104 protein-coding genes and 1 other RNA gene (1 of these 105 only partly in view) are annotated in these 115343 nt (G+C 47.6%); 42 read left to right on the forward strand and 63 right to left on the reverse strand.

Features of this window, described 5'->3' with window-relative positions:
• The 7 genes from OS145_RS09935 to OS145_RS09965 all read left to right on the forward strand — a co-directional run.
• Positions 1–373, forward strand: the 3' portion of a protein-coding gene (locus OS145_RS09935) for an ABC transporter ATP-binding protein (RefSeq protein ID WP_006956284.1). 329 nt of this gene lie to the left of the window's left edge; only the last 373 of its 702 coding nucleotides appear in the window; the start codon falls outside the window, past its left edge; its stop codon occupies positions 371–373.
• Between the two features lie 9 nt (positions 374–382).
• Complete coding sequence (locus OS145_RS09940; RefSeq protein WP_006956285.1) at positions 383–1696, forward strand: ABC transporter permease; 1314 nt, start codon at positions 383–385, stop codon at positions 1694–1696.
• Positions 1697–1710: 14 nt separating this feature from the next.
• Positions 1711–2928 (forward strand): ABC transporter permease, encoded by a 1218-nt coding sequence (locus OS145_RS09945; protein ID WP_040488083.1) that lies wholly within the window; start codon positions 1711–1713, stop codon positions 2926–2928.
• A gap of 68 nt (positions 2929–2996) precedes the next feature.
• Positions 2997–3938 (forward strand): LysR family transcriptional regulator, encoded by a 942-nt coding sequence (locus OS145_RS09950; protein ID WP_006956287.1) that lies wholly within the window; start codon positions 2997–2999, stop codon positions 3936–3938.
• Positions 3939–4003: 65 nt separating this feature from the next.
• A complete protein-coding gene (locus tag OS145_RS09955; RefSeq protein WP_006956288.1) occupies positions 4004–5368 on the forward strand; it encodes a GAF domain-containing sensor histidine kinase in 1365 nt (454 codons plus the stop codon).
• Between the two features lie 22 nt (positions 5369–5390).
• A complete protein-coding gene (locus OS145_RS09960; protein ID WP_006956289.1) occupies positions 5391–5852 on the forward strand; it encodes a tellurite resistance TerB family protein in 462 nt (153 codons plus the stop codon).
• Entirely contained in the window at positions 5849–6598 is a 750-nt protein-coding gene (locus OS145_RS09965) for a substrate-binding periplasmic protein (protein WP_006956290.1), read from the forward strand. The genes OS145_RS09960 and OS145_RS09965 overlap by 4 nt, the downstream gene beginning before the upstream one ends.
• Here the strand turns inward: OS145_RS09965 and OS145_RS09970 are convergent.
• The 3 genes from OS145_RS09970 to azu form a co-directional block, all read right to left on the reverse strand.
• On the reverse strand, positions 6579–9692 hold the full coding sequence (locus tag OS145_RS09970; protein WP_006956291.1) for an efflux RND transporter permease subunit: 3114 nt from the start codon (positions 9690–9692) through the stop codon (positions 6579–6581). The two genes, OS145_RS09965 and OS145_RS09970, sit on opposite strands and share 20 nt — an antisense overlap.
• Positions 9692–10753, reverse strand: a complete 1062-nt coding sequence (locus OS145_RS09975; RefSeq protein WP_006956292.1) for an efflux RND transporter periplasmic adaptor subunit — start codon at positions 10751–10753, stop codon at positions 9692–9694. Before OS145_RS09975 ends, OS145_RS09970 begins: the two co-directional genes overlap by 1 nt.
• A gap of 65 nt (positions 10754–10818) precedes the next feature.
• A complete protein-coding gene (azu, locus tag OS145_RS09980; RefSeq protein WP_006956293.1) occupies positions 10819–11268 on the reverse strand; it encodes an azurin in 450 nt (149 codons plus the stop codon).
• 82 nt (positions 11269–11350) lie between these two features.
• On the opposite strand from azu, the gene OS145_RS09985 reads away from it, so the two are divergent.
• A complete protein-coding gene (locus OS145_RS09985; RefSeq protein WP_006956296.1) occupies positions 11351–12502 on the forward strand; it encodes a trans-sulfuration enzyme family protein in 1152 nt (383 codons plus the stop codon).
• Here OS145_RS09985 and OS145_RS09990 read toward each other — a convergent pair.
• Entirely contained in the window at positions 12499–14190 is a 1692-nt protein-coding gene (locus OS145_RS09990; protein WP_006956298.1) for an NAD-dependent malic enzyme, read from the reverse strand. The two genes, OS145_RS09985 and OS145_RS09990, sit on opposite strands and share 4 nt — an antisense overlap.
• A gap of 198 nt (positions 14191–14388) precedes the next feature.
• On the opposite strand from OS145_RS09990, the gene OS145_RS13045 reads away from it, so the two are divergent.
• Positions 14389–14796 carry a hypothetical protein gene (locus OS145_RS13045; RefSeq protein ID WP_006956300.1) on the forward strand — a complete coding sequence of 136 codons (408 nt, stop codon included), beginning with the start codon at positions 14389–14391 and terminating at the stop codon, positions 14794–14796.
• 2 nt (positions 14797–14798) lie between these two features.
• Here the strand turns inward: OS145_RS13045 and OS145_RS10000 are convergent, their stop codons facing one another.
• Genes OS145_RS10000 through OS145_RS10020 form a run of 5 tightly spaced genes read right to left on the reverse strand, consistent with a single transcriptional unit; the run spans position 14799 to position 19204 of the window.
• The gene (locus tag OS145_RS10000) at positions 14799–15221 is read right to left on the reverse strand and encodes an MAPEG family protein (RefSeq protein ID WP_006956302.1); all 423 of its coding nucleotides are present in this window, start codon (positions 15219–15221) and stop codon (positions 14799–14801) included.
• A gap of 9 nt (positions 15222–15230) precedes the next feature.
• Entirely contained in the window at positions 15231–15977 is a 747-nt protein-coding gene (murI, locus tag OS145_RS10005; RefSeq protein WP_006956304.1) for a glutamate racemase, read from the reverse strand.
• Positions 15978–15986: 9 nt separating this feature from the next.
• Positions 15987–18227, reverse strand: coding sequence for a heavy metal translocating P-type ATPase (locus OS145_RS10010; protein ID WP_006956306.1), 2241 nt, complete (start codon positions 18225–18227; stop codon positions 15987–15989).
• Positions 18228–18235: 8 nt separating this feature from the next.
• Positions 18236–18871 carry a DUF998 domain-containing protein gene (locus OS145_RS10015; RefSeq protein WP_006956308.1) on the reverse strand — a complete coding sequence of 212 codons (636 nt, stop codon included), beginning with the start codon at positions 18869–18871 and terminating at the stop codon, positions 18236–18238.
• A 9-nt stretch (positions 18872–18880) separates the two neighbouring features.
• The gene (locus tag OS145_RS10020) at positions 18881–19204 is read right to left on the reverse strand and encodes a heavy metal-binding domain-containing protein (protein ID WP_006956310.1); all 324 of its coding nucleotides are present in this window, start codon (positions 19202–19204) and stop codon (positions 18881–18883) included.
• 114 nt (positions 19205–19318) lie between these two features.
• On the opposite strand from OS145_RS10020, the gene OS145_RS10025 reads away from it, so the two are divergent.
• On the forward strand, positions 19319–20065 hold the full coding sequence (locus OS145_RS10025; protein WP_006956312.1) for a 3',5'-cyclic-nucleotide phosphodiesterase: 747 nt from the start codon (positions 19319–19321) through the stop codon (positions 20063–20065).
• On the opposite strand, the gene OS145_RS10030 is transcribed toward OS145_RS10025, so the two are convergent.
• From OS145_RS10030 to gcvT, 4 genes are all read right to left on the reverse strand, one after another.
• The gene (locus OS145_RS10030; RefSeq protein WP_006956313.1) at positions 20066–20446 is read right to left on the reverse strand and encodes a septal ring lytic transglycosylase RlpA family protein; all 381 of its coding nucleotides are present in this window, start codon (positions 20444–20446) and stop codon (positions 20066–20068) included.
• Between the two features lie 159 nt (positions 20447–20605).
• Positions 20606–23494, reverse strand: coding sequence for an aminomethyl-transferring glycine dehydrogenase (gcvP, locus tag OS145_RS10035; RefSeq protein WP_006956315.1), 2889 nt, complete (start codon positions 23492–23494; stop codon positions 20606–20608).
• A 103-nt stretch (positions 23495–23597) separates the two neighbouring features.
• On the reverse strand, positions 23598–23987 hold the full coding sequence (gcvH, locus tag OS145_RS10040; protein WP_006956317.1) for a glycine cleavage system protein GcvH: 390 nt from the start codon (positions 23985–23987) through the stop codon (positions 23598–23600).
• Positions 23988–24055: 68 nt separating this feature from the next.
• Positions 24056–25135, reverse strand: coding sequence for a glycine cleavage system aminomethyltransferase GcvT (gcvT, locus tag OS145_RS10045; protein WP_006956320.1), 1080 nt, complete (start codon positions 25133–25135; stop codon positions 24056–24058).
• A gap of 142 nt (positions 25136–25277) precedes the next feature.
• On the opposite strand from gcvT, the gene OS145_RS10050 reads away from it, so the two are divergent.
• On the forward strand, positions 25278–26120 hold the full coding sequence (locus OS145_RS10050; protein ID WP_006956322.1) for a LysR family transcriptional regulator: 843 nt from the start codon (positions 25278–25280) through the stop codon (positions 26118–26120).
• A gap of 8 nt (positions 26121–26128) precedes the next feature.
• Here the strand turns inward: OS145_RS10050 and OS145_RS10055 are convergent, their stop codons facing one another.
• The 4 genes from OS145_RS10055 to OS145_RS10070 are packed head-to-tail and all read right to left on the reverse strand — an operon-like array spanning position 26129 to position 30355.
• A complete protein-coding gene (locus OS145_RS10055) occupies positions 26129–27295 on the reverse strand; it encodes an FAD-dependent oxidoreductase (RefSeq protein WP_006956324.1) in 1167 nt (388 codons plus the stop codon).
• Positions 27292–28458 (reverse strand): 2-octaprenyl-6-methoxyphenyl hydroxylase, encoded by a 1167-nt coding sequence (gene ubiH, locus OS145_RS10060; RefSeq protein ID WP_006956326.1) that lies wholly within the window; start codon positions 28456–28458, stop codon positions 27292–27294. The genes OS145_RS10055 and ubiH overlap by 4 nt, the downstream gene beginning before the upstream one ends.
• The gene (gene pepP / locus OS145_RS10065) at positions 28440–29762 is read right to left on the reverse strand and encodes a Xaa-Pro aminopeptidase (RefSeq protein WP_006956327.1); all 1323 of its coding nucleotides are present in this window, start codon (positions 29760–29762) and stop codon (positions 28440–28442) included. The genes ubiH and pepP overlap by 19 nt, the downstream gene beginning before the upstream one ends.
• Positions 29763–29785: 23 nt before the next feature.
• Positions 29786–30355: a UPF0149 family protein gene (locus OS145_RS10070; RefSeq protein ID WP_006956328.1), complete on the reverse strand. Its 570-nt coding sequence runs from the start codon at positions 30353–30355 to the stop codon at positions 29786–29788.
• Positions 30356–30507: 152 nt separating this feature from the next.
• Between OS145_RS10070 and zapA the strand changes: the two genes are divergently transcribed.
• Positions 30508–30825: a cell division protein ZapA gene (gene zapA, locus OS145_RS10075; RefSeq protein ID WP_006956329.1), complete on the forward strand. Its 318-nt coding sequence runs from the start codon at positions 30508–30510 to the stop codon at positions 30823–30825.
• Between the two features lie 8 nt (positions 30826–30833).
• Positions 30834–31019: non-coding RNA, 6S RNA (gene ssrS, locus OS145_RS13235), on the forward strand.
• Positions 31020–31040: 21 nt separating this feature from the next.
• Here ssrS and OS145_RS10080 read toward each other — a convergent pair.
• Positions 31041–32609: an amidohydrolase family protein gene (locus OS145_RS10080; RefSeq protein WP_006956330.1), complete on the reverse strand. Its 1569-nt coding sequence runs from the start codon at positions 32607–32609 to the stop codon at positions 31041–31043.
• Positions 32610–32649: 40 nt separating this feature from the next.
• Here OS145_RS10080 and OS145_RS10085 point away from each other — a divergent pair, with 40 nt between their 5' ends.
• The 3 genes from OS145_RS10085 (at position 32650) to serA (ending at position 35218) form a co-directional block, all read left to right on the forward strand.
• Positions 32650–33249, forward strand: coding sequence for a 5-formyltetrahydrofolate cyclo-ligase (locus OS145_RS10085; RefSeq protein ID WP_006956331.1), 600 nt, complete (start codon positions 32650–32652; stop codon positions 33247–33249).
• Positions 33250–33319: 70 nt separating this feature from the next.
• Positions 33320–33988, forward strand: a complete 669-nt coding sequence (rpiA, locus tag OS145_RS10090; RefSeq protein ID WP_006956332.1) for a ribose-5-phosphate isomerase RpiA — start codon at positions 33320–33322, stop codon at positions 33986–33988.
• Complete coding sequence (gene serA, locus OS145_RS10095; protein ID WP_006956333.1) at positions 33989–35218, forward strand: phosphoglycerate dehydrogenase; 1230 nt, start codon at positions 33989–33991, stop codon at positions 35216–35218. It begins immediately after the preceding gene.
• On the opposite strand, the gene phoU is transcribed toward serA, so the two are convergent.
• From phoU to OS145_RS10170, 15 genes are all read right to left on the reverse strand, one after another.
• Entirely contained in the window at positions 35215–35937 is a 723-nt protein-coding gene (phoU, locus tag OS145_RS10100) for a phosphate signaling complex protein PhoU (protein ID WP_006956334.1), read from the reverse strand. The genes serA and phoU overlap by 4 nt on opposite strands.
• Before the next feature lie 11 nt (positions 35938–35948).
• Positions 35949–36764, reverse strand: a complete 816-nt coding sequence (pstB, locus tag OS145_RS10105; RefSeq protein ID WP_006956335.1) for a phosphate ABC transporter ATP-binding protein PstB — start codon at positions 36762–36764, stop codon at positions 35949–35951.
• 27 nt (positions 36765–36791) lie between these two features.
• Complete coding sequence (pstA, locus tag OS145_RS10110; RefSeq protein ID WP_006956336.1) at positions 36792–38453, reverse strand: phosphate ABC transporter permease PstA; 1662 nt, start codon at positions 38451–38453, stop codon at positions 36792–36794.
• 22 nt (positions 38454–38475) lie between these two features.
• Entirely contained in the window at positions 38476–40749 is a 2274-nt protein-coding gene (locus OS145_RS10115) for an ABC transporter permease subunit (RefSeq protein WP_006956337.1), read from the reverse strand.
• A gap of 63 nt (positions 40750–40812) precedes the next feature.
• Complete coding sequence (locus OS145_RS10120; RefSeq protein WP_006956338.1) at positions 40813–41796, reverse strand: PstS family phosphate ABC transporter substrate-binding protein; 984 nt, start codon at positions 41794–41796, stop codon at positions 40813–40815.
• A 106-nt stretch (positions 41797–41902) separates the two neighbouring features.
• A complete protein-coding gene (gene phoR / locus OS145_RS10125; RefSeq protein ID WP_006956339.1) occupies positions 41903–43210 on the reverse strand; it encodes a phosphate regulon sensor histidine kinase PhoR in 1308 nt (435 codons plus the stop codon).
• Positions 43211–43219: 9 nt separating this feature from the next.
• Positions 43220–43906, reverse strand: coding sequence for a phosphate regulon transcriptional regulator PhoB (phoB, locus tag OS145_RS10130; RefSeq protein ID WP_006956340.1), 687 nt, complete (start codon positions 43904–43906; stop codon positions 43220–43222).
• A 98-nt stretch (positions 43907–44004) separates the two neighbouring features.
• A complete protein-coding gene (locus OS145_RS10135) occupies positions 44005–44934 on the reverse strand; it encodes an AEC family transporter (RefSeq protein ID WP_006956341.1) in 930 nt (309 codons plus the stop codon).
• Between the two features lie 68 nt (positions 44935–45002).
• A complete protein-coding gene (locus OS145_RS10140) occupies positions 45003–45905 on the reverse strand; it encodes a porin (protein WP_242603671.1) in 903 nt (300 codons plus the stop codon).
• A gap of 174 nt (positions 45906–46079) precedes the next feature.
• Complete coding sequence (locus tag OS145_RS10145) at positions 46080–47345, reverse strand: tetratricopeptide repeat protein (protein WP_006956343.1); 1266 nt, start codon at positions 47343–47345, stop codon at positions 46080–46082.
• Between the two features lie 13 nt (positions 47346–47358).
• Positions 47359–47961 (reverse strand): energy transducer TonB, encoded by a 603-nt coding sequence (locus OS145_RS10150; RefSeq protein WP_006956344.1) that lies wholly within the window; start codon positions 47959–47961, stop codon positions 47359–47361.
• 2 nt (positions 47962–47963) lie between these two features.
• Positions 47964–48371, reverse strand: a complete 408-nt coding sequence (locus OS145_RS10155) for an ExbD/TolR family protein (protein WP_006956345.1) — start codon at positions 48369–48371, stop codon at positions 47964–47966.
• 1 nt (position 48372) lies between these two features.
• On the reverse strand, positions 48373–48903 hold the full coding sequence (locus tag OS145_RS10160) for a MotA/TolQ/ExbB proton channel family protein (protein ID WP_006956346.1): 531 nt from the start codon (positions 48901–48903) through the stop codon (positions 48373–48375).
• A 2-nt stretch (positions 48904–48905) separates the two neighbouring features.
• Positions 48906–50276 carry a MotA/TolQ/ExbB proton channel family protein gene (locus OS145_RS10165; RefSeq protein WP_050750007.1) on the reverse strand — a complete coding sequence of 457 codons (1371 nt, stop codon included), beginning with the start codon at positions 50274–50276 and terminating at the stop codon, positions 48906–48908.
• Positions 50277–50293: 17 nt separating this feature from the next.
• Positions 50294–51079, reverse strand: a complete 786-nt coding sequence (locus OS145_RS10170; RefSeq protein ID WP_006956348.1) for a DUF3450 domain-containing protein — start codon at positions 51077–51079, stop codon at positions 50294–50296.
• A gap of 199 nt (positions 51080–51278) precedes the next feature.
• Here OS145_RS10170 and OS145_RS10175 point away from each other — a divergent pair, with 199 nt between their 5' ends.
• Positions 51279–53027: a sensor histidine kinase gene (locus tag OS145_RS10175; RefSeq protein WP_006956349.1), complete on the forward strand. Its 1749-nt coding sequence runs from the start codon at positions 51279–51281 to the stop codon at positions 53025–53027.
• Positions 53028–53039: 12 nt separating this feature from the next.
• Positions 53040–53933: a recombination-associated protein RdgC gene (rdgC, locus tag OS145_RS10180; RefSeq protein WP_006956350.1), complete on the forward strand. Its 894-nt coding sequence runs from the start codon at positions 53040–53042 to the stop codon at positions 53931–53933.
• Here the strand turns inward: rdgC and OS145_RS10185 are convergent.
• Positions 53922–54773, reverse strand: coding sequence for an HDOD domain-containing protein (locus OS145_RS10185; RefSeq protein WP_006956351.1), 852 nt, complete (start codon positions 54771–54773; stop codon positions 53922–53924). The two genes, rdgC and OS145_RS10185, sit on opposite strands and share 12 nt — an antisense overlap.
• A 102-nt stretch (positions 54774–54875) precedes the next feature.
• On the opposite strand from OS145_RS10185, the gene OS145_RS10190 reads away from it, so the two are divergent.
• From OS145_RS10190 to srmB, 4 genes are all read left to right on the forward strand, one after another.
• Positions 54876–56561 carry a DUF8614 domain-containing protein gene (locus tag OS145_RS10190; protein WP_006956352.1) on the forward strand — a complete coding sequence of 562 codons (1686 nt, stop codon included), beginning with the start codon at positions 54876–54878 and terminating at the stop codon, positions 56559–56561.
• A 216-nt stretch (positions 56562–56777) separates the two neighbouring features.
• A complete protein-coding gene (locus OS145_RS10195; protein WP_006956353.1) occupies positions 56778–58262 on the forward strand; it encodes a SulP family inorganic anion transporter in 1485 nt (494 codons plus the stop codon).
• A 14-nt stretch (positions 58263–58276) separates the two neighbouring features.
• On the forward strand, positions 58277–59125 hold the full coding sequence (locus OS145_RS10200; protein WP_006956354.1) for a universal stress protein: 849 nt from the start codon (positions 58277–58279) through the stop codon (positions 59123–59125).
• A 23-nt stretch (positions 59126–59148) separates the two neighbouring features.
• Positions 59149–60363 (forward strand): ATP-dependent RNA helicase SrmB, encoded by a 1215-nt coding sequence (gene srmB, locus OS145_RS10205; RefSeq protein WP_006956355.1) that lies wholly within the window; start codon positions 59149–59151, stop codon positions 60361–60363.
• On the opposite strand, the gene OS145_RS10210 is transcribed toward srmB, so the two are convergent.
• The 4 genes from OS145_RS10210 to pomA form a co-directional block, all read right to left on the reverse strand.
• Positions 60360–60719: a VanZ family protein gene (locus tag OS145_RS10210; protein ID WP_242603672.1), complete on the reverse strand. Its 360-nt coding sequence runs from the start codon at positions 60717–60719 to the stop codon at positions 60360–60362. The genes srmB and OS145_RS10210 overlap by 4 nt on opposite strands.
• The gene (gene thiI, locus OS145_RS10215; RefSeq protein ID WP_006956357.1) at positions 60712–62169 is read right to left on the reverse strand and encodes a tRNA uracil 4-sulfurtransferase ThiI; all 1458 of its coding nucleotides are present in this window, start codon (positions 62167–62169) and stop codon (positions 60712–60714) included. Before thiI ends, OS145_RS10210 begins: the two co-directional genes overlap by 8 nt.
• Positions 62170–62239: 70 nt before the next feature.
• Positions 62240–63169 carry a flagellar motor protein MotB gene (locus tag OS145_RS10220; RefSeq protein WP_006956358.1) on the reverse strand — a complete coding sequence of 310 codons (930 nt, stop codon included), beginning with the start codon at positions 63167–63169 and terminating at the stop codon, positions 62240–62242.
• 5 nt (positions 63170–63174) lie between these two features.
• The gene (gene pomA / locus OS145_RS10225; protein ID WP_006956359.1) at positions 63175–63942 is read right to left on the reverse strand and encodes a flagellar motor protein PomA; all 768 of its coding nucleotides are present in this window, start codon (positions 63940–63942) and stop codon (positions 63175–63177) included.
• A gap of 171 nt (positions 63943–64113) precedes the next feature.
• Between pomA and OS145_RS10230 the strand changes: the two genes are divergently transcribed.
• From OS145_RS10230 to dxs, 3 genes are read left to right on the forward strand one after another with little or no spacing between them, the layout of a single operon-like run.
• Entirely contained in the window at positions 64114–64356 is a 243-nt protein-coding gene (locus OS145_RS10230) for an exodeoxyribonuclease VII small subunit (RefSeq protein ID WP_006956360.1), read from the forward strand.
• A complete protein-coding gene (gene ispA / locus OS145_RS10235) occupies positions 64353–65240 on the forward strand; it encodes a (2E,6E)-farnesyl diphosphate synthase (protein ID WP_006956361.1) in 888 nt (295 codons plus the stop codon). Before OS145_RS10230 ends, ispA begins: the two co-directional genes overlap by 4 nt.
• Before the next feature lie 14 nt (positions 65241–65254).
• Positions 65255–67102 (forward strand): 1-deoxy-D-xylulose-5-phosphate synthase, encoded by a 1848-nt coding sequence (gene dxs, locus OS145_RS10240; protein ID WP_006956362.1) that lies wholly within the window; start codon positions 65255–65257, stop codon positions 67100–67102.
• A 14-nt stretch (positions 67103–67116) separates the two neighbouring features.
• Here the strand turns inward: dxs and OS145_RS10245 are convergent, their stop codons facing one another.
• The 12 genes from OS145_RS10245 to OS145_RS10300 all read right to left on the reverse strand — a co-directional run bounded on the left by OS145_RS10245 (position 67117) and on the right by OS145_RS10300 (position 77361).
• A complete protein-coding gene (locus OS145_RS10245) occupies positions 67117–67611 on the reverse strand; it encodes a phosphatidylglycerophosphatase A family protein (protein WP_006956363.1) in 495 nt (164 codons plus the stop codon).
• 1 nt (position 67612) lies between these two features.
• On the reverse strand, positions 67613–68608 hold the full coding sequence (gene thiL, locus OS145_RS10250) for a thiamine-phosphate kinase (RefSeq protein ID WP_006956364.1): 996 nt from the start codon (positions 68606–68608) through the stop codon (positions 67613–67615).
• A 30-nt stretch (positions 68609–68638) separates the two neighbouring features.
• Entirely contained in the window at positions 68639–69058 is a 420-nt protein-coding gene (gene nusB / locus OS145_RS10255; RefSeq protein WP_006956365.1) for a transcription antitermination factor NusB, read from the reverse strand.
• 16 nt (positions 69059–69074) lie between these two features.
• Positions 69075–69539 (reverse strand): 6,7-dimethyl-8-ribityllumazine synthase, encoded by a 465-nt coding sequence (ribH, locus tag OS145_RS10260; RefSeq protein ID WP_006956366.1) that lies wholly within the window; start codon positions 69537–69539, stop codon positions 69075–69077.
• A 53-nt stretch (positions 69540–69592) separates the two neighbouring features.
• Complete coding sequence (locus tag OS145_RS10265; protein WP_006956367.1) at positions 69593–70246, reverse strand: GNAT family N-acetyltransferase; 654 nt, start codon at positions 70244–70246, stop codon at positions 69593–69595.
• Positions 70246–70842, reverse strand: a complete 597-nt coding sequence (locus tag OS145_RS10270) for a lysophospholipid acyltransferase family protein (RefSeq protein ID WP_040488092.1) — start codon at positions 70840–70842, stop codon at positions 70246–70248. The genes OS145_RS10265 and OS145_RS10270 overlap by 1 nt, the downstream gene beginning before the upstream one ends.
• Positions 70842–71717: a DUF3014 domain-containing protein gene (locus tag OS145_RS10275; protein WP_006956369.1), complete on the reverse strand. Its 876-nt coding sequence runs from the start codon at positions 71715–71717 to the stop codon at positions 70842–70844. Before OS145_RS10275 ends, OS145_RS10270 begins: the two co-directional genes overlap by 1 nt.
• Before the next feature lie 28 nt (positions 71718–71745).
• On the reverse strand, positions 71746–72528 hold the full coding sequence (gene yaaA, locus OS145_RS10280) for a peroxide stress protein YaaA (RefSeq protein ID WP_006956370.1): 783 nt from the start codon (positions 72526–72528) through the stop codon (positions 71746–71748).
• 16 nt (positions 72529–72544) lie between these two features.
• Positions 72545–73492 (reverse strand): protein translocase subunit SecF, encoded by a 948-nt coding sequence (secF, locus tag OS145_RS10285; RefSeq protein WP_006956371.1) that lies wholly within the window; start codon positions 73490–73492, stop codon positions 72545–72547.
• A gap of 8 nt (positions 73493–73500) precedes the next feature.
• Positions 73501–75345 (reverse strand): protein translocase subunit SecD, encoded by a 1845-nt coding sequence (secD, locus tag OS145_RS10290; protein ID WP_006956372.1) that lies wholly within the window; start codon positions 75343–75345, stop codon positions 73501–73503.
• A 24-nt stretch (positions 75346–75369) separates the two neighbouring features.
• Complete coding sequence (gene yajC / locus OS145_RS10295; RefSeq protein WP_006956373.1) at positions 75370–75705, reverse strand: preprotein translocase subunit YajC; 336 nt, start codon at positions 75703–75705, stop codon at positions 75370–75372.
• A 135-nt stretch (positions 75706–75840) separates the two neighbouring features.
• Positions 75841–77361: a sigma-54-dependent transcriptional regulator gene (locus tag OS145_RS10300; protein ID WP_006956374.1), complete on the reverse strand. Its 1521-nt coding sequence runs from the start codon at positions 77359–77361 to the stop codon at positions 75841–75843.
• Between the two features lie 132 nt (positions 77362–77493).
• Between OS145_RS10300 and OS145_RS10305 the strand changes: the two genes are divergently transcribed.
• Both OS145_RS10305 and OS145_RS10310 read left to right on the forward strand, forming a co-directional pair.
• Entirely contained in the window at positions 77494–78117 is a 624-nt protein-coding gene (locus tag OS145_RS10305) for a trimeric intracellular cation channel family protein (RefSeq protein ID WP_006956375.1), read from the forward strand.
• Between the two features lie 2 nt (positions 78118–78119).
• The gene (locus OS145_RS10310) at positions 78120–81455 is read left to right on the forward strand and encodes a PAS domain-containing hybrid sensor histidine kinase/response regulator (RefSeq protein WP_006956376.1); all 3336 of its coding nucleotides are present in this window, start codon (positions 78120–78122) and stop codon (positions 81453–81455) included.
• On the opposite strand, the gene OS145_RS10315 is transcribed toward OS145_RS10310, so the two are convergent.
• Positions 81429–82073, reverse strand: a complete 645-nt coding sequence (locus OS145_RS10315; protein ID WP_006956378.1) for a response regulator — start codon at positions 82071–82073, stop codon at positions 81429–81431. The two genes, OS145_RS10310 and OS145_RS10315, sit on opposite strands and share 27 nt — an antisense overlap.
• 109 nt (positions 82074–82182) lie before the next feature.
• On the reverse strand, positions 82183–84399 hold the full coding sequence (locus OS145_RS10320) for a TonB-dependent receptor (RefSeq protein ID WP_006956379.1): 2217 nt from the start codon (positions 84397–84399) through the stop codon (positions 82183–82185).
• A 209-nt stretch (positions 84400–84608) separates the two neighbouring features.
• On the opposite strand from OS145_RS10320, the gene OS145_RS10325 reads away from it, so the two are divergent.
• From OS145_RS10325 to OS145_RS10335, 3 genes are read left to right on the forward strand one after another with little or no spacing between them, the layout of a single operon-like run.
• Entirely contained in the window at positions 84609–85904 is a 1296-nt protein-coding gene (locus OS145_RS10325) for a GntP family permease (RefSeq protein ID WP_006956381.1), read from the forward strand.
• 16 nt (positions 85905–85920) lie between these two features.
• Positions 85921–87564 (forward strand): long-chain fatty acid--CoA ligase, encoded by a 1644-nt coding sequence (locus tag OS145_RS10330; RefSeq protein ID WP_006956382.1) that lies wholly within the window; start codon positions 85921–85923, stop codon positions 87562–87564.
• Positions 87561–88748, forward strand: a complete 1188-nt coding sequence (locus OS145_RS10335) for an E22 family MetX-like putative esterase (protein ID WP_006956384.1) — start codon at positions 87561–87563, stop codon at positions 88746–88748. Before OS145_RS10330 ends, OS145_RS10335 begins: the two co-directional genes overlap by 4 nt.
• 3 nt (positions 88749–88751) lie before the next feature.
• On the opposite strand, the gene OS145_RS10340 is transcribed toward OS145_RS10335, so the two are convergent.
• Both OS145_RS10340 and OS145_RS10345 read right to left on the reverse strand, forming a co-directional pair.
• Complete coding sequence (locus OS145_RS10340; RefSeq protein ID WP_006956385.1) at positions 88752–90503, reverse strand: TIGR03545 family protein; 1752 nt, start codon at positions 90501–90503, stop codon at positions 88752–88754.
• A gap of 1 nt (position 90504) precedes the next feature.
• Positions 90505–91011, reverse strand: coding sequence for a TIGR03546 family protein (locus tag OS145_RS10345; RefSeq protein WP_006956386.1), 507 nt, complete (start codon positions 91009–91011; stop codon positions 90505–90507).
• Between the two features lie 111 nt (positions 91012–91122).
• Between OS145_RS10345 and OS145_RS10350 the strand changes: the two genes are divergently transcribed.
• Both OS145_RS10350 and OS145_RS10355 read left to right on the forward strand, forming a co-directional pair.
• The gene (locus OS145_RS10350) at positions 91123–92580 is read left to right on the forward strand and encodes a RimK family ATP-grasp domain-containing protein (protein WP_006956387.1); all 1458 of its coding nucleotides are present in this window, start codon (positions 91123–91125) and stop codon (positions 92578–92580) included.
• A complete protein-coding gene (locus OS145_RS10355) occupies positions 92570–93046 on the forward strand; it encodes a GNAT family N-acetyltransferase (RefSeq protein ID WP_006956388.1) in 477 nt (158 codons plus the stop codon). Before OS145_RS10350 ends, OS145_RS10355 begins: the two co-directional genes overlap by 11 nt.
• Here OS145_RS10355 and glpQ read toward each other — a convergent pair.
• Positions 93021–94049, reverse strand: coding sequence for a glycerophosphodiester phosphodiesterase (gene glpQ / locus OS145_RS10360; RefSeq protein ID WP_006956389.1), 1029 nt, complete (start codon positions 94047–94049; stop codon positions 93021–93023). The two genes, OS145_RS10355 and glpQ, sit on opposite strands and share 26 nt — an antisense overlap.
• Positions 94046–95104, reverse strand: coding sequence for a cysteine synthase A (locus tag OS145_RS10365; RefSeq protein ID WP_006956390.1), 1059 nt, complete (start codon positions 95102–95104; stop codon positions 94046–94048). Before OS145_RS10365 ends, glpQ begins: the two co-directional genes overlap by 4 nt.
• A 232-nt stretch (positions 95105–95336) precedes the next feature.
• On the opposite strand from OS145_RS10365, the gene OS145_RS10370 reads away from it, so the two are divergent.
• The 3 genes from OS145_RS10370 to cfa all read left to right on the forward strand — a co-directional run bounded on the left by OS145_RS10370 (position 95337) and on the right by cfa (position 98058).
• Positions 95337–95675 (forward strand): P-II family nitrogen regulator, encoded by a 339-nt coding sequence (locus OS145_RS10370; protein WP_006956391.1) that lies wholly within the window; start codon positions 95337–95339, stop codon positions 95673–95675.
• Between the two features lie 16 nt (positions 95676–95691).
• Entirely contained in the window at positions 95692–96870 is a 1179-nt protein-coding gene (locus OS145_RS10375) for an ammonium transporter family protein (RefSeq protein ID WP_006956392.1), read from the forward strand.
• A 72-nt stretch (positions 96871–96942) separates the two neighbouring features.
• Complete coding sequence (cfa, locus tag OS145_RS10380) at positions 96943–98058, forward strand: cyclopropane fatty acyl phospholipid synthase (RefSeq protein WP_006956393.1); 1116 nt, start codon at positions 96943–96945, stop codon at positions 98056–98058.
• Here the strand turns inward: cfa and OS145_RS10385 are convergent.
• The gene (locus tag OS145_RS10385; protein ID WP_006956394.1) at positions 98055–99101 is read right to left on the reverse strand and encodes an AI-2E family transporter; all 1047 of its coding nucleotides are present in this window, start codon (positions 99099–99101) and stop codon (positions 98055–98057) included. The genes cfa and OS145_RS10385 overlap by 4 nt on opposite strands.
• Before the next feature lie 76 nt (positions 99102–99177).
• Here OS145_RS10385 and OS145_RS10390 point away from each other — a divergent pair, with 76 nt between their 5' ends.
• From OS145_RS10390 to OS145_RS10400, 3 genes are read left to right on the forward strand one after another with little or no spacing between them, the layout of a single operon-like run.
• Positions 99178–100890: an EAL domain-containing protein gene (locus tag OS145_RS10390; protein WP_242603673.1), complete on the forward strand. Its 1713-nt coding sequence runs from the start codon at positions 99178–99180 to the stop codon at positions 100888–100890.
• Positions 100872–103088, forward strand: coding sequence for a GGDEF and EAL domain-containing protein (locus tag OS145_RS10395; RefSeq protein WP_006956396.1), 2217 nt, complete (start codon positions 100872–100874; stop codon positions 103086–103088). The genes OS145_RS10390 and OS145_RS10395 overlap by 19 nt, the downstream gene beginning before the upstream one ends.
• A gap of 56 nt (positions 103089–103144) precedes the next feature.
• Positions 103145–103447, forward strand: coding sequence for an ArsR/SmtB family transcription factor (locus tag OS145_RS10400; RefSeq protein ID WP_040488113.1), 303 nt, complete (start codon positions 103145–103147; stop codon positions 103445–103447).
• Between the two features lie 147 nt (positions 103448–103594).
• On the opposite strand, the gene OS145_RS10405 is transcribed toward OS145_RS10400, so the two are convergent.
• Positions 103595–104164 (reverse strand): gamma-glutamylcyclotransferase, encoded by a 570-nt coding sequence (locus OS145_RS10405; RefSeq protein ID WP_006956398.1) that lies wholly within the window; start codon positions 104162–104164, stop codon positions 103595–103597.
• A gap of 118 nt (positions 104165–104282) precedes the next feature.
• On the opposite strand from OS145_RS10405, the gene OS145_RS10410 reads away from it, so the two are divergent.
• Genes OS145_RS10410 through kynU form a run of 4 tightly spaced genes read left to right on the forward strand, consistent with a single transcriptional unit; the run spans position 104283 to position 108159 of the window.
• On the forward strand, positions 104283–104774 hold the full coding sequence (locus OS145_RS10410) for an Mpo1 family 2-hydroxy fatty acid dioxygenase (protein WP_006956399.1): 492 nt from the start codon (positions 104283–104285) through the stop codon (positions 104772–104774).
• Positions 104771–106027 (forward strand): mechanosensitive ion channel family protein, encoded by a 1257-nt coding sequence (locus OS145_RS10415; protein ID WP_006956400.1) that lies wholly within the window; start codon positions 104771–104773, stop codon positions 106025–106027. Before OS145_RS10410 ends, OS145_RS10415 begins: the two co-directional genes overlap by 4 nt.
• A 55-nt stretch (positions 106028–106082) precedes the next feature.
• Complete coding sequence (locus OS145_RS10420) at positions 106083–106931, forward strand: alpha/beta hydrolase family protein (RefSeq protein ID WP_006956401.1); 849 nt, start codon at positions 106083–106085, stop codon at positions 106929–106931.
• Positions 106918–108159 (forward strand): kynureninase, encoded by a 1242-nt coding sequence (kynU, locus tag OS145_RS10425; RefSeq protein WP_006956402.1) that lies wholly within the window; start codon positions 106918–106920, stop codon positions 108157–108159. Before OS145_RS10420 ends, kynU begins: the two co-directional genes overlap by 14 nt.
• On the opposite strand, the gene OS145_RS10430 is transcribed toward kynU, so the two are convergent.
• From OS145_RS10430 to OS145_RS10450, 5 genes are all read right to left on the reverse strand, one after another.
• Positions 108145–109749, reverse strand: coding sequence for an amino acid ABC transporter ATP-binding/permease protein (locus OS145_RS10430; protein WP_006956403.1), 1605 nt, complete (start codon positions 109747–109749; stop codon positions 108145–108147). The two genes, kynU and OS145_RS10430, sit on opposite strands and share 15 nt — an antisense overlap.
• Positions 109742–111376, reverse strand: a complete 1635-nt coding sequence (locus OS145_RS10435; protein ID WP_006956404.1) for an ABC transporter ATP-binding protein/permease — start codon at positions 111374–111376, stop codon at positions 109742–109744. The genes OS145_RS10430 and OS145_RS10435 overlap by 8 nt, the downstream gene beginning before the upstream one ends.
• Before the next feature lie 6 nt (positions 111377–111382).
• Complete coding sequence (gene cydB / locus OS145_RS10440) at positions 111383–112390, reverse strand: cytochrome d ubiquinol oxidase subunit II (protein ID WP_006956405.1); 1008 nt, start codon at positions 112388–112390, stop codon at positions 111383–111385.
• Between the two features lie 12 nt (positions 112391–112402).
• Positions 112403–113785 (reverse strand): cytochrome ubiquinol oxidase subunit I, encoded by a 1383-nt coding sequence (locus OS145_RS10445; RefSeq protein WP_006956406.1) that lies wholly within the window; start codon positions 113783–113785, stop codon positions 112403–112405.
• A 143-nt stretch (positions 113786–113928) separates the two neighbouring features.
• Positions 113929–115221: a ribonuclease J gene (locus OS145_RS10450; protein WP_006956407.1), complete on the reverse strand. Its 1293-nt coding sequence runs from the start codon at positions 115219–115221 to the stop codon at positions 113929–113931.
• Between the last annotated feature and the right edge of the window lie 122 nt (positions 115222–115343).

Consider the following 115343-nt stretch of genomic DNA (forward strand, 5'->3'; position numbering starts at 1 on the left):
CCGCAAACTGAGTAAAGCTGAGCGCAAAGAACGTATCGAACATAGCTTGGATGTCGTGGGTCTCGCCAACCGTATGCGTCACCTACCATCACAACTCTCGGGCGGACAGCAACAGCGCGTTGCGATCGCTCGCGCGTTAGCGGGTAACCCGTTGTTTCTACTCGCCGATGAACCTACCGGTAACCTCGATAGCAAAATGGCAGACAGTGTCATGAGTTTGCTCGAGGAAATTAATCAGTCCGGGACGACGATTGTCATGGTGACCCATGACTTGTCACAGGCTGAACGAGCCCATCGCCATATTCAAGTGCTCGATGGGCAAGTCACCGAGCAAAAGCGCGGTGCGCCTGAACTCGCCACAGTGAACGCATAGGAGGCGCTTATGTGGTTATATTATACTCGACTTGCTTGGCTCAGCTTAAAACGTCATCCGCTGTTATCACTACTCATGAGCGGTGCTATTGCCTTGGGCATTGGTGCTGCCATGACGACAATTACCATCAATTATTTAATGTCGGCGGATCCTATTCCTGAAAAAAGCGACCGCTTGTTTTATGTACAGTTAGACAACTGGTCACCTAATGAACCCTATGATGAGCCCAATGAGCCACCCGATCAGTTGACGTACACCGACGCAACCGCACTAAAAGCGCAAGCGCCTGCTCAACTGCAAACCGCTTTAGCGCAGTCGGGTGGTGTTATTGAACCACAAGGCTTAGGTAAAGAACCGTTCTTGGCACGCTTGCGCCTCACCCACAACGACTTTTTTACCATGTTCAATGCACCCTTTTTATATGGTCAAGGCTGGAGCGATAGCGCAGATGAGACGGGCGACAGAAGCATCGTGCTGAGCAAAAGCGCCAATGAGGAGATCTTTGCTGGCGAAAATTCAGTGGGTCGCACGGTCAGGTTAGAGGGTAAAGAATTTCGTGTGGTCGGCGTGCTCGATGAATGGGTACTTAAACCTCGTTTTTACGATGTCACGACCGGTGCGTTTAACGAAATGGAAGATGCTTACTTACCGTTTAAGTTAAAAGAAACGATGGAGCTTCCTAACAGCGGCAATACGAACTGCTGGAAGATGCCCGAGGGAGAAGGCTTTAAATCATTTTTGACCTCTGAATGCGTGAACTTTCAGTTCTGGGTACAGCTCGACAGCGCGCAAGAAAAACAAGAGTACGTGAGTTTTCTCAACGCGTATGCCGAAGAACAAAAGAAACTTGGTCGTTTCCCGCGTCCTCTGAACAATCGGCTTACCGATGTCATGGGTTGGATGGAGCATGAGAATGTGGTTGATGACGATGCTGAAGTGATGATGTATCTGTCGCTTATGTTCTTAGCCGTATGCTTACTGAATACTATCGGGCTATTACTGACCAAGTTTAGCTTTAAAACCGGCGAAATCGCACTGCGACGTGCGGTAGGCGCAACCCGCATGCAGCTCTATCAGCAACAGTTGGTAGAAACGGTATTCATTGGCGTTGCTGGCGGTATCGGTGGCCTTATTTTGGCCGCATTAGGTCTGCTGGGTATTGAATACTTATACGGTGATCAGGTCAAAGATCTTGCCTCACTCAACCTGCCGCTGCTGGGTATCGGTATTTTGCTCGCCATCATAAGCAGTGTATTGGCCGGCGCCTACCCAACCTGGCGCACTTGTCGTATTCCGCCTGCTTCACAACTTAAATCAGAGTAACTAAGGAGATAATTATGAGTCAGATAGGACCCATTTTCAGAGCTCTGATGCGCAATAAAGTCGGTGCCCTGCTCATCGCGCTACAAGTGGCTGTGACCATGACTATTATCGTCAATGCGATACACCTTATTAATGCCCGCGGCGATCTCATGGGTCGTTCATCAGGCCTTGATGAAGCCAATCAGTTTTACGTGACCAGTGTCGGCTATGCCAATGATTTTGATGCGCCGTACGTGATCGATACCGACTTGGGCGGCATCCGCCAACTCCCGAGTGTGGATGATGCGGTACAGATTAATGCGATCCCGATGAGCAACGGTGGCTGGTCGATGGGCTTACAAACCAAAGCCGGTGAAGGTGAAAACTCGGTGCCGACGGCACTCTATATGACCGATGAGCATGGACTGAATACGCTCGATGTTGAGTTGATTGCTGGTGAAAACTTTAAAGCTACCGAAATCAGTTATCGCGACCGCAACACTCGGGATTGGCCGCAGTCGGTTATATTGACCGAAGCGTTAGCAAAGAGTCTGTTTCCTGACTTGAGTCCAACAGAAATCGTTGGCCAAACCGTTTACATTCAAAGTAATGAACCGTTGACCATTATCGGTATTATGGATCATTTACAGGCTCCATGGACGGGCTGGACAACGGTCAATCACTCGATGCTTGTACCGAACAAATTCGACTCGCCGTACTCGCGTTATCTAGTGCGAGCTAAGCCAGGACAACGTGAACAAGCCATCGAGCAAGTTGAACAGTTTATGAAACAGCGCGAAGTGGGGCGTATGGTCAGAGAAACTGAAACCATGACTCAGGTGCGTATGGATAGCTATCGCGGTGACTCTGCGTTACAAGCCATTCTGTGGACCATCATTGTAGTGCTCTGCATCATCACAGCTTTGGGTATTGTCGGCTTAGTGAGCTTTTCGATTAACCGTCGCCGCCGCCAAATTGGCACACGTCGGGCACTCGGCGCTCAAAAAGCGGACATCATGAGTTATTTCCTCACCGAGAACGTGATGATTACCAGTGTCGGTGTGATACTGGGCATCGCTGGCAGTATTGCGCTCAACATGTGGCTTGTTTCGAGTTTTAACTTACCAAGATTGAGCTATATCTACCTACCCATTGCCATGATAGCCATGTGGACAATAGGCTTGTTCGCAGTATGGGGGCCTGCCTTGCGTGCTGCACAAATATCGCCCGCTATCGCAACCCGTAACGTATAACACTAGCGTTACACATTCATAACATTTATAATCCCGATACATGCTTTGTATCGGGATTATTGCGTTTTATGAACACCATCAAGGACATCGACCTTAACCTCTTAGTTTATCTAGACGTGCTGTTGCGAGAACGCAACGTCACCCGCGCAGCAGCACAATTAAATATTACTCAACCCGCCATGAGTAATGGGCTAAAACGTCTACGCAACCTCCTCAACGATCCGATTTTAGTTCGAGCATCCGATGGCATGACACCCACTCAAAGGGCTTTAGACATGCAGGAGTCCTTGCGTACAGTGCTCTACTCTGTGGAAGAAATGATCCAGCCCGTACGCGAATTTGATGCGCCAACTAGCAAGCGCGTTTTTCGCATCATGGCATCGGACTACGCGGCGTCAACACTGATGCCGCGATTACTCAGTCAGCTTGAAGAGCAGGCACCTCATGTATCCTTAGATATCATGACACCCAGCGACATCAGTTTTCACGACGTTGAAAATGGTAAAGTCGACTTAGCCATTAATCGCTTTGAAAAACTACCGCAGTCGTTTCATCAAAAAGTACTGTGGCAGGATGAATTCTCTTGTCTCATCCATCGTGAGCATCCGCTACTAAATAGCTACACGTTAGACGAGTATTTAAAAGCCCAGCACGTATGGGTATCAAAAACAGGCTTTGGCGTGGGCGTTGGTATGGACCCTCAAGACGTACAGAAACTGGGTTGGGTTGACGAAGCTCTAGCAGAGCTAGGTAAACGTCGACAAATTAAAGTATTTACCCGCAACTACCACGTCGCTATGTACCTGGCTCGACAAGGACTGATTGCCACGCTGCCGACCCGAGCAGCCGCTTTATACAAAGATGACGATCACTTGGTCACGAAGGAACCACCGTTTCGCATTCCTGGGCTGACCTTGACCATGATTTGGAGTCCATTGCTACAGCATGATGCGGGGCATCGCTGGTTCCGCCAACTGGTCGCCGATACAGCAGCAAACGAAGCCTTTTGATGAAGGGTTCGACAATAATTCCCACTATTGTATAGTGGGATTATAAGCAATCGGTAAATAAAGTCATGGTTGAAACACTTGAGAATATACTCTTGCAGGTTTCTAAGTCGCCCATTATCGACGAAGGAAAACTCGAACAAGCAACCCAACTGATTATTAAGTCAGTGATTCAAGGTTTAGCTATTAATCGTGTTGGCATCTGGTTATACGATGATGAAAGCGCCTGCATTACCAGTACTTACTTATTGGATGCAGATGATGGCGAACAATCACCTTCGACTATTTGCGCGAATAATTTCCCCCATTATTTTGCTGCGCTCAAACGCGAGCGAACTATCATCGCTAATCGTGCATCAGATCACCCTGCCACCAATGAACTTACTGATTACCTGAATAAATTCGGTATTGTCGCGATGCTCGATGTGCCGCTAAGGCATCGAGGTAAAATGATCGGGGTCTTATGTTGCGAGAGCTCTCGCGCTAATCGTTCCTGGACCGAAGACGAAGTGGCTTTTGTTGGCATTCTTGCTGATATCTACGGTCGCGCCGTCAGTGCGGCAGAGCGTGTAAAATACGAACAACTGCTCATTAAACACAACGAGGATCTCGAGCAGCGTGTTGCCGAACGTACACAGTCCTTAGAGGACGCGCTTAATAATTTTAAGCAAGCCCAAGATCGTCTCATTGAAACCGAAAAAATGGCGGCTTTAGGTAAGCTTGTCGCGGGGGTTGCACACGAGGTCAATACGCCATTGGGCATTGCCGTAACTGCCACAACACATTGCGAACATCGCCTTAAAAAGCTTAAGCAAAGCTTTGAAGATGGCAAAATATCCCGCAACGCGCTCACGCAGTATATTAACGACACGCTTGATGCATATACATTAATGAACAGTAATCTAGAACGCGCGGCTAGCTTAATTCAAAACTTTAAACGTACCGCTGTAGATCAGTCGAGCTTCGAACTGGTTGAGTGCTCTTTGGGTGACTACATTAGCTCGCTCGTGATCAGCTTGCGACCCATGGTGAAGAAGAAGAAAGTCACTATCCAAACGCACTGCCAGGAAGAACTAACCATAAAAACATACCGCGGCGCACTCGCTCAAGTGATCACTAACTTGATCAGTAACTGTGCTGAGCATGCGTTTAAGACTCCCGATGAAAACCACCACATTGATATTTTCGTAGAAAAAGAAAATACCGATGCGGTACTGCGGATTACCGATAATGGAGCAGGAATCGAGACTGATATTCAACATAAAATATTTGAGCCTTTTTATACCACGGCTCGGGATGACGGCGGTTCGGGTTTAGGCTTGTCGATTGTCTATAACCTAGTGCAACGTAAGTTAAATGGAACCATTGATGTGCAATCGCAACTAAATAAGGGAACCACCTTTACTGTGCGTTTACCTAATATCATCGACTGAACATAAGAGTGAAAGAAGTATCATGCTACAGAAACTAAAAACTTGGTTAAGTACCCGCGTTGCCGATGACAGCGACACCCGTCCGCATTTTGGCAGCTTAGATGCAAACGAAACGCTGAGTGTTATTTTAATGATGGAAATAGCCTTGGCTGATGGCAAGTTTGAACAGAGTGAACACGACTACTTAATCCATGAACTGAAGCGTGATTTTGACCAAGCGCCTGAAGCAGCGGAAGAAGTCATCAACCACGCCAAAATACATGTCCGCGACGCGGCTTCACTACAAGAGTCAACCGCTCCGCTGAAAGCACTTGCTTACGCAGACAAGGTTGTACTGCTTGAGTCTCTATGGGAAGTTGCTTATGCCGATGGTGAGCTCGATCCGCTAGAGGAAAGCATGCTACGTAAACTCGCCGACTTGCTGTATATAGACCACTCAGACTATATCCGTTGTAAATTGGCAGCTGAAGAGTCGGTTGGATGAAAAAACCTCACTGGCTCTTACTCATTGGTTTAACATCCTTTGCATTATCCGCGGCGGATACAAAGGATGCGTTAACCGTCGGGTTGGCCAAGGGCTATGAACCCTATCAGTTTGTTAATGGCAAAGGGGTAGCGAGCGGTTTTGATATCGATGTGGCAAAAGCCGTTTTTGACCAACTAGAAGTCAGTTACCAATTTAATGCGTACAGTTGGGATGATGTGATGAGTCTGATACGCCACAATGCCTTAGCCATCGCAGTGGGTGCCGAAGTAAGTGCAGCACGAAAACCCTATTTTTTGTTCACCGACGCGTATTATACCCGTCAACCGGCACTACTGGCCCTAGCTGAAAATAGACAGATCAGGCGTGTTAAGGATTTAATCGGTCAACATATCACCGGCGACCGCCACTCATCCTTGGAGGCATATCTCAGTCAACTGGGCGTAAAAAGTCAATTTCGCATTGAACAGATGGAATCGAAAGAAGAGGCAATAAATGCCTTAGCCAAGGGTCATGTGAAAGCTGTGATTATGCCCAAGCGCGTTGCGCTTTACCTTGCCGATAAGGTCGGGATCAAGCTAAAAGTGCTGTGGCAGTCTCCACAACCTACGCAAGTGGCTTTTGGTGTTTCGAACAATAACCCCGAATTGGTCAACCAAATTAATGACGCCCTTGATGCACTGCGTGCCGATGGCACTTTACAACGCATCAAGGACCACTGGTCAATTAATGACCCTGTTGATTAGCCGCTTCTAACTCGTCGTGCAAACGTTGAGCTTCATCTGCACGCGGTTTGGTAAAGCGCGCTAGCCAAAGGTATAAAACAGGCGTCAGATATAGCGTAAACACTGTCGCCAAACCTAAACCGCCGAAAACGACCCAACCAATTGAGTTACGCGCTTCTGCACCCGCACCGGTTGATAGAATCAGTGGCAATCCACCTAAAATGGTTGAGACCAAGGTCATCATGATAGGACGCAAGCGGATAGATGCCGCTTGCTCCACCGCATCACGCACCGACAGTCCGCGGTCACGTAATTGGTCCGCGAACTCGACCAACAATACCGAGTTTTTCGCCAGAAGACCTATCAACATCACTAAGCCGATTTGCGAGTAGATATTAAGTGAAATGCCTGTCAGCGCTAGCGCATAAATAGCCGCCGCAATACCGAAAGGCACCGTCAGCATCACCACAAAGGCACTATTTACACTCTCAAACTGAGCAGCAAGTACTAATAACACAATCAAAAATGCCAAGATATAAGTCATTGCCACTTCGCGATTAGTGTCTTCGAATGTTTGTGCCTCGCCCAAGAAAATAAGTCCCATGCTATCGGGCAACACATCCTGAGCGATGGCACGCAATTCGTCAGTCGCCTCAGATAACGGATATTCTGGCGGAATTTCAACTTCGACCTCAATGGCGCGCCGTTGAGCATGTCGCTCGAGTTCTGCAGACACTCCTTCCTCGACAATTTCTGCGACACTCGAGATAGGCACTAACTCACCGGACGTCGATGACACGTAAAGGTTCTGCATATCCTGTGGCGACTTAATCGAGCTTAAACGGGTCTGTAAAATCACCGGGATTTGCTGGTCGCCTACGTTGAGATCGGCCACATCATCGCCGTTGATAGCCGCGCGTAACGTCGACGAAACATCATTTAATGATACGCCGAGCTCAGCGGCTCGACGACGATCGATTTTAAAGCGCAACTGTGGTTGCGTTGGCTGATACGAAATATTGGGGTTGGTGTACGTGTCAGAACGTTCTTGAATCGCCGCGGTAAACATACGTGCAGCTTGGAAAATATCACCATAACTTTCACCGGTAATCGCCATCTGCACTGCACCGCCCCCTTGGCCACCGCGGACGTTTAGTGAGTTACTACCAAACGCACGGCCGGGCGCGCCAGGATTTTGTCCAAGCGGTCCACGTATTTCGTTGATGACTTCCTGCTGAGTAATGTCACGTTCTTCCCACGGATACATGTTGGCGGTAATAAACACAATATTCGGGTCCCATTGACCCACCACTGTATACAATGTCTCAAACGCGCCGTTTTGTTGATAAGGAATCAGTACTTCCTCTAACGCGCGTGCTTGGCGATCCATAAAATTAAGACCAACACCGTCGGGACCTCGTGCGAAAATACGGACGACACCTCGGTCCTCATTCGGTAACAGCTCACTCGCTACATTATCGTAAACAAATACCGCCCCAGTTGCCGCAACTATTGAGAATACCACGATCAGCCAAGAGGTATTGAGCGCCCACTTGAGCGTGCGCTCGTAGCCGGTTTTAAACCAGCCGCCGACGGGACCAAAAATATTCTTCTTACCGGCATTTTTGGGGAGTCTTGCGGTAAATGCTGGAACGAGAGATAACGCCACGAATGACGAAATAATCACAGCCGCCGCAAGGACACCACCAAACTCTCGGAATAGGCGACCCGCAGTTGAAGGAAGAAACGCGATAGGTACGAAAACGGCTGCCAATACAGCAGTGGTAGCAACAACAGCGAAAAACACTTCGCGTGTCGCCAATACCGCTGCCGCTCTGCTTCCCAAGCCCATTGAGCGACGTCGCTGAATATTTTCAGCAACCACGATGGCATCATCAACAATCAGTCCAGTGGCGAGTACGAGAGCAAGCAGGGTCAGTATATTTATCGAGAAACCCATCAACCAAATAGCCGCAATCGCGCCAAATAAGGCAACAGGTATCGACAGCGCCGGCACGATGGTCGCACGAAATGAACCAATAAAGACCCACAACGTTGCGACAACTAACGCGATGGTTATTGCCAAAGTCGTTACCACTTCAGCAACCGACTTGCGAATAAATAAAGCGTCGTCGTTAGTGACGGTCATTTCCATATCCGGGAAACGATCACGTAAACGTTCGAGCATCGCCAGCGCTTGATCAGAGATTTCAATCGTATTTGAACCCGCTTGGCGAATAACCCCCACGCCGACCACTGGCTTGCCATTTAGGCGTACAAAACTGTTCGCATCCGCAGGACTAAAATAAGCTTGAGCGACATCACCAATGCGCGTATCGCCCGAAATTATAATATTTTCGACTTGCTCGGCATTAATTGAAGTAGCATCGGCACGAATAATAATACGTTGATCCGTTGAGCGTAAGCTCCCTGCAGGCACATCAAAAGGAGCCTGACGCAATGCATCGGCGACATCCGTTACCGATAGCCCGAAACTCGTCAAACGTAGCGGATCAAGTGCAACGCGCAGCACGCGCTCACGGGCACCGTTAAGCCGAACATCCGCCACGCCCTCGATAGACAAAAACTCGGGCGCGAAATCTGTTTCTAACCGGCGTGTTAACTCTTCTAAACTCAACTTATCACTGGAGACGGCAATATCTAGGACTGCGCGCGCATCATCGTCTGCTTTTACAACGTTTACTTGTTCAACATCTTCGGGTAGTTCTCGTCGGACTTGGTTCACTGCTTCACGAACTTCGGCAGCCACAACATCAAGGTCGACACTCGGCTGGAACTCAACCACGGTACGAGCGGAGTTTTCTTCTGACTGCGAACGAATCGATTTAACACCAGAAACACGAGCAGCGGCACCCTCTAAAATACTCGTCACTTCAGCGTCGACAGTCTCGGGAGCACCACCGGGCAATGTTGCGCGAACAGTGACTACGGGTTGGTCGACATCCGGCAATTCACGCACTTCAACACCCATCAGAGCCGCGATGCCTGCAAGCGCAATTAAAATATTAAGTACAACAATGAGGACAGGTCGACGAATCGAGACCGAAGGTAAATCATTACCTTCGTGCGCGGGCAAATTTTGCTTGTCAGACATTACTCGACCACCTCTTCAGTGCTCGCATCTAGTTCGCTCATCTCATACTTAATCGGTTGGCCATCACGTAAGCTCTGCACACCCTCAACAATGAGCGTGTCGTCACGATTAATATTGCCTGATACTAATACGCGTCCCTCGAGTCGCTGTTCAATCTGTACTTCGATGCGTTTCGCTTTACTGTTTTCAGCAATCCAAATGTAGGGATTATCTGCACCCCATGACAGCGCGACTTCGGGAATCGACGCAAACTCTTCGCCTGCGAGTTCTATCGCTGTGCGAAAACTAGTGCCCGGCAGGAAGTCGTCATTTTTGTTATCAACTTTCGCACGCGCTCTAAACATCCGCGTGGTAGGATTAATACGGGAATCAAGTTCTACTATTTCAGCATTTACCGGTTGCCCAGAATAACGCCATGGTTCGACCTCTAAAGTGACACCGGGCTTAAGCAAATAAACTGCCGCTTCAGGAATTTGGAAATTAATGAGCAACGTATCGCGGTCATCAATCGTCGCGATTTGCGTCTGCTCATTGATACGATCACCCTCTTCAACATCAGTAATGCCTACAATGCCATCAAAGGGTGCAATAATTTTTCGATCAGCTATCTCGGTTTCTACGCGATCGACTTCCACTTCCGCCAAATCACGCAACAAAATAGCATTATCAAGCTCGGACTGTGGCACCGCACCTTGTTCGAAGCTTTGCTTCAAACGTTCTACTGTGCGCTCGGCATCTTTTAAACTGATTTGCGCCTGTCGCAAAGCGACTTGCTCACGTCGGTCGTCCAGTTGCACGAGTAGGTCGCCTGCTTGCACACGGTCACCCGGTTCAAAATTAACCTGAGTAACACGCTCACTGACCGGTGAAAACAACGTGACAGCGCGCTGTGCTTCGGCGGTACCTACAGCTTCGACACGGTTCTTTTCATTTTCAAATTGAACCGGCGCAACATTAACAAGCGCTTCACGCGCACCATAGCTCTGAGCCGTTGCTCCAGCCGATGCAACCAATAATGAGACTAACGCAGTAACCTGCAAACACCATGTAAAACGTTTCATAATTCCCTATAAAAACCCGCGGGTGCAAAGCAGCCGCGGGCTTTTTTAACTCGCTTGGATTCAGTTTATTGAGTCAGTTTGAACTGACCTTTCATGATCGCCGAGTGACCTGGGAATGTGCAATAGAACATATAGTCACCGTCTGCACTCATTCCTTCAGTAGAAAAAGTCACACTCGTGGATTCACCACCACCGATAACATCAGTTGCAGCAATCACTTTATCCGAGTCAGGCACATAGTTGTTATCTAAGCCTGCCGACATGCCTTGTTGCACCACTGACTGCATATCGCTTGATTGACTCAAAACCCAGTTGTGGCCCATTACTTTCTTACCCATCTTACCTGAGTGCTTCAAAGTAAGGGTTACTTCAGAACAGCTAGCAGGTACAGAAAGTTCACTTTTATCATAACGCATGTTATCTGAACCAGTGATTGTAAGTTCACATTCGTTAGCAAGTGCAGAGTTTGCGACTAACAACACTGAACCCGCGATTAAAGCTTTTAACAAACGCATTGCAATACCTCTCATTTTGAGACCAAAATACACTCAGATCATACGCAATAGAGCTAAATTAGATTACTGAGTAAACGATTTTATGACAAAAAAGATAAATGACAGTTTCCAGACGTCTCTTGCACAAGGCGGAGAGAACACTACACAACCTTTCAAGCCGATTATCCCGGGTATTTTTACATCAACGACCTATCAAAGAGATGAGGATAATCAATATCGTAGCGGAAGAGTCTATTCTCGCGCCGATAATCCAACTTACGATGCGCCAGAAAAGTTAATCGCTCAACTTGAGCACGCCGTCGACGCGAAACTATTTGCCTCGGGCATGGCAGCCGCGACCGCTGTATTTCAAGCACTCAAGCCCGGCGATGTCGTGTTGGCACCTGACATCATGTATTGGGCGTTACGCAACTGGCTGAAAGGTCTAGCGACCGATGCCGGATTGCACGTTCACTTTGTCGATATGACACAACTCGATCAGGTGGAAAATAAAATCACGCAGCTACAGCCCAAATTGATTTGGCTCGAAACGCCCGGCAACCCGATGTGGACCGTGAGCGACATTCGCGCCATTGCCGATATTGCCAAACATCAAGGCGCGCGCGTTGCAGTCGATTCAACCGTAGCCACACCGATACTAACACGTCCACTCGAGTTGGGTGCCGATATTGTTATGCACTCTGCCACTAAGTACTTGAACGGTCACTCTGACGTTATCGCCGGTGCGCTTGCCACACGAGAAAACGATGATTTCTGGAAACGTATTCTTGCAATACGCGCTCAAGGAGGTGCGGTACCGTCCCCAATGGATGCAGCTCAGCTATTACGCGGCATGCGTACTTTATTTTTGCGCGTGCGCGAAAGCTGTGACTCGGCCATGTTTCTCGCCCAACAACTGGAGCAACACCCCATGGTCAGTGAAGTGCTCTACCCAGGACTCCCCTCTTTTGCCGGTTATGAAATCGCCTGCAAACAAATGGAAGGCGGCTTTGGTGGCATGCTATCAATTAGACTCGTCGGAGGCGAGCAACAAGCCGTCGGCACCGCAGCCAAAACACGTCTATGGCACCGCGCGACTTCGCTCGGTGGTGTTGAGAGCCTCATTGAGCATCGTGCCAGTATTGAAGGAGCGGGCACGCCTGTACCCGACGACTTACTAAGATTGTCCGTCGGCATTGAGCGTAAAGAAGATCTACTCGCCGATTTAGTTCATGCTATCGAGGCGTCAGCTTAAATGCTGACGCGCTTGTAATGACGGTACTCAGGAGACCAGAAGTTTTTCTCAATACGTTGCTTGAGTACCTCATCATCGATTTCGAGCGCAACGCCCTCTTCTTGTGCCACTTTCGCAACGGCAAAGGCAATGTCTTTACTCAATTGAGCCAGCTCGGTGAAACCGGGTAATAAGTTCTTATTCTTACCGTTGGCACTCGGCGAGGCTTTCGCCAGCGTCTTACTTGCCACTCGGAACATCTCGTCACTGACACGCGTCGCCTTCACCGCGATAACACCTAAACCAATGCCCGGAAAGATATAGCTATTATTACATTGCGCTATCGGATACGTGGTGCCTTCCCACTCAACTTCGCCGAATGGGCTGCCTGTTGCGACAATCGCTTTGCCCTGTGTCCACTTAATAACGTCGTGAGGATGCGCTTCGACATGCTTCGACGGGTTCGATAGTGGGAAAATAATTGGCTGCTCCACGTAGCGTGCCATCGTGGTAATCACTTGTTCAGTGAATAACCCCGCCTGACCCGAAACACCAATCAATACGTCTGGTTCAGCACAATGAATCACATCCAACAGCGACGGATAGTCGCCACTGTATTGCCAGTCTTTTAGGCTATCAATCGGTTGCGCTAACGCCTGTTGAAAGTCACGTAAGTCGCTCATGCTATCAACCACTAAGCCATAGCGATCGACCATGAAAATCTGCTTTTTAGCTTGTTCTTCGCTCAGCCCTTCAGCAACCATCTGAATCATCACTTGTTCAGCGATACCACAACCGGCCGACCCTGCGCCAACAAACACGACTTTCTGCTCACTCAGCTTTTTGCCCTTCTGACGACACGCAGCGAGCAACGTGCCGACTGTGACGGACGCCGTGCCTTGAATATCGTCGTTGAAACAACACACCTCATCACGATAGCGGCGAAGCAACGGCATTGCATTGGGCTGTGCGAAATCCTCAAACTGCAGCATCACACCCGGCCAACGCCGTGTTACCGCTTTAATGAATTTCTCTAAGAACTCATCATACTGCTCTTGATTAATGCGCTTGTGACGCGCGCCCATATACATTGGGTCATTCAGCAGTTTTTCATTATTCGTGCCGACATCAAGCATCACTGGTAGCGTATAGGCTGGACTGATACCGCCGCAGGCCGTGTAAAGCGACAGCTTACCAATGGGGATCCCCATTCCACCAATGCCTTGGTCACCCAAACCAAGAATACGTTCACCGTCGGTGACGACGATAACTTTAACTTTTTGCTTGGTGGCATTGCGTAAAATGTCATCGAGCTGATCGCGCTCGGAATAGGAGATAAATAAGCCACGTGAACTGCGATAAATATCAGAGAATTTTTCGCACGCATCGCCCACTGTAGGGGTATAAATGATCGGCATCATTTCTTCTAAATGATCGGTCAGCAAGCGATAAAATAAGGTTTCGTTGTTATCTTGAATGGCGCGCAAATAGATATGCTTATTAAGTGGAGTCTCAAAGCTTTTATACTGCATATAGGCACGTTCGGCCTGTTCTTCAATCGATTCATAACGGGGCGGTAACAAGCCCGTTAGATTAAATGCCGCTCGCTCTTCTTTACTAAACGCGCTGCCTTTATTCAGCAACGGAGTTTCTAACAACGATGGTCCCGCATAGGGAATATACAAAGGACGTTTTTGTTCGTCAGACATGCGCTCGGACTCCTAAACCAAGATAAATTGACTGCCGAGATGATAGCAGAAAATCATCCGGTTAGGTTGAACGAAACGCACGCTCTAAAAACAGGACTGACCAGATGCGGCTAATCCCCTATAAAAATAGATGAACTTATTCGACAATAAACCAGTATCTGATGCACAATAGATTAAATTTTTTAGAACTTAAGAGTTATGGATAACCGTACGCTATCAGACGAGGCGTTTCTTAACGCAATTAAACAAGGCGAGTTTTCTCGAGATAGTACCGATCACAGTTGGCACTTGCGTTTGGCATGGATACATTTAAAACGTGCACCCTGGCCGATCGCACTTGCCGAAGTGGTCGCTACGTTGCGTGCCAACCAACATATCATGTCATTGAACGAACGCTATCATCATACCTTAACGGTCGCGACACTACGTATTATGAGCCAACGTTTAAGCGAGCAACCCTGCTCTGACTTCACAGAGTTTAAACAACAGAACGCTGACTTAGTCAACGACTTAAAAGCCGTACTCGCACAGCACTATAAGCCAGAGACACTGGACTCACCAACAGCCAGACGTACGTTCGTGAGCCCGGATAAGAAACCGCTTTAGCCTTACTTCGTCACTAAGTGAACAAGCGTAAACACTAATAAAGCTACGTTAGCTAACCAACCCAACATAAAAAAGTAGCTACGCGGGCTCGGATTTTTGTTTGTCGCTATCACATAATAAAGAATCATGTGAAGAATACGCGCGACCGCAAAAAAGCCCGTCAGTAACGCGGTCCAAAACGGGTTGGCACCACTTAATACAGCTAAAAATACCGTGCCTAACATGACACTGAGGTTTTCGATACTGTTTTGGTGCGTGCGCCACGCTCTAAAGGTAAAGCTTTCATGGCCTTGTTGCTGAGGTGGCTTGCCTGGAATAGCACCGTCTTCTTTTGCTTTTCTACCACTGGCAATCAACCATTGTAGTAGGACCGTTGCCAATATCACTGCAAGGGCAATAAAGGTTCCATTGTACGCTTCAAACATGGCTCTTCCTTATAAGTTAAGTTGCCACCGTTTTGCCACCCGACGCACCGCTTCGACATTTTCTGAAGCGTGGATGGTTATCGGTGTTTCGTCAAACTGACGTTTTAAATCTAAATGCTGACTTAACCACTGTACCATTGCTTCGCCCGAATGGATCGTTTTTGCGCCACTGAAATATTCACTAATCGCATCGCTAATCAATGGGAAGTGAGTACATCCTAACAGCACAACGTCTGGCCGCTCTAGCGCGCTAAAGTAATGGTCAAAGGTGGCATGTAAAATCGCGCCCTCGTAAAGTTCCTCCTCAACAATGGGCACAAACAACGGCGTCGCCATCGCCGTGGCATGCTCAAAACCAAGCTGCTTTATACGCCGTTGGTATTCCCCGGATTGAATCGTCGAGCGTGTTGCAATCACCAATACCTGGCTGTCATGGTTTACTTCGGTTGCTTGTTCAAGCGCCATCACGCCCGGCTCTAACACGCCATACACGGGTTTATTAGAAAACTTCTGCATGGTTTCCAGCGCCACTACACTGACCGTATTACAGGCAACGATTAAGGCATCGACATCGGTACCGTTAAAAAACTCGACCGCTTCGAGTGCGTAGCGAGTTACCGTATTACTGTCCTTACTGCCGTATGGTACGCGCGCCGTGTCACCAAAATAGAGCAACTCGGAAAAATAACGGCTCCGTTGCAGTGAGCGGGCGACAGTCAGACCGCCCACCCCGCTATCAAAAACGCCTAACTTCACTGAGGCTCCTTACAAAGTAATACGTTTAAGACGTAACGCATTAGAAATAACAAAGACACTTGAGAGCGCCATAGCGCCTGCGGCTAGCATCGGTGACAGAGTAATGCCCCAAAACGGGTACAATAAGCCCGCAGCTACGGGAATCAACGCCGTATTGTAGGCGAACGCCCAAAATAAATTTTGGCGGATATTGCGCATGGTCTGACGCGATAGACTGAATGCATTACGCACTCCGTTCAAATCATCAGACATCATCACTACATCGGCACTTTCGATCGCCACGTCTGTACCTGTTCCAACGGCAATACCAATATCTGCGGCCGCCAGTGCGGGCGCATCATTAATACCGTCACCTACGAAAATTAACTTACCATACTGAGCTTGCAGCTTTTCTACCGCAGCCACTTTACCATCGGGCTTAACTCCCGCCACCACGTCACTGATACCGAGTTCTTTTGCCACTTTTTGTGCAGTCGCCTCAGCATCGCCCGTGACCATCGCGGTGCGTATGTTCTGTTCCGCTAAATGCTTAATCAAAGCCTTGGCTGAAGGTCGAATAGGATCAGCGACCGAGAACACCGCGGCTAACTGACCATCAATAGCTACATATAGGGGCGTTTGCCCATTGCGTTCAATGGTTTGAGTTTGTTGCTGGGTACTGTCGAGTGCAACCGATTGCTCATCCATTAAGGTACGTGAGCCGACCAATAACGTACGACCATCAACCTTACCCTCAACGCCAAGCCCCGCTAGAGCATTAAAACTCTCCGGTTGGGTCAACGGCTTGCTTTGTGCTTCAGCGTAATTAACTAACGCCTGAGCCGTTGGGTGCTCTGAGCGTTGCTCTAGACTCGCCGCTAGCATTAACGCATCATCATCAGCTTGTATTGCCTCCCAGCTCACCACCTCGGGGTGACCTGCGGTCAGCGTTCCAGTCTTATCGAATACTACAATACGCGCGTTCTCAATTTGCTGTAACGCACTGCCTTGTCGAAACAATACGCCCTCATCGGCACCTCGCCCGGTGCCAACCATGATCGAAGTCGGTGTGGCAAGCCCCATGGCACAAGGGCAGGCAATAATGAGTACCGCGACTGCGTTAATTAAGGCAAACGTGAGCGCGTTGTCGCCTTTAGCAAAGAACCACACCAAAAAGGTTAATGCCGCCGCCGCCATAACCGCTGGGACAAACCACAGCGTGATGCGGTTAACGGTATCTTGAATAGGTAGCTTCGCGCCTTGTGCTTGTTCAACCATGCGGATAATTTGCGCCAGCACCGTGGTTTCACCTATCGCAGTCGCCTTAAAGCGAAAACTTCCCTGCTGATTAATGGTTCCGCCAACCACCTTATCGCCCGTTTCTTTTGCCACCGGCTCGGCCTCGCCGGTAATCATCGACTCATTCACATAACTGTCGCCACTCACGATGGTGCCATCGACAGGCACCTGCTCGCCCGGACGTACTTCGATAATATCGCCTTTACTCAGTGATTTAATATCAACAGTCTCGCTACTCTCGTCGTCACTGACGCGACGCGCCGTTTTGCTTTGTAAGTTCAATAAGCGTTTAATCGCATCGGACGTGTGACTTTTCGCTCGCGCTTCTAAAAAGCGCCCAGCCAAAATCAACGTCACTATCACTGCGGAGGCTTCAAAATAGACATTCACCGCATGCGCAGGAAGCCACTGCGGCATTAGCGTGGCAACGACGGAGTAACCCCAAGCAGCCGTCGCACCCAGCACGACAAGTGAATTCATATCAGGAGCACGACGCAATAGCGCTGGAATACCTATTTGATAAAAGCGACGACCGGGCCATGCCAACACCACCGTTGTCAGCAACATTTGTATCCAAAAATTGGCGGTTTGGCCTAAGCTGGAATCAACCCACTCACCAAATGCTGGGATCAAATGGCTACCCATCGCAATAACAAAAACGGGCAAGGTAAACAGCACAGCAATGATCAGATCGCGTTTTAGTTGTTTAAATTCGTTCGCCTTTTGCTGCTCTTGTCGCGCCATTTCCGCCTCACGATCGACAATCGCATGAGCGTCATAGCCTGCATCCCTTATAGCCTGAATCGCATCCTCTTGCGACGCTGTGACTAGCGTCATTTCCGCGGCATCAGAGGCTAAGTTAACACTGACATCCTCAATGCCTTTGACACCATTTAACGCCTTATCAACGCGACTCGCACAGGAGCCGCAGTTCATTCCTTCGACCGATAAACGTATTTGTTTGCGTGTCATACTGCCCTCTATTCGTTTGAGGAGTGTTTACGGGTGATTCCAAGTAGTAGCCAGAATACAGCTAACTGGGCAATTTCGAGGTACCGTTGAATTGCGCCTCGAACGGGTTCGAGGTTTTCGGTTGGCATGATGAAAAAGCCTAACCCGATAATGATCGCCAATAACACAAAAACAATTCGCAACGCCCAATGCGCGCGAGGGGTAAAGGCGAGCAACAACGTACCGGCGGCAAAGCCCAAGTAACTTAGAATACCGATCCAATTGTGAATCGTTTGCGATGCCGAACCGTCAATCGGACAACCGGCATCGCAAGGCGCAAGCGCTGCGCCCAAATAAGCAAAGGGGTAAAAGAACAGTAATGCGTAGCCGAGTGCACTGATACCCTCAACACGTACTCGGCTACGCGCAGACACCAAGAAACTTAACACCACAATCGCAAAGGGTACAAAGCCGACCCAGCCCAGCACGCCAGCTGCCGTTGTGCCGGTAGCATTAATTTCGCTGATGTACTGGCTCATGTGGCTGTAATCGGGCTTAACCCAGCTTGCCACCAACAGTAAACCCAGCCAAAAAATCGATACCACCACCAGTTGTGGCGTCATCGCTTGTTTTGCGGACGTGTGATCGGGTGTTGATGTCTGCACTGTTGCTCCTTATTTTTTAAGTTTAACGGCGGTACCGCTGACGCTGACCATCATCATAGCACCTTTTTGACCAACCACTTCATAGTCGATATCAATGCCAATCACCGCATCAGCACCTAACAACTTGGCTTTTTCTTCAACCTCTGCAAACGCAATTTCGCGCGCCCGAGTCATTTCACGTTCATAAGCGCCAGCGCGTCCGCCGACGATATCGCGTACCGCACCAAAAATATCTTTGAATACATTGGCACCTAAGATCGCCTCACCTACCACAATATCGAGATACTGTTCTACTTCATGACCTTGGATAGTTGCGGTTGTTGTTTTTATCATGTCATTCTCCTTCGAGTTGTCTGGAATAATCCTAACGAATCCTATTTCGAACTGACAATTAAATCGATACTATAGTTGTAACGATAAGTGTCCTCTTTTTATAACAGGTGTGCAATGTTTCGAGTGCTAGGCAGTAGCGGTGGGCTCAGCGGTAACCCGCAAAAAGGCTCAACCTGCATCCAATTAAACGGTGAAACGCTCATCGATGCCGGAACTGGCTTATCGTCGTTACAACTCAGCGAGATGAAAGCCATTCGCCATATCTTTTTGACCCATGCCCACATGGATCATATAGCGGCGCTACCCACCTTCGTCAGTAACCTGTTTGACCAAAGTCGTTTACCGCTCAAAGTGTATGGCCTCGCCCACAGCTTAGAGCGCCTTAAACAGCATATTTTTAATAATGATATTTGGCCCGACTTTACTCAGGTGCAAGATAATGGCACGCCCATGCTCGAGTTAGTGGAGATTAAGCCAGGCCAGGTCATTGAGCATCAAGGCATGACGCTCACCGCGTTCGAAGTGCCACACGCCATACCCACCATTGGTTACGCAGTGCAACAACCCAAAGTCAGTGAACACTCACATTTTGTGTTTTGTGCCGACTGCATCGTGACCGACGCCCTTGTCTCAACGCTCAATGAATTGCCGCCCATTAGCACACTGATGGTGGAATGTTCGTTCCCAGACAGACTGGAAGAAGTTGCGGTCAAAACCCAGCACATGACACCGTCATTAGTCAGCCGCTTATTAGAGCAACTCGAAAAGCCGCCACACAGCGTCTGGATAACACATCTTAAACCGAGCTATGAGGAAGAGCTCCGCGACGTTTTGCGCGCAGAGCCCTGGCATGTGCTTTAGTTAGTCAGTAATCACTTGCATTTTTACATCAATGATACCGACATCGAGGTCAGCGATTTCGCTAAAAGCGGAACGTGAAAGATCAATAATACGTCCTTTGATAAATGGGCCCCGGTCATTGATCTTCACCACCACTGACTCACCATTGGCGAGATTGGTCACACGCACCAAGGTGCCGAACGGCAAGGTTTTATGCGCCGCGGTATCGTCAAAATGGCTGTAACGCTCGCCACTGGCGGTGGTACGAAACTGATACTTCATCGCATAATAAGACGCCTTACCAGTCTCTACCTGACCCACCAAATGCGCTGGGCTATGCTTTGGAATAGAACTACACGCCGACATCAATAGCGACACCATACCAAGCCATACGTATTTCATTATTATCTCCACTTAATTGAACCGCGCGTAGCATACGCGATTCGATCAACGGCTTCTGTAAAGGCCCGGTAAGATTTATGCAAAGCTCTGCGAGAGGCATAAAAAAAGCGAACCCGGAAGTTCGCTTTTTTGGTTGATTGGAACAAAATTTATTCCAACTTACCGATACTCTTCAATACTCGGGCATGAGCACATCAGGTTACGGTCGCCGTATACGTCATCGATACGGTTAACGGTTGGCCAGAACTTGTCGTAGCTTACCGCTTCAACCGGATAGGTTGCAGTGTGACGGTCGTAAGGACGGTCCCACTCAGCATCGGTGATATCGGCTAGCGTGTGTGGTGCGTTAACCAACGGGTTGTTGTCTTGCGGCCACTCACCTGCTGCGATTTTGTCAGCTTCTTGCTTGATGCAAACCAACGCTTCAATAAAGCGATCGAGTTCTGCTTTAGATTCAGATTCGGTTGGCTCAACCATGATGGTACCCGCAACTGGGAAGCTCATCGTTGGTGAGTGGAAGCCGTAATCCTGCAAGCGTTTCGCCACGTCAATCTCGGCGATACCGGCGTCTTCTTTCATTTGGCGCAAGTCGATAATACACTCGTGCGCGACACGGTTGTTACGACCACGGTACAAGATCTTGAAGTGCTTGCTGAGTTTTTCAGCAACGTAGTTAGCATTCAGAATCGCAGTTTCTGACGCTTCACGTAAGCCACGACCGCCCATCATCGCGATGTACATCCAAGAAATAGGCAAAATGCTTGCGCTACCATAAGGTGCTGCTGATACTGCGCCATTGCCCAACTCAGTGGTCTTCAAGTTAATGATGCTGTGGTTTGGCAAGAACGGTTTTAAGTGCTCTTTCACGCCGATCGGACCCATACCTGGACCACCACCACCGTGTGGGATGCAGAAGGTCTTATGTAGGTTTAAGTGCGATACATCCGAGCCAATGTAGCCTGGAGAAGTAACACCCACCTGCGCGTTCATGTTGGCACCGTCCATGTAAACTTGGCCACCAAACTCGTGTACCAGCTCACAAATTTCACGGATGCCTTCTTCATACACACCGTGTGTCGATGGGTAGGTCACCATGATGCATGACAAATGATCGCCCGCCTCTTCGGCTTTAGCTTTCAAGTCTGCCATGTCCACGTTACCGTTTTTATCGCAATCAACCACGACCACTTTCATGTTCATCATCTGTGCTGAAGCCGGGTTGGTACCGTGCGCTGAACTTGGGATCAAGCAGATATTACGGTGGCCTTCGCCGCGGCTTTCGTGGTATTTCTGAATCGCCAATAAGCCGGCATATTCACCCTGCGCACCTGAGTTCGGTTGCATTGAAAGCGCATCGTAACCGGTGATATCAACCAACCACTCAGACAATGACGAAATCATTTCTGCGTAGCCTTGCGCTTGCTCGACAGGGCAGAATGGGTGCAACTGAGCAAACTCAGGCCAAGTCACTGGGATCATTTCAGCGGTGGCGTTCAGCTTCATGGTGCATGAACCCAATGAGATCATTGAGTGGTTCAATGCTAAATCTTTGTTTTCCAGCTTTTTGATGTAACGCAGCATCTCGGTTTCTGAGTGATACTCGTTAAATACTGGGTGCGTTAGGTAGTCCGATTCGCGTACCAATTGCGCTGGAATTGATTCGACTTCTTTGCTCGCTACGCGGCTATCGAGGACTTCAACATCCAGTCCATGGTCATCACCGAACAAGACGTTAAATAATACTTCAACGTCTGCACGTGTTTTGGCTTCATCCATGCTGATACCAAACACGGCTTCACCGTCATTACGCAGGTTAATGCCAGCCGCTTTAGCGCGCGCCAACACGTCGGTCGCGTTCTCTTTCATCTCAAAAGTCAGCGTATCAAACCAATGCGCGTTGCTGATTTGAACGCCTTTATCCTGCATACCCAAGGCTACGATGTCAGTTAATCGATGGATACGGTTAGCAATGCGACGCAAACCTTGTGGCCCATGGTACACCGCATAAAACGACGCCATGTTGGCCAGTAATACCTGCGCGGTACAGATGTTCGAGTTAGCCTTCTCGCGACGGATGTGCTGTTCGCGGGTTTGCATTGCCATACGCAACGCAGGGCGACCACGTGAGTCTTTAGACACACCAATGATACGACCGGGCAATGAACGTTTGAACTTATCACGAGTTGCAAAGAATGCGGCGTGTGGTCCGCCATAGCCCATTGGTACACCAAAGCGTTGTGCGTTACCAAATACGATATCCGCACCCATTTCGCCCGGAGATTTCAGCATCAACAAGCTCATCAGATCGGAAGCCACCGAAACAATCGCCTTCTTCTCTTGCAGCTCGCCAATCAACTGTTCAATGTTGTGCAGTTCGCCGGTTTTGTCGGGGTACTGTAATAACGCACCAAACACGTCGTGGTCAGATGCTTCACGCGCCGGGCCGACAATAATGTCAAAGCCGAAGTATTCAGCGCGTGTTTTAACCACGTCGATGGTTTGCGTGTACACGTTGTCCGCAATGTAAAACGCGTTTGATTTTTTGTTTTTCGATACCCGCTTCGCCATCGCCATTGCTTCGGCAGCTGCCGTTGCTTCATCAAGCAATGAGGCACTCGCAAGATCTAAACCGGTTAGATCCATGGTCATTTGTTGGAAGTTCAATAAGGCTTCCAAACGACCTTGTGCGATTTCGGGCTGGTAAGGCGTGTATGCAGTATACCAACCTGGGTTTTCTAATACGTTACGTAAAATAACGTTAGGCGTTACCGTATCGTAGTAGCCCATACCAATGTACGAGGTAAAGATCTGGTTCTTTTTCGCAATGGCTTTGAGTTCAGCCAATGCTTCACGCTCAGTTTTAGGCTCGCCGACTTTTAAAAAAGGGTCGCGTAAAATAGAGCCTGGAACCGTATCTTTGGTCAACGCTTCTAAAGTATCTACGCCAAGCTCTTTGAGCATGGCTTGCTGCTCATCATGACTCGGACCGATATGACGGCCAATAAATTCATCGTGATGTTCTAACTGCGTAAGGGTAGTACTGGTCATTTACCTCGGCCTCGTACAAATTGGGAATCGAACAGTGCAAAAAAACACGGAACCCCGGAGCATGCCGGGGTCCATCACTTTCCTTGTGGCGTTACATTAACGCTTAATCTTCGTCGATAGACGCTTCATACGCGTCGGCGTCGAGCAAGTTACCTAGCTCACCGCTGTCTTCCGCTTTAATGCGGAACAACCAACCGTCACCATATGGGTCGTTGTTGACGTTTTCTGGCGCGTCTTCAAGATCTTCATTAATCGCGATAACTTCACCGCTAATCGGTGCGTAAATGTCTGAAGCTGCTTTAACAGACTCCGCAACCGCTACGTCATCGCCTACTGACACTTTGTCACCCACTTCAGGTAACTCAACAAACACCATGTCGCCCAAAAGGTCTTGCGCGTGCTCGGTGATACCGATAGTGAAAGTGCCATCGCCTTCATCACGTACCCACTCGTGAGTTGACGCATATTTAAGATCCGCTGGAATGTTGCTCATAACTCTATCCTTCTCAATCCAACTGCCGCTGGCAGGTTGTCTGACTATTTAACTAAATTCTGACGCTATTATAAAACAGATTGACCGTTTCGCACGAATGCAGGTTTAACAACCTTCACAGTGACCTGTTTTTTGCGCATCTCAACTTGTGCGGTATCACCCACGTTCGCAGGCACGCGTGCCATTGCGATTGAAAAACCAAGTGATGGTGAGAATGTACCAGAAGTGATGACACCCTCGCCACCATCAACGATCACTTTCAGACCGTGGCGCAAGACGCCTTTGTCTTCCATCACCAAGCCAACCAGTTTGTGGTGACCGGCTTGTTTTTGTTGTTCAAGCGCTTGGCGGCCAATAAAGTCGCGGTCAGTCGGTTCAAATGCAACACTCCAGCCCATATTTGACTCAAGTGGGGTGACCGACTCATCCATGTCTTGTCCGTAAAGGTTCATACCGGCTTCTAAACGCAACGTATCGCGCGCACCTAAACCACAGGGGGCTACGTCAGCAGCGATGAGTTGCTTCCACAAATCATTGACTTGCTCGGCTGGCACAATAATTTCGTAACCTTTTTCGCCCGTATAGCCAGTGGTAGCGATAAATAAATCGCCCACTTGCTTACCTAAGAAAGGCTTCATGCCTTCGATGGTTGCGAAGTCTTCGCTGCTCAACACGGCGTTTAACTTAGCTTCTGACTCGGGGCCCTGCACAGCGATCATCGCCATGTCATCACGCTCATTAATGGTGACATCAAAATCTGCAGCGACTTTTTCGATCCAACCGAGGTCACGTTCGCGGGTGGCTGAGTTAACCACCAAACGGTATGAGGTGTCGCTAAAATGATAAACGATGAGGTCATCAATTACGCCACCCTGCTCGTTGAGCATGCTGGTGTACTGCGCTTTACCTTCGGTTTTTAATTTAGCAACGTCGTTGACTAACAAGTAGCGTAAGAACGCTTGGGCTTGCTGCCCCGCTACATCAACAATGGTCATGTGCGATACGTCGAACATGCCGCAAGAACGGCGAACGGCGTGGTGCTCTTCAATTTGTGAGCCATAGTTCAACGGCATATCCCAACCGTGAAAATCGACCATTTTTGCGCCGGCTTCGACGTGCGCATCATAGAGCGGAGTTCTGCTGCCCATAAGACATCCTTTTGCTTTAAATTTAGCCAGTAATATGGGCGCAAATTATAGGCGTCTTGCACTTAAGTTTAAAATCAATAATGCTTATAATTGCATTTATTTTTTAAATACCCGAAACGTTAACTATTTAAGCATTTAATTTATGAAACATTTATCCACGGATGCCCTGCGTAGTTTCGTTGCAGTGATTGAGTTTGGCGGCATTACCGCTGCCGGCGAACGTTTAGGTCGCTCACAACCGGCCATCTCGATCCAAATCAAAAAACTGGAGCAACAATTAGGGGCTGAATTATTGCAGCGCCAAGGGCAACGGTTATCGCTCACCCCCGATGGCGAGCGCGTTTACGATTACGCGCAACGTATTATTAGTTTACATGAGCAACTGCTCGCGCAGTTTCAGCCACAGGCGGTATCCGGTGATATCCGGCTGGGGATTACCAGCGAATTCGCTTCGAGCTTGTTACCCAACGTACTGGGTCAGTTCGCGCAGGTTTATCCACAAATCGCATTGCAGGTCACCTCGGCATTGAGCAAGGATCTCTTCGCGGGCTTAGGTGAACGTTTTGATATGATTTTGGCGCTCAGGGAACAACGTAACCCCAATGACATGCTGCTACAAAATGATGCCTTAGTCTGGGTGGGCACACCCGCTGCATTTGAGCAACGCCCGCTACCATTGGTTGTTGCACCGGAGGGCTGTATCTATCGTAAACGGGCTGAACAAGCGTTGCAGCGTGCACGTATTGATTATCGCATTAGCTATACCAACTCAGACTATTCCGGCTTAACCGCCGCCCTAAACAGTAACTTAGGTGTTACGGTGCTCGCCAAAAGTACCATTCCAGATAGCCAAAGCTTAATCAGTAGTCCACAGTTGAAAGAGCGATTACCTTCGCCAGGCGATATTAATATCGTATTACGCTTAGATAGTCGTGCGTCATCCGCAGCAAAACAGCTTGCCGAATACCTAAGCGCACGTATTTAACCGCGCGCTTAGCGACCGAGCGCAACTTCTGCCAATTTTTGTTTAATTGGCGTAATACGCTCTGCGGCAAGGAATCCCAGCGAACGAACCGCCTTTATCCACGGATTAGACGTGCCGAAGCCTCGTTTGAACAGCTCCATCGCTGCAATCATCGTTTGCGTATCGGCTTTACGTTCGCGTTGATAACGCCCTAGGCTACGAGTCAGGCTACTCAGATCCGCTAACTCACGCTGCTGTAGGTTCTCCAATAGGCAAACGCAATCCGCAAACCCTAAATTAGCACCTTGTCCCGCCAGGGGATGAATGGTGTGCGCGGCATCGCCTACCAATACAACGCGTTGCGCGTGCCACTGTTGTGCATATTGCATACGCAGAGGAAAGCCTTTTACATCGGAAATCAGCTCAGCTTCACCTAAGCAACGTCCACTTTCGGCCGTTACAAACGGCGCCAGCCGTGCCTTATTCGCTAAGCGGGTCTGCGCCAGTGAGCTATCCATACTCCAAACGATAGATACGACATCAGTGTCCGGGGTTGGCAATAAGGCCAAAGGCCCGGTGGGTAAGAACACTTGGCGCGCAACGCCGTTGTGCGGTTTCTCCATCCGCAGGTTCGCGACTACGCCCACTTGCTCGTAATCCCAAAAGCGCACCGTTAAACCGGCTTGTTGGCGCAGTCGCGAGCGCCCGCCGTCGGCGCCAATAATCAACTGGGCTTGCGCGCGTTGTTGCTCTCCGTACTCAATTTCTGCCGCCTGCTGTGCACTGCCGCAATCACGCAAGCGCCATTGTGCGGTTTTCGTAATCACAACACCGGCGGCTTCTGCGCGTTGCCACAAAAAATGTTCCAGTACACGGTTTTCGGTAATCGCGCCTAAGTCATCTGCATTGGCTTCGGTCGCGGAAAAATGAATGTCTGCCGGGCTGTCTTTATCCCATACATGCATATCAGTGTAGGGGCCGATACGAAAGTCACTGACCAACGGCCAGACACCTAACTCATCGAGTAAGGCTCGGCTGCGATGATTAAGTGCGCTAACACGCAATTCTAACTCATTGGGTAATGCTGGCTGCTCATGCTGCTCAATCACCATCACCGAGCGACCTTGTTGCTTTAGGCCGAGTGCCATAGTGAGGCCGATCATGCCGCCGCCAATCACAATAACATCGTAATTCATGACTTCATTCCCATGGTCAGTCGTGCAAAGCGACTACGCAGCGGTGCGCAGTGCTGTAACGTCATTAAGGCTAAATTGCGTGGCACCACCATTAAACGGTTAGTATTTGAAAACCCCCGCACTAGGCCGTCCGTCAAGTTAATGATAGCGTCATAATCCCTTGTGCGTGACTGCTGATAAGCATCAAGCACGGCAAAGGTTCCCGGGTCCAGCGCTGCTGAAAGTTCCTGTACAAGGCACTCCACGTCGCGTAAGCCAAGATTAAAGCCCTGACCGGCGATCGGGTGCAGCGCGTGCGATGCATTGCCGATAATCACCGTTCGATGATAGGTCGAGCGCAAGGCCTTTTTAAGCTGAAGCGGATAGAACACCGGCTCTGAACGGGCTGTCAGGCGCCCTGCCCGATAGCCAAACGCACGCTGACAGCGTGTCAAAAACTCCGCGCTACTCCATTGTTTCGCGGTTTCGGCCTGTTCCGGATTGAAGGTCCACACAAGTGATGCCTGTTGGTTTGCCATGGGCAGGAGAGCCATGGGACCAAACTCGGTAAAGCGTTCGTAAGCCCAACCTTGCAAATCACGATCGAGTTTAACGGTGCTGATACAGCCAATTTGTTGGTAATCCTCAACTTGCCAGGGCAACCGACAGAGCGAGCGGATCTTTGAGTTTTGCCCGTCCGCGCCAATCACGAGCTGAGTATCGATGACTGCGCCACTCACGGTTTCAACCTGCACTTTGTCGGTCTCGTGATGCAGCTGTTCAACTGACTCCCCCGCTAACCAGGTGACATTGTCCAGTTGCTGACAGGCTAAGTAGAAGCGATTAACCAGCTCTGCCGCGGATACTACATAGCCTAATGCGTCCACCTGCTCTTGCTCTGCATGGATTTCTGTCGCGCCTAAGTAGCCTTTATCGCTGATATGAATATGTCGAATAGGCGTCGCATCGGTCAGCTCGCCCAATACGCCAAGCCGCTGTAATCGCGCAGCCGAAGCAGCCGCCAAAGCAATAATACGCTTATCGTTCGGTGGCCCTTCTAAGCGAGGTTCGCATACTAAGATCTGCCAATCTGGACGTTGTCGCGCCAGCATCACGCCAGTTAGAGCGCCGACCAAACTACCGCCAGCAATGACAACATCAGCTGTTAATTTTTTTGCATCCAAGACTCTATCTCTTCAATAGTTTTCGGCACAGCTTGAGTCATGTTTTCAAAGCCGTCCTCAGTCACAACTAAATCGTCTTCTATTCGCACGCCGATACCGCGCCAGCGTTCATCGACGCCCGACTCGCGTGAAATATAAATGCCGGGCTCAACGGTCAACACCATACCCGGTTGAAATGTGAGCGGCTCGCCATCGGTCGACTTATAGCGACCCACATCATGAACGTCTAATCCTAGCCAGTGGCCTAGCCCATGAATAAAGAATTTCTTCCAACGGTTGTTGGCAAAGTTCTCGTCGGCATCACCTGACAATATTTCCAATAAAGTCAGCTCATCATTAATCACTTTTGCCGCCGCTTCGGTGGCCGCCTTGAGTGTGTCACCAGGCTTAATGTGTTCAAATGCCGCCTGTTGTGCTTTTAACACGATGTTGTAGATCATCGCTTGCTCTTCAGAGAAGCGACCGTTAATCGGAAACGTACGTGTAATATCCGCTGCGTAGCCTTGGTATTCTGCCCCCGCATCAACCAGCACTAGATCACCATCGTGCAACACGTCACGGTTGTCGGTGTAGTGCAAAATGCAAGCGTTGGCACCACCGCCACAGATAATGCCATAGGCAGGTGCTGGCGCGCCTTGCATCGCAAACTCATGCTGCAATTCCGCTTCAAGTTGGTATTCCATGGCGCCGGGTTTGCAGAACTTCATGATGCGCTTAAACGCATCACTACTAATACGCGCTGCTTCGCGCATCACCGCAAGCTCCTGCGTTGACTTAAATTGCCGCATGGCATCCAATGTCGGACGTAAATCCTCAATACGGTGTGGAGCAACATACCCTTTTCGCTCATTGGCACGAAGAAAATCAATCGCATCGCGCACTTGCGCTTCAAGCACGCTGTCTTCGCCCATCAAGACAAGCACACTGCTCGCGCCATTGAGTAGCTCGCTGATATCATCCTCAAAGCTATCAATATCTCGCCCCTCGTCGACTGCCAGCGCATGCACTGCGTTATGGAAGCCTAACCGAAGCCCATGCCAGACCTCGGACTCTGGATCTTTATTTTGACAAAATAGAAGACTTCTTGGCTGTCCCTCAATTTTAGTCAGTACCAATACGGCATCCGGCTCATTAAACCCGGTCAGATAATGAAAGTAACTATTCTGCCGAAACGGGTACTCTGTATCGTTACTGCGAGTCAGCTCACTGTGTCCGGATACAATTGCGACGGTGTTTTGAGGCATACGAGATAGTACTCGTTCACGACGCTGTAAAAACTCATCTTGAGGAATAACCGGTTGCATAGCCGCTCCTATGAAGTCTGTACTTAATGTAACGTTTTTGAATCGGGTTTAGATTGAGCTAGCTCACGTGCACCGAGTTCTGTAAAACACATCATCGCCGATACACGTAAATATTCGACGATTTCAAAGTAAGCGCGCTCGGACTCTTCTGAGTCATCAACCTCAAACTCCAACTTGGCGATCTCGATCATGTCATCGAGCGCTTCACGCAAATCACCGCTGGTGGCCGCGATATTCGCTTGGTTAACTCCAAAGCCCACCAAAAATGATTGCACCCAGCCCGCTAACGCATTTAAGCGCTCTTGCAATGGGGCGTTATCTTCGGGCAATAAAAGTTGAAAGCCGAGGTCGCGGTCAGCCAAAGCATGCTGAATTTCCGTTGCCTGCTGCTTTAATAATTTGGCAAGCTCCGCAGGTAATTGTTGCCCGTCGTAAATGAGGTCACTGAGCAACCCGTCAAGATCGGGGGAATCGGGCTGTGTACCTGTTGCCACGAGGCCAACCAGTATCCCTTGTACTTCGGCAGGCTGCGGCGTCACATCATGTTGCGCATAGAGTGATGAGATGCGATCATAGTTAAATCGAGCTGTCATAGATATCGTTCTATTTAAAATCTGGTGTTGTCATCCTAACACTCGGCTTTGCAATTCGCTAGCTGACAAACATTGCCAAGGCATGCCATAATAAGCAGTAGAACGCATGCAGAGCATGCACTTAACGCAATGTGTAGCAGGGAGTCGGCATCATGACGAGTCGCACAATGGACATCACTTTATTGGACCGAAGCTATCGGGTAAACTGTCCGGTAGGTCAAGAAAGTGCTTTGCAAGAAGCGGCTGATGCGTTGAACGAACGGCTCAATGACACAAAAGAACGCACGAATTTGCACAATGTTGAGCAAATTGCCGTCATGACAGCGCTAAACTTGTGTCATGAGTGGATGAACGATCAGAAAGAGCAAGCCGCGAAAACGGCGAAGCTCGAAGAAAAGATTCAATTGCTGCAGGCAACGATTGAACAAGCTATGAGCGAACAGCGCGCTCAGCGTGGCCCGCAGCGATAACAGTTTAGGGTTTCCTGGGTCGTACGCTAATAGACGTATGTCCCTGAGCCGATGCTTTTACTTAAGGGGATCACTGGCCCGTCATGAGCAAGCCCGGCACGCACCGGGAAGCCTACGATGGATCCCACTTGCTCCCCGCCTTGAACCAATGGGTTCAAGGGCTACCGTCAGATGGCGGCGTCACCGGGAAACCACCCTTTTGTTTGCTTAAAGCCTCACGATTCTCGTGAGGCTTTTTCTTTGGCGACTATCTCACGCACATCCTTGAGCAGTTGTTGCGCATCAAAAACAATGCCGTCCTTAATGGTGTAACGAATGCCCTGCGTACGGATCGGCTGATTATCCTCATTAAGCTTAAAGTGGCCTGTGCCATACAGCACTTTAAAGTTCGCTAACGGATTCTCTTTTACAATAACCATGTCCGCTTTTTTACCAATCGCGACACTGCCGATATCATCATCCATGTTGAGCGCTTCAGCACCGCCCATAGAGGCCGCATAAATAACTTCAAGCGGATTGAGCCCCGCCTCTTGCAGCAGTTCCATTTCTCGGATGTAGCCAAAGCCGTAAATCTTGTAAATGTAACCCGCATCAGAACCCAGCGTGAGTCGACCACCATGGTTGTGAAAATCATTTAAGAAGGTCATCCATTTTTGGTAATTATGCTTCCAGGCAATTTCATCTTCCGTCGTCCAATCAAACCAATAGGAACCGTGTGCATAGCGGCTTGGCTCAAAGAAATCCCATAAGCGCGGTAAGGTGTAATCTTCGTGCCATACTGCTTGACGCTCACGCATTAAGTCTCGTGATGCCTCGTAAATGGTTAACGTCGGATCGATAGTGAAATCGAGTTCAATTAACTCATCACGCACCGCATTCCACTTTTCAGACCCCGGTTCCGCTGCTTGTTTCCAGAGGCGCCCGGCCTCTTCAAAACGATTCTGTTCGTCGTTGTAGTTATAATCAGCCGGATAGTTCTGAATCGTTTGGTCTTCAAATAATGCTTCGGGTAAGCCATACCAGTGCTCCATCGACGTCAGGCCCAGTCGCGCTGAATCCAGTGCATTCATCGATTTCACGTTCAGTTGTGCGTGATGCATCATGGTACCTAAACCTTGCTTATTAGCCTCGTCGAGTGCTGCCTCCATGACACGCCGCGAAGCGCCAAAGAACTTAATCCCTGCTGCGCCCTGTGATTTAATATAACGCACCCAATCGCGGGCTTGCTCAGCCGTATAAATGGGCTCTTCACGTCCCATGCCAAAACCCACATACGGTACAATTCGTGGTGCAGTAATACGGTTATCTGCTGCACGTTGCTGATGCCATTTCACCCAGTCTAAGCCATTAAAGCTACCGGGCTCACGGATGGTGGTAATGCCATGCGCCAGCCATAATTTGAGTACATATTCAGACGGAATTCCCTCCGCTGAACCTCCAATATGCGCGTGCATATCAACAAATCCGGGTAAGATGTAATGACCACTAACGTCCATCTCTTTATCACCCGATCTCGCCTCGGGGCGCCCATCGGATTTAATGGGCACACCGGGATGTCCGACACTGACGATATTTACGATCCGATCATTCTCGATCACGATATCGACAGGTCCCCGAGGAGGTGCACCCTCGCCGGTGACTAAAGTCGCTCCGCGCAAGATCAAGCGCTCATAAGGACCTTCGCCGCGATCACGCTCAGGTGCTTTCGGTGGTCCTTGTTGCGCCAGTGCACTGGACGCGATGATGAAACCACACAAAAGGCATATCGTTTTTATCATTTTCATAAGGTATGCTCTGTTTCATGTTAAAAAGATGGGAGTAAGCATGACCCGAGATGAATGGCGAAGCAAGTTAAAAGCACGTCGAGCCGCTATTTCTGAACCGATGCAACGGCAAGCTAGCCACGATGTTGCCGCTCGTGTTGCAGAGCGCGCACAACAATCATCGGGATACGCTGCCATTTTTTTAAGTTTTGCCAACGAGCTCAATACGACACCGGCTATCGAGGCATTGTGGCAAGCCAACATGGCTACCGTGGTGCCTGTCTTACATCCATTTAGCCCTGGCCATTTACTATTTTTAAAGTTAACCCCCGATACGCGACTGACTAAAAACCGATATGGTATAGAAGAGCCACAGCTGCGTGTCGACAACGTGGTTCCACTTAGCAAGATCGGTTGTATGTTCATGCCGTTGGTTGGTTTCGATGCGTATGGTAACCGTTTAGGCATGGGCGGTGGTTACTATGACCGCACACTCGCCGCTTGGCGCGCCGGTCAACTACCTCAACTGCAACCGATTGGTATCGCCTACGATGAGCAATATGTTGAACAATTACCAATACAAGCGTGGGATGTGGCGATACCTGAAGTGATCACACCGACACGACATTGGTCCTTTAAACACGAACCTAAGTTTTCTTAGCGATGCGTCATCAAAATCGGTATACTGATGTGCCATCAAGTATCACAACAATCTGTATGGGAACCCCGCTATGTCCGCTTCCGATAAGTTAAAACAACAAGCCGCGCAAGCTGCCATTAAGTACGTCGAGAAAGGCGCTATCGTCGGCGTCGGTACTGGCTCTACTGTTAACTTCTTTATTGATGAATTAGCTAAGATCAAAGACGATATCGAAGGCGCTGTTTCAAGCTCAGACGCCTCAACCGAACGGCTCAAACAACATGGCATTGAAGTTTTCGAACTGAACAACGCCCCCGAGGTTCCTGTTTATATTGATGGCGCTGACGAAATTGACGAACACGGTCAAATGATTAAAGGCGGTGGTGCCGCACTTACACGTGAGAAAATCGTCGCTGCGGTTGCCAAAAAGTTCGTCTGCATCGCTGATGAAAGCAAATTAGTCGGTCGACTGGGTACATTTCCGTTGCCCGTTGAGGTGATTCCCATGGCACGTTCCTATGTTGCGCGTGAAATAGTCAAGCTCGGCGGCGATCCTGTTTGGCGTCAAGGCGTGACCACCGACAACGGTAACTGGATACTTGATGTGCACAACTTCGATATCCTTAATGCTGTTGAACTCGAAGAACAACTGAACAATGTAGTCGGTGTTGTCACCAACGGACTATTTGCAGCCCGTTCTGCCGATGTTGCCTTACTGGCAACCTCAGAGGGTGTTAAAGAGCTGACGTGGGGAAACTAAATGGCCGTTACATCACTCGCAAAAGACAAAATTAAAGTACTATTACTCGAAGGTGTCCATGACAGCGCCATCGAGTTACTTAAGCAACAAGGCTACGACCAGCTCGAAATCCTCAAAGGCTCACTCGATGAGGATGAGTTGTGCGAGAAAATCAAAGACGTACACATGATTGGTATCCGCTCGCGCACGCAGTTAACTGAGAAAGTGTTCGCTGCGGCTGAAAAGCTTATCGCGGTTGGATGCTTTTGTATTGGTACTAATCAAGTCGACTTAAAAGCCGCACAAAAGCACGGTGTAGTCGTATTCAATGCACCGTTTTCAAATACACGCAGCGTCGCTGAATTGGTGCTAGCCGAAACCATTATGTTGTTGCGTGGCATTCCGCAAAAAAACGCGCAAGCGCATAAGGGAGGCTGGCTGAAGTCGGCCAACCATGCGTACGAGGTGCGAGGCAAAATACTCGGTATCGTTGGCTACGGTCATATCGGTAGCCAACTGAGCGTATTAGCGGAGCAGCTCGGTATGCAAGTTATTTATTATGATGTCGAGACCAAGCTACCCATGGGTAACGCGCGCTCTAGCAAACGCCTGGATGATCTACTCGCAAAAGCCGATGTGGTGACTTTGCACGTGCCAGAAACACCTTCAACCCGCTGGATGATAGGCTCTGCCCAGCTGGCTAAAATGAAACCAAATAGTTTGCTGATTAATGCTTCTCGCGGCACCGTCGTCGATATCGAAGCACTTGCTGAGGCGTTAACCAGCGGTCATTTAGCCGGAGCCGCTATCGACGTATTCCCAGTGGAGCCTCAAAGCAACCAAGATCTCTTTGAATCTCCGTTATGTGGTATCGAAAACTGCTTGCTGACGCCGCATATTGGCGGCTCGACCGTTGAGGCACAAGAAAATATTGGTATCGAGGTCGCCGGTAAGCTGGTGCACTACTCTGATAACGGCTCAACACTGTCGGCGGTAAATTTCCCAGAAGTTTCTTTACCACAGCACGCAACCGCTCGCCGTTTACTGCATATCCACAAAAACCAACCCGGTATGATGAACGCGATCAACAGTATATTGAGTGATTTTGAGATTAACGTAGCGGGCCAGTACCTACAAACAGATGAAAACGTTGGTTATGTCGTGATGGATATTGATACCGACAATGGCACCGAATTGCTTGATAAAATGAAGGCAATTCCGGGCACGATCCGCGCCCGGCAGCTGTTCTAAGGGGCTCTGTCACCTTTGACTGTGCGCTCAATGCTCTCGGGCGAGACATGGCGCACATCTTTTCCTTTGACGAAAAAGATGATGTATTCGGCAATATTTTGGCAACGGTCGCCCATGCGCTCGAGCGAACGCGCGGACCACAACACATTCATGATTTTAGGAATCGAGCGCGAGTCTTCCATCATGTAAGTCATCAATTGACGTGTCAGTGCCTCATACTGACGGTCTGCCTGCTCATCTTGGCGGTGTACCTCATAAGCAGCATCAAGATCCATCCGGGCAAATGCGTCGAGTACTTTACGTAGCATGGTCAAAATTTGATGACCTAAATTCTCTAAGCTGACCAACAACTGCTGTTGATCATTACTGAAGCTTTCCTTCGCCACTTTAGCGATGCGTTCTGCTTCGTCACCAATTCGTTCTAAATCAGCAATCGTCTTAATAATGGCAATAACTAACCGTAAGTCACTCGCCGCAGGCTGACGTTTTGCAATAATGTGCACGCACTCTTCGTCAATTTGGACTTCGAGTTTATTGACCTTGTGGTCATTACTCAGGACCTTCTCCGCTAATTCAACATCAGCGGTTTGAATCGCCGTAATGGCGTCACTTAATTGTTGCTCGACCAAACCGCCCATACTCAATACGCGGTTACGCACGGCTTCCAATTCCTCGTTAAACTTATTGGAAATGTGCTTACCCATGTTTAATTTATCCATGCCTGTACTCCTTAACCGTACCGTCCAGTGATGTAATCTTCCGTACGTTTTTCCATGGGCGTGGTAAACAACGTGTCGGTGTTGGCATATTCAATGAGCTGACCCATATACAAAAATGCGGTCTGGTCAGACACACGCGCCGCTTGCTGCATGTTGTGCGTAACAATCACAACGGTATATTTTTGCTTTAAATCGGTGATGAGCTCTTCAATCGTCAACGTCGAAATAGGGTCCAACGCAGAGGTCGGCTCATCTAACAGTAAAATTTCCGGCTCAATCGCGATCGACCGAGCAATGACCAAGCGCTGCTGCTGACCACCCGATAAACTGAAGGCACTCGCATTCAGTCGATCTTTTACCTCATCCCATAATGCCGCCCCTCTGAGTGAGCGCTCGACGGCTTCGTCCAGTACACGGCGATCTTTAATGCCTTGCAAACGCAAACCATAGACCACGTTCTCATACACCGACTTAGGAAAAGGGTTTGGGCGCTGGAACACCATACCAATACGGCGACGTAATGCAGCAACATCCACACCTTTGTCATAAATGTTTTTACCGTGCAGTAAAATATCGCCTTTCACTTTGCAGCTCTCAACCAGATCGTTCATGCGGTTGATGCAGCGCAGTAAGGTCGATTTACCACAGCCAGATGGACCAATGAATGCAGTGACACCGTGTTTAGGGACACTCATCGAGATATCGTGCAACGCACGATCTTCTCCATAGTATAGACTCAAATTTTTAATTTCGAGTGCGCGCTGATCGTCTGTTAAATTCGCCAAGTCTAATTTTTCGCTGGCATTATTTGGACTAACCGAAATCATCAATGCTGTCCTTCTATTGCTAAGTGATTATTGCTCAAGTGCACGGTATTTCTCACGTAAGTGATTGCGCACACCGATGGCCGTGAGGTTGAGTCCAACAATCACAGTAATCAGTAAAAACGATGTCGCATAAACTAACGGGCGCGAAGCCTCTACATTAGGACTTTGGAAGCCGACATCGTAAATATGGAACCCTAAGTGCATAAATTTGCGATCTAGATGGAAGTAAGGAAAGTTGCCATCAACCGGAAGCATTGGCGCAGATTTAACCACCCCAACCAACATCAACGGTGCCACTTCGCCTGCCGCGCGAGCCACCGCAAGAATAAGGCCGGTCATTATTGCCGGAGACGCCATAGGTACGATAATTCGCCAGATGGTTTCCCATTTAGTCGCACCTAGTGCCAACGAGCCCTCACGTAAGCTACTTGGAATACGCGCAAGCCCTTCTTCCGTCGAAACAATCACCACTGGCAAGGTTAAGATCGCTAAAGTAATCGCAGACCACAGCACGCCCGGCGTACCAAAGGTTGGATTAGGTAGTGCTTCTGGGTAAAACACTTGATCAATGCTACCTCCGACCATGTAGACGAAAAAGCCGAGACCAAAAACACCATAAACAATCGACGGAACACCCGCGAGGTTAATCACGGCAATCCGAATCAGCTTGGTCACTGGATTTTTGCCTGCATATTCGTGCAAATAGACTGCCGCGACGACACCAAAAGGCGTAACAATCACCGACATCAACAGCACCATGAATACGGTACCAAAAATTGCCGGAAAAACACCGCCTTCGGTGTTCGCTTCACGAGGTGGCTCGGAGACAAACTTACCAATTTGTTGGAAAAAATGACCGATCTTTGCAAGTAAATGCATGTCGTTCGGGAAGTTAACATCCAACACGCGGTACAACGGCACAGCAACCGCTTCGCCCCGAAAATCTTCGACAATAAGCGTATCCCGTGCGGCTCGATCACGAATCTCAAACAACGCTTTTTCTAACGTTTGGTATTCCGCTTGTAACCGCTCTCGCTCCGCTTCAAGGCGTGCCAAGGCCTGCTCAGTTAATTGTCCTTCAAGTTTTAAGCGGCGTTCCTCCAAGCCTAATTCGCTCAACTGATAGTTGATCCGGCCAATTTCATCTTCCTGTAGCGCTTGTCCCTCATCGTGCAGTTCGACTGCGCGCTCAACACGATCGAATAACACCTCGCGGAAATCAGCTTCTTCATACCCAGCGATTCGCTCACCTTGTTGCTCAATCGCAATGATACGGCCATAGAAATTTCCGTCTTTTGTACGTTCAATGATCGCCATATCAGTGGGTGTTTTATCTTCAACAATAGTTGGCTCGACCACCCAAGTGAAGTCCAACGGCACATACTCGCGGTTACCGATTTTCATCAAGTAACGTGTAATCAGTTCACCTTCGCTCGCATCGACCTCAACACCTGATTGCCGGACACGGTCAATAGGTACTTCTTCGCTATCATAGATTTCGCCGATAAGCGTGCGTGTCTCGCCCGATGCTGTTTCGATGGTCATTTGATGAATCGCTGTCGGCCAAAAAAATGATAATCCACGCCAACCAATCATTAACACTAAGCCTATAACCGCCACCAAGCTCACACTCACCGCGCCAGCCGTCAACCAAATCCAAGGCTTTCCAGTTCTAAACCATTGCTTCATGAGTAACCTCTAACTGTCAGCCCTACATCGAACTGTATTTGTCACGTAACCGTTGACGGACAAACTCGGCGATGGTGTTAAAGAAAAACGTGAAGATGAACAACACGAATGCGGCTAGGAAAAGAATGCGATAATGCGAACTTCCCACTTCGGATTCGGGCATCTCGACCGCGATGTTGGCTGATAAGGTGCGCATACCCTCGAAAATATTCCAATCCATAATCGGTGTGTTACCTGTCGCCATAAGTACGATCATAGTCTCACCGACAGCGCGTCCGAGCCCCATCATTATCGCTGAGAAGATTCCGGGGCTTGCTGTCAGTAATACGACTTTAGTCAGCGTTTGCCACGGTGTCGCACCGAGCGCTAATGAACCATTAGACAAGTGCTTAGGAACACTAAATACGGCGTCCTCTGCGATAGAAAAAATGGTCGGTATCACCGCAAATCCCATGGCTATCCCTACCACCAACGAGTTTCGCTGATCAAAGGTGACGCCTAACTCATTGGTCAAATAGCCGCGTACATTGCCGTCGAATAATACGGCCTCAACCCACGGACTCATTGAAAAGGATAACCAGCCAACGAATAACACAAGCGGCACGAGAATTAACGATGCACGCCCCTCACCTAACGTATTACGCACTTGGGACGGTAATAACTGCCAAAGTGCAGCGAAGCCAATAATAGACAACGGTGTTAAGATAATCACCGCCAGCACACCGGGCAAATAAGCTTCAATAATCGGTGCTAACCAAAGTCCCGCCAAGAAACCTAGAATAACCGTCGGTAGTGCCTCCATAATCTCAACAGTCGGTTTAACCACTTTACGCACTGAGGGCGACATAAAGTAAGCCGTGTAAACTGCAGCCGCTAAACCAATGGGTACGGCAAACAACATGGCATAGAGTGCAGCTTTGATCGTACCAAACGAGATCGGCACTAAACTAAATTTAGGCTCAAAGTCGTCCGAACCCGAAGTTGACTGCCAGGTATACGAAGGCTCTGGATAACCTTCATACCAAACCTGTTCCCATAATCCGCTCCACGTCACTTCCGGGTGTTCATTACTCAATTTGAATAATGTTAGCTCATTACCGGCTTCAGCTAAGAGATGGTTAGCACGCGGATCGATCGTGATCATTTGTGTTTCTCGGTTAGGCAAAGCCTCATGATAGAGGTCCGCCTCAGACGTCGTATGAAATATATTCAGCTTGCCATCGTGGGTCACCGCATAAAATGTACGACGATAGTCCTCGACTTCTAAGTCAACAATTTGTCCGCCGGCATCAAACTGGCGAATGTACTTAAACGTTCGTCCTTCGTCAGTGGGCACTTCAAACCATTGTGAGATAACACCACTTTCATGGGTGACCAATACGGTGGCGGCACCGGGCATCAAGTGTAATGATTGCGCCTGGCCAAACTGCCGCCCGTTAAGCGTGATCACTTGGCTTTCACTCACTGCACCGGACATGCTGACTGAGTAAACCACAATTCGGTTATTAATCAGTGCAAAAACTTTATTTAAATCGGGCGTAACCGCAATATCTCGTATCGAAGCGGTCATTTTACGTTGTTCATATTTAGGTGTGAGTGATATCTCGCCTGTCAAAAAGTTTTGTTCTGCTGCAAACTTTGTAATCAGTAACGTATCAGCACCAGTGACTGCCGCCATCAGCATACCTTCGCCATCCGTCGCATAAGCCAACTGCTCAAGTGGACGTCCCTGCTCATCGACTTGCAACGGTTGCTCATTATTGAGTACCTCAAAGCGCGGCATAATCAGTCGTTCAACTTGACGAGTACCCTGTGTACGAGCCGTCTCTGGAAAAGTGACGCTGAATTTGGGCTGCACAATAAGGGCTTTCCCATTATCTAACCCATAGACAAACTGCTGATTAACCGGTAACGAGCGCGCGAAACTAGTAATTTTGCCTTGCGGCACTAACATACGTTGTTCAATCACATCGCCGATTTTACGTTCTGAAAAGGTATTATCTTGTAAGGCAAAAAACTCACCTTTGCCGGATGCGCCAAAGCGATAACCAATTTCAGCCTGTTCTTCCATTCCCAGCGCCAAAGTTTGGTCATTGGCTTTAATGTCAAAGCTATGCATCGGCTTGACCGAAGCGGATTCAAAAATCGGTTGCACGACATAAAGCAAATAGAAAAATATAAGCAACAGCGCAACCAGCACCAAAACACCACCGGTGGTAACACCGACACGCGCCAGCCTATCTTTTAATAAGCGCGCCTGACTCGCTTTTAGTTGCTGCTCTGTTTGCCTGTCCATACCTTTCCTATTAACGTGTTAAGCCAGCGCATGGGCGCTGGCTATTTAACTGAATAACACTGTTTATTCTGCGTTATGCAAACCTAATTTTTTAAGCTCAGCATCCACGATAGCGCGGGGCAATGCAATATAACCGTCCTTGTCGACAATAGCTTGTCCCTGCTGAGACAAAATCATCTTTACGAACTCGGCTTCAGCTTTACTTAACGGTTGGTTCGGGTGCTTATTCACATAAACATATAAAAAGCGAGCTAAAGGATATTTACCGGCCAAAGCATTTTCACGGGTTGCTGAGACAAACTCATGACTGTCACCGCGAGCAATCGGTACCGCGCGAACGCCTGAGGTGACGTACCCGATACCCGAGTAGCCTACTGCATTCAGCGACGTTGAAACCGATTGTACAACAGAGGCAGAGCCAGGTTGCTCATTTACATTGGCCTTAAAGTCACCGTCACACAGCCCCGCTTCTTTAAAGTAGCCATAAGTACCTGACACCGAGTTGCGGCCGTACAACTGCAAATCTTTACTCGCCCAATCGCCTGTTAAGCCGAGTTGACCCCAGCGAGTGATAGGCTCTGGAAAACCACATTTTCGTGTCGAAGAAAAAATACCATCGACTTCCGCAATCGACAGACCTTTAACCGGATTATCCTTATGAACGAACACCGCCAGCGCATCAATCGCGACACGAATGGGTGTCGGCTTATAACCGTGGCGCTTCTCAAATGCTTCTATTTCTTTTGACTTCATGGCACGGCTCATCGGTCCAAAGCTCGCTGTACCTTCAGTCAGTGCCGGTGGTGCAGTCGAAGAGCCCGCAGCCTGAATTTGAATGTTTACGCTAGGGTACATGCGTTTAAACTCTTCACCCCAGAATGTCATCATGTTGGCTAAGGTATCAGAGCCTACCGAAGATAGATTGCCGGACAAGCCCGACACTTTCTCGTATTTTGGTAAGTCATCCGTCGCGTGTGCAGGACTCATCAGTGCCATCATCACACTGAGGCCTAAAAGCTGTTTGACTGCCTTGTTGAACTTGTTCATGCTGTTTGTCCTCACGTGACTTTCACAAAACCAGTTGACCGTATTTTCAGCAGTTTATGAGATTTGTGTGACAGTTTAATGACATTTATGACAAAAAAAAGTCACTTTAATGACGTTTGCCGGTGACTCTGAGTCCAGCAGGTAAACGGAACCAAAAGCGCGACCCCTTGCCCAATGCACTATTCACCTGTAGCTCACAGTTATGATGTTGCAACGCTTGTTTAACAATAGAAAGACCTAAACCGGTGCCGCCGCGCTCACTGTTTCTATCCTTGTCAACACGATAAAAGCGCTCAGTCAGCCTTGGTAAATGCTCCGAGGCAATCCCCGGCCCAGTATCTTCGACACTGAACTCAACCTCACTCCCGACCATTTGCCAAGTGACCCGAATATCACCCCCTTCTTGGTTATAACGAATGGCATTGGTAATGAGGTTTTGCATTGCGCTCCGTAACGCATCCTCTTTGCCGTAAACTTTAACGGGCGCCACATCAAAGTGAACATTAATAGATTTTGTTTTAGCTAATTTTTCCGCCTCAGTTTGCAACTGTTGTAGTAATGAAGGTGCATCCACTACCCGTTCAAAGACATCATGCGATGGTGTTTCCATGCGAGAAAGCTCAAGCAGTTGATCAATAAGCAATCGCATACGCTCACTTTGACGTTGCATCTCACCCACCGCTTTGGTCATCATTGCCGGCGGAGTCATCGCTGGGTCCTCAACCATTTCAAGATACCCTTGCAATACCGTCAGAGGTGTTTTTAGTTCGTGCGAAACATTCGCTACAAAGTCTTTACGCAGATTATCCAATTGCTTAATTTGAGTGACATCGCGTGCGACTAAGAGATATTGATCATCACTGTAAGGCATTACCCGAATCTCAATATCTAACGAGTCGCGGGCAGGTGAGGGAATTGTCAGCGCTTCTTCAAAATTACCTTTACTCAGGTAACTAAAGAATTCGGGATGACGGATTAAGTTTGATAGGCGCATACCCGCGTCATCTGGCCATTTAAGACCAAAATAGAATTGCGCGAGTTGGTTACTCCATAACAATGAGCCATCACGTCGAAACACAATGGCTGCATCTGGAAGCGCTTCGGCTGCTTCACGGAAGCGACGAAGTAACTGAGCTAACGACCGACGCCGTTGTTGGCTACGACGCTGGTTTCGGTAAATCCCGTCGTAAATGTAAGACCAACTGCCTGGCGCCGTGGGCGGCATTAAGTTACGGCTATTCCAGAGCCAATCGGTCAATTTTTGCTGATAATAATAGTGCCATATCAAAAGGCCTGCCATGGATAGCGACATCGCTTGCCAAAAGATGCCCAATATGGCACCAATAATGGCAAAAGGCACTAGATAGAGAACAAGCCCCTTAAGTGCACCAAAACTGCTGTACTCTCTATCCATAACCTTCTGTTACCGGCTTGAAAAGCGATAGCCGACGCCACGAACCGTCTGGATCAAACGATCGTAACCGTGCTCATGTAACGCTTTACGCAAGCGACGAATGTGCACATCAACGGTGCGATCTTCTACATAAACATTGGTACCCCAAACTTGATCGAGTAGCTGCTCGCGGCTGTATACACGCTCCGGATGCGTCATAAAGAAATGCAACAGTTTAAACTCTGTTGGTCCCATATCGATACTACGATCATGCGTAGAAATACGATGTGAAACAGGATCAAGCTTTAGTCCCTCTATCTCTAAAGGTTCATCCAAGACGGTCGGCGCAACGCGACGGAATACTGCGCGCATCCGTGCCATCAGTTCCTTGGGCGAGAATGGCTTTGTAATGTAGTCATCGGCACCCACTTCGAGTCCACGCACTTTGTCTTCTTCCTCGCCGCGCGCAGTGAGCATAATAATTGGAATGTTACGCGTGAAATCATCACTCTTAATTTTCTTGGCAAGCTGAATACCTGAACCGCCCGGTAGCATCCAGTCTAACAGCACCATATCGGGATAGGGCTCTGCGATTTTGGCAAGACCACTGTCATAGTCCTTAGCCTCCACGGCTTGATAACCATGTTGCTCCATAACAAAACTCAGCATTTCGCGAATAGGTGCTTCATCTTCTACTATGAGAATTCTACGCGGCATTGATTGGTTTCCTGACTTGTTAAACTATGCGACATAGTATTAACAATTATTATGACAGTTTTATTAAACTAGGTCACTTTTGTGACATTGTCACGCAGTCATGCCAACCACTGCAGTAATTGATGTAGTAACGGTAAAGTAATGAACGCCAACAAGATACCGTACCCCACCGTGGCGGCCGATAAGATCGGTGCCAAACCAGCCATGATGGCAACCGCGCCCGCCGTAATCATGGGCGGCATTGCGGCTTCAAAAATAGTGACTTGTACTAAAGTCGATTCAATGCCCGTGGTCGATGCTAATACCAATAATGTCACCGCTGGCATCACCAGTAATTTGAGCAATAAACCGACGGTGAGTGGCGTTTTGCTGCCTTTTGGCAAACGAAATTTTAGCTGGAACCCAACAGCCACCATAATGACAGGCACCAATGTCACCGCCAACGACTCAGTCAGCACCGAGAACACCTCAGGGTAAGCCATATCTTTAATTAATAGGGCGATTATCAGCGCAATGAACGGCGGAAACAGCACGATTTTCTTGATGATATCCACAATGCGCGGACGTTCTGCTGATTCCCCAGCAGCAAGCGGACGGTACAGCGCTATAATAATTGTCGAATAAATAGCTAATCCAAAGAACGAGCCAAACTGATCGTAGAGCAACCCATATACAATCGCATCACTGCCATAGAACGCCTCAATCATCGGAAAGCCAAAAAATGAGGTATTACCTAGCGGTACACAAATCAGCAGGGCACCGGTGACTTCCCGCGACCAATTAAACCAACGACTTAGCAGCAATACCATAACGGCACTCATTGCCAGCAGTAGCCACGGGGTAATAATTGGAATAATGAGATCGGAAGAAAAGTGTAAGTCAGGAATTTTGGTAAAAATAACACCGGGTAAAGCGGCGTAAATGACGTACAAGTTGAGCACTTGCGCAGTGTTATCAGGGAACTTCCCAGCGCGTTTAATCACCACACCAATCAACAAATAGATGGCAAGTACAATAAGATTCGTCATGACGTCACTCGATTATCTGGCTCAATAGATAGAGCAGCCGAAGAGTAGCTGCTCATCGCGCTTCTATCTTACCAAGAAAAATCGTGACGTACACCGATAGAAAGGTAGTCTTCTGTTATCTGCTGCTGAATATCGCGGTTACGAGCGGTGTAAAAGGCAAACAAACGTGTGTTATCACCGAGGTAGTAATCACTGCCGATAGAGATCGAATGATCTCGCTCATCATCTTTAATAACTTGATACTGAACCTTAGGCACCCAAGCGCCATAGCGTTTAGCGGCACTGACCAACACGCCCTGAGCACTGATTATGCCATCCACTGACTGGTAATCTTGAGCTGCAAAACCTAACTTGAAATCATTCACCTTAGTGGCGAAAGAGAATTGTACGATGTCAAAGCCTGCCACCTCATTATCAAATGCTAACGCGGCATAAACGTTACTCTTTTTGAGCTTTTCATCCCCGTAAATGAGGCCAAACGATTGACCGTCGTCTACACTATCTTCGTCCGAAAATACGTAGGTAAAGCCCAGTTTGAAACCTTTATAAGCGGGCGAGTAATAAGTCAGGCTATTATCAGCACGGACTTCGCCTTTGAATAGGTATTTCAGATCGGCTGTATAGTCCTTGAATTGGTCAACAGCACCTTGTGAGTCTTTCAGAAACGTATCATAGCGGCCTAACATGACGGTACCAAAATCGCTACGCAGACCCACGATTTGGTTACGATCACTAATAGAATTATCTTCATCAAAGCCAGCGAGGTCGACGCCCCACTCAAATTGATAAAAAACTTCAAGATTATTGTCGAGCGACTGACGGCCCTTCAAGCCAAAGCGGGATGAGTAGCTTTTGACTTCCGTATCATCTTGATCCGCAATATCACTGTATAGCAAGCCGATGTTGGCACGACCGTAGACGGTTAGCGCATCATTCTTATCGCCCGCGTATGCGTTTATCGAACTGCACATCAATGCTGCATACATAAAATATCGAAGCATAAAATCCACACGATTGTTTTAGTCATTAACGCAGTTTACGGTTTTTGTCGTGAACTACGCGTGAAAATGAACGTTTAGTTAAAACATCGTGTAGATTTTATTACAGTTTTCTTACTTTATGTACCTTTTATTGCAGAAGCATGACTAATTCATTGCAGTTTCGTTAACACGCGCTTGATAGTCAACTTGGCTTTTTGCATATCGTTGCCATTGCTGAGCTGCCGCCTTACTCTCTGGAAACTCAAGCGCTTTAGCAAACGCCTCGACGGCTTGTTCGTATTGACGTTGGTTGACCGCGGCCATACCTTGCAACAACCACAAGTTACCCGCATTACGTACTTCGCCTTTTTCAAGTGCCTGTTTAGCTAACGCCGTCGCACGCTGATTCTTATCCAGATTGAGTGCAACGTGTGCTGCCTGCGCTAACATTTCGCCATCTTCGCTGACTTCGTCAGCCCACAAATAGGCATCCAACGCTTGCTGATATTCACGCGCCTGCATCAAGCTTTGCGCATAAAACTTGCGATTAGCCAGGTTTGTCTCAATCTTGTTAGCGTCAAAACCGTCTTTCATGATCTTCGCCGCTTTGTACGGTAACTGATTAATATAGTAAACCTGCGCAAGATTTCGCAATTCTCCAGCCGTATCGATAAATCCTTGCTGGTTTGCAGCTTCAAGTACTGCCAGTTGCTTCTTAGTCTGATCAAGTTGACCGTAAACTCCTGCTAGTTGTAGCCAATATTCTGGTTTACTGTAGAGTTTTACCAAGCGCTCAAGCACAGCCGCCACTTGCTCAGTTTGCTTTAGTTCATAATGAATAGCTCGAGCGAGTATCAACCAATTTTCTTGAGGTGCTTTATCTTCCTTGTCAGCGGCCGCAATGGCTTTCTGAATAAATGGCAAGGATTCCGCATAACGCTCTGCTTGATACAGTGCCTGGGCTTTTAGGACCCAAGCCTTACTAAGCTCATCCGCCTTGGCCACGTTTTCCCATCGATCGAGGTAATCCAGCGTTTCTTGAAAATTCCCCTCAGTTAAGCTTAACTGAGCCAAGCTGAACAGCGTATTTTTTCTGAGCGACTCCGGAATGGGTGACTCTTGAACCACCTTTGCAAAGTAGTCAATCGCCTTGTCGACTTGTTCATTATCGTAATAAGTATAACCATAGAAGTTCCAAAGCATCGCACGTTCATAGCTATTCATACTATCCGCACGATCCTCAACCGACTTCAACGCAGCCAAGCCAGCTTGCACGCCATTATCTTCAGCTTCTTGTTGAGCACGAGCTAATTGGCTATACACTTTTTCACGCAATGCGGGTACACGCTCTGTTGTCTGAGCCAGTACAGGCTGAACGAGCGTCGTACCTACAACCCAAGCAATTACGCCACTTAATAGAAAATGTTTCATTGCTCACCTCACCTTAATTCATTTCGAAGGTCATACGGTTACGCACCCCTTCGACTTCTACCGGCTCACCGTCGATAACGCGTGGCTTATACTTAAACTTAAGTACGGCTTCCATGGCTGAGTCTTCAAATATGCCTTGAGGTTCTGCCTCGACAACAACCGGATTTTTCACTGAGCCTTGCTTGGTGACCGTAAACTCGACTACCACATAGCCCTCAATGCCACGTTGAAGTGCACGACGCGGGTAAGTTGCCTGAACCTTAACGATGGGCAAGTACTCACCATCGCTCGCTTGTAACGAGGCGCCATTGCCAATATCCGCACTGGCACTGACATCAGCGCTGAAGTCATAAGACCCCGAGCTATCTGTATCAACGTCTGAGCTCATATCGGGTTGTGGTAAATCTTCCGGTGGCTGTTCAGGTTCCGGCGGGCGTTCGGGCTTGCGCTCTTTTTCCTGCACCTGCTCAGGTTCCGGCGTACGCACGAAGTCCAAGACACTGCCCTTTACCGGCTCCGACATCGCGCCCTCACCCGAGCTAATTAATGACTGCATTAAATAGAACAGCCCGATGGTGACTGCAGCGGCAACTAATAGCGCGGCAATATATCTCATAGTTACTGCTCATCCGTTGCTACTGAGACATCGAACACACCGGCAGCTCGTGCGGCATCCATAACCTCAATCAAGGTCTTAGTGTTTGACTCTTCATCGGCCTGAATTACGACTGAGCCTTGTGGATTCTCTGCATAAAGGCGTTCGATATTCGCCTGAACCGCGCGTAAATCAATCTGACGCTTGTTAATCCACACTTCATTCGAGTCACTGATTGCAACCAAAATATTGGCGCGATTCTTTTGCACAGCTGTAGCGGCATCTGGGCGGTTAACATCAATGCCCGACTCTTTTACGAATGAGGCTGTCACAATGAAGAAGATCAACATGATAAAGACCACGTCGAGCATCGGCGTCATGTCGATAGCGCTCTCTTCTTCTTCAACTAAATTGGCAAAATGCTGTTTCATATTAGTGACGCTCCAATAAAATTCGATCTTCTAATTTCATTCGCTCGCGGCGCGTTGTACGCTGCAACCAAGTCGCGGCAAATACTCCAGATAATGCTCCAACCATTCCGGCCATGGTAGGGATAGTAGCCTTTGAGACACCCGCAGCCATCGAGCGAGCACTTCCGGTACCTGTTATGGCCATCACATCAAACACCTCGATCATGCCGGTCACGGTACCCATCAGCCCAAGCAAAGGACATAAAGCGACTAACGCTTTTATCACCGGCAAATTACCGCCCAGACCCAGCGCAACACGTGAAATCATCGCTTGGCGGATCTGCTCAGCATTCCAAGACGATTTATCGTCACGCTCTTTCCAACGCTTGCGTGCGTCTTTGACCGCTTTACGGTGGCCATTGAAAAAGTAAAAAATTCGCTCGAGTATCATCAGCCACATACTGAAGATTAGGATTCCGATGACCAGCAGGACATGCCCGCCGGCCTCGATGAAATCTCTAATCGCATTGCTGAATTCAATCAGAAATAACACGACTATTCTCCTCGCTCAGAGCGTTCAGCGATAATGCCTGATGCTTGCTCCTGCAAAATGTGGATCATGTTTTTACTGCGTGTATGCAACATTGCGAATAGCAACGTCATTGGAATCGCGACGACAAGACCAAGCACTGTGGTCACCAATGCTTGCGAGATACCACCCGCCATCATTTTCGGGTCACCGGTACCAAACAAGGTAATTGCTTGGAAGGTATTAATCATACCGGTAACCGTACCTAATAGACCCATCAACGGAGCGACAACCGAGATGATCTTAATAAACGTGAGGTTGCGGGTGATCTTCGGTACTTCGCGTAAGATGCCCTCACTCAGTTTGAGTTCGAGTGTTTCTGTATCCGCATCAGGGAACTTGTCTTTAATCAACATGACGCGACCCAACGGGTTGTCTTCTTTCGGTTGTGGCGCTTTAAGTTGGCGCTTTACTTTATTGCCAATGAGCATGAGTGATACGAATCGCTCAAGTGCAATCAATAGACCGATTAAGCCAAGCCCAAGGATGATGTAGCCCACAGTTCCACCTTGGTCCACCCGCTCTTTTAAGCTAGGCGCCTGTACCAATAACCCAAGAATCGAGCCGCCCGTCGGATCCAAACCAAATGCGACAACACCACTTGAGGCGTCTTGCAACTCTTCAGCACTCTCGGTGAAACGTCCTGCCGGTTGACGGACTAATTCAGCGATGTTGCCAGTGGTTGCGTTATATTCAAGGTACGCGCCATCTGCAACAAGGTTGAATGCCCCAACACGTAAGACATCTTCGACGTCTTTCTCACCATCAGCTTCAGTCACAGGCGCAGAGAACTCGGCAATTTTGCCTGACTCGGTCATTTCTTTTTGTAGCGCCAGCCAAACTTTCTCGATATCTTCGATAGACGCCAGTTTAGACGAGTTACTGATTTGCTCAGATAACTGCTTTAGCTCATCAGAACGGCCGGGGTACTGGGCTGAAATAACAGAGTTTTGGAAGCTACCCGCAGCATCATTGGTCACTTGCTGTAATACACCAAAGAGTTCTTTCAATGAGCCCATGCTTTGAGTCAAGGTATCTTGCAAGTTACCTAGTTGAGTCTCATTGCTTTCAAAGCGTGTCTCTAAGTCTGACGCTTGTTGCTCAAGCGCTTGACGCTGTGCGATGGCATCGCGCAACATTTGCTTTTGCTCTTGCTCCTGCTGGCGGAAACGCTCTAAGCGAGCTTTGTTTTCTTCCGACTGTGCGTATTTACCTTGCTGTAATTGCTCAAGTAACTGGTCAAGGTTGATAGGATCTTGCGGCTTAGGTGCCGCTTGCGCGCCAGCTACCAAACCTAATGTTAGTGCTGCGCTGAGTATTAACTTGATTGGTTTCATCGACATCTTGGGACTCCTTAATCGGCAGCGTTAGTTGACGCGGTTTTATTCACGACGAGCGGTAGCATCAACATATCGGGAGCGACCTGCTTACGTGCGATACGGATGGCAGTTTCAACAGCGGGACGATGAGCCTGGTCAAGTTCCATCCACTGCTTACTGTCGTTGTCCCAGATGCCGAGATGTTGTCCATCGCGCGATTTATAAATCAATGCCACACGACCTACGCGTAAGAAGGTCACGTCTTGAACTTGCCCATCAATGGAATGCTCAGCTGTATAAGCCTCAATATTGCGACCATAATCTGTCTCAATTTGATAGGCTTCCATAACACGACGGAATTTTTCAGACACGTCCACGTTCGCTTTACTCATCAAATCGCGCAGACCCGCAATGCGTTCATCACGCTCTTGCTCTAAAAAGGGCACATCGAGTTCGATAAAAGTATCTAACGCATCAACCATGCGAATCATTAATGGAGTAATCTGGCGCTCCACGTAACTGACCTGGTCAATCGACTGGTTTAAATCAGCCATCTCAACCTGTTGATCATCGATCTGATTTTGAAGTTGGTTGGTGTAAACTTGCAGACCTTCGATTTCTTTCATGATCTGCTTGTATTGCTGCATGCGTTCTTGCATGGAATCAGAAATCTTGTCTACTGTAAGCTGAGCCTCGCGTGCAGACTCATTGATATCGGTGGCGTTCTCAACGACTGGCTCTAAGGTTTTATCCTGTGCCAATGCTGAGGTTGATAGAACGCAAGCCATTGCAATGGCTGTACTTGTCGCTAGCAACTTCATATGTGACCCTTTACTTAGGTTGGTGAATTTTTAAACACCCAGATGAAAGATGCGACAACTTTAGTGATTTTTCGTGACAGCTTAATGACGTAAATATGTCAACTTTGTGACAACGATAAAGATTGCGTCTATGAGGTGAATCGATTAGTTTAATGAAAGTCTTTAAACTAGGTAAGCGGCGCTCTAATTACAACTTATTATGGCTTATAAAAGCATATCTTATTCGCTTCTCACCCGCGTTCTGTCCGTTTATTTTTTATTAACGCTAACAGTCACGGCGGTACAAATCGGTGCAGAGTACTTTGACACAAAACGTGTCCTTGTTGCGGAACTGCAAAACCAACAAAGTACCTTTAATGGATCGCTCACGCGATCGTTGTGGGAATTTAACACACCTCAAATTGAAACTATTGCTGACGGCTTGATTAGCATTCCGGCGATTGCTGGCGTACTGATAAGAGACGAAAGTGGTAAGCCTGTTATTCAAATTGGTGAAACACTACCCGTGGATGGTTTACCTGAACGCGCTTCCGAAGGCTATGTGCTACCAGAAGAAAACGGTACTTTCGGTTTTTACAACGCGCTTATTTTCGAGTTTTCTGGGCACTCGACTCGCGTTGGTGATGTCTCTTTGTTCACCACGCGCGATATTGCTATCGACCGCATCAAAATTAGTCTCGCCTTTATCGTTGGTAATGCAATCATCAAAAGTGCTTTCCTGTTGATTTTATTTGGTATTGCGTTCCAACGCATGCTTAACCAGCCGCTAAACGACCTAACGCGACAAATCAACAGCTTCCGACTGGATAACTTGGATGCTTCACGCATTAAGCTTGATGAGCGACATAACAACGAACTGGTGTTAATTGAGCAAGCTTATAATCAGCTCATCGATAATATTGAGGACTATCAAGAAGATCTAGAGCGGACACAGCATAAACTTAAGTTAGCCAACCGCCAATTAGATGAACAAAATGCAATTCTCGAGCAAGAGGTTGCGCGCAAGACATCGCGTTTAAGTCAAGTCATGTTAGACCTTGAACAGCGTAAAAATGAGTTGGAAATTCGCCAAGAGAAGCTAGAGCGAGAAATCAGTCAACGCCGGTCAATGGAGACTAATTTACGTGAGTCGAACGAGCGCCTGCAATCATCGCTTGATCACTTAAAAAATACCCAGCAACAGTTGATTGAATCAGAGAAGATGGCTTCTTTAGGAGGCTTGGTCGCGGGCATTACACACGACGTCAACACGCCGATCGGCATTAGTGTAACAGCAAATTCATTTCTCAAAGAGAAGCTCGAAAACCTTGAGCGCATGCTTAACGATAAAACGCTCACTCAAGCACAATTATCCAAGTATATTGAGGAGAGTCGCGAGAGCATTCAATTGTTAGAGAATAATCTCAACCGCGCATCAGAGTTGATTAGTAGTTTTAAACAGGTGGCGGTCGACCAAACATCGGATGCGATTCGTGATATTGACCTTAAACGCTATATCAATGATCTTGTACAATCGCTTCAGCCACAGTTAAAAAAGCACAATCATCATGTCCATATTGATTGTCAAGACAACCTCTTCGTACGCTGCGCAGCGGGTGCTCTGTCACAGATATTTACGAATCTTATAATTAACTCCATATTGCATGGCTTCGAAGGTATCAGCGAAGGCGAAATGAAGATTAAAATTCGTACCAGCACCGATGATAACGATAACGATAGACTTCATGTGGTTTACTCAGATAATGGACAGGGTATGAATCAGGAGCAGTTAGCCAAGCTATTTGACCCATTCTTTACAACCAAATTAAACCAAGGTGGGAGTGGATTAGGTACACATATCGTGCGTAACCTTGTCACACAAACATTAGATGGTGAAATCACCGCTACAAGCGAGCCAGGTCAAGGCTTAACGTACACATTTTCTTTTCCGATCATTATTTTAAAATAAAGGCGCTTAATTATGTGGTTTAAAAACGCCCGCGTATATCGTTTTAGTGACACATTCCAACTACCCGAGGACTTTGAGTCTCAGCTTGAGGCGCAAGCGTTCAAACCTTGTGGACGTCAGGATATGACCAGTTTCGGTTGGACGTCTGTATTTGGTGCTCAGAGCGATGTTCTGCACCATGCTGTTGAACAAAGCTACTTAGTGTGTGCTCAACGAGAAGAAAAAGTGCTCCCGGCGGCTGTCATTAACGCAGAGCTTGAGCAGAAGGTCCAGGCGATTCAAGACACCGAGGGTCGTCCTGTCAATGGCAAGGAAAAGAAAAACATCAAGGAAGATATTACGCACCAATTATTGCCACAAGCATTTAGTAAGTTCCGTCGAACCTGGGCCTATATTGATCTAAAACGTCAACTCGTCATTGTTGATGAATCCAGCGCTAACAAAGCGGAAGATTTACTTGGACTCCTCCGTGCCAGTCTTGGTTCGCTCCCGGTAAAACCCATCGCACTCGCAGAGTCGGCGGAAGTGGTCTTGACCGAGTGGTTGACAAAACAGTCGCTTCCCTCACGCTTTGATTTAGGTGATGAGCTTGAGCTACGTTCTCCCCAAGCTGATGGTGGCATTATTCGCTGTAAGCAAGAAGACTTAACCCGCGAGGATGTTCAGGCACACGCAACCGCCGGCAAACAGGTCGTGAAATTAGGCTTGGTTTGGAATGAGCGCATCGAATGTGTACTCGAAGCAGACTGGGCGCTTAAGCGTATTAAAGCCACCGACCAGTTACTTGACGATCAAGATGATTGGAATGATGCATCGCCTGAGCAAAAACTAGATAGCGATCTAGCGCTCGTCTCTGCCGAGTTAGGGGCCCTGCTAGATGACTTACTGAGTATGTCAGCTAAGTGATGTACGCAAAGCTTGATAACGCTTCTGGGTGGACTCGTTCTCCCAGAAGTCTTGCACGGGGATAATTTCCCGTTGCTGATATTCAGCTAAGGTCATGGCACCTTCGACGGGTTGTGAATGACCCGTCAATAGACTCGCGATGTGAACGATATCGCAATAATTTGCCACGAGCGGATCATTTAAGTCTTCGAATCGGCCGCGATTGAAAAAATACGGCACCTTTATAAGGTTCGGCGCAAATCGCCAGTGCTCGAGCACACTCACACCTAGACTCCGATCAAAATGCGTAATGGTTTGATTCAGGAACGTCGGATTGGCAAAACTATCATCAAATTCATCGGCAATTTTCAGTATTGGCGCCACACCAATGCGACATACCATCCCAGCGAGCAAAGAAACGTCTTGATGTAGCCGGTTACAGTAGCCGCGCTCATGCAGGTGCTGTGTGACGATAACTGATGCTGCGGCGATGTCACGCGACTCTCTGACAAACTTATCCGCATATTTTTTGACAATATCGTTTTGTGGATTAAAAACTTGTTCGACCGCCATGGCAACCACCAACGTTCGAATTCGTCGAAGTCCAATTCGAGTGAGTGCTTGCATCAAACTCTCTGCACGAGCGCGCCCGCTCAAGTAAGCGCTATTGGCGAGTCTGATCAAGCGCGCGCTTAATGCTGTATCATGCTGGATAATTGCGGCAAGGTCATGCAGGTTGGTATCTGGGTTGATCGTCGCTTCGCGAATACGTTCTGCTGTTTCTGGCAAACCAGGCAGTTTGAGTTGATCTCTTTGTATTCTATCCTCAATCAATAAATAAAGTGCATTGGTTGCCGTCATGACTCGTTTCCATACCTTATTGGTTACCCAACTTGCGATATTGTCCACATCGCATTAAATTATCTTAACTCATTTTACTACTATACTGACAAAGTTAAACTTATGTTAAAACAAATTTTCACCATTGCGCCATTGGTTCTTGCTTTATCGGCTTGTACAGAACAAGCAACTTCTCAGGAAACACAAGCGAACCAAACGGCAACTTCTTCAGCTCAGCAAACGTCTGAATATACCGTTGTAAAAGGTGCAGAGGATCGGTTTGGGATTTATACCGATTACACCCTGACGTCTGACATTTCGCATCTGACTGCTAATCAAAAAGACATGTTGGGATTGTTGATTGAAGCAGCCAAGATCATGGACGACCTATTCTGGCAGCAAGCATTTGCCCATGACAAACGTTCATTCTTAAGCGCAGTGCCATCGCAAGCACAGTCATTTGCTGACATTAATTATGGCCCCTGGGATCGACTCAATGGTGATAAACCCTTCTTACGTGAGTTCAGTGAGAAGCCACCTGGAGCAAACTTTTACCCTGCGGATATGAGTAAAGCGGAGTTTAACGAGCTCGATAGCGATACGAAAGATAGTGAATACACACTTATTCGACGCGACAGTGCAGGCCAACTCAAGGTCGTGCCTTATGCAGAGGCTTATGCTAATGAGTTAAAGCAGGCCGCTAAATTATTACGCCAAGCAGCCGAGCTAGCAGAGGATCCAGACTTTGCGAAATATTTGAACCTGCGCGCTGATGCCTTTTTAAGTAATGACTATCGTCCATCGGATCTTGCTTGGATGGATATGAAGAACAACGACGTCGACTTAGTAATAGGGCCGATTGAGACCTATGAAGACCAACTGTTTGGCTACAAAACAGCATTTGAAGCCTACGTACTCATAAAAGACAAGCAGTGGAGTGATCGACTTGCTAAATACGCTCAGTTTCTACCCGAGTTACAACGCGGCTTGCCTGTCGAAGATAAATACAAGCAAGAAATGCCAGGCGCGAACGCACAGCTAAATGCCTACGATGCGGTCTACTTTGCTGGTCATTCGAACGCGGGTAGCAAAACCATCGCTATTAACTTGCCAAACGATGAATACGTGCAACTTGAAAAGGGTACTCGCCGCTTACAGCTTAAAAATGCGATGCGTGCTAAGTTTGACAAGATTTTGCGCCCTATTGCAGATCAATTAATTGTTCCAGAGCAACGTGAAAATATCACTTTTGATGCGTTCTTCGCGAATACCATGTTCCACGAAGTGGCTCACGGGCTTGGTATTAAAAACACAATCAATAACAAAGGCACCGTGCGCGCTGCATTAAAAGAACATGCATCAGCACTGGAAGAAGGCAAGGCCGATATTCTGGGTCTATATATGGTGACTCAGTTGTTTGAGAAAGGTGAACTGACCACGGGCACCCTACAAGACTACTACACCACCTTCATGGCAAGTATCTTCCGCTCAGTTCGATTTGGTGCTTCTAGCGCTCATGGTAAAGCTAACATGATCCGGTTTAACTACTTTGCCAATGAGGGTGCATTTACTCGCAATGCCGATGGTCAATACGCCATCAACATGGAAAAAATGCGCGCAGCTATGACCAGTCTTTCGAAGAAAATCTTGCAATTGCAAGGTGACGGTAACTACCAAGGCGTGGGTGAGCTAGTTCAGCGCCTCGGCGTGATTAGCCCTCAGCTACAGTCCGATTTAGATAAGCTATCGGATGCGGGCATTCCAGTCGATGTTAAGTTTAATCAAGGAAAAGCCGAACTCGGACTTTAAGCTTTCGAGTGATATTCAGCGTGCGCCATGCGGCGCACGCTATCAATTTTGCCTACCGCCCTAACCCTGTGCTAGAATCCGCGCGCTTCAGTGGTTGAACTTTAACCACAGTGTCACATCCGTGTCAGTTCGCTCAACTATACTGCATGCTCCGTACATGTGACATACAAACTAGATGCATTCCATCTCACAGTATTTTTAATTTGGTAAGGTTTTATGTGGAAGTCTATCCAGGCAAACTGGTTTTCGAACTTGCGCGGTGATGTACTATCAGGTCTTGTTGTTGCTTTAGCACTGATTCCTGAGGCTATTGCTTTCTCAATTATTGCGGGCGTTGACCCGAAAATCGGGCTCTACGCGTCGTTTGCTATCGCCGTCATTATCTCTTTTACCGGCGGTCGACCTGGCATGATATCCGCTGCAACAGGGGCTATGGCGCTATTGATGGTTACGCTCGTTAAAGAGCATGGCTTACAATACCTTCTTGCAGCCACACTGCTGACGGGGGTTTTACAAATCGTCGCAGGATACTTGAAACTGGGCGAACTCATGCGCTTCGTTTCGCGTTCCGTCGTTACTGGCTTCGTTAACGCGTTAGCAATCCTCATATTCATGGCTCAATTACCTGAATTGACAAACGTCACTTGGCACGTTTACGTAATGACCCTCGCCGGTTTGGGTATTATTTACGGTTTTCCCTATATCCCTGTCATCGGACGCTTGTTACCATCTCCTTTGATCTGCATTTTATCGCTGACAGTCATTGCCATCTACTTTGGGATAGATGTACGCACAGTGGGTGATATGGGCGAACTTCCTGATACGTTACCCGTATTCCTATGGCCTGATGTACCTCTCAATTTCGAAACGCTTGCTATTATCTTTCCGTACTCATTGGGCTTAGCAGTTGTCGGTATGCTTGAGTCGCTGATGACCGCTACCATTGTTGATGACCTCACCGATACATCCAGTGATCGCAATCGTGAGTGTAAAGGCCAAGGTATCGCCAATATCGGCTCAGGACTCCTTGGTGGTATGGCCGGGTGCGCAATGATAGGGCAATCGATTATCAACGTAAAATCGGGGGGCCGCACGCGTCTTTCTACGTTTATCGCCGGTACCTTTTTGTTGATATTGATCTTGTTTTTAGATGAATGGTTAAAACAAATTCCCATGGCTGCGCTAGTGGCGGTTATGATTATGGTGTCAATTGGCACCTTTAGTTGGGATTCGATTCGAAACCTCAAACAACATCCATTGTCTACCAACATTGTGATGCTAGCGACGGTCGCAGTAGTCGTCGCGACTCACAATTTGGCACTCGGCGTATTTGTTGGCGTGTTATTAGCTTCAGTATTCTTTGCTAATAAAGTCGGCCATTATATGGCCGTCACATCGAGCTTAGATGAAGCTTCGTTCTGCCGCACTTACAAAGTTGCAGGACAAGTATTCTTTAGTTCATCAGAGAAGTTTATTGCAGCCTTTGACTTTAAAGAAGGCGTAGATAAGATTGTCATTGACCTAAGCGAAGCTCACTTCTGGGACATTACTGCTGTCAACGCACTGGATCGTGTCGTTATAAAATTTAGACGTGAAGGTGCAAAAGTCGATGTTATTGGGCTGAATAAAGCAAGTGCGACCATTGTCGACCGCTTTGGTGAACATAACCAAAGTGATACCAAAGACTTGATCGGACATTAATTAAGGTAAGTCGTATGAAACACGTTATCGCTTGTATTGATGAGTCGCGTATGGCCAATGCTGTCACGCAATACGCGACATGGTCCGCAAAGCAACTTCAAACACCACTGACGCTTTTCCATGTACTTGACGAAATGCGTTACCCAGTGAATTCGGACATGACCGGCAATATTGGCCTAGGAAGCCGAGAGTCGCTGCTCGAAGAGCTAGCCGAACTCGATGAGCGTCGTAATAAGATAGCCTTAGAGCATGGCCATCATCTGCTTGAAGCAGCGAAAAATCAAGCCGAAGAAATGGGTGCAGAAGACGTGCATGTGCGTCAGCGTCATGGTGATTTAGCTGAGTCACTGACAGCACTTGAGGATAACCTGCGACTCCTCGTCATTGGCTTACATGGAGCACAAACATGTGACAGCGATCGGCTTGGTCATCAGATTGAAACTATTGTGCGAAATATACATCGTCCAATTTTGGCCGTTCCCCCTGAGTACCATGCGCCGACGAACGTCATGTTGGCGTTTGATGGGAGTGATGTGTCACGTAAAGGCGTAAAAATGCTTGCGGAGTCACCTCTTTTTGTCGGCATGCCTATCCATGTGGTGATGGTAGGTGCCGCGACAGCCGATGCAACGGCATCGGTCGAGGCTGCCGTCAGTCATCTGCAAGAATTTCGTCATAAAGTCAGCTATGAGATCCGAGCGGGCGACGTTGAATCAACTTTGCACGATATTCAACAAGAACGTAATATCGACATGCTTGTTATGGGGGCATATAGCCACTCTAAGTTACGTCAGCTATTTATGGGTAGCACCACGTCGAGAGTGCTCTCTCGTTCGCAAATACCCGTGCTGTTACTTCGTTAATTTTATTTTTAGGAATTCAGTGAATGACGCCAGATTGGCAAGAATTAGAGCTTGATGATGCGCTCATATCAGTACTTAAAGCAGCCGGTCTTAATAAACCGGCTAAAGTCCAGCAGGCAGCGTTGCCAGCCGCAATGGATGGCCATGATCTACTGATTAGCTCGCCCACAGGTACAGGCAAAACCTTAGCGTTTTTGCTTCCTGTGCTACAACACATGATGGACTTTCCTCGCAAGCAACCGGGCGCTGCGCGCGCACTTATTTTGGCGCCAACTCGTGAGTTGGCGGAACAAATATATCAACAAGCAGAGATGTTTCGTGCGCTCACAGAGCTCTCTTCTGTCGTCGTTACTGGCGGCGTCAATTACGGTAGTCAGTTGAGCCGACTGGAGCAGAGCCATGACATAGTCATCGCAACCCCAGGCAGACTATTAGACTTATTAGAAGCCGAGCAATACGAGCTAGAAGCCGTTGAATGGTTAGTTATTGATGAAGCCGATCGTATGCTGGATATGGGCTTTAAAGGCGTTGTTAAGGACATTGCGCTGCACGCGCGTAATCGTCAACATGCAATTCTTTGTTCAGCGACGATTGAAAGTGACGGTGTGAAAGCATTCTCGCACACGCTATTAAATGAACCCGAACTTATTGAGGTCACGCCTCCTAAGCGAGAACGCGGTAAAATAATTGAACACGCATATCTTGCAGATACCGATGATCACAAGCGTCAATTGTTGATGGCGATATTAAAGCAGCATAGTGGTCGCTCGATTGTTTTTGCGCGCACCCGCGAACGAGTGCAGGCGCTAGCCAGCTTTCTCCAATCACAAGACGTACCCGTCATGTTTTTACGTGGTGACTTACCACATGCTGAACGACAACAGAAAATCATCGAATTTAAGCGTCGTGATAACGCCGTGTTAGTCGCAACTGATGTGGCTTCTCGCGGACTCGATATTGACGATATTAAATTGGTCATTAACTATGATTTGCCTAAACAGGCAGACGTTTATGTGCATAGAATAGGTCGTACTGCCCGCGCCGGTCAAAAAGGATTAGCTATTTCACTCGTAGAAGCGCATGATGCACTTCTGCTAGGAAAAATCGAACGCTACATGGAGCATCGTCTTGATAGACGTGTGATTGATGGGCTCAAGCCGCAGTATAAATTTCCATCGACAGACAAAAAGCGTGTTAAGAAGAAGAAGCAAAGTAAGAAAACAAAGAAGCGCCGTTAATCGCGGCGCTTTCGATAGAGCCACAGCAAGGTAAAGTAAGCCGTCACGCCCGCAGCATCAGCAAGCCAATCCATTACGTCAGAGCCTCGCCCTGGAATATAATACTGAATCACTTCTATCGCACAGCCATATATGAGTAGCAGTGAGCTTGCGAGTTTACCCGATAGGTCAAAGGCCTTGTGAAGGGTCACGCTCAACAGGAAAAAAGCACTAAAATGAACCCATTTATCTGCATGAGGGATCATACGGCTCGCTTCATGACTTGGAAACTGCCATAAGAACGCGATGGTGATCACAATTAATAAGCTTAAAAAAATCGCACGCGCAAACATGCGAGAACTCGTTAGGTTACTCAACGTCCTGTCCTTCATACACCGAAACGTTACTGTATCCTGCTTCCTGCAGAAGTAACGTTTGCATTTTACTCATCACACCTTGCGAACAATATAATAGATAGTGATTTGCGTCATCCAGTTTTACAAATTCTGACTGAACCTTGAAGAATGGCATTTCAATCACCTCAAAGGAGGTCGATAGCGGTTGCTCTTCAATTTCGTCAGCTGTTCGAATATCAATGATGACCTTAGGCTTATCTGTCGCTGTATGCTTTATTTGTACTTGGTCCTGTGCTGCCTTGGCAATGTCTTGCATACTAAGTACTTGGGCATTGCGAACGACTTGCTCGATAAGCGACATATCGAGCTTTGCTTCTTCTGCTAAGATAGCTCGCTCGTCGGCCTTTACGGTGGGTTTATTGGAAATAACACCACAATACTCTGGGATTGTTTTCGCTAAAGCTTCGGTTCCAATGCGCTTCGCTTGATCAACGATGGTTTGTTTGTCCGCTGTAATAAGTGGACGCAATACCAGTGTATCTGTCGCTTTATCGATGACTTGTAAGTTAGCCAACGTCTGGCTCGATACTTGTCCAATCGCTTCACCTGTGACCAACGCTTGCGCTTTTAAAAAGCCCGCAACACGCGTTGCTGCTCGTAGCATTTGACGTTTTAGAACAACTCCCATGGCACCGTTGTCGACGTGGGTCAGAATATCTTCTACGATAGGCGCGAAGTCCACGCTGATAAACTTAATGGGATGCGACTTACTGTAACGGTCCCAAAGATAATGACATATTTGCTTAACGGCGACTTCGTGCGCGTCGCCACCGAGATTAAAAAAACAAAAGTGTGTGCGCGCGCCACGACGAATGAAGTCAAAGCTCGCAACACTCGAGTCGAAGCCGCCGCTCATGAGACTCACCACGGTCTCCTGAGTAGGAATAGGAAAACCGCCCAGACCCTGCCTCCGGGTACCCACTAACTGAATATTTTGCTCAATAATTTGCAAAGTAATTTCATGCTCAGGCGCCTTTAATTGCACTTTTGCAGTCGGTTGATGCTCAAGAAGGTAGCCACCGATGTAGCGCTCCAGCTGTTGTGAAGAGAAATCATGATGCCCTTTACGCTTTACTCTGACCGCAAAGGTTTGTTGAGCGATTTTTTCTAGCCAGAACTGCGCGACCCACTCGGCAAGGATCTCGAACTCATCCAGGGGGCGCTCAACCACCTCAGCAAACCATGAAATCCCTGGCGTACAAGCCAATTTATCAATCACCGCTTGACGCACATCTTCCTCTTCTGAGGGAGTACTCACTTCGATACGGTCCCACAACCATTTTACGTAGAGACCGGCATCTATATCGGCCAACACTTTACGTAGATTATTGGTGAGTACTTTTCCGTAACGCTTACGAACTGAGCGGCTTTTGATGGTGATTTCGGCATGCAACCGTACAACGAACTTCATGGAGGCCCCAGTTTTAGCTAGTCTAAAAACCGATCATTATACGATTTTTTAACGCTGTGAGCCACCCGAGCTAGTCAATTACATCCACCGGGTCGGACTCTTTCGCCTTGCCTTGCATAATAGCGATATCAACACGTCGGTTGAGCGCACGATTAGAGGTCGAGTTGTTCGGTACAATCGGTTTTGTATCGGCATAACCCATCGTAACAAGGCGTGATTGATCGAACCCGTCTACTGAAGTCATCTCTTCAGCAACAGCGACAGCTCGTTTAGCGGATAAATCCCACTTTGAGGTGTACATCTCAGAAACTAACGGTTGATTATCGGTATGCCCCGAGATCGTTATCTCGCCAGGAATATCTTTAAGCGCTTGTGCCACTTCCCGAATGACTGGCTTAAATTGCGGCTGTAAGAACGCAGAACCCTCTGGAAACGAACCATTTTCTTTAATTCGAATAATAATTTGTTGTCCCAATTGCTCTAATTCTAATGAGCCTGCCTTGATGTTATCACTTAATTGCTCTCGGATACGCTCCATTAGCTCCTTAACTTGCTGCTCTACCGCTGGATCGGACTCGCTTCCATCAACGGCCTTCTTATCCTCCTCGCTGTCGGCTTGCTGTCCACCCCGTTCGACCTGCTTACCTCCTGCAAAGTCTGATTCCCCATCTTGAAACTCCAAGGTTTGTTGGGTCATTTCGACTGTTTGTTGCTGAATGGTCTCGATGGGCGTAGGTTCAGGACGCCCAGGCCGAAATTCCTGTGCAATAATACTTGTTCCCTTGGGTATGTCTTTTACTTCAATTTTATTCTGAACACCCAGCGCATACTTCATAGAGCCGGCAATTTGCTTGAATTTAAGAACATCCATTTCAGAGAAAGCAAGAAGCAGCACGAAGAAGCACATTAGTAGTGTCATTAAATCAGCAAAAGTCGCCATCCACATAGGAAGCCCAGGGGGCGGGCAACGGCATTCTTCTTGATCGTCTGCGGCAGCCATAGGCGCTATTCGTCCTCATTCCCTTCATTGACACGTTTGGATTCGGCGAGGTAATTACGTAGCAAGCCCTCAATAACCCGTGGGTTTTGTCCATCCTGAATTCCTAAAATAGCATCCAAAATGAGCTGCCGGTTCAGCTTTTCCTGTTCCGCTCGCAGCACCAATTTATTCGCAATGGGAATCGCAATCACGTTGGCCAAAAATGCACCATACAGTGTTGTTAGCAATGCAACCGACATCGCCGGACCAATAGCCTTGGGATCATCCATATTAGCGAGCATCGCAACCAATCCAATGAGCGTACCAATCATCCCCATTGCCGGTGCTACGTCAGCCAAAATTTTAAAAAACCGAGCCCCCTCTTCATGTCGGGTAAAACTCATGCTGATGTCTTTGCTCAAAGTGTGCTTGACCACTTCCGCGTCATGACCGTCCACCAGCATATCCACGCCTTTCCGAAAAAAAGGATTAGGAATCTCTGCCTCTTCCAGCGCTAGGAAGCCACCTTTACGCGCCGAGTCAGCCATTTCGACGGCACTATCGATAAGTTCTTGAGGGTGTTCTATTTTAAAAAAGAAAGCTTTTACTACGACTTTGCCGGTGGCAAAAAACTGTTGTAGTGGAAAGTTGGCCATAACGATAAACAGCGAGCCACCCACAACAATCAATAAAGACTGAGTGTCAATGAAAAGACCGGGGTCACCACCCAATATCATCGCGGCAACAACAAAGCCTATGGCTCCAATGATCCCAACCAGCGTTGCTATATCCACTCAGCTTCCTCCACTTCACGCGATAAATTTGGCACGTGATCAATTTTAAACATCCCACTCACTGTGGCAACCTATATTGTAAATTTAAGTAAACCACGCATTGATCATCGGCTGACAATCGAGTTTCTTTATATGATAATGAGCCTATATTGAAACTAAAGGTGACGCATTATGGCAAAGAAGGAAGACAACCTATCGTTTGAACAAGCATTGCAACAACTTGAACAGTTAGTGAATGAGCTTGAGCAAGGCGACCTTCCATTGGAGACGTCATTAGAAAAGTTTGAACAAGCGGTAAAGCTATCACGTTTAAGCCAAGCGCAGTTGCAGTCAGCAGAACAAAAGGTTTCAACGTTACTAGAAAAAAACGGCGAACAGGTGCTGAGTGAACAGCACAGTGAGGCGCGCGAGTGAATATTAAGCAGTTTACAGCCGAGGTCCGTAGTGCCGTCGATAACCGATTAAACCAACTGATCGAATCACACATTGCTTCTAGTTCACTTAAAGAAGCCATGGCATACGGCGTCTTACTTGGCGGCAAGCGTATCCGTCCCTACTTAACGATGGCTGTGGCCGAATTATGTGGGGCTGAAACTAACGATGCTTTGGACGCGGCTTGTGCCGTAGAATTGATCCACGCGTACTCATTAATTCATGATGACTTACCGGCGATGGACGACGATGAACTACGCCGAGGTCATCCCACGTGTCACATTAAGTTCGGTGAAGCGACAGCCGTATTAGCCGGTGATGCGCTGCAAACACTCGCTTTTGAGGTATTAAGCACCAACTTAGAGACTAAACTTTCCTCTCAACGACGTATCGCAATGATCCAGCATTTGGCCAGCGCCAGTGGTGCTAAAGGTATGTGTTTTGGACAGGCGCTGGATTTAGATGCCACCGGGCGCGCCATTGATGAGCTTGAACTTGAAAAGATACATCGTCACAAAACCGGTGCTTTAATACGTGCCTCTGCGGCACTTGGAGTGCTTGCAGGTAACGACGAAAGCCAACAATACTTAGATCACTTTTGTGATTTCGCCAGCTGGATTGGACTTGCTTATCAAGTTTACGACGATATTCTTGACGTCGTCGGAAACACTGAAGTTATGGGTAAGCCACAAGGTTCAGATGAAGCCCACCACAAGGCGACTTACGTTGCGCTACTGGGGCTTGACGGAGCCAGTGAAAAACTGCTGTCATTGCATCAACAAGCACTACTGTCACTCAACAAGATCCCGTACAATACCCAAAAACTAGAAACATTTTCAGAGATCTTGCTGAAGCGCGATCACTAAGTAATACGAGACCTATGACCAAATTATTAGACGGTATTGAATACCCAACAGATCTACGCAAGCTGCCTACACATCAATTAAACGCGCTCTGTGAGGAAGTACGCGCCTACTTACTGGACTCTGTCAGTCGCAGTAGTGGTCACTTAGCATCAGGGCTGGGTACAGTTGAACTGACCGTCGCTCTGCACTACGTCTACAACACACCAAAAGATAAGCTAGTTTGGGACGTTGGTCATCAAGCCTATCCCCATAAGATTTTAACAGGACGAAAAAAGGCGCTGCATACAATCAGACAGAAAGATGGTTTGCACCCATTCCCATGGCGGGAAGAAAGTGAGTATGACGTTTTGTCTGTTGGTCACTCCAGTACCTCAATCTCAGCAGCATTAGGTATGGCGGTTGCCGCCCAGCGCAGTGGTTCTAACGAAAAGGTCGTCTCAATTATTGGTGACGGTGCAATGACAGCCGGCATGGTGTTTGAAGCGATGAACCATGCAGGCGATATTAAGCCTGACATGTTAGTGGTACTAAATGATAACGACATGTCGATTTCTGAGAACGTAGGTGCCTTGAATCAGCATTTCGCGCGTCTTTTGTCGGGGCGTTTCTATACCAAAATACGTGAGCAAGGCAAAAAACTGCTTAAGCCGTTACCGCCCATCCATCACTTAGCTAGCCGTGCTGAAGAGCATATGAAAGGTATGATGGCACCCGGTACTATCTTTGAAGAGCTCGGATTTAATTATATTGGTCCCATTGATGGGCACGATGTGGACACCTTAGTTGAAACGCTGCGTAATATGAAGCACTTACGCGGTCCACAGCTGCTTCACGTAGTCACGCAAAAGGGAAAAGGCTATCGGCCTGCAGAAGCCGATCCTATCGGTTATCATGGCGTGCCTAAATTTGATCCGTCGCTGTCCAAGCTACCGGCGAAAAAGCCCGGAATCCCAAGTTACTCAGAGGTGTTCGGTGATTGGTTGTGTGATCACGCACAAGACGATGCCAAGTTAATGGCCATTACCCCTGCAATGCGAGAGGGGTCGGGAATGGTCAAATTCTCAAAACTTTATCCCGAGCAATATTTTGATGTCGCTATCGCCGAGCAGCACAGCGTAACTTATGCGGCTGGGCTCGCCATTGCTGGTCTTAAACCTGTTGTGGCTATTTATTCAACCTTTTTGCAGCGCGCCTATGATCAAGTCATTCATGATGTTGCGTTACAAAATCTCGATGTATTGTTCGCTATTGATCGCGCAGGTATTGTTGGTGCAGACGGACCTACTCACCAAGGTGCATTTGACTTAAGTTACCTCCGTTGCATTCCAAATATGGTCGTTATGACACCCAGTAACGAACAGGAGTGTCGCGATATGCTTTACACTGGCTATTGCCATCAGGGGCCTGCTGCAGTCCGCTATCCCCGTGGTAGCGGTACCGGTGTCACATTACGAGAACACGATAAGTTACTTACGTTAGGTGAAGCAAACATCATACGTCAGGGTAACGACGTTGCGATCCTAAACTTTGGCACGCTGCTACCCGAGGCTATCGCGGTCGCCGAAGATATCAATGCAACAGTAGTCGATATGCGCTTTGTGAAGCCACTTGATAAGCAAGTCGCGATTGATTGCGCTCGTCGCCATCAGCTTGTTGTAACGCTTGAAGAAAATGCCATCGCAGGTGGTGCAGGTAGTGCCGTAAACGAAGCACTGGCGAATTCAGGAATCAATACTCAAGTTCTAAACATTGGTTTACCTGATGAGTTTATAAAGCACGGTAGTCAAGATGAGGTTAAACAAGAAATTGGACTGAACGCTACGGCGATTAAGTCGCGTATACAAGACTATTTAAACAGCTAACAGGCGCCACGCGCCTACAGAAACCAGTCATGACCGATTGTTGTCGCAAGTATCAGTTGTAAAACGAGGTTGCTCGCGATCCCCGCAAGCACGTCATCTAACATAATACCTGTTCCGCCATGCAGGCGTTTGTCCAACCAGCTAATTGGCCATGGTTTGAGAATGTCGAATACGCGAAAGACCAAAAAGCCGACCATAAGTAAAGCCCAGTTAGCTGGCATGGCCCACATGGTAAACATCAAGCCGACGAACTCATCCCAAACAATTGCTGGATGATCGTGTACACCCATTTTATCGGCCGCACTGCGACAAATATAGATGCCTAGCAGGGTGCTAAGCGCGACAAACAGGCTATAGCTAGTGATGTCTAACCAAAGCATACCGTAGACCAATGGAACAGCAGCCAACGTGCCGAACGTGCCTGGTGCCTTTGGTGCTAGTCCAGAGCCAAATCCAAGAGCAAGTAAATCAACTGGATTCGCAAGTGAAAGCCCAGGAAATCGGCGCATATTAGGACGCTCCAAAATGGTTGTAACCCAATTCAATTTTAGGGAGTTCCCACGGCTCGCCTTGGTAAGTCATTCTCACCTGACGTGTCTCATCCTTTACCATTCGACCGATACAAATAGGTTTGTCTTTTAGATGTGACGTGATGGTTTCAAGTCGTCCGCGATTCTGCTCTGGTACAGTAAACAAAAGTTCATAGTCATCACCCGCAGTTAACGCCAATGAAAACGCCTCATCCAAGTCGAGAGTTTCAGTTAAAGCCATCGATAAAGGCAATTTATCAAGCTCTAACTGAACGCCCATTTGAGCGTTTGTAGGCAACAAATGAGACAAGTCTGCCAATAGCCCGTCTGAAACATCGATGCAACTATTAGCAACACCACGTAATAGCTGCCCTAAAGCGACCCTCGGAGTGGGATAGTGCAATCGATTAATTAATGACTGTAAATGGCGATGAGTTGCCGACAATTCACCTTGTAATAACCGCAATGCTAAACCCGCATCACCTAACGAGCCACTCACGTACAGCCAATCTCCAGCCCGCGCTTGATCGCGTCTAATCGCCGTACCGCTGGGCACAACGCCTTGAGCAGTATAAGTCAACGTTAAAGGACCACGCGTTGTATCACCACCTATCAGATCACACTCATAGTAGTTTGAGATCTCTTTTAAGCCTTCGCTAAAATCGTGCAGCCAATCAGTATCAACTCGCGGTAAAGTCAGTGCCAGACTTCCCCAACTCGGCACTGCCCCCATCGCCGCTAAATCACTTAAGTTCACGGCGACTAATTTGTGTCCAATTGCACGTGGGGGGGTATTTTTATCAAAATGAACGCCCTCGACCATGGTATCCGTCACAGTAACGAGTTGATGATCTTCAGGCACTTCTGTCACAGCGCCGTCATCTCCTACGCCAACGATGACATCGCCACGATAAGATTCAGCTTTAAAGTAGTGTTCAATCAGATTGAATTCGTCGAGTTTTGGAGTCTGTGTCATAAGGGAGAAGAGCGGCGCACCGCTCTTTTATTATTGGCGGGCAGGTCTTAATGCATCGACAGCTTTGTCGAGTACACCATTCACAAAGCGGTGGCTATCATCAGCACCGAACGACTTGGCTAATTCGATAGCTTCATTAATTGCTACTTTATAGGGTACATCGTAACGTTCACGTAGCTCATACGCAGCGATACGTAGGACCGCAAGCTCTACCGGATCCAATTCGCTGATCGGTCGATCAAGATAGGGTGCTATCGCTTCATCTAGGCTTTTATAGAACGCACCCACTCCTCGAAGCAACTCCAGAAAGTAATCCACATCAACTTTACTGGTGTCATTGTCGGTTAGAAACTGTGCTTCTATCTCATTAAATGTATTTTGCGATAACTGCCACGAGTAGACCGCTTGTACTGCAAGCTTTCTCGCTTTTCTGCGTGCTGCTGGTTTCATTCTTAATGCGTTCCTGTTAAATCTTATCCAAGACGTTAACCATCTCTAACGCACTCAATGCTGCTTCAGAGCCTTTATTACCGGCTTTTGAACCGCTGCGCTCGATGGCTTGTTCCAGCGTGTCAGTGGTAATAATACCGAACGCCACTGGTAGACCAAATTCCATAGCAACTCGGCCTAAGCCGCTATTACTTTCTCCAGCGACAAAATCAAAGTGCGGTGTTCCACCTCGAATAACTGCGCCGACCGCAATAATCGCATCAAACTTATCCGATTCTGCGAGTCGCTTCGCGGTTACTGGGATTTCGTAAGCACCCGGCACTCTAACCACGGTAATATCGTCATCTGCGACCTGACCATATTGCTTTAGTGTCTGCACAGCGCCCTGAAGGAGGCTTTCAACGACAAAGTGATTAAAACGAGAGACGATAATAGCAAACTTTTTGCCTGGTGCGTTTATGCCACCCTCAATGATATGCATGCTTGGAATTCCTTGTGATCTCAATAATGCGCAAATAATACCATATTTTAACGTTATTTTCGGGCTAACGTATAAGAATAAAATACTTCATGTGTATCCCTATTCATCGCCACCTTTCGTGCTGCGCTATTATCCAATACAGCGAGCGCCGATTGGTTTGACTCAGAAACAGGGAATAGCACTTGACCCCAGGGCCAGCCAGCTCTTAACCAGTCGGTCGTCAGCGCAAACAAATCATTATGTAGGTTATCGGCGACTGCCTTTTTCCCTAACCACCACGTCACTTCCGCTTGAATATTGCTGGTATCAAGCGCAGCACCATTACCACGCTCTGCTGAAACTGGAGCAAAGTACACCATGCCAACCACTTTGTTCCGCTTTTTATCAGTGACGACAAAGCTAAAGCCATTTTTTTGCTTCATCTGCTTTAGCAGATGTTGCACCATCGATGCGTTCTGTTCTTCCGACGTTTTACTACTGGGCCAGCTCCATCCAAGCTGATGATACAACCAAGCTTGAGAGTCCATGTAAGCGCGATAGATAGCACTGGCATCATCAGCTTTAAGTGCTGTTATTTCGAGTCGAGAGGACTCAATACGCTGCCCCATTGACCAATCGTCTTGCCAAAACTCGGCTGCGCCGAGGTTTTCACTCAGCGCAAGAGCGAACACAGTCCAAAAAATGATACAAAGACGCCGAACGACCATTACGCACGCTTACCCTGTGCATGAGCGAAAAACGACTTTACACGTTCCAACTCACGTTCGATTTCGCCATTAATCATCATCGCAGGGCCTATATCAATTGCTTTACGAGCAAAGTCCATCGCAACGGGCACAACCGGTACATTTGCCTGCTTTGCAATATGCAAAAAACCTGACTTCCATTGCTTCACTTTTTTGCGAGTGCCCTCGGGCGTGATCACTAAAACTAATTCGTGCTTGGTCTTAAACTCTTCAACCATTTTACCAACGACACCATTCGCGGCAGAACGATCAATCGGGATGCCTCCTAATTTGAGCATTAAACGCTTAATAGGGAACCGGAACAAACTCGCTTTCCCCAAATAGTTCAGCTTTAAGCCCATTGCGAGCATCACAAACACGCCAACAGGGAAATCCCAATTTGAAGTATGCGGCGCAATGGGGATAATTGCCTGACGGCTATTTGGCATGGAACCATTAATTTTCCATCCCCCCATTAATCGCATCCCCACTCGCCCTATCCAACGCGAAAAGCGATTCCCCTGTGACGGGAAATCGCCCTCTAAATTATTAGGTATTGAATCTTGATTTTCTGTCATTAATTCTCTCGAAACGCTGCTTTTACTTCTCTTAACTTAGCCTTGATTCGTTCAATATTGTTCGGTCCCATGCGCAATAGCTGCTTCTGTGCTGGCGGTAAGGCCTCAAGCGACGAATCGTGATACGTGTACATGACACTGTCATCGTCGACTTGCACCAAAGACTCTGGCACGGGTGTTTCTAACAAGACATTAATCGCTTCTATAATCGCATTTTTGAACTCACTGTCAGGGTAACCGATTTCACCGTATGCCTCTTGAAGCAACGGTTTAAACAACTCGTAGTTATCCACTAATGCATTGGCATCCAGGCTGGTAAACCAGTCGACGATAGGATCGTAACGTTGATAGCTTTGCTCATCAATATACAAGTCGCCCTCGACTTCAATCACTGAGAACCGGCCATCTGGGCGCTGCACTACGGTTCTGTCAGTCACCAACATGCCATTTCTTAGGTTATCGATAATAACCACAGCGTCTTTAATCAGTTGCGAGCTCTTCAGTGGCTGTATCTCTATGCCACTATTATCCAATTCTTGCAGCACTGTCGGGGTGCTCTCGTTGAGATCAGGTAGCGTGATAGCCGGTTCTGGCTCTTCCACCACCTCGGTGGTCGGCTCTGGCGTCGCTGCTGGTTCAGGATCTGGTTCTGGCTGCGGCTGTGGCTCAGGCTCTTTCGGTTCGACCGCAGGCGCCTCTTCAGGCTGCTTTGGCAAATCCATCGACTGTGTCTGTTTTGCCTCGTTGTTATTTGAGCCACTTAACATCCACCAACTAACGCCACCAATAATAATAGCGACAATAATAACCGCAACGACCCAGCGAGCGGTGTTGCTACTGCTTTCTTTATCAGGATAATTATCTTGTTCTGCCATGCCCTGCGGTCCTCATTGTTGCAATAGATTAAGGTCGTTCGCTTTCAGCGCGCTTGAATACAAGTTCTTTTTCGTTAGATTCAGATTCTGAAAAACGATAACCCGCATAGTCAAACGCTTTTAAATCAGACACATTTTCAGGCTTTTGGTTCACCATAAAGCGCGCCATTAACCCTCGTGCTTTCTTCGCATAAAAACTAATGACCTTAAACTGGCCGTTTTTTTCATCCTTAAACACTGGCGTAATGAGCTGAGCGTTCAATGCCTTTTTGTTGACTGATGAAAAGTACTCGTTAGAAGCCAAGTTGACCAATACATCGCTGCCCGTTTGCTTCAAATCCGCATTGAGCATTTCAGTAATTTGGTCACCCCAAAACTCATAAAGATTTTTACCGCGCTGATTATCGAGCTTAGTCCCCATCTCGAGACGATAAGGCTGCATCAAATCAAGCGGCCTTAGCAAGCCGTATAATCCCGACAAAATTCTAAGTTGCTGTTGCGCTGATCGCACTTCTTCGTGAGTCATTGATTCAGCATCTAAGCCCGCATAAACATCACCATTAAATGCGTAAATAGCGGGTCGTGCATTATCTTCATTAAATGGACGGGTCCACTCAGTAAATCGAGCCGCATTTAAACCCGCCAATTTGTCACTGATCTTCATCAGCGATCCAAGCTGCTGTGGAGTCAGCTCACGGCAACGTTGAACCAGTATTTCAGCCTCATCAAGCAACCGAGGTTGCGTTGCTTCTACCGCAAGATGTTCGGATTCATAATCTAAATTCTTGGCCGGCGAAAGTACCGCGAGCATATTAATCTCCTATGAACTATTGCAGCGGATCTTGATCCGCACCTTCTTTTTCGACTTCTGTTGGCATCAGATCGTCACGGCTAACACCTAACGATAACGCTACGCTGCTTGCTACGAAAATTGACGAATAAGTACCGACAAATACACCAAATAATAGCGCAGTGGCAAAGCCATGGATCAACTGTCCACCAACAAAGAACAGCGCCAACAACACTAAAATAGTGGTTAATGACGTAATCAACGTACGGCTCATGGTATCCGTTAACGCTCGGTTAATAACCTGCGTTGGTGTCAACTTAGCGTACTTACGGAACGTCTCACGTACGCGATCCGAGACAACCACAGTATCGTTAATTGAGTAACCTATCACCGCAAGAAGTGCCGCCAACACGGTTAAGTCAAACTCGAGACCCAAAGCCGAGAACAAACCCAGCGTTAAAATAACATCGTGCGCGAGTGCTGAAACAGCACCAACAGCCAAACGCCATTCGAAACGCATTGCGATGTATATCAAGATACATATCAACGCGGTCAGCATCGCTAACCCGCCCTGTTCGACAAATTCGTCACCCACGTTAGGTCCCACAAATTCGATCCGACGCATTTCGATGGAATTATCAATTCCTTCACGCAGGGTCGTTAAAATTTGTGTTCCCAGCTCCTCCGCTTTTACACCCTCTCTAGGTGCCAATCGGATCAATAAATCTTGCTGGGTGCCGTAATTCTGCACCACGGCATCATCAAACCCACCGGCTTCAAGCGTACTGCGAACCTGATCAAGCTCAGCCGCTTGTGGGAAACCGACTTCAATAAGCGTTCCGCCAGTAAAGTCTAAGCCAAAGTTAAGTTTGTTTACCGATAACGAAACAATTGACGCGATAAGGAGCAAGCCACTGATGAGCGCAAATACTCCACGGAAGCGCATGAATCCTATGCGTTCTTTTGTTTTAATAAACTGTCTCATCATTCACCCTAAATTGATAACTTGCTTAAACGCTTACCACCCCATACGGAGTTCACTATCGCTCGCGTGCCTACTATTGCAGTAAACATCGAAGTGATAATACCGATCGCCAATGTAATCGCGAATCCTTTAACCGGGCCATTACCTACGGCAAAGAGGATAATCGCAGCGATCAACGTGGTAATGTTCGCATCAGCGATGGTCGACAAGGCACTATCATAACCATGATGAATCGCTTGTTGCGGACTTCGCTTAGCGCGTATTTCCTCGCGAATACGTTCGAATATCAGCACGTTAGCATCGACCGCCATACCGACTGTCAGAACGATACCTGCCATACCAGGAAGAGTGAGCGTTGCACCCGGTATCATCGACATAACACCAATGATAAGCACGATATTAGCTGCCAAAGCCATGTCAGCAACAAGACCAAACTTACGGTAATAGATAACCATAAATAGGAGCACTAACACCAAGCCCCAAATAATCGCTTGAGTACCTGCATCGATATTTTGTTGACCTAAACTCGGACCCACTGTCCGTTCTTCAACAATTTGAATCGGCGCAATCAACGCACCCGCACGGAGCAAGAGTGAAAGGTTTTGCGCTTCTTGCGGACCTACACCGGTGATACGGAAGCTGCTACCTAAACGAGATTGAATTGTTGCCACACTGACGACTTCTGCTTTCTTATTAAATTGCAGATTACCCTCAGCATCGCGTTCGCCAGTTGATTCATACTCCATGAATACCGTAGCCATTGGTTTGCCGACATTGTCTTTGGTCGCCAATGACATCTTGTCACCGCCAACACCATCCAACTCGATATTTACCTGAGGACGATTATATTCGTCGTAACCAACGCCCGCATTAACAATATGGTCGCCTGTTAGAATCACATCCTCTTTTAACAGCTGTGGACCGCCGTTACGCGAAGGGAGTAACTCACTACCAAACGGTACTCGACCATTGACTGCATCTCGTACATCATTTTCGGTATCTACCATGCGAAACTCGAGCGTCGCTGTCGCACCCAAAATTTCTTTAGCACGCGCTGTATCCTGCACGCCCGGCAATTCCACGACAATGCGATTTGCGCCTTGACGCTGGATAACAGGCTCCGCAACACCAAGCTCGTTAACCCGGTTACGCATGATAGTAATATTTTGCGACACCGCATAATCACGCGTTTCCGCGAGTTTTTGCTCGGTCATTCGCATGGTTACAGTATTGGTTTCTGCATCGACAACCATTTGATAGCCTTGATAACGACCATCTAAATACTGCTCTGCCTGTTGAAAGTCTTCATCTGAACGAAGCTCAACGTTAATGGCATTATCTTCAACGCTTACGTTAGTGTAACGAATACGCTCCTCGCGCAAAGAGCTACGAATAGTATCTTTCATACCATCTAAGATCTTGCGCATGGCTTCGTTCATATCGATTTCCATCAAGAAATGAACGCCACCACGTAAATCTAGGCCCAATTTCATGGGCTCAGCACCAATACTTTTCAGCCAACTCGGCGTTGCTGGTGCCAAGTTAAGGGCTACAATATAGTGATCACCTAAGCGCTTATTGAGGGCTTCACGCGCTTGTAGTTGCTCTTTATCGGAGCTCAGTCGTACGAGTACTTGTTCTTGCTCAAGCGCAATCGATTTAGGTGAAATGTCTTCTGACTTCAGCGTTTCGCGAACTAGATCAAGCGTTGCGGCATCTACTGTTGCTTGACGATCTGCGGAAATTTGTACTGCGGGATCTTCGCCGTAAATGTTAGGCAGCGCATACAGCGCTGCCAACAAAATAACGAAAATAACGAGCAGGTTTTTCCACAACGGGTATTTATTTAACACGTCGTGCCTACCTTACATTTTCTATTAGAGAGACTTCATTGTACCTTTAGGAAGAACAGAGGTTACAGCTGCTTTTTGTACTGTCACTTCCATTTCTTCACTCAGCGCGATGACGATAAAATCTTTGTCATCGCTCACTTTAGTAATTTTGCCAACCATGCCGCCTTGAGTGAGTACTTCGTCACCCTTGCTCAGCGAACCAATGAGCTCTTTATGCTGCTTCATACGCTTCGCTTGTGGACGATAAATCAGAAAGTAAAATACCAAACCGAATAATAGCAGCATGATGATCAATTCCATGCCGCCACCTTGAGCAGCTGCACCATCTTGCGCGTACGCAGGGCTAATAAAAAAACTCATAATGTTTCCTCAATTGATGTTGCTTTATAATATTTTAACGCCACCCATTTCAGATGAGGGCTGATTTCTTAATTGCAAGTGCTGACCGCACAGTTTATCGGATTTTCGCCGTGTTTAATATGCCTAACTTTCAACCTATATTGCTAAACCCATCGCTTTAAGCCGACGCCTCAAACCTACTTGGGATACTTTCAATGCCCACATCATTTTTTCTGTGTCACCATTGTACCGTTCATAGTGCTCTCGAATCGTCACCTCATCTAAATCCTGCGCTGTTTGAATTCCATCGAAGCGCTGAATAAGCTGATAAACAGAGGCTCGGGATATGTTCAGTTCCCGTGCAGTTGCTTGCAACTCAAAGCGGTTATTCTGTAAAGACTCGATGAGTTCATCTTTGCTGACACTGTTAGGCTTACGCGATTTTGTCACTTTTTTGCTGCTGGTTTGCGCTGCTGATTCTTGTTTGTTTGCAAGAATATTAATCAGCTGCGGATCCAAATAAAGGCTCTCTTTATCACGGCTATCAATGACAATCTGTCGCGCAACGTTACGCAGTTGTCGCACATTCCCAGGCCAATTAAACATTAACAACTGTACGACTAAGTCAGTAGGGACCTCGGCTGTCATCGCCTTCTCCGCATGAACGCGCGCCCACTGTTCAGCGACAAAGTGATAAAATAACAAACCGATGTCTTCTCGCCGGTCGACCAGGTTCGGAACAAAGAACTGATAAGCTGACAACAAATTATTTAATCGCCACAAGACCGAGCTTTTATTTTCTGGACAGTTGTCGTAAGTACTTGTCAGCATGAATCGACACTTTAGGGCGACCGAGTTCGCATCATTTACTGCCAATACTTTCTGGGCTTTAAACGCCTTAAATATCAGTTCATGGACTTTTTCTGAGGCGTCCTCTAAGTCTTCTAACAGTATCGTTCCACTGCCTGCTTGCTCCAACCAGCCTCTTTTTCTCTGACCATTGCGAACCACGCCAAATAGCTCTTCTTCGGCAACCGCATCATGTATCGCGGCGACATTCACTGAAATGAACGGTTCATTGGCTTGATCACTGTACTCGTGAATACTGCGTGCAACGTGCTCTTTACCAACACCTGCCGCTCCTCGAATCATGACCGGTAGGCTGAGTCGTGCAATATTTTTTGCTTTATCTCTCACCGCCGCAATATCGGGACTAATACCTAAAATCATGTTGTCATCAGGAACAATCATGTGTTGCAGAGGTAAAAACTTTAAAATGAGTACGACCTTCTGACTCAAGGTCAAAATAACGCCCTCATGCATATCGTCGGCCGTTAACAGGTACTCTTGCTGAAGCGAACGGCCTGGGATCGAAACTTCCGTACTCGTACTGTGAGCGCGAACACGGAACAACTCATCAGAGTCTTTTTGAATGATTAGAGGTGAGCGGCTGATGTGTTGATCAGCCAGCGGTTTACCTGCATATCCGCTTTTTGAGAATTCAGGACGATTACGACTAACATAGCCACGACCCTCACGATCTAAGTCGAGTAATGGCGCGACTTCTCCCACTCGGTTGAGATTTGGGTGAAGCGCAATTACCAACATAGGAACCGCAGCTTGCTGCTTATCCAACGAGTCATCAACATGTTGTGTTTTAATATCGGATATATCCATAGCTTGCTAGTCCTTAAGCATTCTCGTCGTCAACTACAATATAATACTGTGGTGACCTAAAAACTGCTACATTTCTCGTCCCATCTATGGCACTGTTGGCTTTATTTTATCTGCGAAAGCGCCAAGACTAAAATGTCCTCAATTGATCTCTTATTTTACCTTACCGACTTAACAGGTGTCGCGGTATTTGCGGTAGCAGGTACATTACTTGCGTTCCGTAAAAAAATGGACGGCTTTGGCGTTATCATTCTCGCCTCCGCAACCGCCATTGGTGGGGGCACAACGCGCGACCTGATTTTAGGCCTTCCGGTGTTTTGGACACACGACCCAACTTACATTTACGTCATTATCGCGGCCGCCTTGCTTACTATCATTTGGCTAAGATTTAAGTCTTATATTCCTATCAATACATTATTAGTGGCCGATGCTTTTGGTTTAGCATTTTTCGCGACCATGGGCGCACAGAAGACCCTCGCAGCCGGCTTTACGCCCTTTATCGCTGTTATTATGGGAACCGTATCAGCGTGCTTTGGCGGCATGTTACGAGATGTGCTCGCTCGTGATGTTCCCATGGTATTAAAAAGTGAACTCTATGCAACGACATGCATCATAGGCGCTACAATTTATACAGTGCTTGTTCCCTACTTCCCTGTAACCGCATTAGTGGCGAGTATGCTGGTAACCTTAGTCGTCCGACTCGGGGCTATCAAATACCAGTGGTCGCTCCCCGTATTTAAAGAGTATGAGCACCACTAGCCATGTTATCTATCGGTTGGATCATCACCGTTGCCGTCGCTTATTTGTGCTTATTGTTCTTTATCGCCTATCGCGGTGATAACCTCAGTAGAAAGCGCGTAAAACCTTATCGTTATGCGCTAGCTCAAGGCGTTCACTGCACTTCTTGGGCGTTTTTTGGCACCGTCACGCAGTCTGCTATTTATGGTTGGTCGTTTGCCCCGACCTACGTCGGAGCTATTTTAGTTTTCCTGATTTTTCACCGTCTTCAGTTGCGTTTACTCAGCTATTGCAAGCAGCAAAATATTACGTCAATTGCTGACTTAGTCGGAAGTCACTTTGGGCGCTCCTCAATACTCTCGGGGTTTATTGCAATCACTGCGCTTGTCGCCGTTGTACCCTATATCTCACTACAACTGCGGGCTGTAACAGCGAGTGTAACTACCCTTACAGGAGTCGCAACAGGTTCAAATACGTTTTTTGACTTAGCCTTGTTGGTCACACTTGCCATGGTGAGCTTTGCATTTTTATTTGGTACGCGTCGGCTGTCTTTAGCCGAGCAACATAATGGCTTGATGGACGTTGTCGCCTTTGAATCTATCGTAAAGTTGGTTGCTTTTATGATAGTCGGCGTTTTTGCTTGTTGGTCACTATTTGATGGCATGCTCGATCTTGCTCAGCAAAGTTTGGCAATACCTTCCGTCACTTCCATTTTAGAAGGGCGCCCAGATGGCGTCTATATTTTCATTGTGCACGCGTGTCTGGGGGCGTTATCGATGTTTTGCCTCCCACGTCAATTCCACGTCGGCTATATTGAGTGCAACCACCCTGATGAACTAAAAGCGGCTCGGTGGGCCTTTCCCCTTTACTTATTTGCTATCAACTTTTTTATTTTACCCATCGCACTCGCCGGCTTAGTCCTAGCCCCTGAATACGCACATACCGATATGTTTATGTTAGCGCTTCCCATTATCGCCGATCGCCCGGATATCAGTATTGTCGCGTTTATTGGCGGTTTGTCAGCGTCAACAAGCATGGTACTCATTGCGCTATTAGCGCTTAGCATCATGATGTCAAATGATGTCGTCATTCCAAGTTGGCTGCATTTATTTAAGCATCCGCGGCGAAAACTGTCGCCCCGCTTAGTACTCAACATCCGACGCGTTACCATTATTTTGGTCATGTTGTTAGCTTATGGCTATTATCAGCTCACTTTAGATTCATTGCCGCTGGTTAACTCGGGGTTGATTGCATTAGCGCTACTTGCCCAATTGGCGCCCGGTATTCTTGCAACGGTACTGTGGCCAAGAGCCAGCGGTTTGGGCGTGGGTGCTGGGATACTCATGGGATGGAGCATTTGGATTTGGCAGTTGTTGCTACCGGCGTTAAACACCACGCAACCCATGCTCGACACCGAGCTTGCCGATGGCGTGGTCTTGAGTTTAACGTTAAACTTCTCTGTGTTCTGGCTTATTTCTATGCTTCGGCCACAAATGCCTCAAACCGCCGTCCCCGCGATCAGAGATTCCATCGAGTCGAGTCGTCTAACTTGGGCTAAACTTTATACCGTTCTATCTACTTTTTATACAGACGCGCAATTACGCATTATCCAACGTCGACTCGATATCGATCTCTTCTCACAGGATAACCACGCAATCGTGCCTGCGGATGTCATGGTGCGAGTCGAACGCGAACTGTCAGCCGTTATCGGTACCTCTGCAAGCCGATTATTACTGGAGTCTGTATCTGAACAGGGTTCGCTATCTGTTGATCGGATGGTCGACTGGGCCGCCGAAGCATCAAAACTCTATCGATTCAATCGGGAGTTATTACAAGCATCCGTGGAAAATATTCCTCAAGGCATCAGTGTCATCGATCAAAAGCTTCGCTTAGTCGCATGGAATCAGCGCTATGCAGAGATTTTTGCTTATCCAGATGGGATATTAGAAACCGGTATTCCCGTCGAGAAACTTCTGCGCTTTAACGCCCAACGCGGTATGCTGAGTTCTCAGGAGAGTGATGTCGAAAGAGAAATTCAAAAACGGCTTGATTATTTACGCTCAGGCAGTGCTTATTCATACCAGCGCCAGCAAGGTGAGCGAATCATTGAACTGCATGGCAACCCAATGCCAGGTGGCGGCTTTGTAACCACCTACAGCGACATTACTGAAAAGGTGGTTGCTCAAGATCAATTACGACAGATTAATGAAGAGCTTGAACAGCGCGTCGCAGAGCGTACTGAGCAGTTATTACTTGCGAAGCAGGCAGAAGAATATGCGCATCGGAGTAAATCGCGATTCTTTGCCGCAGTAAGCCACGACCTGATGCAACCGTTCAATGCCGCCAGTTTGTTTACCGATATACTCGTGACTAAATCAACCGACGCGCAACGTCCAATTACCAACCATCTAAAACAGTCGTTAGAGCAAGCAGAGGAGCTACTTACGATGCTGCTCGACATGACAAAACTCGATAGTGGACACCTTACACCCGAATATCAAACGTTTGAACTCAACTCGGTCTTGAGTCCGTTAGTAGAGCGCTATCGGTTTATGGCGCAAGAGAAGCACTTAGCGTTTCACTATCTCGACAGTCGGGTGAGAATTCGCAGCGATCGCCGATTACTGACACGAGTGTTTCAGAACTTGTTATCCAATGCGCTTCGTTATACACACAGTGGGCGGGTTAGCGTGGGCTGCAAGCGTAGAGGTGAACAAATCACCGTTTGGATTATTGATACAGGTCCTGGTATACCAGAACATAAACAACGAGAAATTTTTCAAGAGTTTCATCAACTACAAAGTGAGACAGACAACCCCGGGCTAGGACTTGGCTTATCGATCGTTGAACGCATTTGTCGCCTCATGAACTTACCTCTCACATTACGCTCTGTGGTTGGCAAAGGTACAGGCTTTGGAGTTACTTTTACCGCACTCCCAGTTGCAAACGCGCCCTCAACTCTTAACCTCGGAGATGAGGTTGATACCCAGGAGCTATTACTGAACGAATTCCGCGTTTTAGTCATCGATAATGACCCGCAAGTGCTCTTTGCAACCAGCGCTCTTTTAAAAGGATGGGGTGCTCAGGTGGTTACTGCCGAGGATATCAGCGATATTCATTCTCTCGCACCCTGTGATTTAATTTTCGCTGATTACCATTTAAACCATGGTCAAACAGGGGTCAATGCCATACAACAGTTGCGGACACACTGGCGAAGCGATACGCCTGCTATCATCAACTCAGCTGATCCAACCGAATCGGTGCGTCAGGCCGCGATGGCCGTTGAAGCATACTTTATTCCAAAGCCACTTAAAGTCGGCGCACTAAAACGCTTACTCAAGCGTATCCGAGGCGGATAACATCTGCCGGAAAAGAATCCCTGCTTGAGTACGGTTTACGCAATGGAGTTTTCTTAAAATCGCTGAAACATGTTGCTTGATAGTGGTTTCCTGTACACCTAAATCAAACGCAATTTGCTTGTTCAAGCGACCATCTGCAATCGCTTTAAGCACTTTTAGCTGTTGCGGCGTTAAGCTTTCGAGACTGCGTGCAAAGTTCACCACCTCTTGGTCCGTCTCGGTCAAGTCAACGAGTCCTTCGGGTAGCCAATTATCTCCTGCTAATACCGTTTCCACCGCGGCCGCCCACTCGGGTAAGGGCACCGATTTAGGAATATAAGCACTCGCCCCCAATGCCATTGCCTGTCTTATAATATGGGCGTTTTCATTCGCAGAGACAATAACAACTAAGACATCGGGAAATTGGCTTCGTAATAACGTTAAACTTGTCAGCCCTTCATTGCCGGGCATCGACAAATCCAAGAACACCAATTCTAATTGCGGGTTTTGTTTGAGTAATGACTCTAACTGAGTGAAGCTAGAAGCCTCGAGAACTTCGGATTCAAGCGTTTCGCCAAGCGCTTGTTTAATTGCGGCGCGAAAGATCGGGTGATCATCTGCAATGATGGCGCGTGCCATGGACCTAAATACCGTGTTAAGCATTTGTTGATGCCACCATGCTAACCAGTTTTAAGGAAATATGCCAGCGCGAGCATTGCTCACGCTGGCACGGTTGCTTTATCAAATATTAAAAACGGTAACCAACCGAGAGTGACACGGTACGCGGATCGCCGTAGTAACCCGTAACAATGTTCTCACCAAACGTGGAACCGAAATTATAGCCTGCTAGACGATACTCTTTATCGAACACATTTTTAGCATGTAATCCGACATTCCATTGTCCACTGGTTGAATACCAGACTAGACTTGTGTTTGCCAAGCTATAGGCTTCTTCATCCAACGGTGATGGCACTTCAAAAATCTGTGTATCGTCGCGATATGACACCGACGTCGACCAAATTAATGAGCCACTATCGAGAATAAACTCTTTGGTGAACCCAAGGTTCGCAGTTAACTTAGGTGTATTGGCAAACGACCACGTGTTTGATACGTCCTCGACTTGCTGAGTCTGTGGATTAAAAAATGCCACTTCATCGAACTCTGCATCAATATAGCCAAGTGAACCGGTAAAGTTTAAGGTCTCAGTGGCTGCAAATGTACCTTCTAGCTCAAATCCTTGAACAGTTGAGTCAGCCGCGTTCAGCACTTGTGACGCCACGCCCCCTGTTTCAACAGCGCGTTGAACGGTTACTTGCATGTCCTGATAGTCTGAATAGAACACCGCACCGTTTAAGCGTAACCGGCTGTCCAACCATTCACTCTTAACACCTACTTCAAAAGTGTCCACAATTTCAGGATCGTAAGGGTTCGCCGCATCTGGGTTGAGACTCACGTCGGCACGCATATCAACACCACCCGACTTAAAGCCATTACTGTAGCTCGCATACCACATTAACTCAGGCGTCATTTGGTAGCTCACGCTGGCGTGCGGAGAGAACTTACTCCAGTCTTCTTTAGTATTGAAGTCAGAGTTAACCACAATAGGATCAGCCGAGTAGTCGCCTCTATCTAAGAACTTAACGCCGGCATAAGTGTAGCGATATACGTCAGCATCCTTTTCGTCTCGCGTATAGCGACCGCCCACGGTAACAGACCATTGCTCATCCAGCTGATAGCTCGCTTGTCCAAACACCGCTTCGCTGGTGGTATCGACACAGCCACCGTTATCGATTGTCAAATCCAGTAGACCCAGCACGGTACCAAACACACCACAGGCCGTGCCGTCATATAGATATAGCCCACCAATGAAATCTAGACGACCGTCAGAATAAGTTAACTGAAACTCTTGAGTGGTTTGGTCATCATCGTAATAAGCTGGGACCAATAATACGGGGTTAACCGTTGAGTCAAAGTCGATATTAGTGTCAGTGCTTCCTTCACGATAAGCAGTGATTGATTTAAATCCCCACTGCGCGTTGACATCCCAATCGACAGTCAGCGAGTACCCTTCGGTTTCAACCGAATTATCAATGGGCATTGCAGTATATGAATCAAAGACATCATCAAGATAGGGTTCATCGCTCAGTAAAGAAGGCATCAAACGATGACCCCCGCGCGCGTTTGAGTCATCTTGAGTCCAATCAGCGGCAAACTTTACGTCAACGTTTTTCGCGGCAAGCCAACGCGCATTAAAACGTCCAGTCATTAGCTCTTTGTTGTAGTTATCAGCGCCAAGATTTACAAATTCGCCATAACCATCGCGATTGAGCGTAGCAAACGCGCCGCCCACGTAAAAGTTATTGCTAAGCGCTGTCTGGCCAGATACTTTCAAATCCGTCTGATTATAGGTGCCTATCGTCCCTTTTATCTCAAACTCATCGTAACCGGTTAAGTCACGCGTCACGTATTTCATTGCCCCGCCAATGGTGTTTTTACCATACAAGGTTCCCTGAGGACCGCGTAATACCTCAACACGCTGCACATCAAGCACTTCGAGTACAGCACCTTGCGGACGAGCAACATAGACGTCATCAATGTAGATACCGACGCCGGGTTCAAAGCCCCACAATGGGTCTTGTTGTCCAATCCCACGGATATAAGCTGTCAGCGTTGAGTTGGTTCCGCGACTGACCTGAAAGGTCGTATTGGGCATCTTGTACTGTAATTCAGTGATATCTTCGATGCCGTCTCGCTCGAGTTCTTGCTCACCAAATGCGCTGACAGCGACGGGCACTTCTTGCAAACTTTCGTTAGTCCGACGAGCAGTGACTTCAATACGCTCAAGTTTATCGGATGCTTGTTGTTCCTCTTGTTTGGCGTTGTCCTGCGCCCACACCGATGCGCTGCTGAGCGCACCTGTCATCGCTAGTGTTAACAGCGAAAGTTTAAATCCTTTGTTGTTCATGGTGTTTCCCCTGACATTTATTGTCATTGTTATTGCAATTATTGGCCGTGCATCACGCACCAGAATCATGGCTGTTAAATAACCTAGCGCAAAATGTTAAAAAAGTGATCTGTACCATAGTACTATGGGTTAACTCCATGCGTTCACGCACAATAGAGCCATGCAACGACCAGAACATGGCCCGTTATTAACTCGTTGCGAGGTATTTCATGTTAAGTATGATTGGATTAGTGGGCGGTTTACTGCTGCTCATTGTACTCACATTAAGAGGAATGAACCTCTTTATCAGTGCGCCGCTGTGTGCGGTTGTCGTCGCTTTGTGCAGCGGTATCCCGTTATTCACTGGCGATGTCAATTTTGTCGCCGCCTATATGGATGGATTCGCTGGTTTTGTCGCAGCCTGGTTCTTTATGTTCCTACTCGGCTCCATGTTCGGTAAATTCATGGAAGATACCGGCGCGGCAGACAGTGTGGCTAAATGGATTATCGACCGACTAGGTAAAAAACAAGCCGTATTAGCCGTCGTATTAGCTTGCGCTATTTTGACTTACGGTGGTGTGAGCGTATTCGTGGTCGCTTTCTCAGTCTACCCTATGGCACTCAGTCTATTTAAAGACGCTAACTTGCCACGTCGCTTTATTCCTGCTGCACTTTCGTTTGGTTCAGTTACCTTCACCATGACCTCGGCGGGTTCACCCGAAATTCAAAACTGGATTCCGATTAAATATTTAGGTACCTCACCTTACGCGGCTTGGGAAGTCAGTTTAATCGTCGCTGTTTTTATGGCGGTATTCGGTTATTGGTGGCTAACCAAGATTATCAATCGCGCCGTCGCGCGTGGCGAACATTTTGAAGCACAAGAGCACGATCCGGTATTACTTAAGCGCGATTTACCCAATCCTTTGGCAAGTTTAATCCCGCTACTGGTCGTATTGGGACTCTCGTTTTCATTTCACGAGCAACTCGCTCAAAACGCGCTTATTGTCGCGCTACTCGGTGGCGTAATTGCTATTGCGATTATCAACTACAACTACTTCCACAAGCCTCAGTTGGCGATTTCAGACGCGACAACGGGGGCGCTTGTCGCTATCGGCAATACAGCAGCTGTGGTTGGGTTTGGTAGTATCGCCAAAATCACGCCCGCATTTGATACCGCCGTTAATGCCATGACTAATTTACCGGGTAACGAACTGGTCGGTGCTGCCGTTGCTGTCAGTGTGATCGCAGGCTTAACAGGTTCTGCCTCGGGTGGACAAGCCATTGCCCTACCCGAAGTCGGTCCCCACTACATGGATGCAGGCGTTAACCCAGAACAGCTACACCGTATTGTTTCAATATCATCAGGCGCACTCGACTCATTGCCACACAACGGTTATGTGGTCACAACTATTCGCGCTATCTGTAAGCAGAGTCACAAAGATGCATACCCGGCAGTGGCGGCTGTCACCGTCGCCGTACCGCTGATCGGACTCAGCTTAGCTATCGCACTCTTCATGCTGTTTTAATTAAGAGGCTAAAACGATGTTAACTACAGAACTTTCTGGCAATATGATGCAGCGACCGCTACAAATTATTGATATTTTGCGCTACGCAGCAACCCGTTACCCACATCAAGAAATCGTCACACGTCGTCTCGAAGGCGACCGTCATCGCTATGATTATCAAGCGTGTTATCAACGCACGTGCCAATTGGCTCATGGACTCAACCAATTAGGTATTCAGCCAGGGGAACGCGTCGCTAGCCTCGCATGGAATACCTATCGTCATATGGAGTTATACTACGCGGTCAGTGGTATCGGCGCGGTAATGCACACGGTCAACCCGCGCTTATTCGAGGAACAAATCGCTTGGATCTTAAACCATGCCGAGAGCACCTGGGTCTTTGTTGATATATCCTTCTTAGCGATACTTGAGCAAATAGCGCCAGAACTCAAGCATGTAAAAGGGTTTATTGTGATGGTCGATGAAGACCAAATGCCCGACCCTAAGCTCAATAACCTTTATAATTATGAAACCCTGCTTGCCTCTAATGCGCCAGCGTATGAATGGCCAGATATAGATGAGCAGAGCGCAGCTCTGCTGTGTTATACATCAGGTACCACGGGGCATCCGAAAGGCGTACTCGCTTCCCATCGCGCCATGGTGCTACATGCGCAAGCAACAATGGGGAAGGATATGCTTGCACTTGATGAAGACACTGTCCTAATGCCGATGGTGACCATGTATCACGTCGCTGCATGGGGTGCGCCTTACGCGGCCCCCCTTGCGGGAAGTAAATTAGTGTTCAGTGGCGACGGCACATCAGGCGAGGTAATGAGCGAACTTATTAGGCAAGAACAAGTCAGCGTTGGCTTGGGCGTGCCGACTATTTGGCTCACTCTGCACAATCATTTATCAGAATCAAAGCAGTCGATACCCACCTTAAAGCGTGTTTGTGTCGGCGGCGCGGCCTCTCCGCTGGGGCTCGTTAAAACCTACGATCAAGTTTATAACGTTTACTGGCAGCCGATTTGGGGCATGACAGAGACAGGACCATTGGTGTACTCAGCCCCGCCTACTCGCGACATATTGACGCGTACCAAGGAAGAACAATATCGGATTCAGACCACTGCGGGTCGTCCGGTATTTGGTTCTGAAGCGCGTATCGTCGATTTAGATAACAACCCTCTCCCCCATGATGGTGAAACACGCGGCGAGTTGCAGGTACGAGGCCATTGGATTGCCAGTCAGTACTTTCGCAACGATGATCTGACAAGCTTCCCAGGCGGTTGGTTAGCGACAGGCGATATTGCCGTAATTGATCCAGAGGGCTTTATGAAAGTCGTTGACCGCAAGAAGGATGTCATTAAAAGCGGCGGTGAATGGATAAGCTCGCTTGATATCGAAAATATTGCCAGCCAACACCCCGCAGTGAATGAAGCCTGTGTTATTGGTGTTAAACACCCTAAGTGGGATGAACGCCCATTGCTACTTATCGTGCCTAATGCGGGTAAAACAATTGATGAAACAGAAATCAAAGACTTCTTGACCGGGAAAATCGCACGTTGGTGGATGCCTGACGCTATTTTGCTCGTCGAGCAGTTACCGCACACCGGTACGGGTAAACTCCTCAAAACTGACCTTAGAACACAGTATCAAAATTTCTTACTGGAGAACGCATCATGAGTACACTAAAAACTGCCAAGCTGAGCCTCGTTGCGCTCTGTGGTTTGTTTATTTCAATCACGCAGGCGCAAGAACCGCTACTCGTAGAGAAACAAAGCTTTCAAATGGACAACTACACCACGGTGGGAGGAGAAACCATCAAGGATGTCACTGTCGGGTGGGAGGCTTACGGTGAGCTTAATGAGGCTAAAGATAACGTAATTCTTATTACTCACTTCTTTTCTGGCAACAGTCATGCGGCGGGAAAATATACGCCTAATGATCCGCAAGCGGGCTACTGGGATGCCATTATTGGCCCTGGGAAGGCTATCGATACCAATAAATTCTACGTCGTAAGTGTCGATTCTTTAGTTAACGCTTACCCGAATCTACCGAGTGTCATTACCACCGGACCGGCCAGTATCAACCCTGATACAGGCAAGCCCTACGGTCTTGATTTTCCTGTGGTCACTATTCGCGACTTCGTCAACGTGCAAAAAGCATTGCTTGAGTCAAAAGGAATTAACAAACTCCACGCCGTAGTAGGTGCATCCATGGGCTCACTGCAGGCTATCGAATGGGCATCCGCCTATCCAAACTGGGTCGACCGGATGGTTTCGGTCATCGGCACCGCAAAAATGGATGCGTGGACCATTGCCGGGCTCGAAATGTGGTCACAAGCTATAAAGCTAGACCCAAACTGGCGTGGAGGTGATTATTACGACCATGACGCTCCTCTTGACGGCGTTACTATGGCGCAGGCGATGATTACGCATGGCGCTATGCACCCCGAGATCTTCAATCAAAGTGCCCCTCAGCAACCGACATTGCCTGCCGATGGACTTAAAACCGTGAACAATCAACTACCAGCGGCAAAGTGGCTATTCGACAGCAGTCGGGCACGTGCCCCCTTAGCTGATGCCAACCATATTCTCTATTTGGTAAGGGCTAACCAGCTTTTTATTGCAGGCCATAAAAAAACCTTAGAACAGGGGTTAGCTAATGTAACAGCGAAGTCGCTATTCTTGCCGTCGAGTAATGACTTATTGCTCATGCCGTACATGGCTGAGCATGCCAATGCGATGTTAAACGATCTGGGTAAACAGTCAGAGCTAGAATACATCGAGGGGCCATGGGGCCACCTCAATGGTCTTTTCTCGATTCAATCAAAAGCCGCTAAGTTAGCGCAGTTTTTGAACCAATAACGCTTAGGAGCCGCCGAAGAGGCGGCCCTTCAACTTATCTTTTAACGAGTCCTCAATTTTCGACTTAAGTAACTCCTCAAGTTGTTTATCTAAACTATCCGACTGTCCTTGCCAGTCACCGAGCTGATTCAGAAATGCCTCTTCACCGCCCATTTGCTCATTCACTTTTGCCATCAAGTCTTGCTTAATCGACTGCAGCTTTTCTGAAGCCTCGCCGAGTGCCGCTTGCGAGAGCATTTGTCCAAGCTGATCGTCTAAATCGGAATTCAGCGAAAGATTCGGGCTCACGATACTGCCGCCCACCTCAGTATTCACATCGAGACGATTAAGTTGACCCAAGGCGTTAGCAATTGCCTTAGTAATTTTGCTCGTTCCTGATGCATCGACTTTTAAATCAAGCAATTTAACCAGTGCTGAACCGTCGAGTTCATTTCCTTTCACCCGCACTGAGCCGTCGCTATCTAGCACCGAAGAAATGAGTGATGCCGCTATCTCACTGTTATTAACTAGGCCGATATTACTCAACTGTGCACCTTTTAACTGCCACTGCTGTTTTGCGTCAATCCCACTTGGCAAAAGCGCTAGCTCACCATTCAAGTTAAATGAGCGCCACAGTGATGCATTATCTGCACGGGCTTGGTAAGTCGTAGACTGACCCAATAAGTCATGCTGATAAGTAATATTTTCCCAGTTGACATCCACTTTTGTGCCTGCAATCAGAATCTCTGTGCGTGCCTTTTTGATTAATAATTCGGGCGCTGCATCCTGCTCGGCAAAACTGATGTTCTCGCCCATCCCACGAGCTTTTTCAATGGTTTGACTATCATCTGCCCGTGCAAGCATCGGTGCAATCTGCTCATAGGCGAGTAACACATAATGACTCCATTTCTTGGCTTCCTCACCGAGCAATAAGCCTGTCACATTTTGAATACCCGTCTCATTGAGCTGGAAGAACGATCGAATCCTATCGATATCATTACCCGGGGCCGCCTTTACCTCACTAAGCTGAGTCTTTACCGTATCAATGCTTTGCTCGAGTTCTTCTTTAAATTGCGCAACCGCTTCTTTATCTTGTCGAATTTGTTGTTTCAACTCATCGAGTTGCTTTTTACGCTCGGCAATATCACCGAGTCCTTCAACCTTGCCCGATGTCAGTTGTTCTATTTGCTGTTTATATTGTTCAATTTTTTCCTTTTTAGGCAACTGATCGCGAGCTTGCTTAAATTCAGTCTCTTGTTGCTTAACCTTTTGCTTAGCCGTCGCGATCACGTCCTCAGTCTGCAAACCGACTTGCGCGACAATCTCATCGGTCGAAGGCAGTTTAGCCTTAACTGACGACCAACCATCCGAAGCCCAACTTTTGACCTGGTCTTTATTAATAGATACATAGACCTCACCGGGTGACTCACGTTTTTGTGCCAAACGCACGCCGGTTACGTCGAGCTGTTCCATTAATACACGACCAAGAATTAGCTCGCTCAGACTCACATCACCACTGATACGTTCAGCCTGCACACGGTTTAATTCTGGCTGGTTAGGGTCAGTAATTTGCACCCCCGTCAACGTCAACCGGACAGGTGACCACTGGTGAGACACCTCCGCAACATTCACTTCAGCACCGTTCAAGCGTCCGAGAGTTTGTTCAAACGTAAATTTCAAAATGGTGTCTAAAAATAGCCAAGACAATAAAACCAGAGTGCCTAACACAACAAAAAACGCGCCGAGCCCAGGCCATCTAATGATACTCTTACTCATATCAACCTCTTAAATCCGAATATACTTGCCACAGCCGGCTTCCCTTGAGAACGCGCACGATTTTTAGCTTATTAAACGTTGCCTGAATCCGTTTGCGGTAATTAATCACGATGTAGTAAGTCGTTCCCCAAACGATGGGACTGACGATGAGGCTGAAAATAAAGCTTCCCATCGTAATCGTGTGATAAAACAGCGAAACACGTCCAATGGCCGTCGCGTAAACAGCTTCATAAATTGCTTGCCAACTGTCGGCTCTGAGTATAGATTCGCCAAAACTGTGAAACATCGGATCGAGTAAATAGGCGAGCCCCGAAAACACAGCGAACGAGACCAAAAACAGTGATAAATTGACTCGGAAAATCAAGGCTGCAAGTAAGATAATTAAGTTATGAACACGCCACAGTGGCGTTAATCCTAGAAACATGCCCAGCACCACCGCAATGGCCAATGAGCGGGCGCTAGTTTCTGAGTTTAGCGCTTTCAATATTCGCGCTAATAACGTAAGCATGGCGACATCCTTTTGAATTATTTTTAACTAATATAGTGTTTGATTCGTGCCTAAAGCAAATAAGCTGTTATGTTTTTATAAAAGCTTTTCATTAAAGAGATATACCCACTCATGCAACAACAAGTTCAATTAATTATCAATGATATAAGCGATTGGCAACCGTATTATCCGAGTCAATCATTGCTAACAGCCAATGAGTACCTGCAAACACCGGCTGCGGGCAAAAGTCACATTCTTAACTTATGTGACGATCTAAGTTATCTATCAACAGGCTACTATGTCAGCTTGCTGGCAGAAGCGCGTGGACAGCGCGTGTTGCCATCAGTTAACACCATCAATGATCTAAACAACTTTAATCATTATCAGCTGTTAGCAAATCCGGTCGATAAGGCAGCAAGCAAGTACCTTGCTAAGCAGACTGGCAATACTATGCAGCTCGTCGTCTGCTTCGGACAAACGTTGGTGGAGCCGTTAAAGCACTTGGCGCGACAACTATTTGATCGGTATCCGTGCCCAATTATTAATATCAACTTCATCAAGGAAAATGATCGCTGGCTGATTCAGTCCTTAAGCGCTGGGCGGCTTGCTGACCTGAATGATGACGAGCAAACTTTATTTGGCGAGTCATTGGACTTATTTAATAAACGCGTTTGGCGTAAAGCTCGCGCCAAAAAAGAATATCGCTATGATTTGGCAATTCTTTATAACCCTGATGAAGCTATCCCGACGAGCGATAAAAAAGCACTCAACTTATTTATTAAAGCCGCCAAAGAATGTGACATTGAAGCGGAACTTATCACCGTGGATGACTACAACCGGTTGCTTGAATTTGATGCGCTGTTTATTCGCGAGACAACTAAGATCAGCCATTACACGTATCACTTTGCAAAAAAAGCTGAAGCAAACGGTATGGTCGTCATCGACCACCCCGATTCGATCGTGAAATGCGCCAATAAAGTATTTCTAAAGGAACTGCTTGATAAGCATCATGTCGCGACACCTAAGACCGAGTTGCTATTGTTGCAGTCTGATATCGACTATAAAGAACTGGGCGAACAACTCGGTTATCCGGTAGTATTAAAAATTCCGGATGGCTCGTTTTCTATCGGCGTAGAAAAGGTCGAAGATGAGGCTGAGTTTAAGGCGGCGGCTGAACGCTTATTTGAGCAGTCGACTATTCTATTAGCTCAAGAGTTTTTAAAAACCGAGTACGACTGGCGCATTGGTGTACTCAATAACCGCCCGATATACGCATGCCAGTACTTTATGGCACGCAATCACTGGCAAATCTATAACCATAGTGAATCAAGCCGAGCTAAAAGTGGCTCTTTTGAAACCTATGGCGTTCATCAAGCTCCCAAAGAGGTGGTTAAACTCGCATTGCAAGCAACCAAGCTGATTGGAGATGGACTTTACGGCGTTGATGTGAAAATGACGCAAAAAGGCCCCGTGATCATTGAAATCAACGACAACCCGTCTATCGAGTCCGGTGTTGAAGACAAATTGTTGGGGTATGAACTGTACCGTTTAATTATGGCTGATTTTGGGCGCCGGTTAGATGAACACTAACTGCCGTATTACGATTCATCCGTGCCAGCGCAGTGATATCACTGCGCTTGTCGAGCTCGAGAATGAAGTTTTTGATTACTCTCGTATCAGCCGACGCAACTTTATACGTCTGCTGCAAAGTCCTGCTGCCTCCATCTTGCTTGCCAAAGACAGTGCAGAACAGCTGGCGGGTTATGCGGTCATTTTAACTCGACGTAATAGTCGCTATGCACGTATTTATTCCATTGCTGTCGCGCCCGCGTTTCGCGGCCGAGGGGTAGCTAAGCGGTTAGTTAACGAAGTGATTGAAGCACAACGTCAACAAGGTCGGCATGGATTATCATTAGAGGTAAAGTTGGATAACAAGCAAGCCATCCAACTTTACCAATCGTTGGGGTTCGAGACCGTTGATATACTGGTCGACTATTATGATGACGGTACGGATGGTTTAAAAATGCGGCTTACTTTTGATCCGGAAAGTCACTAAATACGCCTTGTACACCGGCTTCTTTCAACCAACCTCTTAATTGCTTGAGCGACTCAACGCCTTGAGGCAGTTGGTCAGAGCGCAATGTATAAACGTGCACTTTAAGCCCGACTTTTTCGGCATTCGTGAGCACATCAGTCCAGACAGGTTGGCCGTCTTTAACTTCCTTGAGTACGTGGCCTATCCACAGACCAACATGATCGACATAAGAAGTTAAGGACTCTAAGCCCGCATAAGTTCTCAGTGCATCGTAATCAATAGGCGTCTCGCCCCAAGCATTGTCTGCAATCAACTGTACCAACGGAAAATCACAATGAAATTCTCGTTTCACTCGTCTAAGCGTTTCGGGATCAAACGACTGAAGATAGATAGGTGTCGCTTGTTGCTGATCCGAATAACCGTTTTTGCTTAGCACATTCATCACCACTGCTAGCGGATCATAATCCTGATCGCGATACCAACGCGCGGCTTTTACCTCAATGTATACACCTGTGTTCTTATTTCTAACACGATTGAGTTCCTGAATCAGATTCAGTGACTCAGCTAAAGTTTGAATTTTGAAGTCGACCTGATTATTTTGAAACCGCTGAGGATAACGCGCAGCCCCATCACTGTTTCGGCGTGACGTGAGGCTTAGCTGCTTTAAGTGATTAAGTGTGAAGTCGACCACATAATAACTGCCATCGGGGCGATGCCGCTCCGGAAAAACTTCGGCGACATTCGTTACCGCATCAAGTTGGGCATCATGCAAGACGACAGCCTTACCGTCGCGGCTCAACTGCACATCTTGCTCTATATAGTCCGCGCCTAAGGCGTGAGCCATAACGGTTGCTGCCTGAGAATGCTCAGGTAGATAGCCTGACGCACCACGATGGGCAATATCGATGAAGTCGGGGACAATGACGGGTTCGACAGTCAACTGTTCAGTCGAGTTATCCGCTTGTGCTGAGACCGATAAAGACCACGATAACGCCAGTCCAGCGACCATTGGCATCCATTTCATGAGTCATCTCCTGACCAATTGACCTCGATAAGACGATCACCTAAATGCTGATAGCGCTCGGTTAACTGTTCAATCGGCTCAGGTTCAATAGTTAAACCCTTTTGCTTGAGATAATCATCGTTGTAGAGTTTACTGGCTGAGCGCTCGCCCAGATCGCAAGCAAACGTCACAATGTTACGTCCTCGTTGACCATTCAACGCCGCTGCATAAGCAGCAGCCAGGTTAAGTGCTGAGCTACTCCCTAAGACGATTCCATCTTGCTCACGTACGTAGCGTGAAATGCTAATGAGGTCTTGGTCGGGCAAATTGACAGCGTGGTTGATGCGCGCCTGCCTAAAGTTGTCCACCAAACGCATAATCCCAATACCTTCTGTCATTGAACTACCATTTGATACATACTCACCGGTTCGCAAAAACTCAAAGATTCCTGAACCATCAGGATCAGCAAGCCACACGTCAATATCAGGGTTTTGTTCCTTAAAATATCGGCTATTCCCCCCGATGGTGCCGCCGGTACCGGCAACCGAAACAAAGGTATCTATATCGCCATTCAATTGCTGCCAAATTTCTGGCCCAGTGTGCAAATAGTGGGCACGAGCATTACTCGTATTCTCGAACTGATTAGCCCACCAACAGTCATCACGCTCTTCCGCGATACGACGTGCCGTATGATAAAAATGATTAGGGTTTTTAAAGGGGACTGGATCAACCGTTTTAAGCTGGCCGCCGTGTAACGCAATCATGCGCTCTTTTTCTGGCGATTGATCATTGGGCATAACCGCAAGCATCTTAAGACCAAATGATTTGGCAACTAATGCCAGCCCAATACCGGTATTGCCTGCAGTCCCCTCGACCACTGTCATACCCGGCTTCAATTCACCACGTTCCATAGCGTCTTCTATCAGCTGCTTTGCAGCACGATCCTTAATTGAGCCGCCAGGGTTTTGAAACTCACACTTTAAATAAATATTACTGCCACTGCGCTCTGAAAGTGAGTGCACTCGTAACAAATCCGTCTGCCCTACTAAATCACTGGTGCGATTACCTACCAACATTTGTACAGTCCTCTACTTCGCTGTTGCATGATACAAGTATCCCTGTTGCGTAACTTCGGTTCAACTCAATTTGCTTTTGTTTAACTGCACCCTCGAAGTGCAACTGCACCATAACCATGCTTTCTTAACGAGCACCCTTCCCAAAGATATTCATAACTCTTTGTTTTAATTTGATTTAATTACTGGCACGAATCCTGTATTAACAATTTATCTACATTAACGGAGATCTGTTATGAAAATGATTACCGCTTTAATAAAGCCATTCAAATTAGACGATGTGCGACAAGCACTCGCGGATATCGGCTGTACCGGCATGACGATCGCGGAAGTACGAGGGTTTGGTCGTCAAAAAGGTCATACCGAACTCTATCGTGGTGCTGAATACCGTGTCGATTTTCTACCCAAAATTCGTCTAGAGCTTGCTGTCAGTGATGACCAACTAGAACGGGCTGTTGAGGTTATCTCTGAAGCCGCCCACACCGGCAACATCGGCGATGGCAAGATTTTCGTGACGCATCTCGAACACTGTGTACGCATTCGTACCGGTGAAGTCGACCAAGAAGCCCTGTAGATAGGAGGAATACGTGATGAATGCAGCTTCACTCGCAAGTACAGAGTACGCATTAAATACACTATATATTTTGTTGTCAGGCGCATTAGTCATGTGGATGGCAGCCGGCTTCGCAATGCTAGAAGCGGGTTTAGTGCGCAGCAAAAACACCACCGAGATACTCACTAAAAATATTGTCCTTTTTGCGCTCGCCTGTATCGCCTACCTGATAATTGGCTACACTCTCATGTATGGCGCTGGTGGTACCGACAACTTCGCCGACAATGCTGACTTTTTCTTTCAAAGTGTGTTTGTCGCTACAGCTATGTCGATTGTTTCTGGTGCAGTCGCTGAACGTATGAAATTACTGGCATTCTTTATTTTTGCCGTCGTTCTGTCAGCCTTTATTTATCCTTTTCAAGGTAGCTGGAGCTGGGGAGGCGGATTTCTGGCTGAAGCAGGCTTTGTCGACTTTGCGGGCTCGGGTATTGTTCACATGGCAGGTGCATCAGCAGCGCTTGCGGGTGTTCTATTATTAGGCGCTCGACGAGGTAAATATAAGGACGGCAAGCCGACCGCTATTCCCGGCGCTAACATGCCGTTAGCGGCGTTAGGTACATTAATTCTCTGGTTTGGGTGGTTCGGTTTTAACGGTGGCTCACAGTTGGCCATCCATGACATAGAAAATGCAAATGCAGTGGCAAAAGTATTCGTGAACACCAATACCGCAGCAGCAGCTGGGGCAATAGGTGCACTGCTCATCACTGTTTTTATTTGGCGCAAAGCGGATCTGACAATGATTGTAAACGGGGTATTGGCCGGCTTAGTCGCGATTACTGCTCAACCCTTAACACCGGAGCCCTACACCGCCGCGATTATCGGCGCAAGCGCGGGGGTACTCGTCGTCATATCAATTATCTCACTCGACCGTCTTCGTATTGATGATCCAGTCGGCGCATTGTCCGTACATGGTGTGGTAGGTTTTTATGGCTTGATGCTTGTCCCTTTGACTGATGCGAGCGCAACTTGGTCGGTTCAACTGCTCGGCGCGGCGGCGATTTTTGGTTGGACATTTGTCGCTAGTCTGGTTATCTGGTATCTGTTAAAAGTCACAGTGGGTATTCGTGTGAGCGAGGAGCAGGAGTATCTGGGCGGTGATATCAGTGAATGCGGTGTCGAAGCCTATCCAGAATTTACGGGCTCAACAAAGCGTTAGTGAATCAACGTTTGCCTGTGACCTACTCCATTGTTAAGTTAAGAAATACTTAATACGTAAGGGTTAAGTCTCATGGCATCATCAAAAGAATACTGTAGCGAACTACTCAACCGAGCCGGCATTCAAATTAACGGTTCACACCCGTGGGATATGCAGGTACACGATGACAGCATCTTTGATCAGGTGTTGTCACGTGGCAATTTAGGGCTTGGAGAGACCTATATGGCGGGGCTATGGGATGCTGAGCGTTTAGACCAGTTTTTCCATAGGTTATTACGTTCCGGCGTGCAAGATGAAGTCAATCCGGCGCGCCTAATTTTCCATTCACTGAAAAGTCGTTTATTTAATCTACAAGACGATAAGCGCGCTTGGGAAGTCGGACAAAAACATTACGATATCGGCAATAAATTATATCAAGCCATGTTGGACGAACGCATGGTGTATACCTGTGGTTACTGGCGCGACGCTGATAACCTCAACGAGGCACAACGCGATAAATTAGAGCTTAGTTGCCAAAAGCTGCAGCTCAAACCGGGTATGAGGATACTCGATATCGGTTGTGGCTGGGGCAGCTTTATGCAGTATGCAGCGGAAAACTACGGCGTTGAGTGTGTCGGTGTCACGATATCAAAAGAGCAAGTGCGCTTAGGTGAGGAGCGCTGCAAAGACCTACCTGTCGAGTTTCGTTTGCAAGACTACCGCGACCTCGACGAGTCTTTTGACCGCATCATCAGCTTGGGCATGTTTGAACATGTCGGTCAGAAGAACTATGAAGATTACATGGATGTTGCTCGGCGGTGTCTGAAAGATGATGGCTTGTTTTTACTGCACACTATTGGTAAGAACGTTTCGGATACAGCGGCTGATCCGTGGATAAGTCGTTATATCTTTCCTAACGGAGAAATCCCCTCCATCGCTCAAATCGGTGCAGCACTAGAACAACGGTTTGTTTGTGAAGATCTGCACAACTTTGGTGCCGACTACGATAAAACACTTATGGGTTGGTTCGAAAACTTCGATACGGCTTGGCCTCAACTCGAGAGTGACTACGAAAAAACATTTTATCGCATGTGGAAATATTATTTGCTGTCATGCGCAGGCGCATTTCGCGCCCGCGACATTCAACTTTGGCAGTGGATTCTCAGTAAACAAGGTATCGAAGGTGGTTACCACCGACCCTTCGTTTAAGAACCAATATTAAACTCATGCGTGAACATATCCCAAAATGCCAAAAATAGAGCCGCTATCAGCGGACCTATGACAAAACCTGTGATACCAAATAAGCTCAGCCCACCTAATGTCGAAAACAATACAACATAGTCAGGCAGTTTGGTATCACGGCCGACTAAAAGCGGTCGCAAGGCGTTATCCGCTAGGCCAATAATAATGAGTCCGTAAAGTACCAATACGATGCCCTCGAACGTAGCCCCTGTTGCTAGCAAATAGACCGATACAGGGAGCCAGACAATACCCGCACCGACGGCTGGAATGAGTGATAAAAATGCCATGACTACACCCCATAACACGGGCGCCGGAATGCCTAGCAATGCAAAAATAACACCGCCGAGCGCACCTTGAACCATCGCAACGACGATATTGCCTTTAACGGTGGCTCGAGTAACCTCCGCAAACTTCTTAAATAGCTGATGTTCTCGCTCATCGCCTAGCGGCAGTGCACGTACCATCAAGCGGATTAACTTATTACCATCACGCAATAAAAAGAAGGTCAAATAAAGCATCAACCCCAAGTTCATCACAAAGCCAAATGTATTCTGACCGACCACTAGCGCTTCTTGCGCAAAAAACTGACTCGCACTCATTGCCCATTGCGATATGCGCTCAGGGAGTGATTCTATATCAATACCCAAGCGAGCGAGTAAGTCAGGCAAAAACGGCAACCCCTTCTCAATTTTATCGACGATTTGCGCAATACTCACATCGCCGGATGACAGCTTTTGGTAAAGTTGCACGCCCTCTTGAATAAACGAGTAAGCCACCAAAAGAACAGGAATAACCACAATGACCGTAGCGATTAGCAGCGTGAGTAAGGCGGCGCGATTACTGCGTCTTCCTAGCATACGCTTCAGCCGGATCTGTAACGGATAGAAGATAACAGCAACCGCGCATGCCCAGAAAATTGACGCCCAAAATGGCTTAAGAATCAGTGCAAAAGCGATGCTCACCGCGAGCAACATAAGTAAGAATGAGCGAGTTTCCAATTTGTCTTGCATAATCGTCCCAATTGATAGAAGCTTGTGAGGTTAGCCGGTCCCATATTAGTAAATGATTTACGCTTAAGATAGTGCGATGAGCGCACACATATGGATACTCATGCACAATACATCAAACCCATACAGTTTTGCGACTTGGTGCCGAGAAACACTCGTTGAATTCACCGAACTAAATGCTGAGAAGCAGGTATTCAGCGGTTTCTTGATCGCTGTCTTAGTAACCGCATGTATCCAGTTAATTGAGTATACTGGGGGACTGCCCAGCGTTTTTGAACATTTAATTTATTTTCCACTTATATTTGCAGGCTTATTGCTTGGACCTCGTATTGGTGCTTTAGGTGGTTTCGTTACGGGGTTAATGCTCACCCCGATGTTTTTCCCCACGGAACTTAACAATCACTCCGAAGCGATAATCGATTGGCCTTTGCGGTTATTGATGCTCACGCTGCTTCCGCTTATAACTGGCCTTATTAGCCGCTCAGTTCAACAGCTCCATCATCTCGAGAATAAGGCCAAAAAGACGTTTCATGGAACAGCACTCCCCAATCACGATGCGCTACTGGAACAGATTAATGAGTGGTCAAAAGAGACCGCAGCCCCTGCAGATGCGTTAATGGATATCATAAACTTACGGTTGAAAAACATTGATAAACTTCGCAATCAAGTAGGACATCAAAAGGCCGATAAAATCGTCGCTGAACTCGCTCGACAGTTAAAAGAGGCGCTCGGTAGCTCAGCGGAAATTGGCCAGACAGCTACTAATGAGTTAGTTGGACTCCATGCCAATACAGAACATTCACGAGAAGAGTTGCAAGAGAAACTGCAAGCATTACTCAGACAGCCCATTGTTATTGACGGTAACGAATTCAGGCTAGATACATCAGCAGGTGTTCTTCGTGTTAAGCGAGAGAACGTAAAGGACAACGCCAATGTTGTCATTCATGACGCACATCAGCATGGTTATAGTGCCGCAGAGAATAACCAAGTGTTTTCATTTTTAGATCAAGATAATGACCTCGTTAATGACCAAGATGAGCCACTATCAAAACAGCTTTTATCGGCTATCGAAAACGAAAACATCAAGCTTTATTATCAGCCACGCCTCAATACCAATTCTGGCTATTTCTCTGTTCTAGAAGCCATTGTTCGATGGCGTGACAACCAACGCGGTTATTTATCACCAGAGGACTTCAAACCGCTCATCGAAGAGGCATCACTCGCCAAGCAATTTACCGGCTGGATGATTAAAACAGCTTTTAATGACGTATCTCAATGGATAAAAAAAGATTTTATTGTTCGCCTATCGCTGCATATCACTTTAAACGATATTCTTGAGCCGGCAATCTTAAACGCGGTTGCAAAATCACTTAATCAGACTAAGTTCCCAGCCTCTAGCCTCAGCTTAGAGGTGAGTGAGAGATCGCTCGTACGTATCAATGAGCAGGCTAAAGTGTATTTAAAAAAATTGCGTTCAATGGGCGTTACTGTCATTGCCGATCAGTTTGGTGAAGGTCAGCTCACACTTCAGAGTATTTTCGTCCTACCGGTTGATGCAATAAAGCTTTCTGAAAATTTAGTGCTACAGGCGACATCAAATAGTGACAAAAAGCGAACATTAATTTCAATGATCAAAATGGCACGCTCTCGTGGTCTAAAAACAATCGCAACGGGCGTCGATAATCGCGCCAAACTTTTATTACTTAAACATATTGGATGTGATGAGTTGCAAGGCTCAATCTTAAGTAAACCTACAGCTAAAGATGATATCCCATGGGCAAGAATCCGATAGAAAGAACCAGTAAAGAAAAGATCGATAGTGCACACTCTCGCTGGTTGGCTGCGTATGCGATAACAACCGCGGTGATTACCATTGTCGCGATAAGCCTATTTTACCTATTCCCATTTGATATGCAGATGTTACACATGGGCATTTTGTGCCTCGGTTTAGCCATTATCGCTGAGTCTGCATTTTTTATATGGCAAGCATTACGCGCCTCTAAGGCGACTTTCTCCGCGTTGCACCCGTCGCTAAGTCAGCTCGATGAGGGTGCCACCATCATTTATGAATTACATAAACAAAACGGCAATTTTCGACCTGCCTATGTCAGCGCCAATATATCTCATATCCTTGGTTATACGGTACAAGAAGCGTTAAGCCCCAATTGGTGGTTCGACAATGTTCATCCTGAAGATAGAGCGCTCACGCTAAGCGCTATTAGTAAAGTTGAAGCCAACAAGACGTTCGTTCATCGCTATCGTTTTCGTTCTAAGCATGGCAATTATATATGGCTACGCGACGAACTTCGCACCTTCAACGACGATGACACCAAAATTGCTGGTCAGTGGACCGACATGAGCCAAGACTTAACTTGGATGCGCGACAGCAAAGCAGTTACTCAACGTGAACTTATGGGCTTTGCCGAACTCAACGAGCACGACTGTATCGTTCGTGCCGACAATAATTTTCGTAATTTAGTGGGCCTGACCGATAGTCTGCCTAATGCTCATCATATTTTAGATTTTATTTCTCCGTTAAACAGTGATAACGAGAGCCCGCTATTAGCGACAGGCATTGAGTATTTAGTCGAGTTTAATCGACCTAGTCAACAGTCACTGCAAGGTCTGCTGAAAATCAGCGAAGATAAGCAAGGGAGCGTTCGCTTCGTCACGCTAATTGATCTGTCTGCATTCATTTTAGAGCGTCGACGACTCAAACAGATCGCCTACTTACAGCCTTTGACCGGGTTACCCAATATCGAGCAACTGAAGCTTGATCTTCAAAATGCACTTGAAACAGCAGCAGATAATGAGCTCGTTGCGGTACTTAATATCAATATTCGCGAGTTCCACAAAGTCAATGAGTCTTACGGCGTGGATGACGGCGATCGCGTATTACAACGAGTCGCGCAGCGCTTTAAACAGGCGCTTCCCGAAAACGCATTTTTGTACTGCGCATGGGGTGATGACTTTTGGGTTTTATTGTCAGGTATTAAGGAATATATGGCTTTACAAGACCTGATGGATAACTTGATGAACTCACTTAACAAGCCAATTTTAATTGAACAGCACAAACAAATAAAAGCGTCCGCTAATATTGGTGCATGTACTTATCCCTTAGATGGTTTAACAGCAGCCGAGTTGCTCTCGTATGCCAGTTCCGCATTGCAACGCGCACGTCGACAAACGAGCGCATGCCAAGTTATTTTTAACCAGGAAATGGCAAGTGACTCACAGTCACAACTATTGGTGAAGCAACAGTTGCATGATGCCATAGAAGCGTCACAATTCGAGATTTACTATCAACCGATGTGTGATTCAAGTCTGCAAGCGCAGGGGTACGAGGCTCTGTTAAGATGGAATCACGAAGAGGAAGGTGTGATTGCAGCCGCCAATTTTCTTCCACTTTGCGACACAGTGACCAAACAAAAACTTGGCACCTGGGCTATTCAACGTATTATCGACGACCTTCCATCGATTCCAGTGAATGCTGAGGGTAAACGTAATATCGCTGTCAACGTATTCGCAGAACAGTTAGATGATGCGTTCGTTTCAGATATGGTTCAATTCTCGCATCAGTTGTCTGAAACAAACACACATTTTTGTTTCGAACTGAAAGAAGCATCGTTGATAGATCCATCTGATGAGCTTCGGCAAACATTGAGCCGGCTGACTGAAGCAGGTTTCTCGCTGATTATTGATGACTTTGGCGCAGGCTTTGCAGGACTGACTTATTTGCGAGAGTTTCCGATTTCTGCGATTAAAGTCGAACATGACTTTATTAAAAAGCTCGATAACGAACGTGGTTATGCCATCGTGGACGGAATTGTTGAGCTCTCTCATCGCGCCGGAATAAAAGTACACGCTCTGGGCGTCGAGTCCGAGCAACAATTGAAACAAGCAAGAGCCCTAAAATTTGACTTATACCAAGGTCGATACATTCATCCCGCTAAACCTTTAAATGAACTCGTTGATAATATAAATAACTAGCGCAAGCATTCGTGTTTGCTATTATTGAGCGCGTTCATCCTGATGGTATTAAAGTTATGAATCCGGAAACATTAAAGACTTCCTCTCAAGAGGCTGCGAAAGTGATGCAGTTGCTATCTCACCCCGATCGCTTGCTCATTCTATGTTTACTCAGCGAAAAAGAGTACTCAGTGGGCGAAATTGAAAAGCAACTAGATATTCATCAACCCATGTTATCGCAACATTTAAATCGTTTGCGTCAACAATCATTAGTCGCTACGCGTCGAGAAGGTAAGTACATTTATTACCAACTTTGCGATGGTAATACAAAGACCATTATGGAACTCCTCTACCGCCTTTATTGTCCAACGGACAGTTAACAAACGTAGGTAAGAGCATAATGGCCAATCGAGATCGCGTTTATCAAGTATCAGCCAATCGAGAATCTGCAAGTCACAAGCTTCGTTATATCGAAAGGTCGGCGCCAGAACAAGGTGATTGCCGTTTGTGCGCCAGCATTCCGAGTGCTAAGTCGCCTGTAGCATCTCGAGATGATAGCGAATGCCTTCAACGTGAGGATCTTTAACTCCCAGCTGACGAAGTCCATCTGAAAGCTTAAGTAGGTACTCACTATTGTCCCCGCTTGGGCCTCGACTTTTAGCAATATGTGTCGCGATTTCATCAAGTGGCGCTTCGCCTAAGAAGGCCGCATTGTCGCTACTAGCGATATATACAAGACCATCCTCTTGACTACCGTCTTGAAATTGCATGGGTGTAAAAAAGCGGAGATAGCCATTTTTCTCTCGATGATCTAAGTGTTCGAAAACGGCAGGCGATACTCGATAAGCCATGCCTGTACAGGTCTCTCCCGGCGTTTCAATTAACGTGAGTACACGACCGGGTGATTCGGGCGTACCACGGTGATCGTGTGAACCTTGCCAAAACCGGCGACTCCAGCCCGAAATGGTAGCAGGCTTACGTTCGATATATGGGAAATCAACCTTGTAGATTAAGGAGCCATAACCGAACAACCAAACAGATTCGAATGTTGATAAATCTTGGCGTTGCTTATTAATTAAACTCGTATCGTGAGACATCTAGTACTCCTTTCAGATACATCCTGATAAGGCAAAGTCTAACAAGCTTTTGTAATTGACAGTAGCTTGGCTTCGTTGCACTCTTATTCGCATTCAATACGATTAAAAAGGTCACTCTATGAGCCGTTCACTTGTCGATCACTTAGCACAGTACGCAAAGTATCATCGTGATCCGCGCAATATACTGACTCACCTCATTGGTATTCCACTAATTGTGGTCGCTATATTAACCTTACTGAGCCGCCCAGAGTTTAGTGTTGGCTATCTTCTACTGACACCCGCCAACTTAGTCGTATTCATTGCGGTGGTATTTTATATACGTCTCGACATTCCCCTTGGACTGCTCATGACAGTCCTTTTGTGGTTAGCGTTGTCAGTAAGTCGCGAACTTGCCGCCTTACCCACCACAGCGTGGTTAATATTTGGTATTGCATTATTCATCATCGGTTGGGTTTTCCAATTTATTGGCCATTACTTTGAAGGTAAAAAACCTGCTTTTGTCGATGACATAATGGGCCTTGCCATTGGTCCACTGTTCGTTGTGACTGAAATTATTTTCGTTTTAGGTTTACGTAAACAACTGAAAAATGAGGTTGAAAAACGTCAGTGAATTACCCGGATTGGTTTATTGAGTGGGCCGACGGACGCCCTTATGCCTATACTCTGAGTGCCTGCATTCTGCTTGCTCTTGCTGTTTGGCTTGCACAGTTTTTTACTAAACACATTCTTTTACGTGGTGTCGCTCGTCTATTATCACGCACCGAGTTAGGACGCGATCCAAGCGTGGGTCTTAAAAAGATTATCAGCCGACTTTCTCAAGTGGTTCCTGCGTTACTACTAACAGCCGGTATTCATTGGATTCCAGAGTTATCCGATACCGTCATTACCATCGTCCAAAATGTCGCTGTCGCTTATATCGTGCTCACCATTGCTCGTGCCTTTAGTGCAGCAATGAGCAGTGTAAATGAGATTTATAGCCGCCGTCCCGATGCGCATTTAAAACCCATTAAGGGTTATTTACAAATCGCCACTATCGCGGTTTATTTAATTGCGGCCATTCTTATTATCGCAGCATTAATTGATAAGTCACCGGTTATTCTATTATCCGGTATCGGTGCGATGGGTGCGGTAACCATGTTGGTTTTTCAGGACACTATCCTTTCATTTGTTGCGAGTATTCAGCTATCGTCAAATGACATGATCCGCGTCGGTGACTGGATTGAAATGCCGCAGTTAAATGCTGATGGTGACGTCATCGACATGGCACTACACACGGTAAGAGTGCAGAACTGGGATAAAACAATTACCACCATTCCTACCAAGCGCCTCATTTCTGAATCATTTAAGAACTGGCGCGGCATGCAAGAGGCCGGTGGTCGTCGTATCAAGCGCAGTCTATTTATCGACCAAACCAGCATTGGCTTTTTGAGCGATGAAGATAAGACCCGCCTTCGCAAATTCAAAATACTGAGTCAATATCTCAACGAAAAAGAACAAGATATTAAACAGTGGAATGAACAATTAGTGAGTGAGGGACATGACCCCATTAATAGCCGTAATGTCACTAATATTGGTACGTTTCGAGCTTATGTGCAAAAGTATCTGCAAAGCCATCCGCAAATCCACCAGGATATGACGTTAATGGTTAGACAACTCAGTCCCACCGCACAAGGCTTACCCTTAGAGATTTATTGTTTCACCAATACAATTGCCTGGGTTGAATATGAGGGCATCCAAGCGGATATTTTTGACCATCTATTAGCTATCTTACCGGCATTTGGTCTGAATGTTTTCCAAGAGACCTCTGGTCAGGATCTGCGTTCCAGTATTCGTGAGTTTGGGCGTCAGTCGTTGCAGTCTTAACAGCAAAGTTGTATGGTTTTTGCAACACAATTCGATATAAAAGCAAAAGCCATACATGAAAGCATATTTCACTCGGTATCCCGTTGTTTTATTGACCGCTTGTATACTCTCGCTGTCTGTTGCAGCAAAAGAAAAAGTCGTAATGCCTGTCTCGTATTCGACAATTACTGAACTTCCGTACGCTGAAGCAGACTCCGTATTGAAGTATGGCGACCACGATAGTCAGTTTATAGAAGTATGGAGACCATCTGAACCCAGCCAAGGTAACCTCGTGTTTATTCATGGCGGATGTTGGTTAAGCGATTACGATATTAGACACGCACGCCCGTTTATGTCAGCCCTCAGTAAGCTGGGCTATCAAGTATTTGGCGTTGAATATCGGCGCGTGGGTAATGGCGGCGGCTGGCCAACCAGTTACCAAGATATCAGTTCAGCCATTCAACATATCCTTGAGAAACCCAACGTTACCGCGCCAAATACCGCCATTTTGGGTCATTCTGCGGGCGGCCACCTCGCCTTACTTGCCGCAACGGATAATCAGCTACCTCACCCGTTCTCAGCGATTATCGGATTGGCCGCTATCAGTAATATCGAACAATATAGTCAGGGTAGCAATAGTTGTGAAACGGTGACCGAACACTTTATGGGAGGCTCGTTGCAAGAACGTACTACCGAATACCGTGCGGCGAATCCAATCGAGCACGCTTTTTTGAATCCCGTTTATTTACTGCATGGCGCCGACGACCCGATTGTCGATCCAAACCAGTCAAAAGCACTGACCGACCGAGCGCAGTCAATATACATACAAAAAAGGGCTGGGCACTTTGATTGGCTACACCCGGATACTGTCGCATTTACCCGCGTAGAAAAATTACTTAAGGATGTATTTAATGAATCAGATTGATTATGCGCGACTTGATCGTGACGATCCCTTAGCCCATAAACGTGAAATCTTTGAGCTACCTAATGATACGATATATTTCGATGGTAACTCACTAGGCGCGTTACCCAAAATAGTCGCACAGACAGTCAATGAAACTACACGCGAGCAATGGGGAAATGACCTAATTAAGAGCTGGAATCAGCACGATTGGGTCAACTTACCCACCATCGTTGGTGCCAAGATTGCCCATTTGATTGGCGCACAAAGTAACGAGGTCATTTGTTGCGACTCTATCTCAGTCAATCTATTTAAGGTTATCTGTGCTGCGATTAATGCCGTTGGAAGTGAGAAGCGACGCGTTATTTTATCGACTCGCGATAACTTTCCGACCGATTTATACATGGTCCAAGGTGTTGAATCGTTTTTGGGTCAGCAACGCTGTGAACTCAAGCTGGTTGACGAAGCTGAGCTCGTCGACGCTGTTGATGAACGTACCGTTGCGGTTCTAGCAACCGAGGTCAACTTTAGAACAGGCCGTCGACTTGATTTGCAACAGCTCAGTCAAGCGGCTCATGCCCAGGGTGCTTTAATGATAGCCGATTTAGCCCATAGCGCCGGCGTCATGCCGATCCAGCTGAGTCAATGGCAAGTCGACTATGCCGTTGGTTGTACATACAAATATCTAAACGCGGGTCCTGGTGCTCCTGCGTTCGTTTATGTCAGTCAGCGTCACCATGCAAAACTCAAACAACCGCTACAAGGCTGGTTTGGGCACCTTAACCCATTTGCTTTTGAGCCCGAGTATCAAAGCGCTAAAGGCATTCGACAAATGTTAGTGGGTACGCCCCCCGTCATCTCAATGCAAGCAGTAAACGCTGCACTCGAATGCTTTAATGATGTTTCTCTAGCGCAGGTGCGTGCAAAATCAATGCAGCTGACTCACACTTTTCAACAGAGCTTAGCCGCTCAGGATTGGTCATCCGACTTTGAACTCATTTCACCGTCGCATGCCGAACAGCGTGGCAGCCAACTGAGTTATGCTCATCCAAATGCCTATGAGATTTGCCAGGCACTGATTGAACGCGGTGTCATTGCTGACTTCAGAGCACCTAATTATATCCGTTTCGGCTTTGCGCCATTGTATAATCAATTCCAAGAAGTTGAACGCGCAATAGCAATACTGGCAGATATTATGTCAACCGAAGCCTATCGGGATCCGCGTTGGCAAACGCGCTCAACAGTGACCTAATTCAATAACCGTGTGTCTATCATGAGTTCGTACCGATGCGGGCACATGATGACTTGCTACCAAAACGATAGATTGGGGCAACTCATTCATCAGCCGCTCGGTAATTCGAGCGGCTAGGTCCACTTCTAAGCCAGAAAAGGGTTCATCCAAAATCACCAGTGGCGCGTCTTTAAGCAATGCACGAGCAAGCGCCAAACGTCGATATTGCCCACCCGATAAGCGAATCCCAAGCTCACCGATACGACTATTTAACTGCTCCGGCATTTGCTGAATACGCTCGGCTAACTCAACCCACTCCAACACTTTCCAAATGCGCTCCTCATCCAGTTGGCGTCCCAGGGTGAGGTTGTTAAACACGGTATCATCGAGTATGTCAGTGTGCTGAGTAAGGTAATTAAATTCCGATAATTTCGGTACTGCGATCTTACCTGAAAAGTTCGCGTACATACCTGCCGTTGCATTTAGAAGTGTTGACTTCCCCTCGCCCGATGGGGCGGATAACCATACCCATTCGCCCGCAACAGCTTCGAGGCTTATAGGTGAAAACAGTTGGCGTGACTGTCGATACACGGTGACATTATCCCACCGTAGCGAGGCATCCACGGACTCAACGACTTTCGCCTTTGCTGAACTATTGGTTTGTTCTGCCAATAAGCGACGACTAGCTAGAGCAGTACGTCCATAATTTTGCCATTGTTGAGGTAATTCAAGTAACAACTCCTGCCAAGCTAACGCGGCAAGCAATAACATGACCACCTCCGCACTACTGACCTGAGCGTTTGGGTCAATGAACAACTGAATAGCCACCCAATAGATACCTATAACCGCTCCATGTGTCAGCCACTCAAGTAATAGCTTAATCTTGCGAGCGCGGCGTTGTTCAAACTGAAAGGCACGCTCAGTTTCTCGAGAATAATATGTAATACGTTCGCTTTGCTTATCAAACTGTTTCCACGCCATGACTTCTTCTAGTGACTCAGTGAGTGCCATTCCACGGGCGCGTATACGGTGTTGATACTTCTCAACCTTTACCGCTTGTATTAGCGAGTAGTGTGCTAGTCGAGATATCAACCAGTAGGCGCCCAGCCCTGTAATCACTACAATTCCAGCAAGCGCCCAGTGATAAAAACTAAACCAAAAGATAAAACATAAGCTAACGGCCGCTACCGCAAAGGCTGGCATAGCCAGTCTAAGCCAAAGATTATCCATTGCTTCTATATGGCGAGTCAGACCTTGAATCGCCTGCGCGACTCGAAAACGTGCTAAGCCTTCATAGGCGTGCCGTTGAAAACGTTTGAACCAAGCGATACGCCAACGCGCTTGTATTTTCAACACCAAGTCATGATTAACTAAACGTTCAACATAACGCGCGACCGTTCTCGTCACGGCGAAAAAGCGAATACCAGAACCCGGTGCATAAATGTTCACCGTAACAAATATCGCGGAAGCCGTAATAAACCAGCCTGATAAAGCCAAAAGTCCAATGCCACAAACGACGGTGAGTAACGCCAACTTGAACCCGAGCCACCACTGCCAGCGATGTGCGTTAAAAGCCCGAAACCAAGGCTTAAATACCGCAGGCTTAGACATACGAACCTCCCCCATCGAGCTCGATACGATGATCGGCCAACGCGATGAGTGCTTCATCATGACTGGCAACAATCACCGTCCGCCCAGATTTACATAAGTCACCCAGTTCGCGTCTAATCACATCCGCGGATTCGTTATCCAAGTTTTCTGTCGGCTCGTCTAAAATGATCAAGGGGTATGAGCTCAGTAAACAACGTGCCAAAGCTAACCGTCGTTGCTCACCACCGGACAAACCTGCCCCACGCTCACCTAGCATCGTATCTAACCCCGAAGCGGCAACAGCAATGGCTTTATCAAGACCGACCCGCCGCAATACGGGTTGCGGGTCAACGGATGGGTCATCACTGTACAAAAACAAGTTAGTGCGAATGCTCGCGGGTAGTAGAAAGGGTTGTTGCGAAAAGTAGGCAATCGGTTGGTCACTATCGTTCGCGCGTAACACGGTACCTTGATAACTTTGAAGTCCAAGAAGAGCTCGTAAGAGTGTGCTCTTTCCCGAGCCAGAGGGGCCAGAGATGACCGTCAGAGCCCCTTTCGGGAACGTAAAGTCGGGGTAAGGTAATCGGGCGTTGGGCGTAATAGTCACCTGCAGGTTTTGGGTTGCCAAGCAGTGCGCCGGAGCAGTCATTGCTACATCCGCCTGCACGTCTTGCGGGTTGTTTTCAGTTAATAAGGTCGCGGCGCCCATGGCTGCCGCACGATCGTGATAAGTTTGCGCGAACTGTCGAAGCGGAGCAAAATATTCAGGGGCCAGCATAAGCACGAGCAGCCCACTAAATAACGTGAGTTCATCAGCACCTAGCCAATTAATGTAGCCAAGCAAACCAAAACCAACGTATAGCGCCACCGCCGCGATGGCCACACTCGAGAAAAACTCCAACACGGCAGAAGATAAAAACGCTAGCTTGAGCGTTTTCATGTTCGCGCGCCGATAATCCTCCCCGGCTTGCGCAATCGTATTATTGGCAAACTGTAAGCCATTAAATAGTTTGATACTTGTCGCGTTCTTAAGCATGCTGGTGAATACTCGACTTAGCGCGACACTGCTTTGTGCATGCTTTTGACTGACTCGCTCTGCCCCTATACCAACAAGCGCCATAAATAGAGGAATGATAGGCCCGGAAATAAGCAGCAACACACCCACAACGGGATTCAGCCAAAAGCAGACAACCAAAATCATCAGTGGGCTTAACACAGTCAGATACTGTTGCACAAAGTAACGCTCATAATAGCCACGTAACTGCTCAACGGTATCGATAAGCATCGACCCATCACCGCGATCAATACTTTGTCCTTGTCGACACTGACTCTGCCATCGCCGCAGTAGTCTTTGTCGTGCATGGTGCAGCGCCAGACCCGCTGCTTCACTTTGCCAAAGTTCACGCCGCCAACCCATGATGGCGCGCGCACAAGTAGCGAAAGCCAACAACAACCAATACAGTGTCAGATCGCTGAGCGGCTCTTTCAGCACCAGCAGTCGATGGGCTAACTGAGCGACCACATACAATTGCAGGATCACACTGGATGTTTGTAAAACACCGAAAAGCAGCGCTCGACGAGTCGAGCGCTGCGCAACAGTTTGGATTTGTTTAAGATAGTTCGCTGCAGAGCGAAAGTTATCACTCATTGGTTCTTAGTGATAACCCTGATCGGCTTTTACCTTGCCGCGAAATACCCAGTAAGTCCAAGCGGTGTAAACAAGCACAATGGGGATTACGAACAGCAAACCTAACAGCAGGAATAGCTGTGACTCATGGGCCGACGCTGCTTGGCTTAATGTATAGTTAGGCGGTACCACATAAGGCCACTTGCTCGCCAATAGGCCTAAGTAAGTGAAAATAAACATTCCCATGGTGGCAATAAAGGGGGTTCCCTCACGCTTGGCTTGAATCGAGCGATATAACCAAAACGCACAAGCCAACGCTAAAATCGGCAGTAGCCAAATCGGCGTGATGTGTGAGAACCAACGCTCTGAAACGAACGGGTCAACAAAGGGAGTCCAGATACTGATGATGGCAAAAATCAGCAGTACCGCCGCCAGTAGCGGCTTCACTAAACGATAGGCCCATTGTTGAGTCGAACCCTCAGATTTCATCACTAACCAAGTTGCCCCCAGTAGCGCATACCCCGCGACCAGTCCAAGCCCCGTCAACACGGTAAACGGTGACAGCCAGTCTAATGCTCCACCGACATAGCGCATATTTTCAGTTTCGAAGCCTTGGATATAAGCGCCTACAACAGCGCCCTGTGCAAACGCCGCAACTGTTGAGCCGATCGCAAAGGCCCAGTTCCAAAGATAACGCGATGTATGTGCTTTGAAGCGGAACTCAAAGGCAACGCCGCGAAAAATAAGCCCGGCGAGCAATAGGAAAACGCCGATGTAGAGCGCCGGCAAGAAAATACTGTAAACCAGCGGAAAGGCAGCCAATAAACCCGCGCCGCCTAACACCAACCAGGTCTCATTGCCATCCCATACAGGTGCCACGGAGTTCATCATAATGTCGCGGTCATGTTCACTGGGAGCGAACATAAACAGTATGCCTTGGCCTAAATCGAAGCCATCCATCAACACATACATGATGACACCGAAGGCAATTATCGCAGCCCAGACGTAAGTCAAATCAAAAATGGGTTCACTCATGATAGGTGCTCCTTAATCAAAGTCGGCTTCTGCAGCAGAAAGTGGACGTTTAGCACGATGCTTCTCGTCGTCGTGCTGCTCGGCAGCTTCAGTACCTGCACGGATAACGCGTGTCAGATAATAAGCACCCGCCGCGAATACACAGGCGTACACTGCGATATAGCCAATCAAGGTGAACAATGCCATCCCCCCCGTTAACGACGGTGTTAGTGCTTCGGCTTGGGTCATCTGACCGTACACAAGATAAGGCGCTCGTCCCACCTCGGTTACAAACCAACCCGACAGCACTGCGACGAACGGCGCCAGCGACATTAATCGCAATCCTTGCAAGAACCAACGATTACGTGCGTAAGCCTTATTTTTACGCAAAATGAGACCGGTAATGGCGAATAACACCATGAGTACGCCCATCGCAACCATTATTCGGAAAGACCAGAAAACAACCGGCACGTTAGGTTGTTGATCTCTCGGCATTTCTTTAATGCCGGGCACTTCACCGTCCCACTCGTGAGTCAAGATCAAGCTCGCCATGCTGGGAATACCCACTTCAAAGTGGTTTTTCTGAGCCTCTTGATCAGGGATCGCAAATAAAAGCAGGGGCACATTCTTTTGTGTTTCCCAGTTCGCCTCCATCGCGGCCACCTTGGTCGGCTGATGTTTTAGTGTATTGAGACCATGCATGTCACCGACAAAGATTTGCAACGGCGCAATTATCAGTAACAGCCATAACGTCATTGAGAGGGCTTTACGGTGCAGCTCGGTATCACGTTTTTCAATAATAAACCAAGCACTCACGCCAGCAACAACAAAACCACCGGTTAGAAAGGAAGCTAACGCCATGTGGCTGAAACGATACCAAAACGAGTCATTAAAAATGGCGGCTGACCAATCAATGACATGATAAAAGCCATCACGCATTTCAACGCCCGCAGGTGTTTGCATCCAGCTATTGGCCGACAAGATCCAAAAACTAGAAATAAAGGTGCCGATAGACACCATCAGCGCAGCAAAAAAGTGAACACCGTTCGGTACCTTACCGCGACCGAACAAAAGCACCCCAAGAAACGCCGCTTCTAAGAAGAACGCTGTCACCACCTCGTAGCTCAATATCGGGCCTAAAAAGTTGGATGTCGCGAGCGCGAAGTTACTCCAGTTCGTACCGAACTGAAAAGACATAACAATACCGGATACCACACCCATACCAAAAACCACAGCGAACACTTGGGTCCAGAAGGCACCTAAGCGCTCCCACTTCGGGTTGTTAGTTTTGAATGCAAGACCATAGATGAGTGCAATATATGATGCCAAACCGATAGTGAACACGGGGAATATGGCATGAAATGACACGACAAACGCGAATTGAATTCGCGAAAGCACGAGGGGGTCAAGATCCATAATACGATCTCCTTAGCCAATGACGTTATAAGTCAAGTTACTAACCTTAATTGAAAGGTTACTACATATTTTTTAACACGCTTCTTGTTGCTCTGTCGTGCGGTCAATTTGATGCATATCAATATGCTTATAAATATAATATATTAATCGCGAGCTAGCGCAATTCGCCCCGCTTTTACTGCGTTTCGGCGGACACTCGGCTGTAATCCAATTCTAAATAAATCACCATTCATACCCGTAAGCGTCATCCTCACGCCCGCTTTTTTGGCGACTTCAGCATGCGCTTTCATATGGTCGGGTTCGCCATGCGTGGGTATCACCATACGCGGCTTCACCCACTGGTACAGTTGTTTAAGCTCTTCTTGATTAGGATGGCCCGAAGCGTGCAGTATGCGGTCACTTTGTTCGGCATGCACGACCTCTATTCGACGCGCTTGAAACTTATTCGTGAGGCGTTGAATATCAAGCTCATTACCTGGAATAATAATAGCGCTCATGATGACTTTGTCACCTTTATCCAGCACTAAGTGAGGATGACTATCGTCGGCTAAACGATTGAGTGCTGCTCTAGATTCACCCTGGCAGCCTGTCGCCACAACTAACACTTCTCGTGCTGGTAAATAACCAACATGCGTATGGTCAATGAGCTCAATATGCTCGGGCCATAATCCAAATTGGCGTGCCAGACCTACATTTCTCTCTAAGGAACGTCCAAGCACTGCCAAATAGCGACCCGAAGCTTCAGCCACCCGAGCTAACGTGATTAGACGTGCGATGTTACTGCTAAAGCAGCCGACAACAACGCGCCCTTGTGCTTCGTTCACCTCGGCTAACAGCCCGTCATGGCAATCCGCTTCAGAAGTCGACCACCCTGGTTTTAAGGCGTTGGTAGAATCACCTACAACGGCATCAATGCCTGTTAATCCAAGTCGTTGAAACACGCCGCTGTCAAAGCCGGCTGAGGTAATTGGTTGTGCATCGATCTTCCAGTCTCCGGTGTGTAATACGCGAGCAGCAGGTGTTTCGATAACCACACCAAATGGTTCAGGGAGCGAATGGGTAAACCGTATCCAAGTCACACTAAATGGACCGATTTGAACGGTTTCCCCGTCATTGACCTCGATAATGGAGACCAGTTCAGCAAATGCGGTGTAGGCTAATTTTTTGCGCAGAACAGCAGCTGTATAAGGTGTGGTGTAGATTGGTTTTTGCCAGCGCAGCCATAAATCTTCTATAGCGCCAATGTGGTCTTCGTGAGCGTGGGTAATAATGATCGCTTCGAGTTCGTCTTTATTATCTGTAATGAAGCGAGGGTCGGCACAGACGACTTCGTGCTTTAGGCTATTGGGCTTTGCAGGGTTAAGCGGTTCATCAAAGGAGACACCACAGTCGATCATCAACCAGCGACCGGCATGACCGTAAAGGTTCATGTTCATGCCGATCTCACCTGTCCCGCCAAGGGGTAGGAACCACATGTCGACTTCGCTTGGATACAACGTGAGTCTCCTCTAACTTACTGTGTAAGCGTTAGATATGCGAAACTAGTAACGTTGATGCT

The sequence above is a fragment of the Idiomarina baltica OS145 genome (assembly GCF_000152885.1).
Taxonomy (GTDB): domain Bacteria; phylum Pseudomonadota; class Gammaproteobacteria; order Enterobacterales; family Alteromonadaceae; genus Idiomarina; species Idiomarina baltica.

Bases quoted from the DNA above. Each gene is read 5' to 3' on its own strand.
- yajC (WP_006956373.1), bottom strand. From the start codon at position 75,705: ATGAGTTTTTTTATTAGCCCTGCGTACGCGCAAGATGGTGCAGCTGCT.
- pstB (WP_006956335.1), bottom strand. From the start codon at position 36,764: ATGATTTCGGTTAGTCCAAATAATGCCAGCGAAAAATTAGACTTGGCG.
- OS145_RS10185 (WP_006956351.1), bottom strand. From the start codon at position 54,773: ATGACGGCAACCAATGCACTTTATTTATTGATTGAGGATAGAATACAA.
- OS145_RS10175 (WP_006956349.1), top strand. From the start codon at position 51,279: ATGGCTTATAAAAGCATATCTTATTCGCTTCTCACCCGCGTTCTGTCC.
- OS145_RS10320 (WP_006956379.1), bottom strand. From the start codon at position 84,399: ATGAACAACAAAGGATTTAAACTTTCGCTGTTAACACTAGCGATGACA.
- OS145_RS10435 (WP_006956404.1), bottom strand. From the start codon at position 111,376: ATGAGTGATAACTTTCGCTCTGCAGCGAACTATCTTAAACAAATCCAA.
- OS145_RS09985 (WP_006956296.1), top strand. From the start codon at position 11,351: ATGACAAAAAAGATAAATGACAGTTTCCAGACGTCTCTTGCACAAGGC.
- thiL (WP_006956364.1), bottom strand. From the start codon at position 68,608: ATGACACAGACTCCAAAACTCGACGAATTCAATCTGATTGAACACTAC.
- OS145_RS10395 (WP_006956396.1), top strand. From the start codon at position 100,872: ATGGGCAAGAATCCGATAGAAAGAACCAGTAAAGAAAAGATCGATAGT.
- glpQ (WP_006956389.1), bottom strand. From the start codon at position 94,049: ATGAAATGGATGCCAATGGTCGCTGGACTGGCGTTATCGTGGTCTTTA.
- OS145_RS10315 (WP_006956378.1), bottom strand. From the start codon at position 82,073: ATGGCACGCGCCATCATTGCAGATGATCACCCGATCTTTCGCGCCGCA.
- nusB (WP_006956365.1), bottom strand. From the start codon at position 69,058: ATGAAACCAGCAGCACGCAGAAAAGCGAGAAAGCTTGCAGTACAAGCG.
- OS145_RS10405 (WP_006956398.1), bottom strand. From the start codon at position 104,164: ATGTCTCACGATACGAGTTTAATTAATAAGCAACGCCAAGATTTATCA.
- OS145_RS10365 (WP_006956390.1), bottom strand. From the start codon at position 95,104: ATGTTGGTAGGTAATCGCACCAGTGATTTAGTAGGGCAGACGGATTTG.
- OS145_RS10135 (WP_006956341.1), bottom strand. From the start codon at position 44,934: ATGACGAATCTTATTGTACTTGCCATCTATTTGTTGATTGGTGTGGTG.
- OS145_RS10055 (WP_006956324.1), bottom strand. From the start codon at position 27,295: ATGAATTACGATGTTATTGTGATTGGCGGCGGCATGATCGGCCTCACT.
- OS145_RS10300 (WP_006956374.1), bottom strand. From the start codon at position 77,361: ATGGATATATCCGATATTAAAACACAACATGTTGATGACTCGTTGGAT.
- OS145_RS10050 (WP_006956322.1), top strand. From the start codon at position 25,278: ATGAAACATTTATCCACGGATGCCCTGCGTAGTTTCGTTGCAGTGATT.
- OS145_RS13045 (WP_006956300.1), top strand. From the start codon at position 14,389: ATGGATAACCGTACGCTATCAGACGAGGCGTTTCTTAACGCAATTAAA.
- OS145_RS09960 (WP_006956289.1), top strand. From the start codon at position 5,391: ATGCTACAGAAACTAAAAACTTGGTTAAGTACCCGCGTTGCCGATGAC.
- pepP (WP_006956327.1), bottom strand. From the start codon at position 29,762: ATGCAACCGGTTATTCCTCAAGATGAGTTTTTACAGCGTCGTGAACGA.
- OS145_RS10420 (WP_006956401.1), top strand. From the start codon at position 106,083: ATGAAAGCATATTTCACTCGGTATCCCGTTGTTTTATTGACCGCTTGT.
- OS145_RS10375 (WP_006956392.1), top strand. From the start codon at position 95,692: ATGAATGCAGCTTCACTCGCAAGTACAGAGTACGCATTAAATACACTA.
- OS145_RS09990 (WP_006956298.1), bottom strand. From the start codon at position 14,190: ATGTCTGACGAACAAAAACGTCCTTTGTATATTCCCTATGCGGGACCA.
- OS145_RS10390 (WP_242603673.1), top strand. From the start codon at position 99,178: ATGAGCGCACACATATGGATACTCATGCACAATACATCAAACCCATAC.
- phoB (WP_006956340.1), bottom strand. From the start codon at position 43,906: ATGCCGCGTAGAATTCTCATAGTAGAAGATGAAGCACCTATTCGCGAA.
- OS145_RS10350 (WP_006956387.1), top strand. From the start codon at position 91,123: ATGCAACAACAAGTTCAATTAATTATCAATGATATAAGCGATTGGCAA.
- ribH (WP_006956366.1), bottom strand. From the start codon at position 69,539: ATGCATATCATTGAGGGTGGCATAAACGCACCAGGCAAAAAGTTTGCT.
- OS145_RS10305 (WP_006956375.1), top strand. From the start codon at position 77,494: ATGTCCTCAATTGATCTCTTATTTTACCTTACCGACTTAACAGGTGTC.
- srmB (WP_006956355.1), top strand. From the start codon at position 59,149: ATGACGCCAGATTGGCAAGAATTAGAGCTTGATGATGCGCTCATATCA.
- OS145_RS10155 (WP_006956345.1), bottom strand. From the start codon at position 48,371: ATGAAACAGCATTTTGCCAATTTAGTTGAAGAAGAAGAGAGCGCTATC.
- pstA (WP_006956336.1), bottom strand. From the start codon at position 38,453: ATGAAGCAATGGTTTAGAACTGGAAAGCCTTGGATTTGGTTGACGGCT.
- thiI (WP_006956357.1), bottom strand. From the start codon at position 62,169: ATGAAGTTCGTTGTACGGTTGCATGCCGAAATCACCATCAAAAGCCGC.
- phoU (WP_006956334.1), bottom strand. From the start codon at position 35,937: ATGGATAAATTAAACATGGGTAAGCACATTTCCAATAAGTTTAACGAG.
- OS145_RS10145 (WP_006956343.1), bottom strand. From the start codon at position 47,345: ATGAAACATTTTCTATTAAGTGGCGTAATTGCTTGGGTTGTAGGTACG.
- dxs (WP_006956362.1), top strand. From the start codon at position 65,255: ATGACCAAATTATTAGACGGTATTGAATACCCAACAGATCTACGCAAG.
- OS145_RS10410 (WP_006956399.1), top strand. From the start codon at position 104,283: ATGAGCCGTTCACTTGTCGATCACTTAGCACAGTACGCAAAGTATCAT.
- OS145_RS10450 (WP_006956407.1), bottom strand. From the start codon at position 115,221: ATGAACATGAACCTTTACGGTCATGCCGGTCGCTGGTTGATGATCGAC.
- OS145_RS10085 (WP_006956331.1), top strand. From the start codon at position 32,650: ATGACCCGAGATGAATGGCGAAGCAAGTTAAAAGCACGTCGAGCCGCT.
- OS145_RS10355 (WP_006956388.1), top strand. From the start codon at position 92,570: ATGAACACTAACTGCCGTATTACGATTCATCCGTGCCAGCGCAGTGAT.
- OS145_RS09945 (WP_040488083.1), top strand. From the start codon at position 1,711: ATGAGTCAGATAGGACCCATTTTCAGAGCTCTGATGCGCAATAAAGTC.
- OS145_RS10140 (WP_242603671.1), bottom strand. From the start codon at position 45,905: ATGTGCAGTTCGATAAACGCATACGCGGGCGATAAGAATGATGCGCTA.
- OS145_RS10245 (WP_006956363.1), bottom strand. From the start codon at position 67,611: ATGCGCCGATTTCCTGGGCTTTCACTTGCGAATCCAGTTGATTTACTT.
- OS145_RS10150 (WP_006956344.1), bottom strand. From the start codon at position 47,961: ATGAGATATATTGCCGCGCTATTAGTTGCCGCTGCAGTCACCATCGGG.
- OS145_RS10345 (WP_006956386.1), bottom strand. From the start codon at position 91,011: ATGCTTACGTTATTAGCGCGAATATTGAAAGCGCTAAACTCAGAAACT.
- OS145_RS10190 (WP_006956352.1), top strand. From the start codon at position 54,876: ATGTTAAAACAAATTTTCACCATTGCGCCATTGGTTCTTGCTTTATCG.
- OS145_RS10275 (WP_006956369.1), bottom strand. From the start codon at position 71,717: ATGGCAGAACAAGATAATTATCCTGATAAAGAAAGCAGTAGCAACACC.
- OS145_RS10115 (WP_006956337.1), bottom strand. From the start codon at position 40,749: ATGGACAGGCAAACAGAGCAGCAACTAAAAGCGAGTCAGGCGCGCTTA.
- OS145_RS10025 (WP_006956312.1), top strand. From the start codon at position 19,319: ATGTTTCGAGTGCTAGGCAGTAGCGGTGGGCTCAGCGGTAACCCGCAA.
- OS145_RS10340 (WP_006956385.1), bottom strand. From the start codon at position 90,503: ATGAGTAAGAGTATCATTAGATGGCCTGGGCTCGGCGCGTTTTTTGTT.
- OS145_RS10230 (WP_006956360.1), top strand. From the start codon at position 64,114: ATGGCAAAGAAGGAAGACAACCTATCGTTTGAACAAGCATTGCAACAA.
- OS145_RS10385 (WP_006956394.1), bottom strand. From the start codon at position 99,101: ATGCAAGACAAATTGGAAACTCGCTCATTCTTACTTATGTTGCTCGCG.
- OS145_RS09965 (WP_006956290.1), top strand. From the start codon at position 5,849: ATGAAAAAACCTCACTGGCTCTTACTCATTGGTTTAACATCCTTTGCA.
- OS145_RS10080 (WP_006956330.1), bottom strand. From the start codon at position 32,609: ATGAAAATGATAAAAACGATATGCCTTTTGTGTGGTTTCATCATCGCG.
- OS145_RS10370 (WP_006956391.1), top strand. From the start codon at position 95,337: ATGAAAATGATTACCGCTTTAATAAAGCCATTCAAATTAGACGATGTG.
- OS145_RS10400 (WP_040488113.1), top strand. From the start codon at position 103,145: ATGAATCCGGAAACATTAAAGACTTCCTCTCAAGAGGCTGCGAAAGTG.
- OS145_RS10000 (WP_006956302.1), bottom strand. From the start codon at position 15,221: ATGTTTGAAGCGTACAATGGAACCTTTATTGCCCTTGCAGTGATATTG.
- OS145_RS09970 (WP_006956291.1), bottom strand. From the start codon at position 9,692: ATGTCTGACAAGCAAAATTTGCCCGCGCACGAAGGTAATGATTTACCT.
- OS145_RS09940 (WP_006956285.1), top strand. From the start codon at position 383: ATGTGGTTATATTATACTCGACTTGCTTGGCTCAGCTTAAAACGTCAT.
- OS145_RS10200 (WP_006956354.1), top strand. From the start codon at position 58,277: ATGAAACACGTTATCGCTTGTATTGATGAGTCGCGTATGGCCAATGCT.
- yaaA (WP_006956370.1), bottom strand. From the start codon at position 72,528: ATGCTCGCGGTACTTTCGCCGGCCAAGAATTTAGATTATGAATCCGAA.
- serA (WP_006956333.1), top strand. From the start codon at position 33,989: ATGGCCGTTACATCACTCGCAAAAGACAAAATTAAAGTACTATTACTC.
- cfa (WP_006956393.1), top strand. From the start codon at position 96,943: ATGGCATCATCAAAAGAATACTGTAGCGAACTACTCAACCGAGCCGGC.
- kynU (WP_006956402.1), top strand. From the start codon at position 106,918: ATGAATCAGATTGATTATGCGCGACTTGATCGTGACGATCCCTTAGCC.
- OS145_RS10430 (WP_006956403.1), bottom strand. From the start codon at position 109,749: ATGTCTAAGCCTGCGGTATTTAAGCCTTGGTTTCGGGCTTTTAACGCA.
- OS145_RS10335 (WP_006956384.1), top strand. From the start codon at position 87,561: ATGAGTACACTAAAAACTGCCAAGCTGAGCCTCGTTGCGCTCTGTGGT.
- OS145_RS10010 (WP_006956306.1), bottom strand. From the start codon at position 18,227: ATGACACGCAAACAAATACGTTTATCGGTCGAAGGAATGAACTGCGGC.
- OS145_RS10325 (WP_006956381.1), top strand. From the start codon at position 84,609: ATGTTAAGTATGATTGGATTAGTGGGCGGTTTACTGCTGCTCATTGTA.
- OS145_RS10170 (WP_006956348.1), bottom strand. From the start codon at position 51,079: ATGAAGTTGCTAGCGACAAGTACAGCCATTGCAATGGCTTGCGTTCTA.
- rdgC (WP_006956350.1), top strand. From the start codon at position 53,040: ATGTGGTTTAAAAACGCCCGCGTATATCGTTTTAGTGACACATTCCAA.
- OS145_RS09950 (WP_006956287.1), top strand. From the start codon at position 2,997: ATGAACACCATCAAGGACATCGACCTTAACCTCTTAGTTTATCTAGAC.
- cydB (WP_006956405.1), bottom strand. From the start codon at position 112,390: ATGAGTGAACCCATTTTTGATTTGACTTACGTCTGGGCTGCGATAATT.
- gcvH (WP_006956317.1), bottom strand. From the start codon at position 23,987: ATGAGCAACATTCCAGCGGATCTTAAATATGCGTCAACTCACGAGTGG.
- OS145_RS10445 (WP_006956406.1), bottom strand. From the start codon at position 113,785: ATGGATCTTGACCCCCTCGTGCTTTCGCGAATTCAATTCGCGTTTGTC.
- OS145_RS10195 (WP_006956353.1), top strand. From the start codon at position 56,778: ATGTGGAAGTCTATCCAGGCAAACTGGTTTTCGAACTTGCGCGGTGAT.
- OS145_RS10120 (WP_006956338.1), bottom strand. From the start codon at position 41,796: ATGAACAAGTTCAACAAGGCAGTCAAACAGCTTTTAGGCCTCAGTGTG.
- OS145_RS10020 (WP_006956310.1), bottom strand. From the start codon at position 19,204: ATGATAAAAACAACAACCGCAACTATCCAAGGTCATGAAGTAGAACAG.
- gcvT (WP_006956320.1), bottom strand. From the start codon at position 25,135: ATGGGCAGCAGAACTCCGCTCTATGATGCGCACGTCGAAGCCGGCGCA.
- secF (WP_006956371.1), bottom strand. From the start codon at position 73,492: ATGAGACAGTTTATTAAAACAAAAGAACGCATAGGATTCATGCGCTTC.
- phoR (WP_006956339.1), bottom strand. From the start codon at position 43,210: ATGGATAGAGAGTACAGCAGTTTTGGTGCACTTAAGGGGCTTGTTCTC.
- OS145_RS10270 (WP_040488092.1), bottom strand. From the start codon at position 70,842: ATGACAGAAAATCAAGATTCAATACCTAATAATTTAGAGGGCGATTTC.
- OS145_RS10030 (WP_006956313.1), bottom strand. From the start codon at position 20,446: ATGAAATACGTATGGCTTGGTATGGTGTCGCTATTGATGTCGGCGTGT.
- OS145_RS09975 (WP_006956292.1), bottom strand. From the start codon at position 10,753: ATGAAACGTTTTACATGGTGTTTGCAGGTTACTGCGTTAGTCTCATTA.
- OS145_RS10220 (WP_006956358.1), bottom strand. From the start codon at position 63,169: ATGGCTGCCGCAGACGATCAAGAAGAATGCCGTTGCCCGCCCCCTGGG.
- gcvP (WP_006956315.1), bottom strand. From the start codon at position 23,494: ATGACCAGTACTACCCTTACGCAGTTAGAACATCACGATGAATTTATT.
- zapA (WP_006956329.1), top strand. From the start codon at position 30,508: ATGACGAGTCGCACAATGGACATCACTTTATTGGACCGAAGCTATCGG.
- OS145_RS10310 (WP_006956376.1), top strand. From the start codon at position 78,120: ATGTTATCTATCGGTTGGATCATCACCGTTGCCGTCGCTTATTTGTGC.
- OS145_RS10165 (WP_050750007.1), bottom strand. From the start codon at position 50,276: ATGAAACCAATCAAGTTAATACTCAGCGCAGCACTAACATTAGGTTTG.
- OS145_RS09955 (WP_006956288.1), top strand. From the start codon at position 4,004: ATGGTTGAAACACTTGAGAATATACTCTTGCAGGTTTCTAAGTCGCCC.
- OS145_RS10070 (WP_006956328.1), bottom strand. From the start codon at position 30,355: ATGACAGCTCGATTTAACTATGATCGCATCTCATCACTCTATGCGCAA.
- rpiA (WP_006956332.1), top strand. From the start codon at position 33,320: ATGTCCGCTTCCGATAAGTTAAAACAACAAGCCGCGCAAGCTGCCATT.
- OS145_RS10330 (WP_006956382.1), top strand. From the start codon at position 85,921: ATGTTAACTACAGAACTTTCTGGCAATATGATGCAGCGACCGCTACAA.
- azu (WP_006956293.1), bottom strand. From the start codon at position 11,268: ATGCGTTTGTTAAAAGCTTTAATCGCGGGTTCAGTGTTGTTAGTCGCA.
- OS145_RS10265 (WP_006956367.1), bottom strand. From the start codon at position 70,246: ATGGTCGTTCGGCGTCTTTGTATCATTTTTTGGACTGTGTTCGCTCTT.